Raw genomic sequence first — 104,181 nt, 5'->3', positions numbered from 1 at the left:
TACCACTCCGATAGTCAGTGGCTGGATCCGTACGCGAGCGACGTCGGCGAACGCGGGCAGCGATTCAACTTCTGCTCTCGTATCAGCTGCGTGACCCCAGAGGGACCCTGCTGCCGAGCAATTCCAACGCGTTCTCGCGCATCACCTTCCGAGTGTCCTCGTGGGAGAACTCGGGGAACTGCGGGATATCGGCCGTGAACGTCGTGGGGTCGGCAAGCCCCTCGCCGTGTGGCCAGTCCGAGCCGAACAGCACCCGTTCCACGCCGATGGTTTCGGCGAGCAGCTTGACGTCGTCCTCGTAGTACGGCGCGATCCACACGTTGTTCTTCAGCTGCTCCACCGGATCCTCCTTGAAATGGTAGGGCGCGGTGTTGGCAGCCTTTTTCAAGCGCTTGATCAACCGGTAGACGAAGTACGAGCCGTTCTCGATGCTGGCCACCTTGAACACTGCTCAACCGCCTTCGGCCATCCGGCTACACACGCCTCGGCGCCGGAATCCGGGGCGCAGGCGAGATCCTCACAACCCGGGCAGGCACGCAGAACCGGCTGTTGCTCCTACTGTCCGATGGGCTGCCCTTCGAAGAAGGCTACGAAGGCCGCTACGCCGAGGCCGACACCCGTAAGGCACTCGAGGAACTCCGCGGCGACGGCGTCGGGTGCCTGTGCCTGTCACTCGGCGCCGACACCGACACCGACGTCCTCGCGCGGGTTTTCGGCTCCGCCGGCTACGCCACCGCGACGACCCTCGCCGAACTGAGCCCACGCATGGACGAGCTGTTCCTGTCGAGCTTGCGCGAATTCAGCGCGCCGAAGTCGACCGGCAGGTGACGCGGGAACCATGAGAACCATCTACCGATCTCGGAAAAATGGGCTTCCGCGATGGACCGAACGTCGTGGCGTCGTAGCGGTTGTTCAGGCCTGCGGCGCGGGGTTGATCGTGTCGCCGTCCCAGCTCAGATCCGAATCCTCGGTGATCTCGAAGGCCTCGAAACAACCGTCGGCCACCACCGCCTCGATCAGGGCCCGTGAGCCGGCGACGATTGTGGAGTCGATGTCGATCTCGCTGGCTACGACCCAGGCGTGGTCGGCGGGCCAGAGCAGCTGGGGCGTCACTCCGGGGAAGTCGGGTGTCCATCCCAGGCCGGCCGCGTACACCCAACCGGGATCGGCGAGTTCGGAGAGGCTGGTGTCGAACAGCAGGAAGTCGCGGCCCGGCCACCGCAGGAACGGCCCGGCCTCGACCGCCTGACCGACCTGCGGCGCGACCGAGGCGGTCAGCTCGGCTTCGATTCGAGCTCGCTCGCGCTCGAGGTTGCGCGGATCGCCGTCGGTGGACATCAACAACACCGCACCCGAGGATGTATTCAGCTCGCCGAAGCCATTCCACACACCAGCCGTCACCTCGTCCGGCGTTTCGGTCGCCACGCGAAGGTGGGCAGTGAGCGCGGCCAGTAGCTTCGGGTCGAACCACCCCACGGCGGTCTGGCCGACTTCCCAGCCGTCGTCGAACGACATCGCCGCTTCGTCCTCACCGTCGGTGAGGTTGCGCCACTGCACCAGCGGATGCATCACTCGGCCGTTGCGCGCGGCGACCTCGGCCCACGGCCACAACGCCTCCTCCACGACCGCGGGATTGCCCCACTCGTCGGTGCTCGTGACGTCGCGGCGGGTCGCCTCGACCGGATGCAGGATTCGCGCATACGCCTCGAACCCGGTGCCGGCGATGTCGCCGACCCCGTGTTCGCCGACCCGCTCCAGCAACCACTTGCCGCGCTCGACATCCGCCGTGAATTCCACCCGGTCAGCCTAGTGAGCCACAGCTGCCGGAGTCGGCCACGCACCCGTGGGATTACCTCGCCGGCGCGATGTTCTGGTTGAGATGGAACAGGTTGGCCGGGTCGTAGGCCTTCTTGATCGCCGCCAAGCGGTCGTAGTTCGGGCCGTAGTTGGCGCGGATGCGGCCTTGGTCGTCGGAGGCCATGAAGTTGATGTAGCCACCGTCGGCGGTATGCGGTTCGAGCGCGGCGTGGTAGTCGCGCACCCACTTGATATTGGCTTCGTTGTCGGCCGGATCCGGCCACATGCCCGCGATCACCGGCGCGAAGTTCGCGGTTCGGTAGGCGAACGCGGTGTCCTCCGCCGCCACGTCGTGGACGGCGCCGTCGATCGGGTACAGGTGCATGGTGGACTGCATGGCGGGCACCCGTGGACCGAATTCCAGATGCGCGGCGAGGGCGCCGTCGGTGAGCTCGGGTTGGAACGCCGCCTTCCAGTAGTGCTGCAACCCGGCGGGAAGCAGCGCGTCGAACGCGCCGTTGAGGGCCGGGTAGGGCATCCGGCCCACGTGCTCGGCGACCGGTGCCGCGACCGCTCGCAGCTCCGCGAGCAGCGCTTCGCCTGCCTCGTCGCTGCCGTTGAAGCACGACACCACGAGCATGAACGGCTCACCGACCCGGTCTTCGGGGATGAAGGGCAGCGGTGGGGCGATCTGGAACGCGGGGAAGGCGCCCATCGCGCGCGGTGCCGCGGCGATCCAGTCGCGGTAGGTCCGCAGCAGTTCTTCGGCGGCGTCGAGCTCGAAGAACATGGGTCCGCCGTAGATGGTGTCCACCGGGTGCAGGTCGAACTCCATCTCGGTCACCACACCGAAGTTGCCGCCGCCGCCGCGTAGTGCCCAGAACAGGTCGGGGTGCTCGGTCGCGTTCGCGGTGACGAAGGTGCCGTCGGCCAGGACGACGTCGGCGGATCGCAGGTTGTCGATGGAGAGCCCGTAGGCGCGCGCGAGATAGCCGATGCCGCCGCCGAGCGTCAGGCCGGTCACACCGGTGGTCGAGATGATGCCGCCGGTGGTGGCGAGACCGAATGTGTGTGCGGCGTGGTCGAAGTCGCCCCAGGTGCAGCCTGCCTGTACCCGGGCGATCCGCTGCTCGGGGTCGATGCGGATGCCCTTCATCGCGCTGAGGTCCACGACGATGCCGTCGTCGACGGTGCCGAAACCGGGCACGCTGTGGCCGCCTGCGCGGACAGCGAGGTCGAGTCCGCTCTCCCGGGCGGTGTCGACGGTGACGCGCACGTCGGCGACGTCGACCGCGCCGACGATCGCGAGGGGTTTGCGGTCGATCATCCCGTTGTAGACCGAGCGGGCCTGGTCGTAGCCGGGTGACTGCGCGGTGATCACCTCGCCGCGGACCGCTTCGAGCATGGTCAGTGCTGGTGTGCCGTTCATTTCTGCTCCCTGAGGGTCGGGCCGGTGCGGCGGTCAGCCGAACAGGCGCAGGACGTGGTCGTGGAATTGACGCATCTGCGCCACCGGGCCGACTTCGAGGAAGACGGCTCCCCCGGCGGAGGTGGCGGTGTGCCCGGCGGGCCAGTGGTAGACCTCGCCGGCGCCGGCGGTCTCCACCGTGCCGTCGGCGTGTTCGAGCCGTAGCGACCCTTCCAGCACGATTCCCCAGTGCGGGCTGGGGCAGCGGTCGCCGGGCAGGCCTTGCAGGACCGGGCCGAAGTCGGTCTCGGGTGGCACGCTGGCGTACCGGACGGCCATGTCGCCCCACTCGATGTACCGGGTGGTCAACTCGCCTTGGGCGACCTCGATGGGCAGGTCTTCGATCCTCGTCGCCATGGTGTGCTCCTCGGTTGGCGTTATCTGTGACGCTACGGAGAGCCGGTGCCGCGCACCTGACCTGATCTGACCGAATCGGCGTGGTCGCGAGGGGGTCAGATCGGACTATCTCGGTGGTCGTCGAATCCGGCTAAGGTCGAGGGGTGACCGAATCGGCGTCGCCGAGCAGCGGTACGGCCTTTGTCGGTCGCGGCGCGGAAGTCGCGCGGCTCGAGGCCGTGTGGGCGGCGGTCGAGAGTGATCGGCGGCAGGTCGTTGTCGTCGGCGGCGAGCCCGGCATCGGTAAGACCCGGTTGGTGAGCGAGGCGGCCACCGCGTTGCGCGCGCACGGCGCCACGGTGCTGTGGGGCGCGTGCCGCGAAGACCTCGACATCCCGTACCGGCCCTTCGTCGCGATTCTCGAGCAGGCGCTCGAGCAGGCCCCGCCGGAAGCCCTTCGCGCCATCGCGCCGACTGCGGCTGCCCCGCTGCTGCGGCTCACCACGACCGTGTCGCGGTACTGGCCGTCGGCGCAACCGAATCCGGGTGACCGGGACTCGCGACCCGCTCTCTTCGACGCCTTCATGCGGGTATTGCTGGCGGCCGCCGAGCGCTGCCCCCTGGTGATCGTCCTCGAGGATGTGCACTGGGCCTCGGAACCGACGTTGGCGATGCTGTCGCATCTGGTCGAGTCCACGGCCGGTGAGCGGCTACTCGTGCTGGCGACCCTGCGGACCACCGCGCCGGACCGCACGGATGCGGTGAGCTTCGCCCTCGCCGATCTGCATCGTCTCGACGGTGTCGCCCGGATCGACCTCGCCGGGCTGAGCACCGAGGAGGTGGCCGAGTATCTCGTCCGGGCGGCCGGGGTGTCGCGGGGGTCGGCGCGGTCGGCGGCGCCGGTACTGCGTGACCACACCGGCGGAAATCCGTTCTTCCTCCAGGAGTACTGGCACGACCTGGCGACCCGCGGCGGCCTGACCGCGGTGCGGTCCGCTGTCGCCGCACCGCGATCGGTCCAGGACGCGCTGGCCCGCCGGCTGGCGGCCTTCGATGTGGACCACGCGCGGGTGATCGAACTGGCGGCGGCCGCCGGTGATGTCGTCGACCCCGAGATCCTGGCCGATGGACTCGACTCGAACCAGGTCCTCGCGGGGATCGACTTCGGTGTGCGCGCCGGGCTTCTCGTCGCGGGGACCGCGGACGGCGAGTATCGATTCGCGCACGCCCTTGCCCGCCAGGCCGTCCTCGACCGGATGTCGGCGGGCGATCTGGCGGCCGCGCACGCCCGGGTCGCGCTCGCCCTCGAGAAACGGGACCCGACCCGGGTGGCCGCGCTGGCGCATCACTATTTCCGCGCCCGCGCCCTCGGATACGCGGACAAGGCGGTGCACTACCTGGTGCTCGCGGCCCGCCAGGCCGAGCGCGGCATCGCCCACCGCGAGGCGGCGGTGCTGTACGAGCGTGCCGCGCAGGCGCACGCCGCGCGCGGACCGACCCGGGTCGAGCTCCTCTCGGCGGCGGCGCGCTGCCACCTGCACGGTGGCGACTTCCACACCGCCCGCCGGCTCTACGAGGATCTCGCCACGGAGGGCGACCCGCGCGTCCGGCTGTCCGCCGCGATCGGGCACGAGAACGCGTCGTGGCGGCCCTCCGCCAGTGGTCAGCGCTCGCTGGCGCTACTGAGCGAGGCACTGGACGCCGCCGCGCTGGATCCTGATGACCCGCTGTCGGTACGCGCTCACGCGAGTATGGGGCGTGCGGCGTCGTTCACCGGCGATTCCCGGCGGGCTCGCCGGATCGGTGAGGATGCCTTGGCGCGGGCCAGGGCCATCGGCGATCCGGAGCTTCTCGCGCATGCCCTGTGCACGACGCTGTGGCAGGGTCTGCGCCCGGACCTGGCGCCGGAGCTGCTGGCGAGGGCGGTCGAGCTCAACGACATCGGCGCGCGCCTCGGCGACGACGACTACCGGGGTCCGGCCGCCTTCCACCGCGCGGTGTTCGCCTACCTGCTCGGCGACGCGGTGGCATGGAGCAGTGCCCAGCGCGATCTGACCGAGTTGGCGCTGGCACGGGGACAGCCGTTCTTCCGGTATGTCGCCGGATGCTCGCGATGCGCGCACCGGTTCGCGGTCGGCGACTTCGCGGGCACCGAGCGGATCATCGAATGGCTCGACGACCAATTCACCCAGGAGTTCGGCGGCGCCACCGAGGGGTCGTGGGGTGTGCAGCAGTTCATGCTCCGGCGGGTCACCGGCGGCCTGGAGCAGGTTCGTCCCCTCGTCTCCGGACGTGAGAGCTACGACGACCACTGGTTGCCCGGCCTGCTGGCCTTGTACACGGAGCTGGGGATGTGGCAGCCGGCCGCGCGCCTGCTGACCTACCTGTGCGACCGGCTCGACGATCACCGTTTCGGCGCGCAATGGGCGGGGGTGCTGGCGTTCGCCACCGAGGCGGCGGTCGGGCTCGACGACACCGCGGTGGCGGCGATGCTGCGCCCGTTGATGGCCGAGTACGCCGGGGCCAATCTGATGGCCGGTGCGAGCGTGGCGGTGTTCGGCAGCGCGGATCGGTATCTCGCCGAGCTCGATTCGGTGCTCGGCACGGCCAGCGCCGACGCGCATTTCGGGCGCGCGCTGGCGATGGACCGCCGGATGGGCGCGGTGACCCACCAGGCCGAGACATTGGCGGCGTGGTATCGGCACCGGATCCGCCACCCCGACGCCGTGCCCGGGCCCGCGGCCGCCGACCTCGCCACCGAGGCACGCGCGCTGGCACGGCGGATCGGACATCGCCGCATTCTGCGGGACCTGGACGCGGACCCGGCGCCGCGTCGCGAGCACGTGCCCCTGCCGAACGGGCTGACCGACCGCGAGGTGGAGGTGCTGCGCCTGGTGGCCGACGGCCTGTCCAATCGCGAGATCGGCGAGCGCTTGTTCATCAGCGCCAATACCGCCGCCAACCATGTGCGCAGCATCCTGATCAAAACCGCAGCACCCAATCGGACCAGGGCCGCTGTCTTCGCCACCGAGCACGGACTGCTCTAGCCGGTGACCGGCCCGCCCGCTGTCGACAGCGGCGCGAAAGCGCCGTCCGGGGTGAGCGTGCCGGACAGTTCCATGATGGCGTCGGCCGGGATTCCGGCCCGGACCGCGGCGGCACGGATCGCGTCGACGTTATCGGCCTCGTAGAGGCAGAACGTCTTGCGTTTATCCAGCGACAGAAACGACTCGAGCCATCGCACACCGAACTCGTCGTTGATCCGGTTGATCTCCGCGGCGGTGTCCGGGGCCACCTCGAGCTGTTCGGCGAATTGCCGCTCCACCATGAATACCGGCATCGGGTGTACCCCTTGGTTGTGCTCGGACGCGGCCCACACGGTGCACCGGTCCGAACGGCGGTCCCCGGCTTTCACGGTACCCGCTGTTCAACGTCCCGCGAAGCCGGCAGGACCTCGGACTACGCTTGACAGATGACCACTCCGGCGCAGTTGAAAGCCCAGCAAGCTGCGGTGAAGCAGCGCTACCGGGACGATCCGGCCGCCGCGGTCACGGCGCTGCGTGCTGTGGGTTCGTTCGCCGACCCCGGCATCACCTGCACGGTGCGCACGTTCGCGGGTCCGGTGCGCGCCGGCCTGCACCCGGCCACCGGCGGTGACGGTTCGGATGCCTGCTCCGGCGACATGCTGCTCGAGGCGCTCGCCGCCTGCGCCGGGGTGACCTGCCGCAGCGTCGCCACCGCCATGGCGCTGCCGATCACCGGCGCCGAGGTCGAGGCGACCGGATCCTTCGACGCCACCGGCACCCTGGGCATCGACCGGAGCGCCGACGTCGGGGTGTCGACGATAACGGTGACGATCACCGTCACGACCTCCTCCGACGTGGACGCGGCCGCGTTGACCAAGCTCGCCGAGCTCACCGAGCGGTACTGCGTGGTCGGCCGCAGCCTCCTGCACCCGCCGGTGATCCGGGTGGTGCGTGCGGGTGTGGTCGCACCCACGAGCACTACCGCACCCACGGGAACCTGATCCTCGCCCGCCCTGCTCAATATGCCCCGTTGCCGCGGGCGACGACGCTGACGGTCTTCGCGATCAGCAGCAAGTCGAGCACCATCGACCAGTTCTCCAGGTAGGACTGGTCGAGCCGAATGGCGTCCTCCAGGGACAGATCCGAGCGCCCGCTCACCTGCCACAACCCGGTCACGCCCGGCTTGACCAATAGCCGCCTGCGCATCACGCCGTCGTAGCTGTCGACTTCGCGGCGGACCTGCGGCCGCGGACCGACCACGCTCATCTCACCGCGCAGCACATTGAAGAACTGCGGCAGCTCGTCGAGGCTGTACTTGCGGATCACCTTGCCCACCGGGGTGATCCGCGGGTCGTTCTCGAGTTTGAAGAACAGCGGGTTGCCGCCGCTTCCGGCGATGAGGTCGTCGGCCTGCGCGTCGGCGTCGGCGTACATGCTGCGGAACTTGATCATCCGGAAGGGTCGGCCATCGCGCCCGATCCGCTCCGACCGATAGAACACCGGTCCCACGCTGGTCGACTTCACCGCGGCCGCTACCGCGAGGAGTACCGGCGCCAGCGCCAGCACCGCGAACAGCGCGAAGCCGAAGTCGAACAGGCTCTTGCGCACGCACTTGGCGCGGTCGTACTGCGGCCGTTCCACATGCACCATCGGCATGTCGGCGATCAGGCAGTTGGTCAGCCGCGCGCCCGCGACACCCACCAGTCCTGGCGCCACGATCAACTCCACCCCGATCGCGTCGAACTCCCATGCCATCCAGCGGAAGTCGGCGGGGCCGAGTTTGTCGGTGGCGGTCACCGCGACGGCGTCCACCCCGATTCTGCACACCGCGTCGAGCACCGCGGCGTCGTCGCCGACGACGGGAACGAACCGGTCCCCGACCGCGATCCAGGGGTCGGCGATCATCCGGTCGTCGCGGGGAATACACACGCCGACCACCTTGTATCCGGTGGTCAGGTCGCGCCCGAAAGCCTGCACCATTGCTCGTGCGGAATTGCGGCTGCCGACGACCAGCACCGTGGTGCCGTAGCGGTCGCGGGCGCGCTGGGCGCCTATCCAGCCGCGCCACAGCCTGCGCTCCACGACGAGGCCGAGCAGGCCGATGGGCAGCGCGATGGCGAGATAGCCACGCGCGATATCCACCCGCAGGATCAGCGACACGATGGCGATCAGCCCGAACAGCCACACCGTCGACGAGACCAGCCGCCGGTATTCCTCGATGCCACAGCCGATCACCCGCAGCGAATGGCTGAGTGATCCGGCCAGGATGGCTGCCCATGCGATGGCCAGGACGGCGGAGACGAAACTGTAGCCGACCGTGTAGGGAAGTTGGCCGGCCAGCGGCGGATCCACCGGACCGCCGAAACGGATGAACTGCGCGGCGCCCACCGCTGAACACACCACGGCGAGGTCGGCAACCGCCAATCGGCGCGCGTATTCGACCTGCCACCGCTGTCTTTCGGAAGAATTGAGCTGTTGCGAGATCCGCGCGGCACGTATATCTCGCCGTGCACGAATCGTAAGATGCATGGGAAAACACACTTTTCGACAGGAAAATTCAATCCGATCCTCAGTGGTCGAATTTCCCGAAGATTTATAGTAAAAAATACCCTGTGATTGGAACTGCCGATCTGACGCAACCCTGAGTCGGTTCGGCGGTGCCGGGCGACCTTCTTGTCTGCGAAGTATGGCCCATTGCATGGCTACGTAGCAATAACCGGGGCCGAAAAAGACCTTTGGTATGCACTTTCCCCCGGCCATTTCGGTCGCCGGCCTACCTATAGGCAGGCCCAACTGAAGCTTCAATAATTGTGAAATGCCCGTGAATTCATGATCGAAAACATTGTCCCGCTCGTCCGATTTCTCGAATCGAAGATCAACTTCATCGGCGACAGAAAATCCGAGTTCATCGCCGGACAGGTGTTTTTCGATGGAATTTGTTGTAACGTGAGCCGCGTTGCGGACGCGTTCGGAAATATCGACACAAGGTCCGCCGCGGAAGGTTTTGGTGCCCGCATGTTGTGCCGACTGTGTGAATCCGATCGGATGATCAGCATTCTCGATCTCGGTGCGACACCGCCGTGCGAGAGGTTCCTGTCCGGCGCCGAGCTCGATCACCCGGAGATGACCTACCCCCTGCACTTGCGGCTGTGTGCGGAGTGCCTGCTGCTGCAAATCCCTGCGCTCATCACCCCGGAGGAAACCTTCACCGAGTACGCCTACTACGCCTCGTACTCCGACAGCTGGGTGCGCCACGCCAAATCTTTTGTCACGACTGCGATTCCGCGTCTCGGTCTGGACAGCTCCGCGCTGATCGTCGAGGTGGCGAGCAACGACGGCTACTTGCTCCAGCACGCGGTGGCCGCCGGCTACTCGTGTCTCGGCATCGAGCCTGCGGTGAACGTCGGCGCCGCGGCACGTGCGAAGGGCGTGCCGACAGTGACGGCATTCCTGGACGAGGAACTGGCCAGGCAGATCCGCACCGTGTACCGGCCCGCCGATCTGGTGATCGCCAATAACGTCTACGCGCACGTACCCGATCTGCTCGGCTTCAACCGGTCGCTGCGTGCGCTGCTCGATGACCACGGCTGGCTGTCGATCGAGGTGCACCACGCGCTGAATCTGGTACGGCTCGGCCAATTCGACACCATCTATCACGAGCACTTCCAGTACTACACGGTCGCGTCGGCGCAACGCGCGCTCGCGACCGGGGGTCTGACGCTGGTCGACGTGGAGTTCCTCCCGACCCACGGCGGATCGCTACGGCTGTGGGCCCGGCCGGAGGCGGTCGCGACACCGGGCCGGCGCGTGGCCGACGCGCTCCGGGTCGAGTCCGACCTCCATGACGTCGGCGGCTATCTGGAACTGCGAGCGCGCGCCGAAGCCATCCGGCATGGCCTGCTGCGTTTCCTGCTGGACTGCCGGGACAAGGGCAAACGCGTCGTCGGATACGGCGCACCGGGTAAGGGCAACACGTTGCTCAACTACTGCGGCATCCGGACGGATCTGCTCGAGTACACCGTGGACCGCAACCCGTACAAGCAGGGACGCTACACCCCCGGCACGCGGGTTCCTATCCACGATCCCGAGCGGATCGACGCCGACCGGCCCGACGTCGTGCTGGTGCTGCCGTGGAATCTCGAACCCGAGATCACCGCCCAACTCCGCCACATCGCGGACTGGGGTGGCGAGCTGTATTTTCCGCTACCCACCTTGCACCGTGCGGAGTTCTGAGATGAAAGTGGTCCTGTTCTGCGGTGGTTATGGCATGCGTATGCGTAACGGCACCAACGACATCCTGCCCAAGCCGATGCAGTTGGTCGGTCCGCGTCCGCTGATCTGGCATGTCATGCGCTATTACGCCCATTTCGGGCATCACGAGTTCATCCTGTGCCTGGGCTACGGCGCCGCCCACATCAAGAACTTCTTCCTGACCTACCAGGAGTCGGTGTCCAACGATTTCGTGATCCACGGCGGCAAGGTGGAATTGCTGCACTCCGACATCAGCGACTGGACGATCACCTTCGTCGATACCGGCGTCGAATCGGCGATCGGCGAGCGGTTGCGCCGGGTGCGCGAGCACCTCGTGGGTGAGCGGTACTTCCTGGCGAATTACGCAGACGTCCTCACCGACGCGCCGCTGGATGTGATGGTGGAGCGTTTCATCGCTTCCGGCGCGGCGGCCTCGATGATGATCGTGCCGCCGCAGTCGTCCTTCCATTGTGTCGACGTGAATTCTCTCGGTGAGATCAAGAACATCATCCCGGTGTCGCGATTACCGATCTGGGAGAACGGCGGTTATTTCGTGCTGACGCCGGAGATCTTCGAATTGCTGCCGCCCGGCGGTGATTTGGTCGAGGACGCCTGCGGAGCGCTCGCGGCGCAGGGCAGGCTGTTCGGCTATCAGCACGACGGATTCTGGAAACCCGCCGATACGTTCAAAGAACGCGCGGAACTCGATGAATGCTACAGCCGCGGCGAACGGCCGTGGATGGTGTGGGAGAAGGCGATCCGATGATTTCCCTGGCTACCGGGGACGTGCGGGAGATCGCGGTGCTCGGCGCACACTGCGACGATATCGCCATCGGCGCGGGTGGCACACTGCTGTCGCTGGTGAAATCCGCTGCCACCCTCCGGGTCCGGGCACTGGTACTTTCCGGCGGTGGGACACCCCGGGCAGCAGAGGAAGCGGCCGCGCTCGGGGAATTCTGTTCCGGCGCCGAACTCGACCTCGAGGTGCTCGACGTTCCCGACGGGCGCGCGCCTGCGCACTGGGACCGGATCAAACAGCAGCTCGGCCTCTTCCGTCGCCGCGCCGACCCCGACCTGGTCTTCGCGCCACAGCGTCACGATGCGCACCAGGATCACCGGCTGCTCGCCGAACTGGTGCCGACCGAATTCCGCGACCATCTGATCCTCGGCTACGAAATCCTCAAGTGGGAAGCCGACACTCCGCATCCCACGCTGTTCCTTCCGCTCACCGCCGACATCGCCGAGCGGAAGGCGCGGCTGCTGGCCCGGCACTATCCGTCCCAACACCACCACGACTGGTACGACGAACGAGTCTTCCTCGGGCTGAGCACGATCCGCGGTGTGCACTGCCACGCCGAGTACGCCGAGGCATTTGTCGTCGACAAGGCCGTCGTCACCGTCGGAGGTCGATGATCATGCGGGTACTGGTGACCGGTCATCAGGGGTATCTCGGTTCGGTGCTGACACCGATCCTCGGCGCAGCAGGGCATGATGTGACGGGCCTCGACATCGGCTACTACGCCGACTGCGTGCTCGGCGCCGCGCCCGAGGATCCACCGACCCTCACCGTCGACCTCCGCGATGTGACCGCGGCGCAGCTGGCCGGCTTCGAGGCCGTCATCCATCTCGCGGCCTTGTCGAACGACCCACTCGGCGCGCTCGCCCCCGAGATCACCTACGACATCAACCATCGCGCCTCGGTACGACTGGCTCGACTCGCGAAAGCCGCCGGGGTCCGGCGCTTCCTGTACGCCTCGACCTGCTCGGTGTACGGCGCGGCCGGCGATGATCTCGTCGCCGAGAACGCGCCGCTGTGCCCGCTGACGCCGTACGCGGAGAGCAAAGTCCTGGTCGAAGACGAGGTAGCCGCACTCGCCGATTCGGGCTTCTCGCCGGTATTTCTCCGAAATGCCACGGCCTTCGGTTTCTCACCCCGGCTGCGCGCCGACATCGTCCTGAACAATCTGGTGGGCTTCGCGGTGCTCACCGGCACGGTGCGAGTGCTCTCCGACGGCACCCCGTGGCGACCGCTGGTCCACGCCCGTGACATCGCCGCGGCGTTCGCACGCTGCCTGGTGGCTCCCATCGACACCGTGCACTGCCGGGCCTACAACATCGGCACCGAGGACAACAATCTCACCGTCGCCGATATCGCCGACGCCGTCGTCGCGGCGGTTCCCGGCTCGACACTGGTCGTCACCGGCGAGACCGGGCCCGACCCGCGCTCCTACCGTGTCGACTTCACCGCGGCGCGAACGATTCTGGGCTTCCACGCACAATGGAGCGTCGCCGACGGCGCCGCCGAACTGTCCACCGAGTACATCGCGCGCGCGTTGACCGACGCCGACTTCACCGAGAAGTTCACCCGGCTGGCCCGCCTGCGCATGCTCAGAGACACCGGGGTGCTCGATGGCGCACTGCGCCGGATCACCAAGGGTGCCCGAGATGGGTGAGCAGTGCGCGCCAACTGCCCGCCGCCGCGTCGCGGGCCGAGACGATCGTGACCGGTTGCGGCCACTCGATGGCGAGGTCGGGATCGTCGTAGGCGACCGCGAGGTCTTCGGCCGGATCGTGCGGCCGGTCGATGCGGTAGCAGACGTCGGCGGTCTCGGTGAGCGCTTGGAAGCCGTGCAGGAAACCCGGCGGCACGTACAGCTGCCAGAACTCGGTGTCGTCGAGCCGGAAGGCCTGGTGTCGTCCGAAGGTCGGCGACTGCGGCCGGATATCGACGAGTACATCGTGCACCGCGCCGTGCGCGCATCGGACCAGCTTCGCCTCACCGCGGCCGGATCGGCCGTGCAGTCCGCGGATCACACCCCGTACCGACCGGGACTGGGAGTCCTGCACGAACGAGGCCGCGGCGCCCGGCGCGCCGAGGTGCCCATCGAACTGTGCGGCGTCGAAGGTCCGCGTGAACAAGCCCCGCTCGTCGCGATGCGGCTGCGGGACCAGCACCAGAACGTCGGCCAGCTCGGCCTGTTCTATGAGCATCGGGTCATCGTCGCATGAATACCGACACCAGGCGAGCCTGCCGGGGCTGCGGCCGCGGACCGCTCCACCGAGTGCTCGACCTCGGCAGAATGCCCGCAGCCGACGACTTCCCGCTGGTCACCACGCCCGTGGATACCGACGCCGTGTATCCACTGGCAATGGAGCTGTGCGGCCGGTGCGGGCTCGCCCAATTGGCCGAGGACGGCACCACCCCGGCGGAACCGAAGGCGGTGGAATCACTGGCGCTGCGCAAGCAGGCGGCCGACGCCGTCGCCCACGCCGCAGCGGCCGGATGGCTGCGTGGCGGTACCGTCCGCGAGTTCGCCAGCCCGCACGGCGGCAGCTGGCTCCCCCTGATCACCGCGCGGGGGTTCACTCCGGTCGAGGGTGCCGCCGACGTCGTCGTCGACTGCTTCGGGCTCATGCACGAGCCCGACCAGCGCTCGGCGTTCGCGCAGCGGGCCATCGCCACTCGCCCAGGAGGTGTGCTGCTGGTGCAGTTCCATTCGCTGCGCGCCATCGTCGCCGGTGGTCAATGGAATTGCCTACGGCACGGTCATTTCGCCTACTACTCGATGTCGGCGCTGTGGACGCTGCTCTATTCCGCGGGCATGAGCCCGGTGGCGGCCTGGGAGTTCGACCTGTACGGCGGGACGGTACTCGTCGCGGCGGTACACGGGTTCACGCAACCGCAGCAATCCCTGCGCCGCGTCCTGTCGGCCGAGGCGCACACCCTCGGCGCGGTCCGGGTCGCGGACCTGCAAAAGGCGGCAGATCGGCAGGCCAGATCATTGCGTGGGTGGTTGGAGGCCGAATCCGCGGCCGGCAGCACCGTCTGCGCCTATGGGGCCGCCTCGCGCGCGGTCGCGCTGTTCAGCCTGGCGGGCGCACACCGCGGACTCGTGCACGCGGTAGCGGATGCGGCGCCGGCCAAACAGGGCAGGCGGATGCCAGGGACCGCAATACCGATCATCGCTCCGGCCGAACTGGTCGCCATGCGACCCGATCGGGTGCTGCTCACGCTGCCGGACCTGCTGCCCGAGGTCAGCGTGTCCTGTCCAGAACTCGACGGCACGTGGGTCGTCGACGTCGACGAGCCCGGTGCACCGGACACCGAGGCCGAACAGCGACAAGGAGGTGCAGCCGTCTGACCGAGCTCGACGAAGCCGGGCTCGCACCCGGCGCCGTGACCTGAAGAACTCCGGGGGTATCCCGTTCTGCATGCGTGCGATCGCGCGTGCCCGACCAGTTTGGGGATCTGATGAAAGGTACAGCTCAGCGGCCGAAACGCCGCACGCTCCGCACCGGAGTCATCGGTGCACTCACCGTCTGGTTCGCCATCGGCGCAGCCCTCGGACCGGGCTCCGCCGGCGCGATAGAAAGCAGCAATTCCGTTGTCGATCGGCACGGCCGCACGATCGAGGCGGTGTCGGCCGAGACCAACATTCATTTCCTTCCGCCGCTCGACGGAAACCCGTTGACCCGCGAGTGGTTTCACAGCGGCCGGTACTGCTACCGGATCACCGGACCCGATGTGGACGGCTGGGACGGTGGCATCGCCATCGGCTACCAGGTCGGCTACCCGGCCACCCTCACCGGACGGATCAAGTTCAGCTGGTCCACGCCCGGACTCGACGTAGAGGTGTTTCCCGACGTGGCGGTGGGCCTCACCGATGTCATCCCCAAGCTCGGCATGGAGCTCGAGGTCGGCTTCGGCCCCGGAATCCAGGAGGCCGAGCTCGCCAGCGGCTCGATCTCGGGCGCCGGCGGTTGCGTTCAGGTATCGGGGGGCCACGGCAGTGTCACCGGCGTAGTCGGCCCCACCACCATCCGGCCCTATGTCGCGGTCACCGGCCCCAGCGGCGACACCGCGATCGCCTACGGCAGGCTCATCACGAATTGAGCGGCACGCGGCTACGGCAGTTCCGGGCGTCGTCTCGCCATCGACGCCCGGACCCGTACCCGCTCGAAGCCGGCACGCACCAAGCGGGCATCGCCCGCGACGACGTCGGCGCGCGCGACACGGCCAGGGAACTCACCGCGCAGCCGGTGATGAAAGCGCAGCATCTCGGTCAGCTTGCTGACCGTCGAGCTATTGCTGCACAGGTTGAACGAGGAATTGCGCCACGCCGCAACGATATCTGTCATCCCGAAGAAGGCGCCGAACGTGCACACCCTGGCGAAGAGATCGACATCCATCGGGAACACCAGGTCGCCCCGGAATCCGCCGACCCGGTCGAAATGCTCCCGGTAGAACATCGCGGCGGCGGTCGGCCCGAATTCGGCGGGCCCGCGCCGGACGATGGTCCGCATCACCTCCCGCGGTGTCCGCACTCCGTCCAGCCCGGGCAGCCCGAGGCCACTCTCCTGCACGCCGTCCTGCTCGTCGATCACGTCGAACCTGGCCGAACAGATCGCCACCCGCTCGTCGCGCATCACCTCGAGCTGGCACGCGAGCGCGTCGGGGCGCAAGACGTCATCGGCGCAGACGATTTTCACCAGTCGCCCGGTGGTCAACGCGACAGCCCTGTTCCAGTTGTCACCGATCGGCAGTGTCTCGTCGTTGTGGAAGATCCGAATTCGCTTGTCATCGAATGACGCCGCGATGTCTGCGGTGGCATCGGTACTGGCGTTGTCGACAACGATGAGTTCGAAGTCGGCGTCTTGGCTCAGGATCGACCGCATCGTGGTCGCCAAGGTGCGGCCCGCGTTGTAGGAGGGCACGCACACCGACAGCGTGTTCATGGGTTTCCCTGCCGCTGCCACGCCCCGGGTGCGCTCGTGTCCACCAGCTCGAAGACCCGGTCGAGGCCGGCGCGACTCGCCTCGATCTGCTTCGATGCGCTACACCACAACGTCTCCCGCGATCCCACCGCGGTCCGCCACAGGTCATCGATCGCCTCGGTCAGCACCTCGGCGAGCGCCTCGTCGTCGAGGTGCACGATTCTGGTCCCGGCGCCGAACATATCGGCCAGCCCGTAGAACTTGTCGTCGTAATACCGCGATGCGGTGACACAGACCGCGGGAACGCCCTGGGCCAGCGCGAAAACCGCGAGGTGGTACACGCTGGTCACCAGGATGCGGCAGCGCCCGACCTGCCCGGCCACGTCCTGTGCCGATCCCGCGCGTCCGATCGGGCGCCGTACCCGGGCGGCGCCGCGCAGCAGCGGTAGTGTCCACCGTCGATCCTCGTCGTCGTATTCCGAGATGATCAATGGCGTGATGGCCGCGCCGAGATCCGCCGCACGCGCGCGGACGACGGTCCCGAGGATGTCGCGTGACCGGTCGCTGATCTGCATATAGTCCGCCGCACGCAGACACAGTCCGATGTCGGCGCCGAGGTCGTCACGGCGCATCCGATAGCCGAGTTCCACGGCGTCGTCGCCGGTGACCATCACCCGCTCCCGCGCGACACCGAGCTGCCGGAGCAGGTCGGGGCCGCGCCGGCCTTCTCGGAGCGCGATGAAATCCACCTGGGGCAACACCGTCGCGGCACGGTCGAACAGCCGATGATCGCGCAGCGGCCCGAGACCCTGTCCGATCATGGCGGTCGGCACCCCGCGCCGCTGCGCGTATTCCAGCAAGTCGAGGGTCCGATGCGCTTGGTACAGATCGACATCGGTCATATATCCGCCGCCCAAGGCGAGTACGAGCGAGGCGGAATCCGCCGCGACGGGAATGGGTGAGGCCGGCTCGCCCCGTGGCGCTGTCGGCGGAATTTCCTGCTCATCGGCCACGGCGGCGCGCAGCGTGCGCAGGCGGGACTTCGGCGCTTCCGTTGCCGCGCGCCACCGTAGTGCCACGGGCCCGGCGAGGTCGCTGCCCCATCGCCCCGGTAGCCGGCCGCGGCGGCCCCACGGCCGAGCCGCATCGATCGGCTCCGCCGCGGGCATCATGGCGCGCAGGATGGCCGGCTCGCTGGTCAGCATCCCGATACGCGCCTGCGGCCAGTGCTGCCGCAGTCGCTCCACGGTCACCGCCATCATCGCGATGTCGCCGCGGTTGCGCAGCCAGTACTCACCGTTGTCGATCAGCACACGGAGCCGATCGCGGCCCGCAAGGACTTCGGATTTCCGCACGCGCGGCTTCCTTCCGTCAGCACCCCCGACAGTAGATACCGGTAACGGATGGTGACGCTACGCGAATCCAACGGACATATATCGCACGCGATCGCCGACCTGTTACCTCCAGAGAATTATCGCCGATGCGAGTCTCATTTGCGACGAAATTGCTGACGTGATCAGGGAAATGTAGATATGCTCCTCGATACAGGTGTTCGACGTCGCACACCGAAGCAGTACTTGCAAGACCCAGAGGTGACCGTGACGGGCGAGCTCCGGATATATATGACCGGCTCCGAGTGGCTCCCCTCGGCACCCGGCGGATTGAATCGATACTTCACCGAACTGTACTCGGCCCTCACGCGCCGCCCCGGCCTCGACGTGGCGGCAGCCGCGTTCGGCGAACCCCCTATCGGGGCCCGAACCTGGGGCCCTACCGGCGGATCCACCCTGCGCCGCGCACGCATCGCATTTCTGGACCGGGCCGACCTCACCCGCGGTGCGGTACTGGACAGGCATTTCGGACTGTACGGACCCTCACCAGTGGGACGATTCGGACGATCGCCGCTCGTCGTGCATTTCCACGGCCCATGGTCCGCGGAGAGCAGGGCCGCAGGAGAAAACAAGATCACCGCGCACGTGAAATACCTCGTCGAGCGCATTCGCTATGCCGGTGCCGACATATTAGTTGTGCTATCGAATCATTTCCGAGAGATTCTGGTATCCGACTACAAGATTTCAGAGAAACAAATTCATGTTATTTCGCCCGGTGTCGACACGAGCCGTTTTTCCCGGGTCGATTCACGGGCGGAAACCGATCACAGCTCAGCGGAAACTCGCACCGTGCTCTGCGTACGGCGGCTCGAGCGCCGGATGGGCATCGATGTGCTCCTGAGGGCATGGCCGTCGGTGGTCGCGGCGCACCCGGCGGCCCGGCTGGTCATCGTCGGGACCGGGACTGCCGAACGGGAACTTCGCGACCTCGCCGCCGGCTCGGACTCGATCTCCTTCCTGGGCGCGGTTGATGAGGCACGACTGACCCGGCTACATCGCGCGGCCGAACTCGACGTGGTGCCGTCGCGTGCGCTGGAAGGATTCGGCCTCGCCGCATTGGAGTCCCTGGCCGCTGGTTGCCCGCCCATCGTCACCGACTGCGGTGGCCTGCCCGAAACCGTTCGCGCACTCGACGACACGTTGATCGTGCCGGCCGGCGACGCGGACGCGCTCGCCGCCCGCATCGTCTGCGCCCTCGACGGCGCCCGGCCCACGCCGCGACAGTGCAGGGCGCATGCCGAAACATTCACCTGGGACGCGGTCGCGCAGCGGCACGTCGAGCTCTACCGATCCTTGGGGTCCTGATGAAAGCGGTCTTCCTCACCCACACCGCCGCGCCCTCGGGCGCTGAACTCGCCACGCTGCGATTGGTCACCGCGCTGCCCGGCCACCTCGACACCGCCGTGGTGTACACCGCCGACGGACCCATGGTCGCCAAGACCAGGGCTCGCGCCATCGAGACCCACCTCGTCGCCAATGACACCGACAGCGCCACATTGACGATCGCGAACGCCGGCCTGCCGCGCCTGGCCGCTGGTGTCGTGCGGCTGATACGCCTCGGCTGGACGCTGGGCCGCGTGATGCGCGATCTGGAGGCCTCGGTCGTTGTCGCCCAGAGCGCGAAGGCGCTCGTCATCGGAGCCGCAGCGGCAGGGCGGGCGCGCATACCACTGGTCTGGCAGGTGCACGATCGGATCTCGGCCGAATACTTCGGCCGCACATTGGCTCCCGTGATCAGGGTGTTCGGCTGGCTCGTCGCCCGCGGGTACATCGCCAACAGTCGTTCGACTCTCGGGTCGCTGATCACCTGGCGCCGCCCCGCCGTCGTCGCCTATCCAGGCCTCGAGGCGCGCCCGCCCGACCGCCGCGAGGACCAGCGTCCACCCTCGGACACGATCGTCACCGTCGTCGGCAGGCTCGCACCATGGAAGGGGCAGGACCTGTTCCTGCGCGCGCTCGCCGAGGTACGCACCCGTCCGCGGCGGGTATTCCTGGTCGGCGGTGCGCTCTTCGGCGAGGAGGCGTTCCGCGCAGAACTCGAACAGCTCACCACGGAGTACGACCTGCCCGTCACGTTCACCGGTCACGTCGACGATCCCGACTCCTATATGTACCGCTCGGATGTCCTGGTGCACTGCACGTTGCTCGCCGAGCCGTTCGGGCAGGTGGTCGTCGAGGGCATGCGGGCGGGCTGCGCGGTGATCGCCACCCGCCCCGGCGGCCCGACCGAGATCGTGGAGCCGGGGATCGACGGCCTGCTCGTCGACGGCGGCGATCGCGGGCAGCTCACCGAAGCGCTGAACACCCTCATCGAGGATCGCGCCTTGCGCGTGCGGCTCGCCGCCGCCGCCCGCGTGCGGGCGCGCCGGTTCGACGTCGCCGAATCCGCCCGCGTGGTCGCCGATTTCCTCGCGGCCGTGCCCCGGAAGCGACACGGCCGTGCCTGATCCCGCTGTGCACGGCAGCCACACGAAGGATTCGGAGACCGCACTCGCCCCCCGGTCCGTCTCGCACGGACTCGGCGCGATCATGCGCGACATCGGCTACGTCAGCTTCGGCAAGTACGGGCAGTACCTCATCACGCTGCTGACGCTGCCGCTCATCGCGCGGATACTCGGCGCCGACGGCGTCGGACTACTGGCCATCGGGATGTCGTCGTACTTCATCGGCAGCTTGCTGGTCGACCTGGGGATCACCCCCTTCCTCGCGGCCCGTGTGCACGACATCCGGACCACGCGCGCCGATCTGGGCGAACTGCGCGGCGCCTATCTCGCGATCCGCGCGACGACGCTCGCCGCGCTGGCCGCCATGCTCGTAGCGGGCACAGCAGTGCAGGTGCCTGCCCCGGTGCAGATGATCCTGCTCGGCTTGTTCACCGGGGGTTTCTGGTCGATCTCGGAGGACTGGCTGCTGATCGGCCAGGGCAGATTCGGAACATCGACCGTCTACCAGGGCGCGGGCCGCATCGGGTATCTCGTGCTGCTGATCCTGCTGCTCCCCCGTTTCCCCAGTGCGCCGGTGGTATTGCTGTGCATGTTGGTGTCCTCCGTGCTGACGGTCGCGTTGACCTGGTGGGATTCGGTGCGCACCTTCGGAACTCCGCCCCGGCCGCGCAACGTGCGGGCGGTCTTGCGGATCGGCGGCCCGATCCTCACCTCCCGCGCGCTGGTGTCCAGCTACGGGCAGGGGTCGGTGGCGATTTACGCCGCAGTGCTCGACGCGGTCTCGCTCGGCCTGTACTCGGCGGGCGACCGGCTGGTGCGTGCCATCCAATCCCTGCTCGACCCCATCGGTTTCGCGCTACTGCCGAGGATGGCGCGCCGCAGCACCCAGGGCACGTTCTGGCGCAGCTCGGTGCGGTCCTTGCTGGTGTGCGTTTGCGCCGCGGTGCTCGCGGTGGCCGGGGTGTGGCTGCTCGCCCCGCTGCTCATCCATGTGATCTTCGGCGACCAGTTCACCGGTGCTGTCGCGTTGCTGCGGGTCGAAGTCTTCATCCTGCCCGCCACCACGGTGACCTCCTTCGTGACCACCGCGGTGCTCCCGGTGCGCCAGGACACCGCCGGCGTGCTGATCGGGGCGATTGTCGGCACCTGTGTCGCGCTGATCGCGCTGGGCATCGCGCTGCACACCCGCTCGGTGTGGACGCTCGTCTTCGGCAGCCTCGCCGCGGAAGTCGCCGTCGCGCTGTGGTGCCTGGTCCGCATGCGCTGGCTGGTGCTCCGGGATCGCGCTGCCGCGCTTCGCCCGGCACCCGCTGCCGACCTGATCCTGGACGGTGGGTCGCCGTGAGGATCTTGTTCGTCGGCGACGACTGGGTGGGCAGCAATGCCCGCTCGCTCGCCGAGGGGTTCCGGCAAGCCGGCCACGACGTGATCGTGGTCGACAGCACCGCCGTGACGCTGCCCGCTCGGCTGTCGCCGTCCTGGTGGCACGCCAAAGCCCTCCGGCGGCGGTCGCCGCGGCAGGTCGCCGCCGTGCATCGCGAAATCGACAGGATCGCTGTGGATTTCGAGCCGCAGATGCTGTTCGCCTTCAAGGCGGTCCACCTCGATCAGCAGCGACTGCTCGGCACACCAGCGGCCCTGCACGTCCACTACAGCCCCGATGACATCGCCAACCCGGACAACATCACCGCCGAGTACCTCGCCCATGAGCGCTACTGGGATCTGATCGTCACAACCAAGCGCCACAACGTGAGTGAACTCGGCACACGCGGCGCCCGGCAGGTGCGCCTGGTCCGCAGTGCATACGATCCCGCCTGGCACCATCCGTGCGCACTCCGCGGCACCCGTCGATTCCTGGCCGGATTCATCGGCGCCCGCCGCCCGGACCGCAACGATCTGCTGCTGACGCTGGCCCGCGAACACGGCGGCCGGTTCATGCTCCGCGGACCCGACTGGTGGCGGGTGCCCGCGTTACGCAGCACCGGCGCCTGCGTGGCCGGCCCGGCCTACGGTGAAGACTTCTCGCACGCCGTCGCCACGGTGACCGCGAATCTCGTGCTGCTCAATTCCGCCAATCGCGATACCCACACCTGCCGCACCTTCGAGGTACCCGCGGCGGGCGGGTTGTTCGTCGGCGAACGCAGTACCGAGCACGGCGAATTACTCGACGAAGGCACCGAGTGCTTCCTGTTCTCCAGCCGCGTCGAGCTGCGCGACATCCTGGATCGCTGCGCCCGCGAGCCCGACCGTGTCGCGAAGATCGCCGCGGCCGGACATCGCCGCATCGTCGCGGGCCGCCACCGCTATGTCGATCGCGCGAGGGACATCGTCGATGCACTGGGATGAGACCGCGCGACGGCACGAAAGCACACCGAGATGAGCGCAGCGGCAACGGAAGTACTCATCGCCACGGGCGCGCTGGTGGCGATCGTCGTCGCGGCCTGCTATCGGCGCGGAGTCATCCGCATCGTCCTCATCGTCCAGGCCGCGCACTGGGCCCTGTCCTATGTCGCGCGCCCGGCGGTGCTGCTGCTGACCCATCCGCAGCCCCACTTCGGCGACAATATCCCCGATCCGCGGCTGGCCGAATTCGGTTACGACGACGGCATCGCCGCGGTGCTGCGGCATGTCGTGTTCGGCCTGTGCCTCTACGCCGCGCTGGTCGTCTGCTATGCGATCTGGGCGCGCAATCGGCCCGCCGGCAGACCGCCGACGCCGTACTCCACCCGGGATCCCCACCTCGTGCCCACCCTGTGGGCGCTGTATGTGGTCGGCACTGTCGGCCGTCTCGCCGCGGTCGCCACCGGCGGCACCGGACGCGCCGGGGAACTGGAGAGCCCGAATCCGGTCATCAATCTCGTCACCCTGCTGGCCACGCTCGGCGCCGTCGGTCTCATCGTCTTCCTGCGGCCGCGACACAACCGCATCACCATCCTCGTCATCGGTCTGGTGATGCTCGGGGAACTGCTGTGGACAATGCAGGTCCAGTCCAAGACACCGGTCATCGGCGCGGCACTAGCGGTAGCGGTGCGATTCGCGCTGACCGGCTGGACGCGGCGGAAGGTGCTGGCGGTATGCGCACTCTCGGCGCTCGGCCTTGCCGCGTTCGGCAGGCTCCAGGCATTGAAGGCCACCACGTACGCCGCATCCGAGTCTGCCCTGCCCGATTCCGCCTATCCGGGACCGGTGCGTCCGTTCCTGAGCATATTGCGCCGGTTCGATCTCCTCGAGGGCGCCACCGACGCCTACTACGCGGGACCGGGTTCCTGGCTCTCCCTGGACGAGGTGGTCGTGCACATGCTGCACAGCCTGGTGCCCGCCCAGCTGCTCGGCACGGAGAAATATCGCGCGGGTGCGGCGTGGGCCGAGAACGTGCGCGGCTCCTCGGTCGACATGACAACGGTCCAGGTGTCGCTCGCCGAGGGAAATGTCAACGAGGGCTTCGTTCTCGGCGGATACACCGGGGTCGCTATCGCGGTGACATGGACATTCGTGCTCGTGGTGCTGTGGGCGCGGGCGATGTATTCGCGCAGTCTCGTGGCCGTCGTGCTCGCGCTCGCGGTGATCGAGGTTCCGGTCGCCTATGAGCGCGGCATGCTGGGCAGCGTCGAGATGCTCGGCAAGTATCTGCAGGCCGCGGTGCTCGTCGCGCTCATCTACCTGGCGGTCGGGGAATACCGGAGAAGGACCGAAAGCCGGCCGGCACCAACCCGGCCGACCGCTGTAGGAAAAGCGAGGGCACTACGATGAATTTACGAGATTTCTGGCATATCCTGCGGCGGCGGTGGCTGATCGTGCTCGGCGTGACGGCGCTGTGCCTGGCCGCGTCCTTCGCCTACGCGAGATCGCTTCCCGTCACCTACACCGCGTCGAGCAGCGTGTATGTCTCCATGGCCACCGGCACCTCGGTCAACGACTCCTATCAGGGCGGGCTGGCAGCCCAGCAGCGGGTGCGCTCCTATGTCGACCTCGCGACCAGCGTCACTGTTGCCCAGCGAGTGAAAGATCAACTGGGACTGGCGATGTCGGTCGACGAACTGCGTGACAAGATCACGGCCACCGCACCGCCGGCCACCACACTCATCTTCGTCAGCGTCACCGATTCGAGCGCGGAGGGTGCGCGTGTGCTCGCCGACCAGGTGGTGTCCCAGTTCCGCCGTCTCGTCGCCGAATTGGAGTCGATACAGCGCGACGCCGCACCCGCGGCCCGCGCGGAGGTCGTCGACAAGGCGCAACTGCCCTCGGCCCCGTCGGGGCCGCAGCAGACGCGGCTGCTCGGGCTCGGCCTGCTGGCCGGGCTGGTGCTCGGTGGTGCCGCCGCGGTCTTGCGCGACCGGCTCGACCGGCGGCTGCGCAGCTCCGCCGATGTCGAAGCCGTGGTCGCGGTGCCGGTCCTCGGCATCGTCGACGACGGCAGACCGGGTGAAGCCGGGGAGCTGCGGCGGCTGCGGGCCCGCCTCACCAGAGACGACCGCGATCCGGCAGCAATCGTTCTGGCGAGCCTGTCGCCGCGGTCGCGCCCCGAGGTGGCGATCGGGCTGGCGCGCTCGTTCGCCGACGCCGGACACTCGGTGCTGCTGCTGGACGCCGACACCACCGGACGAGGCAGTTCAACGCGGTTGCTCCCGCCGGAAACCCGACGCGGTCTCGCCGAACTGCTGCGCCACCGTGGCCCGCCTGGCGAGGCGATCGTGTCCTGGCCGGACTCCGGCGTCGATCTCCTCCCGCTCGGCGAGGCCGACGCGCGCACCCCGGATCTGCTCGCCTCCGAGCGGTTCACCGAGATCATGGCCAAGCTCGGCGCCGAATTCGATCACATCGTCGTGGACGCTGCCCCGGTGACCGGGGCCGCCGACGCCATCGCGCTCACCCGCCGCGCCGAGGCGGCGGTCGGCGTGATCGAGCTCGGCACCACCACCGCCACGCAGGTGCGCGGTGCGCTGGCCACCCTCGGGGACGGCGGCACAGGTCTCGACGGCGTCGTGGTGTACTCCGCGGCGGCCCGGCGAGCGCCGAGGTTGTGGAAGAGGCGCTCGAATGACCGATAACCCAGCGGTACCACGCCGGCACATGCTCGCGGCGTCGCTCGGCGCGACCGCGGCGGGCGCGCTGGCGTCGTGTGCCGCGCCCTCGGAGCCGGCACCGCGCTCACCTCGGGTCACCGATGCGCCCGCGGCACGCAACGTCCGTGACTTCGGCGCGGTCGGCGACGGGCACGCCGACGACACCGAGGCCCTGGCCAGGGCCGCCGCGCCCGGCGACGGCCCGCTGGTGTTGTATCTGCCCGCCGGGCACTACCTGGTCACATCGTGGCCGGCGCTGCCCGACTACACCGCGGTACTCGGCGATGGTGGCGATGCCACCACCATCGTCTACGAAGGCGACGGCACGCTCATCGCCTTGACCCGGCGACAGCGCGTGCGGTTCGCGCGCATGGGAATCTTCACCAGCGGCCCCCGCTCGACCGCGGTCGCGCTCTCCGAATGCTTCCGATGCTCGTTCGAATCGGTGGTGCTGCGCGGCAACCATCAGAGCGAGAATCATCCGCGTTACGCCGAACAACGCGGAGTCGTCCTGGACCGCAATACCGGCGGCACGACGTTCATCGACTGCGATATCAACAATTTCGGCTACGGCGTGGTCACCTCGTGCATCCAGAACTACGTGACCGCCTCCAAGTTCGCCGACAACCGCATCGGTGTGCTCGGCACCGGCGGCGACCACAATGCCGGATTGTCCTTGACCAATGTCGAATTCGTCGCCGACAAGGACCCGCGAACCACCGATCGGCATGTGGTCGTCGACGGCGCCGCGAACGACTGGTGGTTCACCAATGTCTGGTTCGAAGGTGCCGATACCGCACTGTCGGTCGGCGCGGCCGGACAGGGCGGGCCCGCGCAGTTCGGGATGGTCAACTGCAAGGTCGCCGCGCGCGCGGTCTGCCTCGACCTCGTGTACTGCCGTCAGCCCTACCTGGCCAATGTCGAGTTCGACGCCGACGACGACACACCCCCGGTCGAGCTACGGATCGATGCGGCCGGCTGCCCCGAGGGCACCGCGGTGAACCTCATCTCGGGTACCCGCGAGGACATCGACCCCGCGGTCTTCCCCGTCGGCTGGAACGTGATCGGACGTGGCACGGGCGCGCGGTTCAGCACGACCGTCGTCGCGCAGGGAGGTGAGGGCGATGGTGATCTCTTCCAAGCCAGGAACCCGCAACGGCAGGTGCTCGCGGCGGTGCTGCCCAGCGGTGCGTGGCTCTCGGAGCGGACGGACGGGGGAATCGTGTTGAAAGACGAACAGGGCACCTACTGGCGGCTATCGGTGGGGACCGACGGCGCCGTGACGACCGCATCGCTGGGTACACAGCGACCACGCCGATGAACCGCCGCCTCAGCGATCTGTCCGCTGTCGAGTTGGGCCCGGTGCGACTGTTCGGCGCGACCGTGGTGTTGCGGCCGCCCCGGGTCGGCGATGCGGCCGCGTGGCGCCGGATCCGGCTGCGTGATCGCCTGCTCATCGAGCCGTTCTGGCATACCAGCGAGCTGGACTGGGCAGCGAGGCATTCCGATGTTCAGTGGGCCCGCGAACTCGTCACCGCCCGCGCCGAGGCGTGTACTGGCCGCCGCCTCGCCTGCGTCATCGAGATCAACGGCAGGCTCGCGGGCCAATGCGATCTGGTCTCGGTCGATCGACGCACCGGCAGCGCCGAATTGAGCATCTGGATCGACGCCACCCTGGCCCGGCACGGATTCGGCGGCCTGGCCGCCTCCCTCGTGCTCGACTTCGGTTTCGACCGGATCGGGCTGGAACGCATCGTGGCACCCGTCGCACCACAGAACGTCGCCGCGGTCCGCGGGGCCGCCGATCTCGGATTCTGCCGCGAGGCACGCATGGCGCAGTACTTCGACGCCGGCGGCGCACGGCGTGACCACGAGCTGTGGGCGCTGACCAGAGCCGACATTCCGCGGCAGGGGTTCACCGGGCAGTGGATCCAGCGCGCGCAGGCCCGTCATCCCGCCCGCCGGGTGCGCACCACCGCGGAGCCACCGTCGTATGACGGCCCCGATGCGATCACGGTTGTCGCTGTGTCTGCGCGATACACGCTGGGACGGCTCCGACGACGTTTCCAGGCCGTCCGTAGCCCCGGCGTCGTGTCGCTGGCGGCGGGTCCGGGAGTCGTGGTGCGCAGCCTGCGGTTATCCGACGGCGCGGCCTGGCGGCGGGCCAGGCGAGACGGCCAGGAGCACTCGCCCACTGCCGCCCGGCCCGCATCGACACCCTCCTACGGCCGATGGGCGTACGAGTGGTGGTGTAGCAGAACCGGTTTGCGTACCAGCCATGGACTGGTGTTCGCGATCGTGCACAACGATTCCTATGCGGGCGAGGCCACGCTGTTCGGTCTGGACATGTTCGACCGCAATGCCTGGATCCACCTCTGGATCGATCCGGACGTCGCCGACCGCGAACTGCGGGTCACCGTCACGCGGCGGCTGCTGGAGTACGGGTTCGAGCAGCTCGGACTGTATCGGATCGCCATGGCCGTCGAGGAAGACGACACCGAATCCGCCGTCGCCACTGCCCGGTCCGGATTGGTGAAGGAAGGAACCATGCGCGCCTATGCCGGCCCACGCGGCAGGCGCGCCGATCACGGCCTATGGGCGGTGACCGTCGGACAGGAGGTAGCCGATGCGCGAGTTCACCCGCAGTAACGCCGCACAGGCGCGACTGCACGATCTGGTGCCGGGCGGCGCACACACCTACGCCCGTGGCCCGGACCAGTATCCGGAGAACATGGCGCCGGTCCTGGTGCGCGGCAATGGCTGTCGGGTATGGGACTGCGACGACAACGAATACGTCGAGTACGGAATGGGGCTACGCTCGGTGACCCTCGGGCACGGCTACCGGCCGGTGGTCGAGGCCGTCTGCCGAACCATCGCGCAGGGGGTGAACTTCACCCGGCCCACCGAGCTGGAACTCCTCGCAGCCGAGGACTTCCTGTCTCTGGTGCCCGGCGCGGACATGGTGAAATTCGCCAAGAACGGCTCCGACGCCACCACCGCGGCGGTGCGGTTGGCGCGCGGTGCCACCGGGCGCGAGGTCGTCGCGGTGTGCGATCAGCCCTTCTTCTCGGTCGACGACTGGTTCATCGGCACGACTGCGATGGACCGCGGCGTTCCCGGCGCACGGACCACGGTGCGATTCCGGTACAACGATCTCGGCTCGCTGGCCGAAGTCCTGGCCGGGCAACCGGTCGCATGCGTCGTCATGGAGGCGGCGACGGCGCTCGCCGAACCGGAGCCGGGATATCTGAAGGGTGTTCGCGCCCTGTGTGATCGGTACGACACGTTGCTGGTCCTCGACGAAATGATCACCGGTTTCCGGTGGGCCGCCGGCGGCGCCCAGGAGGTGTACGGTGTGCGCCCCGACCTGTCGTGCTGGGGTAAGGCGATGGGCAATGGGTTTCCGATCGCGGCGCTCGCGGGCAAGCGGGAGTTCATGGAACTCGGCGGGTTGCGCACCGACCGCGACCGGGTGTTCCTGCTGTCCACGACGCACGGTCCCGAATCCGGTTCGCTCGCCGCCTTCCGCGCCGTGGTCCATGCCTACGCCACCGCCGACCCGGTCGGGAGAATGGAGCGGTCCGGCCACCGCCTGGCCGCGGCGGTGAACGCTGTCGCCGCCGATCTCGGAATCGCCGACCATCTCCGGGTTCTCGGCCGGCCGTCGTGCCTGCTCTACCAGACGGCCGATCTGACCGGCGCACCGTCGCAGGCGTTTCGGACGCTGTTCATCCAGGAGTTGCTGCGCCACGGTGTGCTCGGGCAGTCGCTGGTCGTGTCCGCCGCTCACGATGATGCCGCGATCGACGAGACGGTCGAGGCGTGCCTGCATGCGGCGGTGGTGTACCGCAGGGCACTGGAGCAGGGCAGCGTGGCGGGGCTGCTCGAAGGTCGTCCCGTCGCACCCGCCCTGCGAAGCCGCGCGGCACCTCGCCGGGTCGCCCCGTTCACGGATCGGGCGGACACAGCGGCCGGCGTCCCACGCTCTGCCGTCTAGTCCGGGTCCGGCTTCGCCCGCATCCACCCACCAGCTCGGCCCGCACAAGTAGGTGACCAGGATGACCGATCCCCGAATCGCCATCGTGCACGAGCGATTCACCGAGTACGGCGGGTCCGAGGCAGTGGTCGCCGAGTTCATGCAGACGTGGCCGGACGCGCAGGTGTACGCGCCCATCGTCACACCCGATGGTGCCCGGGCCGTATGTCGTGCCGCCCGGGACCACTCGAGCGACGCCGGTGACGGCCACCAGCGAAGTCCCGTCCACGGCAGTTGGCTCGATCGCGTCTACGCCGCGACCGGTGGCCGCACCCACGCGCCGCTGCTCCCGTTCACGCCGCGGGTTCTGCGTACATTGCCGCTACGCAATGGCTACGACGCTGTGCTCGTCAGTCACCATTCCTTCGCCACCCAGGCGGTTTTCGCGACCGACGCCCCGGTGATCGCCTACGTGCACAGCCCGGCCCGCTGGGCGTGGGACCGCGCGTTCCGTGCCCAGGAATCAGGCGGCCGCGCGGGCCAGGTGGCGTTGGCCGCGCTCGGCAGACTGGCCCGGCACGCGGAGACGCGCGCCGCGCCGCGACTGACCCGGGTCATCGCCAATTCACGCGCGGTCGCCGATCGCGTCCGCGACTGGTGGGGCGTACCCGCGACGGTCATCAACCCACCGGTCCGGCTCGACCGCTTCTCCCCCGCCGACGACGTCTCTCGCGAAGACTTCTTCCTCTTCGCAGGCCGATTGGTTCCCTACAAACGCCCCGACCTCGCCGTCCACGCCGCCAAGCACGCCGGCTGCCGGCTCGTCATCCTCGGCGACGGCCGCGCGCGCCGCCACCTCGCGACCCTCGCAGGCGCCGAAACGACCTTCCTCGGCGCCGCACCCGACGACATTCTGCTCGACATGTATCGCCGCTGCCGGGCACTCGTCATGCCGGGAGTCGAAGACTTCGGCATCGTCCCCGTAGAAGCAATGGCATGCGGCACTCCCGTTCTCGCCCTCGGCGCCGGCGGCGCCCTCGATACCGTCGTCGCGGGAATCACCGGTGAACATCTGGATGTCGGCCCGGATACCGCCGTCATCGCCCGGCTCGCGCGGGCCATGCGCGATTTCGACCCGGCACGCTACGACCCGCCGGCGATCAGAGCCCACGCGATGAACTTCTCCCCCGAGATCTTCCGGGCACGGATATCAGCGGCGGTCACCGCCGCGCATGGTCATCTCCCGTAGGCCGCCAGAAAAACCTCCACCGCCCCGTCCACGGTATCCGGGATCTCTGCCGTCGCATCGAGCATCCGGGCGTTCAGCGGGGCGCCGACGACCAGCCAGGTCAGTTGTTCAGCGGCGGCCGCGGGGTCCGGGACTCGCAGCAGGCCGCGGGCCTCGAGGGTCCGGAGTGTGGCGGCGAGGTCGCCGATGTTCCTGATCCAGCTCTTGTGCAGATAGGTGGCCCCGACCTCGGGCAGGCGGGCCGCCTCGGCGGTGACCAGTCGGCGCATCTCCATCACGGGCGCAGCGAGGATGGCGGCCCGCAGGGTCTGCGCCCAGGTCTGCAACCCGTCGCGGACGTCCTCGGCGGCTTCGAGTCTGTCCAGGGCCGGTCGCACGGCGTCGCGGCCGGCGTCGGCCCACTGCTCGACGACGGCGGCGAACAGGCCGGCCTTCGAGGGATGCTCGCGATAGAGCGAGGCTTTGGAAATTCGTGCCCGCGCGGCGATTTCGTCCATCGTCGACGCCGCGAAACCGCGCTCGAGGAACAGCTCGCGAGCGACGGCCAGCAGTTCGGCGCCGGTCTTGCCCGGCGGCCGGCCACGACGCACACCTCCAGAGTTCATGCCGCCCACTTTAGTACTTGACAGTACTTATACGTCGCCCTAAATTGAGTACTAGACCGTACTAAAGGAGCTGGCCATGGTTGTCATAGGTGTCGTCGTCGCGGCCGTCGTCTCGTTCGTCCTCAGTGCGGTGCTGTACGCGGTACCCCCGGTCGCCGTCCAGGTGGCGAAAACGAGTACCCCACGGCCAGGGGTCGGTGTGCCGGTCCAGATGGCGTTCGTGCTGCTGCGCGGTCTCGTTGCGGCCGCCGTGCTGGCAGCGCTTTTGCTCGCCGGTGATCGGCACGGCGTCGCCGCCGGAGCGGCGCTCGGCGCGATCGTTGCGGTACTTCCGGTCACCATCCTCGCAGGCGCCATCGTGCACGAGAACGTCCCGATCCCGACCGCCCTGGTGCATATGACCGACTGGGTGCTCAAGCTGATCGTCAGTGGTGCCGTGCTCGGCCTGTTCCTCTGAACGTGCGCACCCTACGGCCCGGGTAGTCGCACTGTCACCCGGAGTCCGCCGGCGGGACGCGCTGCGAGAGTGAGGATCCCGCCGTGCGCGCGAACGATACTGTCGACGATGGCGAGGCCGAGGCCGACGCCCGCGTGATGGGTGCGGACGCGTTCGGTACCCCGCTGAAACGGCTCGGCCAGGGTCGAAACCACCTGCGGGGTGAGCGTTTCACCCGTGTTCTCCACCGTGAGCACCACACCGCCACCGTGGACTCCGGTCGTGACCCACACCGCGCCGCGCTCGGGCAGGTTGTGGACGATGGCGTTGTGCACGAGGTTGGTCGTCATCTGCTGCAAAAGCGCAGCCGAACCGTGCGTGGGTGCGATCTCGCCGGAGGTCTCGACGACGACGCCGTGGCGCTCCGCCAGCGGGAGCAAGGTTTCCGCGGCTTGTTCGGCGAGCAGGGACAGGTCCACCGGCTCCCGGGTGAACGAACCTCGGTCGGCCCGGCTGAGCACCAGTAGCGCTTCGGTGAGGTCGATGGCCCTGGCGTTGACGGCGTGCAGGCGGTCGACCAGTTCGCCGGTGTCGGTGTCGCGATCGTTGCGGGCGACGTCGAGGAGGGTCTGGGTGATCGCCAGCGGTGTGCGCAACTCGTGGGAGGCGTTCGCCGCGAATCGTTGCTGTTCCCCGACGTGCGCTTCCAGCCGCGCGAGCATGGTGTCGAAGGCGTCGGCGAGTTCGCGGAACTCGTCACTGCGACCCGGAAGCCGGATGCGGTGCGACAGTGAACCATTCGCGGCCAGGCGGGTCGCGGCCGTGATGTGCGTGAGCGGGGCGAGCATGCGGCCGGCGAGCAACCACCCGCCCAGCAGACCGAACACGAGAAGGAAGACGAGCACCAGAGCCATGAATGGTGCGAAGGCCCGCAGCAGCAGCGAACGGTCGATCCAGAAGTTACCGCTGGCGTTGATCCAACCGGCCGGGAGCAGGTACAGGTAGAACACCAGCACGGCCGCCAGCAGCAGCACACCCGCGAGCATGAGGAAGCCCGCGTAGCTGAGGGTGAGCTTGAGGCGAACACTCAGGCCGGGCGGCCTATCCACGCTCCCCTCCCCCGTTGTCCGGTTGGGTGTCGATGCGATACCCGACACCGGCGACGGTCGCGATGATCCACGGCTCGCCGAGACGTTTACGCAACGCCGAGACGGTGATGCGCACGGCGTTGGTGAACGGGTCCGCGTTCTCATCCCAGGCATGTTCCAGCAACTCTTCGGCACTGACCACACCGCCCTCGGCGGCGACGAGGACCTCGAGCACCGCGAACTGCTTGCGAGTCAGCGCGACGTAGCGGCCGTCGCGGTAGACCTCGCGCCGGAACGGATCCACCCGCAGCCCGGCGATCTCCCGCACGGGCGGCCGGCTGTGGGCGCGCCTGCGGTCCAGAGCCCGCAGGCGCAGCACCAGCTCTCGCAGTTCGAACGGCTTGGTGAGGTAGTCGTCGGCGCCGAGGCCGAACCCGCTCGCCTTGTCGTCGAGCCGGTCGGCGGCGGTGAGCATCAGGATCGGCAGGCCGCTGCCGGAGGCGACGATCCGCCGGGCGATCTCGTCGCCGGAGGGCCCGGGGATGTCACGGTCGAGGACGGCGATGTCGTAGGCGTTGACGCTGAGCAACTCGAGCGCCGTCTCACCGTCACCGGCGATATCGGCGGCGATCGCTTCCAGGCGCAGCCCATCGCGGACGGCTTCGGCCAGATACGGTTCGTCCTCGACGATCAGTACACGCATAGACCCTCGATCTTCCCAGGCCGGGCATATCGTCGGCGTATCCGAAATCGCATACGTGCCGACAACACCACGCTGGCTTCACTGAAGACATGAAGCACAGCGAACCAGCACGAACAGCGCCTCACCGTAGCCGATCCGCCATCCTCGCGGCCTGCATCGTCGTCGGCGCGGCGGTTGCCGGCGGCGTCGGCTGCCAGTCACCGGGCACGCTGTCCTCCTCGGTCGCGGGGGCCATCGATTCCGTTCGAGGCGACCACGATGGTCCGCCCGGTGGCGCGGTGTTCGGTGACGGGGTTCCGTCGGTGTCCGACCTCGACCCCGCCTTGCTCGACGCGCTGCGCCGGGCGTCGGCGGATGCGGCGGGCGAGGGCGTCGAGCTGGTCGTCACCAGCGGCCGCCGTTCCCCGGAGTACCAGGATCAGCTGTTGCGTGAGGCGGTCGCGACGTACGGCTCGGAAGCCGAGGCCGCCCGGTGGGTGGCCACTGCGGACACGTCCGCGCATGTGTCCGGTGAGGCGGTCGACATCGGACCCACCGAGGCGGCGGCCTGGTTGTCGGCGCACGGCGCCGGGTACGGGCTGTGCCAGATCTACCGCAACGAACCGTGGCATTTCGAACTCCGTCCCGACGCCATCGGCGACGGCTGCCCGGCCCAGTTCGCCGACCCCACCGAGGACCCGAGGATGCACCGGTGACCAGCACGCGCGAAGCCTCCACCACCGCCGCGCGGACCGCCTGGCATCCGGCAACGCGGATCGCGTTCCGTTTCTGCGTCCTCTACTTCGGCTTGTTCTGCCTGCTCATCCCCTACATCCACTTCGCGCTGCTCGGCGCCTTCGGCCGCTGGGTTCACGGGCATGCCGGGCTGTGGGCCACCTCCCTCACCGACCCCGTGACCGGTTGGGTCGGCACGACCGTGTTCGGGGTCGACGCGCTGCTGCACAAGGACTCCGGAGCCGGCGACCAGACGGCGATGTGGGTGCTGGTGTTCTGCCTGCTGGTCGCCGCGGCGGTCGGCACCGCGGCATGGACGGCCGTCGATCGCCGCGGCTCGCATCCGCGACTCCTGGCGTGGTTCACGCTGTTTCTGCGGCTGTGCCTGGCCGGGCAGATGCTGTCGTTCGGGCTCGCCAAGCTGATCCCCAACCAGATGCCCGGTCCCGGACTCGCGCAACTGTTGCAGCCGTACGGCAGCTTCAGTCCCATGTCGGTGCTGTGGTTACAGGTCGGCAGCTCGCCTGCCTACGAGATGACTTTGGGCGCAGTGGAAGTCGTCGCCGGGCTGCTGCTGTTCCTGCCGAGGACCGCGGTATTGGGCGCGGTGGTGAGCCTGGCGAGCACGGCGCAGATCCTGGTCCTGAATATGACCTTCGATGTGCCGGAGAAGCTGTTGTCGGCGCATCTGCTGATGATGAGCCTGGTCCTGCTCGCACCGTACCTGCGGCGGCTGTTCGACGTGTTCGTGCGGCAACGCGCCTGCGCGCCGTTGACACCGCCCGCGCTGTTCACCGACGCCAGGAGGAATCGCATCGCGACGTGGATTCAGGTGGCTCTCGCCCTCTGGGTCACGGTGAGCGGCGTGCACGACAACTGGCGCGTCTGGCAGGAACAGTACAGTGCCGCGAGTCCGCGATCTCCGCTGTACGGGATATGGGAGGTGCGGGATTTCGGCCTCGACGGTCAGGCCGTGCCGCCGCTGACGACCGACGAGAACCGTTGGCAGCGAGTGGTTTTCGAAGGACCAGAAGAAGCGACCTACCAGCGGATGAACGGTGATCTGGTACCGGCACACGCCCTCTTCCGCACCGACGGCCTCCTGGAACTCACCGTGCTTTCGATGGACGGGCAGGCCGACTACCGCGCACCATTCGCCACTTTGTCAGCCGAACAGCCCGCCCCGGACCGCCTGATCCTGCGCGGCACACTGCACGACCGTCCGGTCGCGATCACCCTCGACCGCGTCGATCCCGCCACCTTCACCCTGCGCAGCCGCGGATTCCACTGGGTACAGGACTACCCGTACCTCCGCTGAAGGGTTTTCGGCGCGAACCGCCATGCCCGCGCCGGCGAAAGGCGGACTCGGGCACGGCGGTTTCCTGGGCTCAACTGCCCGGGAAGCCCGGCGGCAGCGGCTGGAAGGGGGCGTTGAACTTCGGGCCCGGCGAACCGCCCCGCAGCACATGACTGATCCAGGCCGTGGCCGGTGCCCAGCCGACGCCCGCGTTGACGACGTGCTCGGGGATCGGAACCGTGACGAAGCGCAGGTCGGCGCCGCGTTGCCAGAGGCTGTCGACGGTCGGCAGCACGACCGACGGCGGGATCAGCTCATCCCACACTCCGTGCCACCACAGCACCGGGCTGTCGGGGACGTACTTGCCGAGGCTGTTGTCGCGCAGTACCTCGATGATCTCCGGTGAGCCTTCGAGCGATTTACCGGGCTGGTAGTACGCGCTGATGGGGCGGTACATGCCGGTCGGCGCGATCGTCAGCACGCAACGGCTCGCGATGTCGGCGACGATCTGCTGCCCTTCCGGGGTGAGCAATTCCTCGGGGTCGAACACGTCGGGGTATTCGCGCGACAAACTCGCCAGGCCGAGCCACATGGTGAAGTTGCTGATCCCGGTCAGCCCCGGCTGTTCCTGCGTGGCGTACTTCGCCTGCGCGACCAGGTCACCGGGCGTGCCGCCGATGGCGGTGCCGAGCAGCCGCACATCGGGCGCGTAGCTCTGGCGCAGTTCGGCCGCGCGGATGGACCCCGACCCGCCGCCGGAATACCCGTAGAGGGCGATACCGGAATCGGTGAGCCCCAGGGCCGGATCGTTCTTCATCGCACGCAGGCTGTCGAGGACCATCTTGCCCTCGTCGTAGGTGTTGAAGGTGTTGAATTTGCCGTCGAAGTCGGGCACGTTGATCGCGAATCCCTGCGCCAGCCACCCGGCCAGCAGCGTCGACTCCTTCATGGTGCCGGTTTGCAAGGTGTAGGACGGATTGCACGCGGAGTTCGTCGAATCGATCGCCTCCTGAAAGGAGACCACCGGGCGCGGGCTGCCATGCCACGGAATCCCCGGCACGATGACGGTGGTCGCGGTGACGATCGGATTGTCGTGCACATCGCTGGACCGGTACAGCAGTTGCTTGGTGTAGACCGGGAACGGGATTCCCAGCAGTCGCGTCTGCACTTCCCGGCTGCGCACGATCGCACCCGGGGCATACGAGGCCAGGTTCGGCGGATCGTCGTACCACAGATCTTCGGCCGGTGTCGGGATCGGCAGCATGTCATACAGTTGCGGCTCCGACGGCAACCTCGGCAACTGATTCTGCTCGGGCGGGAAGCTCGGCGGGAACGCCGGATCGGCCGCCGCGACGCCACCACCGGCCCATGCGACACACGCCGCCACCGCCACCGACGCCAGCCGTCGTGTTCTCACCTGAGGTCCTCCGAATCGTCGTTGATTCACCCCGGCCGCCGTCAGCGACCGTGACATCGTGCTGGATCAGCAATGATCCAGTGGAATGAGTTCACAGCACGGCGGCGCCGGGCGCCATTGACATGATGCAGAGCGGTGCCCCCGAATTTTGTGCATGTGCACAAGAGCGTCGCGTGAATATCAAGCCCGCCTGTCTACGGGCGAGATCGGCGGCAGGCGGAAGCCGATGCCGGCGCCGGGCCCGGATTCCGCGAAGACGGTGCCGTGGTGGGCGGTGATGATGTCGTCGACGATGGCCAGGCCGAGGCCGGATCCGGGGATGGCCTGGGTGCCCTCGGCGCGGTAGAACCGGTCGAAGATGGCGGTGGTCTCGGACGGGTCGATACCGGGCCCCTGGTCGTGTACCGCGAGTTCGGTGCCGTGAATGCGCACCGCGATCGGCGTGCCGGCCGGACTGAATTTGATCGCATTGCCGATCAGGTTGTCCACGCAGCGGGCCAGTGCCTTGGGGCGCACACATACCGGGGCCGGGTCATCGGCGGTGACGGTGATGGTGCGGCCACCGCGGTGCCGGAATCGTTCGGCGCAGTCCTCGGCCAGTGCCGGTAGGTCGAGCCGCACCGCTTCTTCGGCGGTGTGCTGGTCGGTGGCGAGTTCGACGAGCTCGGCGACCAGGGCATCCAGGGCGACCGACTCTTGGACCAGCGTGTCGAGCACCGTGGCCTCGTCGGCGGGATCGAGCCTGCCCTTGGCCCGCTGGAGCAGTTCGGCGCTGGCACGGATGGAGGTCAACGGTGTCCGCAGCTCATGGCCGGCATCGTGCACCAGCCGCTGCTGCTGCGCACGGGAGCGCCGCAACGCACCGAGCATGGTGTCGAAACTGGCGGTGAGCCTGCCTATTTCGTCGCGGCCGGCCTCCGGCAGTGGCACCGCGAGGTCACCGGAACCGCTGATGTGCTCGGTGGCGGCGAGCAGCCGCCGGACCGGACGCAGGATCCTTCCGATCGCCAGCCAGCTCAGGACGGCCGAGACCGCCACCGCGACCGCCGTGATGAGCACCGTGCGCCAACGGAATTCGTTGTCGACCAGTTCCGGGCCGTCGACACGCTGGCCCACCATGACCGCACCACCACCGGGCCTTGGTTTGGTCAGGATCTCGTACGTGGCGCCGCCGATCTCGGCGTCGTGTGTGGTGGTCCCCGTCGCGGTGCGGGCGACGACGCGATCGGCGTCGGTCACCGGCAGTTCGGGACGACGAGGAACCAGCGCGCTGACGGTGCCGTCGGGAAGCAGCAGCTGTTCGGTCGTGTCCGGCCGTTCCGGCAACCTCGCGGGCAGCACCGCGATCACGGCATCGGCGCGGTCGTTGAGACTGCGATCGAATTGGTCGTCGACCAGCTCGACGACGCCGGGATAGGACAGCATCAGCGTGGCAGCGATTGCGGCGACGACAGCGCCGACGACGAGCACGGTGAGCCGGGTGCGCAGCATCATGCGGGCCGGATCGTGTAGCCGACATTGCGGACGGTCTGGATCAGCCGCGGTTCCCCGCCTTCTTCGGTCTTGCGCCGCAGATAGCCGATGTAGACATCGAGCGAGCGGGAGTCGGTGTCGAAGTCGAAACCCCAGATGTGTTCGTAGATCTGGCCGCGGGTCAGCACGATCGGGGTGTTGCGCATCAGCAGCTCCAGCACGTCGAACTCGGTTCTGGTGAGCTCGATCTCCCGCAGGCCGCGGTAGACCTCGCGGGTCTGCGGGTTCAGGGTCAAGTCGGCGACCGACAGCTCCGTGGTTTCTTCGTCGAACGTGCTGCGCCGGAGCAACGCCCGCAACCTGGCCAGCAGTTCGTCGATCGCGAACGGCTTGGCCAGGTAGTCGTCGGCGCCGGCGTCCAGACCGGCGACCCGGTCTCCGACTTGATGGCGCGCGGTGAGCACCAGGATCGGCAAGCGGTCGCCGCGCCTGCGCAGCATCCGGCACAGCGACAGCCCGTCCAGCTCCGGCATGACGACGTCGACCACGGCCAGATCCGGCCTGCTCCGCTCCAGTAGCTCGAGGGCCTGGCGTCCGTCGGCGGCCAGGTGAACCCGGTAGCCCTCGAACCGCAGCAGCTGGTCCAGAGTGCTGCGCACATGCGGATCGTCTTCGACGACCAGCACCGACGCCATCGAGTTCGTAGTGGTCACGGTGCCATTGTGGCGGGGCAACCACAGGCACCCGACGCGGGCCGAGCGGTTCGTGATCGCCGTTACCCGAGCCGAGATCGACCGCCGAATCGTCCACCCGCCGCCCGCCGGCCCGGCCCGGCACCGCGACGCGATCCGGCACCGGCCCGCGAATTCTTACGTGGTTCTTGCGTGCGGTTTGCACTGCCTTGCCCGGCGCTACGCACGATCGTCGTCGACCTCGCGTTCGGCGCGAAAGTATTCACCAGAACAGGATTTCCCACCATGAAGAAAGCCCCGCGGGCCGCGCTCGTCGCGGCACTTGCCGCGCTGGCCGTCGTACCGCTGATTACCGCATGCGACGCCACACGGGCGGCGCAGTCACCCGATTGGTGCCCCACCGTTCCCGGCCACCAGGTCGAATGCGGCATCGAGCAGCGGCCTCTGGTCGCCGACGACCCACAGCTGGGCTCGGTGGACGTGAGCTACGCGCTGATCCGGCGCAACAACCTCGACGCACCCGCCGTCGGCACAGTCGCGCCCAACCCGGGCGGGCCCGGGGTCCCGCTCATCGCACACGCCGCCCAAGCCACCCAGCTGGCTTCCGCTCTGCTCGACGACCACGATCTGCTGCTGATCGATCCGCGCGGCACCGGCCAGTCCAGCCCGCTCGACTGCGGCGCCGACGAACGAGAATTCGAACTCGGCACCCGCGAACAGCAGAGACAGGTCGTCGCCCGCTGCGGTGAGCGGCTCGGCCCCCGCGCGGCCGGCTACACCTCGGCCGCGACCGCCGACGATATCGACGCGGTGCGCGAACGGCTCGGCATCCCCCGGCTGGTGCTCTACGGCATCTCCTACGGCACCTTCCTGATGCCCGTCTACGCCGAACGCCACCCCGACCACGTCCAATCCATGGTCCTGACCGGCGCATTCCTCCCCGACTTCGACCTGCTGAACCGACCGAACGCCGACGCGGTCTCGCTGGCCCTGCACCGCATCTGCGAACGCAGCGGCGCCTGCGATGGCGCGACCGCGGTCGCCGACCTGCGCACCGTCGCCCGGCGATTGGCCGCCCAGCCGCTCGAGATCGGCGGCGCGAACCCGATGCTGCTCACCGAGGCCAAACTCGCCACCCTCATCTTCGAGGTCGCCACCAGCAACGTCGGCGCCGACCCCAGCGCACCCACCCCGCTCGGCAGCCTGCCCGCGGCGCTGCACGCTGCCGCGGCCGGCGACGACACCGGTCTGCGGCATTTCGCCGAACACGCGGTCGGTGCACCGCCCACCGAGAACATCGACCTCTACATGACCGTCGCCTGCAACGACTACCCCACCGTCTGGTCCCGTGCGGCGACGGTGACCGAGCGAGAGCGGCAGTACCGGCGAGCACTCGACGCCGCCGAACCCTCCGCCAGCGCGTTCAGTCTCGCGGGATTCAACGCCGCGGTGCGCGACGGCGGCGACGCGTGCATCCGGTGGCCCAACATCACTGCGGCGCACCCGGCGCGGCCGAGTGGTGCGCTGCCGAATGTCCCGGTGCTCGTCCTGTCGGGCGACCTCGACGCCATCACCCCGGACGCACACGGCGAGCAGGTCGCGGCCCGGTTCGCCGACGCCACATTCCTCTCCGTGCCGAACACCGGCCACGTCCCCGACCTCGAACCCAGCGGCTGCGTCACCGGGATCGTCGACCGATTCATCCGTACCGGCACCACCGGCCCGACCACCTGCGTCGAATCCATTCCGCCGATCGCCGTGGATCCGGTCATCCGCTGACCCTGCACGTGCCCGGCCCGGACCCCTTGACTCTGTGACCCACCACACGTATTTTCATCTGAAATCATTTCATATGAAATCAATGGTGGTGGTCATGGCCAATGTCGGTCTGCTGTACGTCGGAGCCGTTCTCCTGGTCAACGGGCTCATGCTGCTCGGGGTCGTCCCGCCGCGCTCGGCTGCCCTGCTCAATCTGTTCGTCGGGGCGTTGCAGTGCGTCGTGCCGACGGTCATGCTCGCGCAGTCGGCCGGTGACCCGGCGACGATCCTGGCCGCGTCCGGTGTGTACCTGTTCGGTTTCACCTATCTCTACGTCGGCATCAGCACTCTCGCCGGATGTGAGCCACAGGGAATCGGCTGGTTCTCCGCCTTCGTCGCCGCCGCGGCCCTCGTCTACGCCTGGATCTCCTTCGGGCGGATGGCGGATCCGGTCTTCGGCGTCATCTGGATCGCCTGGGCAGTGCTGTGGGGCTTGTTCTTCCTGGTCCTCGGCCTGGGCATGGATGGACTGACGCGGTTCACCGGCTGGGCCGTCGTACTGCTGAGCCAGCCGACGTGCACCGTTCCCGCACTGCTGGCGCTGACCGGCAACTACCACCCCACGGCCGGCATGGCGGCGGTCTGGGCCGCCGGAGTCGTCGCGGCGCTCGGCGCTTCCTGGTTGCTCGCCGGCCGCTACCGCCTCGCGACCACGAATGTTCCCGCGGCTCCCTGAACCGCACCAACCGCCCGACACGGGTCCGATAAAGGAGAAACCGAATGCGACACGGCGATATTTCATCCAGCCCCGACACCGTCGGGGTGGCGGTGGTCAATTACAAGATGCCGCGACTGCACACCGAAGCCGAGGTCGTCGCCAACGCGCGCAAGATCGCGGAGATGCTGGTCGGGATGAAAACCGGTTTGCCCGGAATGGATCTGGTGATCTTCCCGGAGTACTCGACCCAGGGAATCATGTACGACGAACAGGAGATGTACGCGACCGCCGCGACCGTGCCGGGCGAGGAGACCGAGATCTTCTCGGCCGCATGCCGGCAGGCCGGTGTGTGGGGCGTCTTCTCGATCACCGGCGAGCAGCACGAGGATCACCCGAACAAGCCGCCCTACAACACGCTGGTCCTGATCAACGATCGCGGCGAGATCGTGCAGAAGTATCGAAAGATCCTGCCGTGGTGCCCGATCGAGGGGTGGTATCCGGGCGACACCACCTATGTCACCGAGGGGCCCAAAGGCCTGAAGGTGTCGCTGATCATCTGCGATGACGGCAACTATCCGGAGATCTGGCGCGACTGCGCGATGAAGGGCGCGGAGTTGATCGTGCGCTGCCAGGGCTACATGTATCCGGCCAAAGATCAGCAGGTGCTCATGGCCAAAGCCATGGCCTGGGCCAACAATTGCTATGTCGCCGTGGCGAATGCCGCCGGGTTCGACGGCGTGTACTCCTACTTCGGGCATTCGGCGATCATCGGGTTCGATGGGCGCACCCTCGGCGAAACCGGTGAGGAGGAATACGGAATCCAGTACGCCCAGCTGTCGGTCGCCGCGATTCGCGACGCGCGGGCGAACGACCAATCCCAGAACCACCTGTTCAAACTGTTGCACCGCGGCTACTCCGGTGTGCACGCCGCCGGCGACGGCGATCGCGGGGTCGCCGACTGCCCCTTCGAGTTCTACAAGCTGTGGGTGACCGATGCGGTCAAGGCCCAGCAACAGGTCGAGGAGTTGACCCGCGACACCGTCGGGGTCGCCGAGTGCCGGGTCGGTGCGCTACCCGTCGAGCAGACCACCGAGGCCTAGGAGGCACCATGCCGTTCCTGACCGACATGCTCCAGGACCAGAACCGGGCGCCCGCCGCGCCGGCGCGCCCCGATTCGGCCACCGGATTCGATCGGCAGGCGCTGGCAGCTCGACTCGGCGAATCCGTCCTCGGACAAGCCGACGCCATCGACGCCGTCGTGCGCGCGGTAACCCTCGCGCACGTCGGCGCCACGGACCCGCACGGCCCGTTGGCCAGCGTGCTGCTCGCGGGCCCCACCGGTGTCGGCAAAACCGAACTGGTCCGCCGGCTGGCCGCCGAATTGCGCAGCGGCCCGGACGATTTGTGCCGAGTCGATATGAATGCGTTGGCGCAGGAGCACTACGCCGCGTCGTTCAGCGGCGCACCGCCCGGATATGCCGGCAGCAAGGAGTCGCTGACCCTGTTCGACCGGGACACTGTCGAAGGCACGACCTATCGGCCGGGCATCGTGCTGTTCGATGAGATCGAGAAGGCCGACGTCACCGTGCTGCGGGCGCTGCTGCATGTGCTCGACACCGGGGAGCTGCGCTTGGCGAACGGCAAGGAACGCATCTCCTTTCGCAATTGCTATGTCTTCATGACCTCGAATCTCGGCTCCGCTCAGTGGGTGCACCGGCGGACCCGCCGATGGTGGCCTTCGATGCCGCGTGTGCGCGCCGATAACGGCGCGCGGCAGCGAGAGCTCACACTCGAGGCGGTGCAGCGGTTCCTCGATCCGGAGTTCTTCAACCGGATCGACGAAATCGTCGTGTTGAATCCGATCACCGCCGACACCGCGCGTCGCATCGCGCGGCTGGAAATCGACCGGCTCGCCGCCCGGCTCCGGCGCCGCGGCGTGCATCTCACCTGTGCGGATTCGGTGATCGACATGCTGGCCGTGGAAGGGTTCGATGCCCAGTACGGTGCTCGATCCATGCGGCGGCGGATACGATGCCGGGTCGCTGCCCCGATCGCCGATGCGATCGTGCACCATCGCACGGGCGGCGAACCGCTGAGCTTGTCGGCGGCCGTTCGCGATGGCCGCGTTCTGGTCTATCGCATCGACGAGGTCGACTGAGCCGCGGCGCTACCCACCGTCCGCGGATCGGCGTGCCCTGCTCCGAGTGGTCGAGGCACGCCGATCAGAGGCAGGTCACGATGTCGAAATCGAATCCGTTCGCCACTGCCAGGTGTATGCGCTGACGGGCCTCGTTCCCGAGGAACTCGACCGTCCCCCGCGGACCCTCGTAGGCGATTCCGTGCGGTACGGCCCCCAGGTCGTCGAGCCGTCCCGCCCGCCGGGCCATCGCGGCCAGCAATTGCCCTCCCTCATAACAGGATTCGGCGGCCGCACCGATGGCGGGAGCGACCGGACCGTGCAATCCGGTGTATCCGCGCACCAATTCCATCGCATTGCCGTCGGTCAGTGAACGAAAGTACCCAGAGGCCACCACAAGTCCGCGAGTCGCGTCCGCGCCACTGGCCAGCAGCATGTTCTCGTCCATCAGCGGACTGAACCGCAGAATCGAGTCCTGGAGTCCACGTCGCGCGAACGCTCGATTGAATTGCACAGCGTCCTGACCGACCAGCAGCATGAGCACCGACTCACAGCCCGAACGCGCGACCCGCTCGACCACGGTGCGCATATTGCCGCCGCCGAGCTTCACGAACGCGCCTCCGACGAGATCCAGCCCGAGTTCGCCCGCGAATCGCCGGACCGCACTCAGCGATTGCTTCGGCCACACATAATCGTCGCCGACGACGAACCACTTGCGTGTCCCGGTATTGTCACGCAACCACCGCAGCGCCGGCGCGATCTGCTGACGCGGCGTCTCACCACAGCAGTACACGCCCGGCCGGTTCTCCCCGCCCTCATACAGTGAGCTGTACGCATAGGGAATCCGCCCGGCCAGCACCGGAGCCAGCGCATTGCGCACCGATGAAATGTGCCATCCGCTCACCGCATCGATCTGGCCGGCATCGGCCAGCCGGGCGACCTCCGCCGCGACCCGCGCCGGCGGCGCACCACCGTCGACGATCTCGAGCACCACCTCGCGGCCGAGTACGCCTCCGACCACGTTCAGATCATGGGCGAGCAGTTCGCCGACCGCCTCACAGGAAGCACCGAACAACCCCGCGGGGCCTTGTAAGGGAATCACCAGGGCCAGCCGCCAGACATCGGCGCGGGCACGCCTGAGCACCGGATTGCCGTTCATCGACTACTCCGGCGGGCCGACAGGCGTAAGGTCACGACCGACGCTGATATCATTTCAGGTGAAAGTATTCAGGTCGATCGACCCGCCCGCAACGGTTCGAGAGGATTCGATGGAGCACAACGTCGCAACGTCCGGCAGCGATCGTTCGCTGACCAGGCTGCTCCTCACCACCGCCCGCGAGCTGACCGCCGCCATCGAAGGCCACCTCTCCGACACCGGCCTCGGCATCGATGACTGGCTGGTCATCGCCACATTGGCGACCGCACCCGAACTCACGATGACCGAATTGCGCGCCAGAACCCACATCTCCGCGCCCACGCTTTCGCGCGTCACCGACCGCTTGGTGTCGAGGGCGCTGGTCTTCCGTGAGGTCGACGCGGCCGACCGTCGGCGCGTCCGCCTGCACCTCAGCAAACGCGGGACCGAGCTGTATCGGAAGCTCAATCCCGTGATCCAGGCCGCCGAACAGGACTGGACCATCGAGAACGAAGACAACCTCCTGGTCATCGGCGATGCCGGGCGGAGACAGCGAGCCTAATCCAGGCGCGCGCTCCTCCGCTCGCGGTCCGACAATTTGGCGTCGTGCGCCGCGTCCGACGGAATTGGTCAGGGCAGCACTCCCAGCGCGTTCGCATCGAGCTCCTCGACCACGCGATCATGGGCAGACTGATCATGCCGCCGGTCGGTTGTTGTGCCTCGGCATCGACTCGAGCGTCAATTCGTGGACCGACAACTATTCCAACACCAGCGATTCCGTCCCCGACAACGCCTCACCTGAGGTGTCCTTGAGCGCGACGCCGGAGCGGCCGAGGGCGCGGGCGCCCGCGACCAGGCCCGCGGTGATGGTCGCGGCGCGGCGGTAGCCGAGTCCTTCGGGCGGGTGGATGTTGGAGACGCAGTTGCGGTCGGCGTCGGTGCGGCCGGGCGTGGGCAGGTGGGTGAGGTAGATGCCGAGGCTGTCGGCGACCGAGAGGCCGGGGCGTTCACCGATGAGCATGATCAGGGTGCGCACGCCGAGGGCGGCGCCGATGTGGTCGCCCAGCGCGACGCGGGCCTGCACGGCCAGCACCGGCGGAGCCAGGCTGTAGTGCGGGCGCAGCTGCTCGACCAGCGCTTCCAGCAGGCCTGGGCCGTGTGCGTCGAGGGCGCGCGGGGACAGGCCGTCGGCCAGCACGATGCCGATATCGGCACCGGTGTGCGACAGCGGCGACAGGTCGGCGGGGGTGCGGCCGAGATCGGGGCGGCGCAGGTACTCGCCGCGGTCGCTCGCCTTGCTACGCACGACGGCCGGGGTGCCGAGGCCGAGGCCCGCGATCCGCTCGGCGAATCCGGCGGCGTCGAACGGCAGGTGCACGGCGTCACGGGCGGCGGCGTGCGCGGCACGGAATTCCAGCACCCGCTGGGTCGGCAGCGCGTCGCCGGCGCGGCCGAGCCCGATCCTGGCCTGGGTGGTGCGGCGCAACGGCGCCCACACGTCGTGCGGGGAATCGGCGGCGTTGTCGATGTCCACGAGAGATCCTCCTGGTCAGCGGGCGGTGAGGGCGAGTAGCGGTGACGTGGCCGCGTCCACCGGCAGGATGCGCCCCGATTCGTCGGCCATCCCGAGCCCGCGCAGCCAGGTCTCGAACTCGGGGGCGGCCCGCAGCCCGAGCACCTGACGCACATACAGCGCGTCGTGAAACGACAGGCTCTGGTAGCCGAGCATGACGTCGTCGGCGCCGGGCACCGCGATCACGAACGCCGCCCCCGCCACACCGAGCAGCGTGAGCAAGGTGTCCATATCGTCCTGGTCGGCCTCGGCGTGATTGGTATAGCAGACGTCCACGCCCATCGGCAGCCCGAGCAGTTTGCCGCAGAAGTGATCTTCGAGGCCGGCGCGGATGATCTGCTTGCCGTCGTAGAGGTATTCCGGACCGATGAAACCGACGACGGTGTTCACCAGCAGCGGGTCGAGTACGCGCGCCACCGCGTAGGCGCGCGCCTCCAGGGTCTGCTGATCGACCGGATGGCCGCCGGTGCCCAGATGCGCTCCGGCCGACAGCGCCGATCCCTGCCCGGTTTCCAGGTACATCACGTTGTCGCCGACCGTCCCCCGCCCCAGCGAGCGCGCCGCCTCGTTGGCCTCGGCCAGCATGGGCAGGGTGACGCCGAAGCTCGCGTTGGCGCCCTCGGTGCCCGCGATGGACTGGAACACCAGGTCGACGGGGACGTTCTTGTCGATGAGTTCCATCGTCGTGGTTACGTGGGAGAGCACGCAGGACTGCATCGGGATGTCGAAACGGGTGCGCACGTCATCCAGTAGATGCAGCAGATCCGCTGTGGCCCTGGGTGAATCGGTCGCCGGGTTGATGCCGATGACGGCGTCACCGCAGCCCATCAGCAGCCCGTCGAGGGTGGCGGCGGCGATCCCGCGCGGATCGTCGGTGGGATGATTGGGTTGCAGGCGCGTGGAGATCCGGCCGGGCAGACCGATCGTGGTGCGGAAGGCCGAGGTCACCGTGATCGCCTTGGCGACGGCGATCAGGTCCTGGTTGCGCATGAGCTTCGACACCGCCGCCACCATTTCCGGTGTCAGGCCCGCGGCGATCCCGGACAGGGTCGCCGCGGCGTCCGGCGTGGCCGCGGTGGCCAGCAGCCAGTCGCGAAACCCGCCGACGGTGAGATGCGCGATCGGCGCGAAGGCCGCCCGGTCGTGGCCGTCGACGATCAGCCGGGTCACCTCGTCGGTTTCGTACGGCACCACCTGCTCGTCGAGAAACGTGGTCAGCGGCAGATCGGCCAGCACCCAGCAGGCCGCGGCGCGTTCGGCGTCGGACTCGGCCGCGCAGCCGGCGAGCTGATCACCCGAGCGCAGCGGCGTGGCCTTGGCCAGCACTTCCACCAGCGAACCGAAACTGAAATTCCGGCCGGAAACGCTCTGGTGGTAGGTCATTCGAGTTCCTCCTCCGCGCGGGCCAGCACCGCGAACTCCTCATCGGGCGAGTTCGCGACCAGCCGGTGGCGGCTGTAGAGACCGAAGTAGGCCAGGAACGCGGCGAACACCGCCAGGCAGCACAGCGCGGCCTTGGTGTCCACCAGGAAGGTCGCGACCACCGCGAACGCGGCGACGACCAAGGCGAAGCCGGTGGTGACGATGCCACCGGGCGTGCGGTAGGGCCGCGCCATCCCCGGCTCACGGCGGCGCAGCACGATGTGGCTGGTCATCATCAACACATAGCTGACCGCGGCGCCGAACACGGCCATATTCAGCAGCATGGCGCCCTGGCCGGTGAAGGTGAGCCCGAAGCCGATCACGCCCGGCACGATCAGCGCGAGCACCGGCGCCTTGCGAGAATTGGTGACCGACAACGACTTCGGCAGATAGCCTGCCCGCGAGAGCGCGAACAGCTGGCGGGAGTAGGCGTAGATGATGGAGAAGAAGCTGGCGATCAGTCCGGCCAGGCCGATGTAGTTGACGATCTTGGCCGCCCCGCTGTCACCGAGCGCCTCGACCAGCGGGTTGCCCGAGGACTGCATGGCCTCGGCACCGCCGGCGCCGGTGGTGAGCACCAGCACGAGCGCGCAGGTCACCAGCAGCACACCCATGGCCGCCACGATGCCGCGCGGGACGTTGCGCTCGGGATCCTTCGTCTCCTCCGCCGCCAGCGGCACCCCCTCCACGGCGAGGAAGAACCAGATCGCGAACGGGATCGCCGCCCAGATGCCGATGTAACCGTGGGGTAGCACGCTGGAGGCGCCCGCGGCGTCGCTCACCGGGATGTTCGTCAGGTTGGCCACATCGAAGTGCCCGATCGCGGCGACGACGAACACGACCAAGCCGACCAGTGCGATGGCGGTGATCACGAACATCACCTTCAGCGCCTCACCGACACCGCTGAGGTGGATGCCGATGAATACCGCGTAGACGGCCAGATACACCCACCAGCCGTCCTGGATGCCGAACAATCCGAGCGACTCGACGTAGGCGCCGATGAAGGTGGCGATCGCGGCCGGTGCGATGGCGTATTCGATGAGAATGGCGGTGCCGGTGGCGAATCCGCCCCAGGGGCCGAGCGCGCGCCGGGCGAAGGTATATCCACCGCCCGCGGCGGGCAGCGCCGAACTCATCTCGGCCATTCCGAGCACCATCGCCAGATACATGGCGGCGATGATCACCGCGGCGATGGCCAGGCCGCCGAAACCGCCTTGTTCCAGGCCGAAGTTCCAGCCGGAATAGTCGCCGGAGATCACATAACTCACACCGAGCCCGGCCAGCAGCAGCCAGCCGGCGCTGCCTCGCTTCAGCTGGCGTCTGGCCAGGTAATCGCTGGATTCTGCATGCGATTCACTTCCCTGATTCCGGGATTTGTCGGCGTCGAGAACAGACATCTGCGGCTCCATACGGGCATCGGATATTCGGCGGCGAGCAGCGATCGCGGGCGCAACCGGAAATGCTCACGTCGGCACAACGTACTGAGCGGATATGACGGGCCGCCTACGTTTGTCGAATCTCCTGTGAGAAATCGAGCGCCGGAAATTCCCACCCCGCGTAACACGCCGGAAACATTTACTTCGGCGCGCTTGTGATAATCGTCGATACGGCGCCGGCCGGCGGCGTCGTGCGGACAGGACGGAGCGCGATGCCCGAGGCGCAGGGGCGGCGACTGATCGCCGAGACGTCGCCGGTCGGCGGCCTGGACCGGCGGCGGTTGCCGTTCGCACCCGTGCTGGCCCAGTCGGTGGCAGCGGTGGCGCCCGCCGGAACCGCGGGCGTCACCCCCGCGCTGGTGCTCGCGACGGCCGGCGGCGGCGGCGCGCTGGTAGCCTTCGTGTGCGCGGCGATCCTCACCGTGCTGGTCGCGGCCTGTATCCGGCCGATGGCCCAGCGGATGGCGTCGGTGGGTGGGCTCTACACCTACGTCGCGCGCGGGCTCGGACCGAAGGCCGCGGTGCCGACCGGATGGTCGGCGATCGTCGGCTACGGGGCGGTGTCCATCGCGGGCCTGATCGCCGTTGGCGCCTACCTCGCGCATGTCGCGGCGAGCGTCGGCCTCGCGCGCGGGACACCCGCCGTGGCCGTGGGGGCGGTCGCGGTGGTGGCGGCGCTGGCCGTCGGCGTGATCCTCATCCGCGGCATCCGGATGTCGGCGTGGACCACGCTCGGGGTGGAGTGCGTGTCGATCGTGATCGTCGCGGCGGTACTGTTGGTGCTGATCACGACCCATCACAGCGACGCCCCGGCGAGTTCGGTGTTCACCTTCGACGGTGATCTCCAGCTGCTGGCCGTCGGCGTGGTCGTCGCGGTGAGCGCGTTCGTCGGGTTCGAGAGCTCCACCACGCTCAGCGGCGAAGCGCAGCAACCGTTTCGCTCGATCCCGCGCGCGCTGGCGTGGACGCCCGGACTCTCGGCGGCGATCTATCTCACCGCGGTGCCGATCCTGGCCATCGCGCTGCGGCACGCGCCGGCATCGGACAGCTCCACACCGCTGGTCGAACTGCTCGTCTTCGATGGTTCCCGCACGCTGGCCGCGTTCCTGGATCTCGGCATCGCCGCCTCGTTCTTCGCCTGCACGCTGGCGTCGATGAACGCGCTGGTGCGGGTGCTGTTCTGCATGGGCCGCGAAGGGGTCGCACCGCGCACCTTCGGCCATGTGCATCCCCGTTTCCGCACGCCCTCGCACGCCGCGCTCGCCGCCCTCATGGTGGTGGCGGTGGTGCCGGTGGTGGTGCTGGCGGTGGGGGCGACGCCGGAAGACGGGTTGCGCGCGTTCCTTACCTTGAGCGCCTGCGGGTATCTGGGCAGCTATTTCGCGGTCTGCGTGTCGGCGCCGGTGCTGTTGCGGCGCATCGGGGAGAACAGCGCGCGGGTGTGGGTGCTCGGCGGGCTCACCGCGACGCTGCTGCTGTTCCTCGCCGGCAATGCGGCGATCTCGACGGTGCGCGACGGCAACCGGGTGATCCTGGTGTACGGCCTCATCATGGCGGCCGCGGTGCTCTACACCGGCTATCTGGCCGTCGTCCGGCCCGCGCGGCTCGCGGCGGTCGGCATCTACGACGAGACGCAGCGCTCCGACCTCGCACGGGCGGCCACGTTCCGATGAGCCCGCTGCGCGATCCCTCCCGGCATCACCCGAGCACCGTCTCCAACTCGCTGCGCATCCTCGAAGTCGTCGCCACCCTCGGACTCGGCGTGACCGCGAAAGAGATCGCCGCAGCCCTGCATCTGCCCGCCGCCACCGCCTACCGGCTGCTCAACGCCCTGGTCGCCGAGGAGTACCTGGTGCGCACCTCCGACCTGCGCGGTTTCGGACTCGGTGCGCGGCTGGACGGTCTGATCAGCGCGGCCACTCGGCCGATCGTGCCGTTCGCGGCCCGCGCGGCGATCGAGGAACTGCGCGCGTCCGTGCGATTCGGCGTGCACGTGATGGGATTCCGGGCGAGCACCGTGCACGTCATCGACGCCGATCCCGACCATCCGGTGCGGGCCGAACGCGAACTCGTCCGGTACCCGCACGCCTCGGCAGCCGGCAAACTGTTGCTCGCCCACCACCCCGATGCGCGCGAGGTGCTCCCCTCTCGGCTCCCCCGGCTCACGCCCGCCACCGTCACCCACCACGCCGCCCTCTCGGCCCAGCTCGACGCGGTACGCCGCGACGGCGTCGCCACCCAGGTCGACGAACTGGAGCCCGGCCTGAGCTGCGCCGCGCTGCCGATCACCGACGCGGAGGGACAGGTGCGCGGCGCCCTGTGCCTGGCGGGACCATCCACCCGCGCCGACGCGATCCTGGCGCATGTGGACGCGGCGGGGCGGTGCGCGAAAGCCCTCGGTCCGCTGTTGTACTGACCGACGGCGGCGCCGCGCCAACCTCGGCTGGCAGCGGAAGCCGCGCGGTGAGCGGGGATGGAGCCACTGCCGGCGCACGGTGAGGCGCGTGTAACAGCTCACCTTCTTGACTGTCGATCAAGACAGTTCTACCGTTGCGGCAATATTTTCTTGATTGACGATCAAGATGTGACGATTGCGCGAGAGGGCACGCCATGGGCACAACCGAACAGCTACCCGCCGAGGACACCGCGACGAACAGGCGGGAGGTGCGGTTCCCCTCCGGCGCGCAGGAGTGTGCGGCGTGGCTGTACACCCCCGCGACGCCGGGGCCGCGGCCGATGGTCGTGATGGGGCATGGGCTCGGTGCGGTGCGGCAGCTGCGCCTGGATGCGTTCGCCGAGCGGTTCGCCGCGGCCGGGTGGTCGGTGCTGGTGTTCGACTACCGGTATCTCGGGGCCAGTGGCGGGACGCCGCGCCAGCTGATCGATATCGGCGAGCAGCTCGCCGATTGGCATGCCGCGCTCGCTTTCGCGCGCACGCTACCCGATGTCGACACCGAGCGAATCGCGGTGTGGGGCAGCTCGTTCGGCGGCGGGCATGTGTTGCAGGTGGCCGCTGACGACGGGCGGGTCGCTGCGGTAGTGGCGCAGTGCCCGTTCACCGACGGGCCCGCGTCGTTGCTGGCGCGGCTGCGTGCCGGAGCGCTCAGCGCGCTCGCGCTCACCGCGGCCGGGCTGCTGGATACCGCCGGATCGTGGTTCGGTGCGAAGCCGGTGCTCGCGCCGATGGCCGGCGCGTGGTGGATGCCCGCCTTCCTGGTGTCGCCCGACACCGTCTCCGGCGCCTCGGAGCTCGTTCCCGCGGGCACCCGGCTGTCGGCGAAGGCCAGTGCCGCGCTGCGCCGCCTGCCCAAGGTGCGCGCGCAGCTGTCAACGAATATCGAACTCTCCGACCAGGACACCGCGACCGCGTCGGGCACCGACAGCATATGGGGCATGTTCACCGGCCCCGACGACAGTTTCACCGCCGTGAACGCGCTCGCGGCGCGACTGGTGTTGCGGCTGCCGTTCTATCGGCCGGGCCGGGCGATGGCGCGCATCCAGGCTCCCACCCTGGTGTGCGTGTGCGACCGCGACGCCGTCGCCCCGGCGGCCACGACCATCGCGCACGCCTCCGGACTCCCCCACGTCGATGTGCGGAGCTACCCGTGCGAGCACTTCGACATCTATGTCGGTACCGAGTTCGAACGAGCGATCCGCGACCAGGTTGCCTTCCTGACCGACCAATTCCGTTAGGCCCCAAAGGTTTCGAAGCTCAGTCCGCGGTTCACGAGGCCAGTGCCAGTCCTCGGGCGCCGCGGACGAAGGCCGACAGGACCGCCTGCTTGTCGGCCACCTCCGCCGAATGCATCAGCAGACCCTCGATGACGAATACCCCCATGGTCACCACCGCGTCGAGGTCGTCAGTGGTGAACCCGAGTTCGGCCAGCTCGAGCCGGAACAGCCCCTCGGCCAGCGCATGGAACCGCTCATGCCACTCGCGGACCGGCACCGACTCCTTGGACCGCGCATGAACCGTGGTCACCAGCCGGCTCACCTGCTCGAGTTCGGCGACGACCCACTCCAGCTGATCTGTCAGATCGGTGTGCGCGCGAGCGTTGTATCGCTTCATCGAATCGGCCAGCACCTCGTCCAGCACCGCGATCAGCACCGCATCCTTGTCCTGGAAGTACCAGTACACGGTGTTGGACACCACCCCGGCCTCCTGCGCGATCCGCGCAACCGACACCGCCTCGTACCCCTGCTCGACGAACAGCCGCCGCGCCGCGGCAACGATCTCCCCGCGCTTCTCCTCGCGATCCCGTGGACGTCTGTTACGAGGCATCACCGACTCCGATCGCTCACTGCCCGACCCACCCGATGCTATCTTGACCGTCCGCCAAGACGGCGGGCGACGCAGGTCTTCACCTGATCGTGGCGAGGCCGGCGGTGGCCGAGAACGGGAGTCGGCATGCGCCGGCCACCTGGAGCCTGCGCGATAGCCGGCCCTACTCAGAGGTGACGTATGCGAGTGAGACGACGTCGACTCGCTACATACGCCCGCACCTCGCCCAGATCAGCGATTACGTCTACCGCTTCTACCCCGTCGAACTCGACGCCGAAGCACGCGGTCGTATCCACTCCACCGATGAACAGCTCACCGTCGAAGCGCTCGCCGGTGGGATCCGCTTCTACGAAGCTGTACTGCGCGGAACACACTGACCGGCTGCCTTGCGACCCGCCGCAAGGCGGGTCCGAGACAACCCAGAGCGACCTGGATCCCGGCACTTACGATCTTCTGCATGCGGTTGACCACACTTCCCGCCGACGCGCGGGCCCGACGGAGCGCCGAGATGAAGGAATTTCTCCGGTCCCGGCGAGCCAGGGTGTCTCCGGCTGATGCGGGCATGGCCGTAGGTGATACTCGTGGCCGTCGCACCCCGGGGCTGCGCCGCGAAGAAGTGGCGGTCCTGGCTGGTGTCGGCGTGTCGTGGTACACGTGGCTGGAGCAAGGGCGCGATATCAACGTCTCCGGTGAGGTGCTGGATGCGATCGCCCGGGTGCTGCGTCTGGATGCGGCCGAGCGTGAGCACCTCTACCTGCTGGCCGGGCTGAATCCGCCGCCACCGGCGTCCGCGAGTCGCCCGGTTCCGGAGGAGTTGCGGCGCGTCATCGACTCCTGGCTGCCGCGCCCGGCCTACGTGCTGGATCGGCATTGGAATCTGGCGGCGGTGAACCGGGCGGCCGAGTTGGTGTTCGGATACGGCGAAGAGGACCACAACTGCCTGGTCACCTTCTTCACCAGCAGCCGCTATCGATCGTCGCTGTGCCATTGGCATGATGCCGCTCGGGCCATCGTCGCCCAGTTCCGGGCGGACGCCGCACGCTATCCGGACGATCCGGAGTTCGGCCGGCTCGCCGACGATATGTGTTCGGTGAGCGCCGAATTCGCCGAGATCTGGGCCGAGCACGAGGTGCGCGACACGACGACGGGCACGAAGGTTCTCGACCATCCGGAGGCCGGCGAGCTGGTCTTCGACTACACCACCTTGCTATTGCCCGATCTGCCCGGCCATCGGCTGCTGCTGCACACGCCGTCGGCGGATACTGAAACCGAGCAGCGGCTGACCACCCTGCTCGCAGCGACAGTCGGATAGCCGGTCGCCGGTGCGGCACGTGCGAGCGACGGTGGCACTGGTGCCGCGACGAGTACGAAGGCGTCGTGCACGCGATGTGGCTGAAGGCGGTACCGGCGAGGGTGGTGGTGGCAGACCCAGGTTCGTTGCGCACTGCTCGAATCCCCGTGCCGCCCGCAGGATCGTTCCCATGCAACGATTCACCAACCGCACTGTCCTGATCACCGGCGGCACCTCGGGCATGGGCCTGGCGACGGCCCGTCGTCTGCTCGACGAAGGCGCCTACGTCATCATCACCGGACGCGACGACGCCCGTTTGCAGCGCGCCGCCGCCGAACTCGATGCCGGACCACGGGTGCTCACCGTGCGCGCCGACGTGGCGAACCTCGACGACCTCGATGCGCTGATGCGCGCCATCCAGACCTGGCGCGGCCACCTCGACGCTGTCTTCGCCAATGCCGGCGTCGGCCTTTTCAAACCCAGCACCGAGCTCACCGAGGCCGACGTCGACCAATCCCTCGACGTCAACTTCAAGGGCGTGTTCTTCACCGTGCAGAAGGCCGTGCCGCTGCTGAAGGAGGGTAGCGCGATTGTCCTCAACGCCTCGTGGACGCTGCACCGCGGCCTGCCGGTCGCCTCGATCTACTCCGCGACCAAGGCCGCGGTGCACAACTTGGCGCGCACCCTCGGCTCCGATCTCGCACCCCGAGGAATCCGCGTCAACTCGGTCAGCCCCGGCTACATCGACACCGAGATGTATCGCGACGCGAACAGCGACCCCGACGCCGACGCACACAACGCCGCACAGGTACCGCTGGGCACCATCGGCCACGCCGCGGAAGTCGCCGCCGCCGTGGCCTTCCTCGCCTCCGACGACGCCTCCTACATCACCGGCCAGGACCTCGTCGTCGACGGCGGGCTGGTGGGATCGGTCGCCAATCGATAACCCGGTAAGCATCCGACCCGCCGCAGGTGCAGGCTTCCTACCTGCACCTGCGCAGAATCTCGGCAAATAGCACACCGGCGCGCGATCGGCCCGCGTGACCACGACGGCCGCGCCGCGCCGGGCCGACGTTGTGGTGCGGGGCGGGAGCTTGTACCGCCGGTACCGGCCTGGCTGCTCCGTATGACCACAGCCACCGAACCTCCCACCCGGTCCATCGGGTGAAGGGTTCGGTGGTTTGTTTCGGGAGCGGACAAACCCTCGCCGTCGCGGTCCCGTGCGGGCGGAGCGACGTGGCCGCCCCGAGTTCAGCGGGTCGCGATGATCGCCGAACCGTGGCCGAACAGACCCTGATTCACCGCGATACCCGCGCGGGCATCGTCCACTTGACGCCCGTCGGCCTGGCCACGCAACTGCCAGGTCAGTTCGCAGACCTGGGCGATGGCCTGCGCGGGGATCGCTTCGCCGAAGCAGGCCAGGCCGCCGCTCGGGTTGACGGGGATGCGTCCACCCAATGTGGTTGCGCCGCTGCGTAACAGGGCTTCGGCACCACCCTTCTCGCAGAGGCCGATGTCCTCGTACCAGTCCAGTTCCAGTGCGGTCGACAGGTCGTAGACCTCCGCGAGGGACAGGTCGTCGGGGCCGAGGCCGGCTTCTTCGTAGGCGGCGTGTGCGACCGCGGAGCGGAATTCGCGGGGTGGGGGTTCGACGGCCACGGCGGAGTCCGTCGCGAAATCGGGTAGGTCGAGCACGGTTTTCGGGAAGGTCGGGGTGACCGTCGACAGGGCGCGGATGCGGACGGGGTCGGTGACGCCGTGGCGGCGGGCGTAGTCCATCGACGTCAGTACCAGCGCGGCGCCGCCGTCGCTGGTGGCGCAGATGTCGAGCAGGCGCAATGGGTCGGAGACGATGGCCGAGGCGGCGACCTCCTCGGCCGAGACCTCCTTGCGGTAGCGGGCGTACGGGTTGTTCAGGCCGTGCCGGGCGTTCTTCACCTTGACGGCGGCGAAGTCGTCGAGGGTGGCGCCGTGCAGCGCCATCCGGCGGCGGGCATACAGCGCGAAGTAGATGGGGTTGGTCGCGCCGAGCAGGTGGAACCGCAGCCAGTCGGGGTCGTCGCGGCGTTCACCGCCGACCGGCTGGAAGAAGCCTTTCGGGGCGGCATCCGCGCCGACGACCAGGGCCACGTCGCACAGTCCGGCCAGGATCTGGGCCCGCGCGTTGGCGATGGCCTGAGCGCCGGAGGCGCAGGCGGCATAGCTACTCGAGATCCGCGCACCCGACCAGCCCAGCGCCTGGGCGAAGGTGGCGCCGGCGACGAAACCGGGGTAGCCGTTGCGGATCGTGTCGGCACCGGCGATGTAGCCGACGTCGCGGTGGTCCACCCCGGCGTCTGCGAGCGCGGCACGCGCTGCGACCAGCCCGTATTCGACGAAGTTGCGTCCCCATTTGCCCCACTGGTGCATTCCCGCACCGAGGACGGCGATATCGCGGTCATTCGATTCAGGCATCGACCGGCCTCCACATCCACACCGTGTGCTCGGCTTCCTCGTCCTCGTACAGCACGCCGAGCGTCAGCTCGACGGGCATGCCGACCGCCAGATCGTCGACCGTCAGACCACGCACCACCTGGCCGAGGATCACCATCTGCTCGACGTCGAGTTCCACCGCCGCCACCACATAGGGCTCGAAGGGATCGGGCGAGACGTAGGGCGCCGGCGGTTTGTACCGGGCGTCGGCATACGACCAGATCCGGCCACGGGTGGAGAACAGGTATTCGGTGAGCTCGGAGCCGTCCTTCGGGCCCGGGCACTGCGGATTCCGGCAGGCCAGGGTGTTGCGCGGGAAGTACGGCGTGCCGCAGGTCGTGCAGCGGCTTCCCTTCAGGCGCACCGTGCCGTCATCGGCGGTGAACCAGTCGGCCACGGCGGGGCGTTGTTCTTTCTGCACGAACCCGACGTTATAGGAACACGTTCTATTTTGGGCCGGAATTCCGCTTCCGGAAACCACGGGCGGAGGTACGGTGAGGCCGGATCGGGTAGGCGATCGCCGCCTGGAGTCGACCTGGAGATCACCACGCGATGGGCACCGAACTCATTGACCCGCAGTCGATTCGCAACGTCACGGTCGTCGGCGAACCCGGCGATACGACGCGCGTCGTCCACCGTCTGCACCGCGCCATGGCCAGGACGCAGCCGTTCGCGGGGACGGCCGGCCACACGATCCGGCTCGCCGAACTGTCGAGCCACGCGCCGATCGCGACCCTCGAGCGATCCATCCGCCTGGCCGACGGCGTGCTGGCCGTCATGAACGCCACCACGAGCTGCCCGCGACTCGAGGCGGCGCTGCGCGTCGCCGACGATCACCAAGTCGCGCGGCTGTGCCTGGTGACCGGCCTCGATCGGCCCGGCGCCGATTTCGATCGCTGCGTGCGCACCATCGCGGGCACCCACGGGGCGGTGCCACTGGTGCTGCACATTCCGCACGGACTCGGCGCGCGCTTCGACGGCGTGCTGGACCTGATTCCGATGTGGGCGATCGCGCCGGTGGCCGCCGCGTATTACGGGCGGCAGTGGGAACTCGCCGAGCAGTGGTACCGCCGGTTGCGGGACGCGGTCAGGAATTCCGGTGCCACTTCGGCCGATGCTGGTGTGCCGTCGATGTCACCGGAAATGCTGCATGACCGCGTCCGCCGCCTCACTTATGTCGGCGACGCCGTGCCCGTGCTGTGCGATGCGACGCCGCGCGGCGAGGTCGCGCCCCTGGTGAACGCCATAGTGCGATACCTGCCGTCGCCCCTGGAGGTCTGTCAGCCCGAACATGCCCTCGACTACTGACAGGCGCGGCAGGTGGGGTAGCGTCCGGCGCCGCAATCACACGGCTGATACCGGCCCCGTGGCGAACGATGCGCCGACGGCAGCACGCCGTCGGCGGGACCCTGACTCATCGGCAGTCCGGCGTCCGGGATCGTGACAGTGAGAACTGTTATCGCACAGGGCGATTCGTTCAGCTCAGCGTCTTCAGCGCGGCCGGATCGTACGGCTTCAGCTCATCGAGGCGTCCTTCGAGCACCTTCGACGCCCACTCCGGGTCCTGTAGCAGCGCGCGGCCGACGGCGACGAGGTCGAACTCGTCGCGCTCCATCCGGTCGAGTAGGTTGTCGAGGCTGCCGAGTTCGGCGCCCCGGCCCCGGAACGCGTGCAGGAAATCGCCGTCGAGACCGACCGAGCCGACGGTGATGGCAGGCTTGCCGGTGAGCTTCTTGGTCCAGCCCGCCAGGTTCAGGTCCGAGCCCTCGAACTCCGGCAGCCAGTAGCGGCGGGTGGAGGCGTGGAAGGCGTCCACGCCGGCCGCGACGAGCGGGGCGAGGATCGCCTCGAGCGCCTGCGGGGTCTCGGCCAGCCGCGCGTCGTAGGCCTCCTGCTTCCACTGCGAATAGCGCAGGATCACGGGGAATTCGGGCGAGACGGCCGCGCGCACCGCGGCCACGATCTCGGTCGCGAACTTGGTGCGGGCCACCGCGTCACCGCCGTAGCCGTCGGTGCGGCGGTTGGTGCGCTCCCACAGGAACTGGTCGATGAGATAGCCGTGCGCACCGTGCAATTCGACGCCGTCGAAGCCGATACGCTCGGCAGCCGCGGCCGCGTCGGCGAAGGCTCCGATGACGTCGTCGAGGTCGGCCTGCGTCATGGCCTTGCCCGCGCCCTCGGTGCCGTCGACGCGGATGCCGGACGGGCCGACGGCGGGAGCATCGGGGTAGGGCTGTTCACCCTGGTTGCGGACCATGCCGATGTGCCACAGCTGCGGCACGATGGTGCCGCCCGCCGCGTGCACGTCCTCGGCGACCTTCGCCCACCCGGCCAACTGCTCCTCGCCGTGGAAGCGCGGCACCCGGTCACTGTTGCCTGCCGATGCGTGGCCGACGTACGTCCCTTCGGTGACGATCAGGCCCACGCCTGCGGCGGCGCGGCGGGCGTAATAGGACCGCACATCATCACCGGGAATACCGTCGGGCGAGAACATGCGCGTCATCGGCGCCATCGCGATGCGGTTCGGGACGGTCAGGCCGTTGAGCTGGACGGGCCGTGACAGGACCTCGGCGGTGCGGGAGGCCGCGGACGCGGTGGTGGTCACTGGATACTCCTGGGGTTACTTGACAACATCAATGGTTGAGCACTTCAAGCAATCGCCCACGGTAGAGGTAAGTATTTGAGATAGTCAAGTTTCTGCGGATAGGCTGGTGGCATGACACAAGCGCCCCCGATCGATACGGCCCAGCTCATGGAGCTGCTCTCGGTGTCACTGGGCGTCTACTACGGGGACTTCACGATCGCCGCCGCGAGCGAGAATCTCACCGCCAGCCAGGGCAAGACATTGACGGTGCTGCGCCGGGGACCGGTCGCGATGCGCGCTCTGGCCGACATCCTGGCCTGCGACGCCTCCAACGTGACCGGAATCATCAACCGCCTGGAGAAGCGCGGCCTGGTACGCCGCGAGCCCAGCGCCCTCGACCGACGCGTCACCAACCTCGTCATCACCCCCGAGGGCGAGCGCGTCACCAACGCCATCCGCGCGAAAATGCGCACCACCCAGGAGGGTCTGAACCGGCTCAGCGCCGAGGAACGCGATCAGCTCGGCACCCTACTGGACCGCGTTTTCCGCACCCGGCCGGACTGAGCAGTGGAGGGTGAGAGTATCGGCGACGCAGCGCGCCAGGAACCCCTCGTCGATGGACTCTTCCCCCACCATCAGGCGGAAATACAAGGGCGCGGCAAGCGTTTCGATCACGGCCCGCGGATCCACGTCTTCGGGTAGCTCACCCCGCCCGACCGCTCTCGTGATCACCTCGGCCGTTCGTTCGAACCGGTCGCGCCAGAACCGGCGGCGGGCGGCGTCGACTTCGGGGTCCGACGACAGCGCAATGGCCGTGCCGAGCAATCGCGCGATTCCCGGGCGCGCGATCAGCTCGGAAATCTGCTCGGCCAGCACCAAGAGATCCGTGCGGAGAGCTCCGGTGTCGGGCATCGGGTTATCGGCGGTGGCGAGCTCGGTGACGGCCTCGGCGATCAACGCCGTGCGGGTGCCCCAGCGCCGATAGATCGTCGTCTCGGCGACGCCGGCCCGGGCGGCTACATCGCCGATCGTCAATCCCTCGATGCCGTGCTCGATCACCTGATCCAGAGTCGCGGTGAGCACCGCCGCGCGCACCCGCGCCGAGCGGCCCCCGGTTCGCTTACGCGCCTGGGGCACTTCGGACTGCACATCGTCATCTCGACGCTGATTCATAGTCCTGTTCTACTCGACACTTATGCCGCCGGGCGGTAGTCGGCTGCCGCGTGCGGGTCAGCGCAGATAGGCCGAGATCCAGTTGCCGAATTCGCAGGCGAGATGCCACTGATGTTCGGCGACCGGCATCCGCGGCAGCGTGGCCGGGAAGGCGACAGCGAACCGGCCGCGGAAGCCACCGCCTGGTTCGTCGCGGAACTGGTGGCGCACACCGCCGATGACGACACCGTCGGTCAGGGAGGCGACGCCGGCAACAGTCAGCGGGTAGGCCGGATCGGCGGGCACCATCACCCTCGCCGTGTCGGTGTAGTCGACGAAGAATTGGCTGGCCAGCATCGCGCCGCCGGTCACTTCGACGACCTCCTGGCGACCGTCCGGCAAGGTCGCGATGATGTAGTGATCCGGGCAGGCATCGGTCCACACCGCGCGGTCGTCGTTCACGCGCGCTCGATCGAACCAGTCCAGGAACCCGCCCGCGCTTCCCCGGTCACTCACGATCTCGGCGACCGAGTACTGCCACCGCCCGGCCGAGGCAGCGACTGCGGCCCGGGCGGCCGTGTCGGTGGCCGCGAGTTCGGGGGCGAGCAACTCGCGGAGGCCGTCCTGCCCGATCAGCACGCGCGCTCTGGCCAGCGCCGAACGTGCGGCCTCCAGATCATCGACGGCGATGGCGAAACGCCTGAGGAGCGAGTCGATCTCGCCCGCGAGCACGCCCGCATAATCCCTGCGCAGTCGCGCCGCGGCCACCGAGAGCCGTCTCCGTTCCCATTCGACGACCCTGGCGGGGTCGACCTCCGCTCCATCGAGAAATGTGCGGAGGCCGGCGCGCGGTTCTGTGTGTGCAGGTGATGCGGAGCCGTTCCCGGCGCCGGCATAGGCGGCCGAAGCGAGGGCAGCCGTTGCCCCAGTCGCACCGATGATGAAGTTTCTCCTGTTCAGCATCTGCCATCCCTTTCGCCGCGGACTCGTTCACGACCACCGGGACGCTGGAGCCACTTAACGCTATTTGTTCTTGCGTTAAGACAGCATCATCGGGCCCTGGGGTGAAGTCAACGGGTTTCCAGAAATTAACGACAGAGATTCTTGCGTTAGCGCTGACGATGGATGCGGTGGCACGCGTAGACGCCGGGGGCTACCGTCGGCGGGCACAGCACCGACAGACAGGAGCCCCACGTGACCAAGGTGTTCACCTCACTCGACGATGTTCGTGCCGCGCTGGGCGAGCAGATCGGTCCCAGCGAGCCGCTCGTGGTGGATCAGGCGCGGATCACCGCCTTCGCCGAGGCCACCGGCGACCTGCAATGGATTCATGTCGATCCCGAACGCGCGGCCGCCGGCCCCTACGGCACCACTATCGCTCACGGTTATCTGACCCTGTCATTGCTGCCGGAATTCAGCCGTTCGCTGGTGTCGTTCGCGTTCGGGTCCGCGCGAATCAATTACGGGGTCAACAAGGTTCGGTTCCCCGCGCCGGTGCCGGCGGGCTCGGAACTACGTGCGTCCGTCACCCTCACCGACGTCACCGAATCGCCCGCGGGCGCCCTGGTGAGCACGAAGTACGTGGTGGACGGCGGTGCGAGCAAACCGGCCTGCGTGGCCGAAACACTCGTGCTCATCGTCGACTGATCACGCGACAGCGAAGATCGCGCCGGCACCCACCGCTTCGACCAGGCAGTAGAACCAGATCGGATAGAACGCGGTCGGTGCGTCCAGCAACCGCGATACCGCCCTGCCGACCGCCATACCCGCCAGCGCCATGCCGACGGCCAACGCCGCACCGGAATGCGCGCCGCCCTCCCCCGCAGCCGACCAGCCGAGCACGAGCGCCATCGCGATTCCGAAGCCGCCGTAGACCGCCCGGATCTCGTATCGGCTCTCCGGGGCACTCACCTCCAGGCGGAACGGACGAGCCAGCAGCGCGGGCGCCGCGAACGCGTAAAGCCCCATCCCGCCGAAGAATACGGCGGACAGGACCAGCACGACCGATCTCATCCGAGACCCTCCTTATCCTTCTTCCAGAAGGCGGCCACCGCACCCGCGAGCACGAGCAGTCCGAGCGCGTCCAGCTTCGCCACGCGCAGCAGGGCGGGCCCGACCGGCTGTTCGAACGGAAGCAACGCCACGAAACCCGCCATGCTGACGGCGTTCGCGGTGATGGCGGCGGTCCGCAGCCGCGGGCGGAACACCGCCACCAGCAGGCCCGCACCCAGGATCGCGAACAGCATGCCGCGGTGACGCAGCAGGAGCCGAAGATCGCCGTCGACGGCATCGAGCCCGTAGGCACCGGCGGCACGGTCGACGGATACGACCGCCACGGCCGGAAGCAAGTTCAGGATCGCGGCCGCGGTCAACATGAGCCGGCCGCAGAACTGTCCAGGCATCGTTCTCCTCGGTATCGAAGTCACCACCAAGCCTGACCTGCGCGATCACCGGGCGCTTCCGAAAACCTGCTGTTATCGCGCCTACCGAGCACCGGGGGGCCTCGTCTCCCCGCAAGGATGTGGATCACCGGCAAGGGCCGATGTGGCGGCGGAGCGCGACGGTTCGGCTCGCGCGCGTAGTCCACCCGCTCCAGCTCCCTTCAACAGGTCGCTCGGTGATGAACGGTTCCGGCACCGCGCGCTGCTGCGCCGTGACCATCACGTCATGGCGCTCGATCTCCGGGGGCATGGTCGCTCGAGCGTGCGTCGGCGGGGGCGGTTGCGGTTGTGTCCATGTAGGTCTGGTCGTTCTTGGCGGCGAGCCGCGCGCCGGGAAGGTACTTGACCGCGCGCGGCGCGACCAGCATGCTCGCGCGCACCGCGGTGGCGTACACGCGGAACGCTGCGGTGTCGACCGGGCTGGGATGCACGTCGAACAACTCGGCCGCTCGGTGGTGCAGCAGTGAGCGGACCGCGAAATCCGGCAGTGTCGAGGGAAGCCATGAATCCGGGCGCAGGACTTGCGATTTCAGCAGGTCGGAGTGCACGCTCGGCCGTAGCTGGGTGGCGCACGCCTCGGCGAAGTAGTCGACGAAGGCCGGCCAGCTGTCGGGTTGGGCGCGGGCCGAGATGCCGTAGCGGCGGTACCAGTCGCGGCAGTCGGCATACAGTTCTTCGCGGTCGTCGGACGACAGTGGCCGGATGAAGGTCTCGATCGCGGTGACGAGCGTGTCGACGTAGGTCGCGTGCTGGAAGAACACTTCCGCGTCCCTCCCGATCGACGTTGCGGCACCCGGGTCCGGGCGCCCGAGCCTGCGTGTGTCGTTTCACCGATGCCGCGGACCGGTCATCGTGGTGAGTTCCACCGGCCCCGACCATCCGCAGGGCAGACCGCAGGTGCCGGTGGCGAGTTCGCGCGTCGAACCGTCGCTGTAGGTGACGGTGCGTGCGATGGCGTTCGCCGGATATCCGCACGCCGGGCACTTGCCGAAATAGTCGAGCACTTCGCGCGGCGCGGATATCGCGATCGCGCGCGGCGGAGCGCCCACCGCGGTCGATGTGTGCTGCGTACCCGACGACATGCTCACCCCACTACGTCGGCGGAGCCGGAAGCGGTACTACGATGCCGAACGGCAACGTCATGCTCGGAACCCGGACAGCCGCAGGAGGTCCGGGCGGGGCGGGCTCGGGTTCTTGCACCGGCGGTTCGGCATATTCGCCGGGGACCGTGGGCGCGGGCGGCGCGACGGGTTCGCCGGGAACTTCGGGCGCGAGCGGTGCACCCGGGTCACCGGGGACAGGTGGCGCGGGCACTTCATCAGGTGCACCGGGCAGCGGAGGTGCGGGCGGCGGCGGTTCGGTGTTCGCGGGACCTCCGGCGCAGAGCAGGCCGCAGTCGATCGGCGGTAGGCCGGGAACGGTGAGCAGCGGCGGCGTCGGCCGGTGCGGGACCGAGACCGACGTCATCGGCTCCAGCTCCAGTGGCCGGGGGCCTGCCGCGGCCTGGACCGTCGGCAGTGAGGTGACGGGATCCGGCGACATCGGCAGCGGCAGTACGTAGGTGGGCTGGGCGGGCACACCACCGCTGCGGTAGGCGGCCGACCAGCTCAGCACATCGGCGGCATACGCGCGGGAGTTGTTGTAGCGCAACACCGCACGGGTTTCCTGGACCGGATCCCGCAGGTCGAGTCCGCCCGAGCACAGATAGCGACCGGCGGCCAGGGTGGCGTCGAACATGTTGTGCGGGTCGGCCGCGCCGTCGCCGTTGCCGTCGGCCGCGTACTTGTCCCATGTTCCGGGTAGGAACTGCATCGGCCCGATCGCGCGGACATAGCCGCCGCCCGCGGCGGGGATCACCTCGTTGCCCGGCAGGGAGCCGTCGAGGGCGGGGCCGAAGATCGGCTGCGCTGTCGTCCCGGCGGCATCGACCCGGCCACCGGCGGCGTGGCCCGACTCGATCCGCCCGATCCCGGCCAGCAGATGCCACGTCAGCCCGCACCCCGGAGTGGACGAGGCGAGCGCCAGTTCGGCATTGCGGTAGGCGGCGAGCACCGTCTCCGGGATTCCGAGCGCACCGTCCGAGACCGGCAACGCCACCTCGTAGCGCTGCACCGTGTCCCCGCCGCCGGTGTCCGCGACGGCCGGTGCCACCGATCTGAACATTCTGGGCGGCGGCGCGGAAACCGGCAACAGCCCGACTGTGCGCGCCTGATCGTCGTCGCCCGGGCTCGCCGCCACCGCCTTCGGCGGCTGCGCCACGGGCACGGGCCGTTCACCACCGCCGGCCGAACTCGGCACCGCCGCGACGGCCACCGGAGCAGACATCCGCATACGATCACCCATTCTCGCTCGCCCTGTCGTTACCACCGAGGGACGACAACCACGTTCCCTGTGCCAGAATCATCATTAACATAATCATGGCAATGTGGCTCTTGTCACGGATTTCGACAAAGAATTGCCATTCACTTACGTCGGGTTGTCGGCGCGGATCGATCTCGCCTGCGCACCGGGAGGCCGGGCGAACGGATCAGGCGGGTGCCGTCACGACGTCGGGGTGTCGCCGACGGACCGGTAACGCAGCCCTCGGAGCAGAATCTCCCGGCACTGCACCGCAACCGCCGGACGCAACGCGGGCGCGGTTGTGGTGAGCAGTGCGGCCACCATGGCGATCGCCAGAAACAGCTGCTCGGCCGTGGTGTCGGGATGAATGGTGCCTCGCGTCTCAGGAGTCGCGAGCTTGGCGGCAAGCAAGGCCGAGAGCCGATCACCGATCGCGGAAAGGCCGGGATCGGGATCGGTAGCCGACAGAGTGGGCGCCGGGGTGAGGCTGGAGATCAGGGCAGCGGAGACCGGCAGCTGCGCGATGACCAGGTCCAGGACGTCGTCGAGCGTCGACTCGGAGCGAGCGCCCAGCTCTTCCAATTCGTGGATCTGGTCGGCGAAAACAGCCATCGCGAGGCTTTCCCGGGTCGGGAAGTGGCGATAGAGACTGCCCGATCCCACCTCGGCGGTGCGGGCGATTTTCGCCAGCGAGGCATCGATGCCGTCTTCGGCCAGCACGGTCCGGGCGGCAGCCAGGATCGCCGCACGGTTGCGGGCAGCGGCGGCGGGCCCCCTATTGACACGACGTTGTGATGGCACGCACACTACGGTACCAACCGGAGAGACCTCTCCGGTTGGTGGCTTGCCGCGATGCTGTGGCCCCACGCTCACCGTGCCCCACTGAAGGATTCGACCCCGATGGCCCGTTCCAGCCTCCCCCGCTACTCGTTCGCTCTCGCCGCCTCCGCCTGCCTGGCCGTTCTCACGCCGGTGGTCGCGCACGCGCAGCCGGACGCCGGGGCGAATCCGGTCTATGTCGCACTCGGCGATTCGTTCTCGGCGGGCTTCGCGATCCTGCCCCTATCGCCGGACTCGTCGGGCATCTGCGGTCGCTCGGCGGTCAACTATCCGAGCCTGGTGGCCGAGGCGCTGGACGCCGCCCGGTTCACCGACGTCACCTGCGGTGGCGCCGTCTCCGCCGATCTGGCTGCCGCGCAACCGGATCCGGCCGGCCTCGGGCCTGATCATGCGGCGCAATACGATGCGATCACCCCCGACACCACCCTGGTGACGGTCGGCATCGGCGGCAACGACATCGGCCTGGTGCAACTGGCTGCTTCGTGCATCAACCCGCTACCGCAACCGGCGGGCACCTCCTGCGCCGCCACCAACACCGCGGGCGGGCGGGATCTCATCAGTGAGAACATCGCGGCGTTCGCCCCGACCTACGGCACGGTGATCGAGGAGATCCGCCGCCGCGCGCCGCGAGCTCAGATCGTTCTGGTCGGTTATCCCATCGGCATCCGCCCGGGCGGTTGCCCCGGTGTGCAACCGATCTGGCCGCAGGACGCCACCTACCTCCAGGCGAAACTGGACGAACTCAACGCGGCCATGGCTGACGAAGCCGCCGAACACGACGCCACCTTCGTCAGCCTCGACGCGTCGACCCAGGGCCACGATTCCTGCGCCGGTCCCGAGCAGCGATGGATGGTCGGCGCGATTCCCACCGGCATCGACTCGATCACGCCGCTGCACCCCAGTGCCGCCGGGCATGCCAATACCGCGAGGCAGGTCGTCGCAGCCGTGGCCGGATAAACCCTGATCTGCTGCGTAAATGGTGCGCGCACAAAAGTTGCGCCGATCCTGTTCATGAGTTGTCCAGTGTGTGCCGTGCAGCGCAGCCGCCCGACTCCTCGGGCCTTACGTTCCAGCGACGGAGGCACCGACGCCTCCCGAATTCGGGACAGAAAGGCGCGAGGATGCGAATCATCGGCAACGGCCGGATATGGCAGCGGAGTGCGGCGGTAGTGCTCGCAGCGACCGCGCTCACCGGCACTGCGGTCGGCGGTGGGAGTGCCGCACCGGCCGCGACGTGCTCCGAGGTCCATGTGGTGGCGGCTCGCGGCACCAACGAGCCCGGAGGGGCGTGGAGCAAGTACCACCTGGGCACCGTCGTCGGCAATCCGGTCTACAACGCGATAGACGCCGCGCTCGCCGCGACGACCACCGCGTATCGGGTGAACTATCCCGCGAGCCTGACTCAGCCGATGTCGGTCCAGGCCGGCAACCGCGACCTGGTCGACCACGTGGTCGCTCAGGCGGCGGCATGCCCGGAGCAGAAGTTCGTGCTGGTCGGTTATTCGCAGGGCGCGAACGTCGTCGCCAATTCGATCGGGATCAGCAGCGCGGGCGCGAAGGTCGGCGGCCCGATCGTGGCCACACTTCCCGCGAGTGTGGAGCCGAGGATCGCGGCATTGCTGTTGTTCGGCAACCCGATTCGCGAAATCGGCAAAGCCGTGACCGGCACATACGCCGAGCGCACCTATGACGTGTGCAACGACGACGACCCGGTGTGCGACCCCGGCGGCGGCAACTGGAATGTCCACCTCCACTACACCCGGTTCGCCGGCGAAGCCGCCGATTTCGCCGCCGGGCGACTCTGACCGCTGTCGACCGGCTCCCGAGAACCCCGGGCCGCCACCCGCCCCGCCGACGTAGGATCGCCGTACCTCGAGAGGCTGCGCGCCTGGGCGAGGCGGTGCGTCCGCAGACCCGCACTGCCGGCTGCGGCGCGGGTAGGGAGCGGACGGCGGATGGGGCACAGTGGCGACCACCTCACCGATCTGAGCAGCTACGTCGGCCGCCACGACGAGTCGGCCGCCGTCGCGGAGCTGCTGCGCTCGGCTCGGCTGGTCTCGCTGACGGGTCCGGGCGGTATCGGCAAGACCCGCCTGGCGCGCCGGGTGGCCGGGCAGCACTCCCGCGCTGGAGCCGACGGCATGGTCTTCATCGAACTCGGCGATCTCGGTCCCGGGCATGATCCGGCGGTGGCGATCGCGGACCGGCTGGGTGTGCGGCTGCGTTCCGGCGAATCGGCGACCGATCGGATCCGCGCCCAGCTCGCCCGCCGTCCACCGCTGCTGGTGCTCGACAACTGCGAGCATCTGCTGCTCCCCTGCGCGACGCTGGTCGCCGAGCTGCTGCCCGCGTGTCCGGGCCTGACCGTCCTCACCACCAGCAGGCAACCCCTGGGGGTGCCGGGTGAGCAGGTGTTCCGGGTGCCGCCGCTGTCGATCCCGGCGGCCACCGACCTCGAACCGGCCACGCTGGGCGAGATCGACGCGGTGCGCTTGTTCCTCGACCGGGCCGCCGCCGCACGCGCCGATTTCTCGCTCACCGCCGAGAATGCCGCCGATGTCGCGGGACTGTGCCGGGCCGCCGACGGTGTGCCGCTGGCCATCGAACTCGCCGCGGCACGGGTTCGATCGCTGTCACCTCGCCAGATTCTCGAACGCTGGGCGGGGCAGCTGGCCCTGTCCACGCCCGGCGCCCGCACGGTCCCCGGACGTCAGCGCACCCTCCGCGCCGCCGTCGACTGGAGTTACACACTGTGCACCGAGGCCGAACGTGCCATCTGGCGGCGGCTGTCGATCTTCGCCGGAACCTTCGATCTGGAAGCCGCCGAGTACGTGTGTGCGGATATCGGCGCCGACGCGGTCATCGATGTGGTCGACAGCCTGGTGGACAAATCGCTGCTCGAACGCCACGGTGACACGATCGTCCGGTACCGGATGCTGCGCCCGCTGCGCGAATACGCGGCCGAGCTGCTCGCCGGCGACGACGGCTACGAGTCGGCGGCCCGCCGCCACCGCGACTGGTTCCATCACCTGATCGCCACCGCCGACGACCGCTGGTTCGGGCCGGACCAATCGGCCTGGATCCGGCGGTTACGCGACGATCATGCCGACATCGTCGCCGCCATGGACTGGTCGCTGGATACTCCCGGCGAAGCCGATATCGCCCTCGCGATGGCGTGCCGGCTACCCGAGTACTGGACGTTGCGCGGTGCGAGCAAGCAGGCCCGCACCTGGCTGGATCGTGCGGCAGCGGGTGCCGCGCCCGATCACCCCGATCGCGGCCTCGCCCTCGCGATGTCGGCGCTGCACGCGACCTGGCTGTGCGACCTCGCCGACGCCGACGTCCGGCTCGCCGCAGCGGACGCGGAGGCGGCACGCTCGGCCGACCCGATCGTGGCCGCGCAGGTGATGATGATCCGCGCCCAAGGCTGCAAGATCCGGCTCGACAACGATCGGGCCGCGACCTTGGCCGCGGCGGCGGTCGAGGTCTTCGACGCGCACGGTGACGGCCGGGGTGCGATCGGGGCCCGCAATATTCTCGCGTTGTCGGTGTTCTCGAAGGATGTCGACACCGCGCTCACCGTCATCGGTGACGCGCTCGCCGCGAGCACTGCCGCCGGCGACACCTACTACCGCGACGTCTTGTACTTCAGCCTGGCGTTGATCGAGCTCAGCAGAGGCAGGATCGATGTCGCTCGCACGCTGACGTGCACCGCGCTGGCCTCCACCCGGCGGCGTGACAGTCAGTTCGGCGACGCCTACCACATCGAGGAACTCGCCTGGATCGCCTGCCTGAGCGGGGAGCACATCCGTTCGGCCACGCTGTTCGGGGCGGCGGCCTCGGCGTGGGAGCGGCTCGGCGCGGACCCGGACATCATGTTGCCGGTCCCGCACCGGATGTTCTGGCAGCAGGCGCAGCAGGCGCTCGGGTCCGCCCGGTTCGACACGGCTTACCAGTGCGGCTATGCCATGAGCCCGGACCATGCCCGGCGCTATGCGCTCGACGACGAATCCCCGGCCGTGTCCGCCCGCGAATGCCCGCTCACCCCACGGGAGATGCAGGTCGCCGAGCTGATCGCCCAGGGCGCGACCAACCGCGAGATCGCCGAACGCCTGGTGATCGCGGTGCGCACCGCCGACACTCACGTCCAGCACATCCTCACCAAACTCGAGGTCGCCAATCGGGCGCAGATCGCGGCCTGGTTCACCGCGAACGCCGGATACGTAGCCATGAATGCGTAATTTCGACGATGTCCGGCGGTGCGCTGCCCGGGCACGCTGAACCTTCCACAGCAGTAGGGAGGCGCACGTGCACGAGTCACCATCGGTCGGGCTGCTGCCGCGACCGGCCGAGCAGGCACCCGAGCCGGCCGCGTGGCGGTACGAGCTCCCGGCGATCGCGGCACAGTGCGCACGCATCGCCCGGGCAGATCTCGAAGCCCTGGACCTCGGCGCGGAGCTGAGCTGGGTCGAACATGCGGCGGCGGCCGCGGCCGGTGCGGGCGTTCCGCTCGAGACGGTCTTGCAGACGGTGCACAAAGCGGTCCGCGACGCGCTCGCCACCGCGCACGACGCGCCGCCGCCCGCGCAGCTGCTCGACCGCACCTCGGCCACGGTTCGCGCGCTCGATCTGCTGACGTCCGCGATCTCCGCCGCGTACGTCCATCAGCTGCGCGCGCTCACGCACTCGTCACCGGAGGAAACGCTGGCGTCGGCGCTGCTCGCGGGCACCGCCACCGCCACGCAGGCGCGGCAATGCGGCATCGAACCGGACGGCGAATACGACGTGCTGGCGCTGGCCATTCCACCGCATCCCGATGCGAGGAGGCCGGGCCTGGACAGCCGCACCGTCACGCGCGGCGCACTACGCCGGGTGCGCGCGGAACTGGCCGTCCGGTACGCCGGTCGCGTCCTCGCGGTGCTCTCGGTGGACGGTGGCACCATGCTCGTACCGGCGAGCGCGCTGTCGGCCGATGCGGTGATCGCCGAACTGTCCCGAGCAGCGGGCGTGCCGCTCACCGCCGCGTCCGTCGTCGCCCCGGTGGCCGGGATCCCCGAAGCCGCCGAGCGCGCCCACGGCACCCTCGATGTGGTGCAGCGGCTCGGATTACCCAGTGGCGTGCACCGTTTCACCGACCTCGTACTCGAATACCAGCTCACCCGCCCCGGCCCGGGCCGCGAGCATCTGGGACGACTGCTCGCACCGCTCGATGATCACCCCGAACTCCTCGAGACCCTGCGCTGCCATCTCGCCAACGACATGAGCCGCACCGTGACCGCGCGCCGCCTGCATGTGCACGCCAATACCGTCGACTACCGGCTCAGACGGATCGCCCAGCTCACCGGGCTCGACCTCGGCCGGGCGGACGGATTGTGGTATTTGCGCAGTGCGTTCGTCGCGCACAGTTATGAGAAGGGGTTCGCGGGCGCGGCGTGAGAACGGGCCGCCGCGTCCGCCACAGCGTCGGCCTGGTCAGCTGCCTTGTGCGCCCGCGAGTTCGCGGTCGTGGGCGGCGGGGCGGGCGCTGAACGGGCACTGCCAGTCGGCGGGTTTGGGGCGGCCGGAGTAGCGGCGGGCTTCGGAGAGCTTCTCGTATTCGAGCAGGTTCGGGTTGATGTCGCCCTGCAACGCGATGTCCTGTTTGCGGATCTTCTCCGCCAGGCGGTCCCACATACCCGCGGCCTTGATCCGGCCGAACTGCTCGTGGGAGTTGAACGCCAGCGTCGGGAACGGTGGGCGGCGGCCGTAACGGCGATGGGTTTCGTGCAGGCCGATCACGAAGAACGGGTGGCCGGCGACGCTGTAGCCGAACTCGCCGGACTGCGGGTCCGAGGAGTAACCGGGCGCCCAGGCGTACTTGTCGGCGTCGGCTTCGTGCAGCAGTTGCAGGTGCTGCCACAGCAGCTCTTCGAAACGCAGCTCGTCCACGCCGCGCGGCTGTTCGAACGTGGCGATGAAGCTGGTGAACTTGCGGGCGTTCCAGTCGGCGGCGCCGACGAACTCGGCCAGATCCAGGGCCATCAACCGCGCCGATTCCTCGCCACCCATCACGTCGTAGTGGCGGTGGGTGATGCCACCCTGCCGCCAGGCCGAGCGGCCCGCCAGACAGGCGAACCGGTCTCCGAGCAGAAAAGCCTCCAGCTCAGCCCGCGCGTCCGTCGTCAATCCCGGTGTTCCTTTCCAACCACGTGTCCCTCAGCCGAGGGGGTAGATCATCGTTTCCACGTGGCGAATGCACCCACCTCGACCGCACTGCGCTGCGCATCCTGTCAGGCGAGGGCCCGGGTGCGCGAATCGAGCCGATCGGTGCACGTCAGGGGTTGCCTGCTACGGAGCCGGAAACTCGCACGCGAGGATGGTCGGAATCACACCGCCGGTGTCGCAACCACGGGCGAGGCGGCTTTCCGCTTCCGCCCCGGCGGCGTGCGCGAGCGCGCGGACCGAGGGAACGCGGGCGAGCTGGCGCGTCACGGGCGTGTGCGTCATCGAGCAGGGGGACCGATCACGCGCCGGACGCGGCGATGTTCTGGTCGCCCGCGACGCCGCACGTGATGAACGGCAAGACCTGACGGACCGCGGCGGATAGTTCGGCGCCACCGGCCAGGCGCAGCCGCTGTGTTTCCATGCAGGCCAAGATCATGTCGGCGGTGGCGTCCGGGTCCTGATCGACGCGGAAGACACCGCGGTCCATGCCGCGGGCGAGTATCTCGCGCAGCCGGTCCCGGATCGGGGTGACGTGATCCAGGAGGACGGCGCGGGGCTCGGGCGGCAAGGCCGCCGCCAGGCTCTGCGCGCTCGACGACGACAGGGCGAATTCGGCGAGCACGGTGACGACGAGGATGCGCAGGTGCTCGCGGGGATCGTCGCTGGCCGCCAGTTCGCGGTCGAGGAGCCGCATGTAGTGCTGCACCTGGTGGCGTGACCATGCGAGCAGTAGCGCGGTCTTGTCGCGGTGATAGTTGTAGATCACGGTGCGCGATACCTGGGCGCGTTCGGCCACATCGCGCAAGGTCACCTGCTCGTAGCCGCGTTCGGCGAGCAGCTCACCGAATGCGCCGACCAGGCGCGCCTCGACGTCCGCGCGATGCTCGGCCACCGAGGAGCCGGTGATCTTCGGCAACGCAACCTCCCTCCGTCACGGCCAGCGTATCGGGCCGGATTTTGTGACACCGTGTCGTCATATTATCGTCGGTCGCGAAATCACCCGTGTCGCGCGGGGATCGCGCCGACGAAAGAAGAGCTTGATGACCGTCTCGATGCTGTTCGGACTGCTCGCCGCAGGCCACCTCGCGTTGGCTTGGCTGTGTGTGCGGCGGCTGCGAAGCGACGGCAACGGGCTGCTGATCATCCCGTTGCTGTTGTGCCTGGCGCTGGTCTACGACAACGCGGTCATCGGGGCGGGGCGGGTGATCGGGGCGGGCGAGTTGCTCGAGCTGATGAGTGTGCCGCGGTTCGCGGTCCATGCGGTCCTCGCGCCGCTGCTGATTTCGTGGGCGCGGGCTGCGGCCGAGCGGGCCGGGGTGAGTTGGGCACGGACGCGGCCGGCGATTCTCACGACGTGGGTGCTGACCGGGTGCGCGATCGCCGTCGGCGTAGTCAACGATGTCATCGGGCTGTCGCTGCGGCCCGAATCCTGGGCGGGGACACTGCGATACGCGAACGTCCCCGCACCGGATGCCGAGGCGCTGCCGGTTGTCCTCACCGGACTGTTCGTCCTCGTGGTCGGGATCAGTTTGTGGGTGCGGCGCCGCTACCTGCCGCTGCTCGTTGCCGCCTCGGTGATGACGGTCGCCGCGTCCTCGGGATCGCCGTTTCTGGCCAATCTCGGCGAACTCGTTCTCAGCGCCGGACTCGTGAGCACGGCGCAGTGGTTGCGCCGCACTCCGGAGGCCGCGCCGCTGCCCGGGGCCCGGATCGCCCGGGTAACCAGGACTCTCGGCTGGATCGCGTTCCCCCCGCTGGTCGCGACGACGGTGCTGACGAGCACCCCGGCGTCGGACTACACCATCGTCGCCCTCGCAGAGGCCGGATATCAGATCCTGCTCGTCATCCACGCCCAGCTCGGCATCGCCCTCTACGGCCTGCCACCCAAAGGCAGCCGGTTGCGGCGCTTCCATACAGGTTTCGGCTACGCCAATATCCCGCTGGTGATCGCGAGCCAGCTACTGACGCTGTTCGCGGCCACCACCGCACTCGCCAAACTGCTGTCGGTGATCCTGCTGGTCAGCATCAGCTTCCACGTCGGCATAGGCATCGTATTCGCCCGTCGCCGCCGCCGAACCGCAGCTATCGCCGAGCCGCGATCAGCGGCGGTCGAACTCGCCGTCCGTGGCGCCGGATAGGAATGCGTCCCACTCCGACGGGGTGAACACCAAGGCTGGGCCGCTCGGATTCTTGGAGTCACGGACGCCGACCAAGCCGCCATCGAGATGGGCGATTTCCACGCACGCGTTCGCGTCCGCCGACCGGCTGCTCTTGAACCATCGGGCACCGGAAAGATCAACGCTCACGCCTCGAACTCCTTTGCTATCTCCAGGAACAGCGACCTGGTTGCTACTTCGTCCAACGCTACATGCTTCAGCCTGTCCATGGCTCCCCGATACCGCCGGATTTCAGCCGACTGCTCCAAGTACAGGTGCCCGGCGTGGACTTCCACGTAGACCACCGGCGGCTCAATCATGCGCGAGGATGGCAGCGGCGGGAACTCGAACAGCACGAATGAGCCAACCTGGAGGCCGATGTGGCCATTAGCGCTCAGCGGGATCACACGGATCGAGATGTTCGGTCGGTGTCCGATGTCGGCGAGGTGACGCAGCTGTCGGGCCATGATCATCGGTCCGCCGACCCGGTGGCGCAGTACAGCCTCGGACAGCACCACTTCCATCTCGAAGCCTTCCTCGTCCAGCTTTGCCTGCCGTCGGGTAGCGAGTTCGATCCGACGCTCAACCTCCGCGGTTGGGAGCTGGGGGTAGGCGACCCAGATGATGTCCCTTCGGTATTCGTGCGTCTGCAATAGGCCCGGCAGCAGGGTCGGTTCGTAAGTCGTGAGCCTCACCGCCGCGTCCTCCAGTGCGAGGTAATGATCGAACTTCGGCTCAACCGGATAACTCCTCCACCAACCATTCCCAGCCTTCTTCGCCTCCTCGACTTCCGCCGCCAACGTCAGCAGCCGCTCACGCTCCGCTGCACTCGCCTCGTACTCATCGCACAGCGCGTTGACGTACACCCGCGACAGCTTCGTCGGTAGCCCGTCCTCCATCCTCCCGATGGTCTGCGGCGAGACCTCGATGACCTTGCCCGCCGCTGTCTGGCTCTTACCCGCTCGCATTCGCAACCTGCGCAGTTCCCGCCCGGCCGCCCGTTGTGGGAGTGTCGACCCCGCTGCCATCTCGTTAGCCTCGCTATCGGATTGTTCGAATTATGGAACGCCTCGCCATGGAGCACGTGGTTGTGATCGGCCCACCGCAGAAATTGGTTGTCTCGGCGCAAAAAACCCGACGATGGACATTCCAAAGCTGTGGCGCGGCGTGTCTACTGAGCTCAGCTCCTGAGCGCCGGGCAGGGTCCGCCCCAATCGGACTTCGGCTCTCGGAGCACACCAACCGTTGACGAGACCGGAGGTGCCCCCGATTATGAACGCCCTTCCCCCTTTTCGCCACAATGCGGTCCTCACCATGAGCGTCGAACTCGCACACCGGGTGATGCAGGAGCACATCGACTGCCCCATCACCGTGTGCGCCATCAAAGCGCAAGCGAAAACCCTACTTGTGCAACACAATCGCATGTCGCCGTCGAATCGTATGAAGTTCGGGTACTAGCTGTGGACCGATTGCGCGAGATCGAAATCGACGTCCTTCGCGAGGTGATCGAAGCCGTCGACGCCCGCCTCGACACCATGACCGACCTCGCGGTCCCCCGCGCGAAGGTGTACGCCTCGGTCATCTACGCCGTGATATCCAGCGCCAGAAGCACCGGCCACTACGGCGCGGGCATGCTGGCCAACGCGCCGCTGCTCGATTCGATCCTGTCGGGTGCGGAGGGCACCGAACACGGTGCCACCATCTTCGCCACGCTGGTGGATCTGAATGCATTGAATTAGCGCTGGCAGCACTGCCGGACGGTCCTCGGTCCGGCAGTCGACGCCGATCGGCAGCTAGCGAATCGGGGTACCGCCCGCGCGAGAATCCGCACGGCGGCCTTTCAGCAACCCGCGGCATTGCCTACTCCCCCGGTATACGGTGTGATCGTTTCACGGATCGCATAGCGGAGGGAACCAGCGGTGGGGGCATTGGAGCCGGGGTCGGTGTTCGCCGGATACACGATCGAACGCCTGCTCGGGGTGGGCGGCATGGGCGAGGTGTATGTCGCCCGGCATCCGCGGTTGCCGCGTTCGGATGCGATCAAGGTGCTCGGCGCGCAGTTCACCCGGGACGAGTCGTATCGGCGCCGGTTCGAGCGCGAGGCCGATCTCGCGGCCTCGCTGTCGCATCCGGGGATCGTGAGCGTGCACGACCGTGGTGAATTCGACGGGCGGTTGTGGATCTCGTTGGCGCTGATCGACGGCGTGGATGTGTCGGCGCTGCTGGCCTCCTCGCCGGGAGGATTGCCGAACAGCGAGGTGGCGCGGGCGATCACGGAGGTGGCCGACGCGCTCGACTACGCGGGTGCGCGCGGGCTGGTGCATCGGGATGTGAAACCGGCGAACATCCTGCTCGCGCGGACCGGGCATTTCCTGCTCACCGATTTCGGGATCGCCCGCATGGGGCCGGAGAGCTCCGATCTGACCGGCACCGGGATGACCATCGGCACCATCGCCTACGCCTCGCCCGAACAGATGCAGGGCCTGCCGGTGGAACCGCGCTCGGACCAGTACGCGCTGGCCGCGACCGCCTTCCACCTGCTCACCGGCGCGCAGCCGTTCACCGGTACCAGTCCGGTCGCGGTCATCATGGCGCACGCCCAGCAGCCGGTGCCGACTGTGCGCGAACGGCGGCCCGATCTCGCGCCGCAGGTGGATGCGGTGTTCGCGCGGGCCATGGCGAAGAGCCCGCAGGAGCGGTTCGCGACGAGCAAAGAGTTCGCCGCAGCGCTCGGGCACGCGCTGTCGTTGGCGGCGCCGCACGTGCCGGTCTCGCCGGCCGATCGCCTCGCGCCCACGGTTGTCAATCCGGGCGCCGGCCCCTCGGGTTCGGCCGGGCATCCCGGTTCGTCGGGGCATCCCAGTTCGCCGACCCCTCTGGATTCGGCCGGGCATCCGGGTTCGCCGGGACATTCCAGTCCGCCCGCGCATCACAGTTCGCCCGCCCATCCGGGGCGCCCAGTCCATCCCGCGCCGATCGGCGCGAGCCCGCGCCGCACCCGGGTACCGCTGGTGTTCGGCGGTGTCCTTCTCGCGATCATCGTGGCGATCGGCGCGGCGCTGGGTATTCAGGCCTATCAACGCAGCACTGCCGGCGCCGAGGAAGCCGCGCGGCTGCCACGCCGTCCCGTGACGCCGGTTCTGCCCGCGCTCGACACGCGGCCGGACCAACCGGTGTGGGCGTTGCCGGAGGTCACCGGTCCGCCAGGCGCGCGAACACTGGACGTGCAGGCGCTCGGCGGGGATTCCGATATCGTCCTGTTCGCCCGCACGGTCCGGGTGGGCAGTGCGGACCGGACCGAGTACCTCGAGATCGTGGACGCGAACACCGGACAGCTCGTCGACGGCACCGCACCCATTCCGGTCGACACCGGCGATCGAAGCCTGCGCACCTGCGTGGTGAGCACCGATCATTCGGCGGTGGCCTGCGAACTATCCGGCAGGACCGGCGCCGTCATGGTGGCCGATGTCGCGACGAGCACCATCGTCACGATGCTGCCCGCGCGCGGCGATGTGCTCGGCCTGACCGCCGCCGGTGACCGATTCGTCTTCCTCGACGGGCCCGATCGACCCCGCTCCCCGCAGCTGCGTGTGCTGGGCCGGGACGGGCGCGAACTCGCCCCGCTCAGCGGGACCGATATCGACGCGACCACACCGTCGGGCGATGCCCGGCACGGGATCGAACTCTTCGGCCTGGTCGGTCTCGCCTTCATCACGTCGGGTCCCGACGCGTCGAACCCGTTGTCGAAGTGGGAGTTTCGCGTGGTCCGGCTCGAGGACGGCGCCGAGATCCTGCGGCGCGAGACCGTCGAACCGTTGGATCGCGACACCTGGAACGTCTTCATCGACGGCTTCGTTCTCGACGACGGCGAAACTCGCGGGATCTACGACCGCAACGGCACCAAGACCGCCGACCTGCCGTCGGGATGGCGGCCGAGCGAACGCCCGTACCCCACCGAGGGCGGTACGGCGGAGACCTCCGTGCCGATCGTGATCAAAACCGACGGCAACAAAACGACCTACGCCGGTGTGAGCCCGCGCAATGGGATCGTGCTGTGGGAGCAGCAGTCCTACAGCGCCGACGACAAGCAGCCCGAACGCCTGCTGTTCCGCGGCGTCGGCACCCTGATCACTACCTACGAGATGAGCCGGATAGTGGACGCGTACTCCGGTGAATACGCGATCAGCGCCGCCTCGCCCGACGACTGCACCATTCTCGGCACCGACGGCACCCGCATCGCCATCGCCCGCGACTACGGCTCCTCGGGCAACCGGCTCGAGGTGTGGGACAGCGAGGGGCAGGTCTGGGAAATCACCAGTGAGCACATGGCTGTCGCGGTCGGCGGCAAAATCTATCTGGGAAATCTGCGGTTGTTCTGAGCAGCGGTGCTGTTCAGGAACGCCCCTGCGCCGCATCACGTTCGGCGATGCGAGCCCACACCGCCGGATCGGTGCGCGGCCCACCCGGCGTGTTCGCCCCGTACCGCTCGATCTCGGCTTCGATGTCGAGCGGCCCGGTCAACGCGGCACCGGGACGCAAAGCCTCCTCGACCCGCGCATCGGGCACCAACCAGCACACCTCGAACTCGATGCCGTCCGGGTCGCGGCCGTAGAGCGCCTTGGTCGAACCGTGATCACCGGAGCCGGTGAGCGCCGACGCCCGCGCCAACGTGGACCGCATGGCGGCGAGCTCGGCCAAGGTGTCGACCTCCCACGCCACGTGATACAGCCCGACCGACCCGGGCGGCGGCGCCGCCGGGCTCCGAGCCTGGAACAAGCCCAGGTCGTGATCGTTGGCGGACCCCGCATGCCGCAGGAACGCGCCACCGGGAAACCCCATCGGCAGCCGCTGGAAGCCGAGAACGTCCTCGTAGAAAGCGAGACTGCGTTCCAGGTCCGACACGTACAGCACGACGTGGTTGATGCCCCGCATGCCCCTACTCCTCACCTCGCCACCTCCGCCACGCCGGTGACGCGCGGAATCATCTCCTTCCATACTCCCCCGGTCACGCGCACCGCTGTCCTTCGCGTCCCGGAGATCGGGACCCAACTCCGTTATCGCTGCGGCTTCGTAGACCAGCTGATTCCGCGGCTGTACCCCCATGCTCTCGGACAGGGCGAACAATCCCCGGCGAATCCGAGCGCGCGACCGCGTAGCACCATTCGATGCGTTCCCGCCGCGGGTTTCGCTCGGGCCCCGGCCGTCGGCCCCACGTTTTGTCCGGACCCGGGCGTGTCGGCCGCGGTCCGCCTAGCCTGTTCGCTGTCGGGTTCGATCCCCTATCGGGTGGGAGATGCGTGTGGTCACGATTATCGGCGGCGGGATTGCGGGAGCTGCGCTCGGTGGGGCGCTCGCCCGCGCGAATATGCCGGTGACGGTGTTCGAGCAGCAGCGTGGCAACGGCTCCGGTGGCGCGTTTCTGTTCATCGACGAACGCGGGCATTCGGCGATGCGGGAACTCGGAGTCGATGACGCGGCCGTCGATGCGGCCTCCATTCCGGTCGATGCGCTCGAATACGTCGACAGTGCGGGGCGGCAGTCGAGAATGATTCGCGGGCACCGGTTTTGGCTGCGGTCATCACTGATGGACGTGCTCGCGGACTTCCTCGGTAGTTCGAGCGCGGACGTGCGTTACGAAAGCAGGGTCACCGGGGTCGCCGTCGACGCCGGGAGTTGCCGGATCCAGCACAGCGACGGATCGGCGAGCACGATCGACGATGTGGTCATCGGCGCCGACGGCATCGACTCGGTAGTGCGGGCCGGCCTGGAACCCGCGCGCGCGGCGGTCTACGCCGGCGACGTCGTGCTGTACGGCATGACCACCGGCCCCGCCGGAGCGCCTAGCGACCCGCAGATCCTGCACTTCTTCGCCGAACTCGATGCGGCGGGCGCGGCCGCGAGCACCTTCGGCCACATCTGGCGGCCCGGACAGCCCGCGCACTGGTTCATCCGGATCGCCCGCGAACCGTTGGACGGGCCCGACGACCTCGGGTTGCGGCCGATGGACGAATGGTCCGCCACGGTCCTGGCCGCGACGCCGTCGATCACCGAACTGGTGCGGCCGTTGCTCGAACGCACCGAGGCGGTGCACGTGAGCAATGCCCGCAACGTCCCCCTCGACGACGCCGCCGAGCCCGGCCTGCCGGTTGTGCTCATCGGCGACGCCGACCACGCCATCACCCCAGCCGCCGGTGTGGGCGCCCGCGACGCGCTCGAAGACGCGCACGCCGTCTACCGCGCACTCACCACCGGCGCCTCCCCTGCCGAGGCAATGGCCTTGCGCCGCAAAACAATCATCGAAGACCGCCGGCTGGCGATGCGCCGCCGCGCAAGTGTGTCGCGCTAGGTTGGCCCACTGTGTCCCCCAACGGTCACTACGCTGGCCCGTGACCTGCGAAAGGAGCCGTATGAGCACCGCCACCGCCGACCGGCTGGCCGAGATCGCATTTCCTCTGACACCGTGCCCGGACTTGAACCGGGCGTTCCATGAGCATTGGCCGGTGCGCCTCGGCGACACCGACGGGCAGGAGCGGCTACGCCTCGACGCCGTCGCGCGCTATCTGCAGGACATCGGCTACGACCATCTCCAGGTGGTGGAGGACGGCGATCTGCATCCGGGCTGGATCGTGCGGCGCACCGTCATCGACGTGCTGGAACCCATCGAATTCGGCGACCGGGTGCATCTGCGGCGCTGGCCCTCGGCGCTGTCGAACCGGTGGTGCAATATGCGCATCCAGGTCCGCAGCGAGCACGGCGGCCTGATCGAGACCGAGATGTTTCTCATCCACGTCGATATCGAGGCCGGGCGCCCGGCCCGGATGACCGACCGCTTCATGGCGCCGATGCTCGCCGCCACTGATCAGCACCGGCTGCGCTGGCGTCCCGCGCTCGAGGAATCCACCGGCGTCGACCCGGACCTGCGGCCGTTCCCGCTGCGGGTGACCGACGTGGACCGCTACGGCCACGTCAACAATGCGGTGCATTGGGAAGCGGTCGAAGAGGCCCTCGCCCGCTTCCCCGACGCCCCCGCCCCGCCGTACCGGGTGATCCTCGAACACGCCGGTCCTGTCATGGCCGGCGACGAGGTGCTCATCCGCTCGTGGCAGAGCGCCGACGGGCTGCATGTGCAGCTCGAAGTCGACGGCAGCGCACGGACTCTGGCGCGCGTCGAGCGCGTTCCGCCGGCGTCCCCGGCGCGGTAACGCCGAGAGAGGTCGGAGCGGGCAGGCGCCCCCTCCGACCTGCTCGCGTTCAGCTGGTCTGGATCTCGCTGCGGTCCCCGCTCCACAGCGTGTGGAACTTGCCTTCGGCGTCGATGCGCTCGTAGGTGTGCGCGCCGAAGAAGTCACGCTGGCCCTGGGTGAGGGCGGCGGGCAGGCGTTCGGCGCGCAGCGCGTCGTAGTAGGACAGCGAGGAGGCGAAGGCGGGGACGGGGATGCCGAGCAGGGTCGCGGTGGACACCACCCGACGCCAGCTGTCGATGGCGGTTTCGATGGCCTCGCGGAAGTACGGCGCCAGAATCAGGCTCGGCAGCTCCGGGTTCTCGTCGTAGGCCTCCTTGATGCGGTTCAAGAAGCGGGCGCGAATGATGCAGCCGCCGCGCCAGATGGTGGCCAGATCACCCGGCTTCAGGCCCCAGCCGTATTCGGCGCTGCCCGCGGCGATCTGATCGAAACCCTGCGCGTAGGCGACGACCTTGGAGGCGTAGAGCGCGCGGCGGATGTCCTCGGTGAAGGTCTCCACATCGGTGGGCTTATCGGCCAGCGTCCCCGAGGCCAGGCCCGTGGCGGCGGCGCGCTGGGCGCGCGAACCGGACAGCGCGCGAGCGAAGACGGCCTCGGCGATACCGGTGACGGGAATGCCGAGATCGAGGGCGGACTTCACCGTCCACCGGCCGGTGCCCTTCTGCTCGGCGGCGTCCACGATGACGTCGACCAGCGCCTTACCGGTCTTGACGTCCACCTGGTTGAGCACCTCGGCGGTGATCTCCACCAGGTAGCTCTCCAGATCACCGGAGTTCCACTGGGTGAACACATCGGCGATCTGCTTGGCGTCGAAGCCGAGGGCGTCGCGGAACAGGTGGTAGGCCTCGCCGATGAGCTGCATATCGGCGTATTCGATGCCGTTGTGCACCATCTTCACGAAATGCCCTGAACCGTCGGGGCCAATGTGGGTGCAGCACGGGGTGCCGTCGACCTTCGCGGCCACCGACTCCAGCAGCGGGCCGAGCGATTCGTAGGACTCGGCGGGCCCGCCCGGCATGATCGACGGACCGTTGAGCGCGCCTTCCTCACCGCCGGAGATGCCCGCGCCGACGAAGTTGAGCCCGCGCTCACGCAGCGACGCCTCACGCCGGATGGTGTCGGTGTAGAGGGCGTTGCCGCCGTCGATGATGATGTCGCCGGGCTCCATGGCCGCGGCCAGCTCCTCGATGACGGCGTCGGTGGCCTCGCCGGCCTTGACCATGATCAGCACCCGGCGCGGCTTCTCCAACACCGCGATCAACTCCTCGATCGACTCCGTGCGCACGAAATCACCGTCGCCGCCGTGCTCGGCGAGCAGGGCGTCGACCTTGGCGATGCTGCGGTTGTGCAGGGCGACGGTGTAGCCGTGCCGCGCGAAGTTGCGGGCGATATTGCTGCCCATGACCGCGAGGCCGGTGACCCCGATCTGTGCGCGCGCGGTGGGAGATGTCATCGGCGGGTTCTCCTTGTCGGTCGAGCTCTATGTGAACCCCCGCAGTCTAGGCAGCGCGCCGACAGCGCCCCGGCCCGCGCCGCGCTACCCGCCGAGCGCACCCGCCTTCGCGGCGATCTCGCGCTGCGCGGAGATCGAGGCGCCCATCCAGCGCCGCAGGTAGGCGCGCAATTCGTCCTCGCTGCGCGGGGGATTGCCCGGGGATACCAGGAACGAGTGCATCGTGCGCAGCACGAATTCGACCAGCTCTTCGAGTGCGGGTTCGTCGTAGCCGTGGCGTGCCCAGTCGACGTCGAAGCGGTGGATCATCGTCATACCGAACGACTTGGCCTGCACCGAGGTCATGCTGTCGGGGTCGATGGTCGAGTACGAGCTGGTCAGCACGATGGCCAGGTGCGGGGTGCGGCGCACGTCGGAGAGGGTGAACAGCGCGGCTTCGGTCATCGCCTCGGCCGGATCGTCCAGGCCCGCGACGTGCGCGGCGAGGCGGTCGAGGAATTTGTCGACGGAGGCTATGGCGGCGGCCGTCAGCAGCGATTCGGCGCTGGGGAAATAGCGGTAGACGGTTTGACGGATGACCCCGAGGGCGTCGGCGACGTCGGCGATGCTGACCGCCGCGCCGGTGCGGCCGATCAACTCCACGGCGGTGGCGACGATGCGCCGGTGCGCTTCCTCGTCGTCTTTCGGCGGACTCCCGCCCCATCCGCGTCTGCGCGCCACCGGGCGGACATTACCACCGCCGTGTCCGGGGTCGGCGATCTTCATAAAGCAATCATACAAACAGGTGCTTGGTTGTATGGTTACATGAAGAGCGCTGCCGCACGCAGCGACCGACCCATCCCCGACGCGAGGTACTCCCTGTGACGAATGTGCAGCCCCGAAAGATGGATTTCGGATTCGAGGACGCGGATGTCCCGTTCCTGTGGAACCCGCAGAACCCGGCCTGGTCGAGCATGTCGAACGCGGTCTCGTTCCTGGCCGTCGGCTTCGAGAAGATGATCGTGAAGCTGATCATGCAGCTCAAGCCGGTGTTCACCGACCCGGAGGTCGCCGCCGAAGCCACCGCCTTCATGCGCCAGGAAGGCCATCACTCCACCGCGCACCGTCAGCACGTCAAGGCGCTGATCAAGAAATATCCCGGGCTCCAGAACACCCTGGACGCGGTGATCGGCGAGTTCGATCTGCTCACCGAGGCCACCTCGCACAACTACCGGCTCGCCTACACCGCCGACCTCGAGGCGACCTTCACGCCGGTGTTCAAGCTGATGCTCGACAACGAAGACACCCTGTTCCGCCCCGGTGACGACCGGGTCGCCTCGCTGTTCATCTGGCATTTCGTCGAGGAGGTCGAGCACCGCAGCTCGGCGCTGATCCTGTTCAATGCCGTTGTCGGCGACGAGCTCTACCGCATGCGGATGGCGCCGTCGATCTTCGCGCACGTGATGAAGGTGATCCGCATCGCCTGCATGGGCTTCAACCAGCATGTCCCGCTCGCCGACCGTCAGGTCGACGCGATGGCGATGTTCGCCCGCCACCGCGCCAAGCAGAAGGTGCTGACGTTCTTCGCGCCGTACCTGACCAAGGGCCCGATGCCGCGCGCGTTCGACGGGCTCCCGCGCAAGGAACAGCTCACCGCCCTGGCCGGGGTGTTCCGCAGCCAGATGCCCAAGCACGACCCGACCCACGAGAACCTGCCCGAGCTGGCCGATCGGTGGTTCGAGCGCTATGACGCCGGCTACGATTGCACCCGCTGGTACACCGCGGAGCAGAACAGCTCGGTCGCGTCGGCGGTGAACTCATGAGTGATCTGTGTACCCCGACCTTCGCCGATCTCGCCGAGCGCATGGGCTTTTCGTGCGCCGAGACCGGCGGGCTGGTCGAGTTCCGCAATCCGGCCGGGCTGGAGAACTGGACGCTGCTCGCGCTCGAGGTCACCATCGTGCTCGGCTCGGTCCTGGCACTGATCTACGCGATCGTGCGGATGCGCAGGCACGGTGACCCGACGAATCTGGTGCTCTGGTTCGGCGCTACCGCCTACCTGTTCGTGATCGAGCCGCCGCTATATTTCCCGGGCGCGTTCGGCATCGACGAGCACGTGGACACGATGTTCGCGCACAACCTGTTCACGGTGGAATTCCTGTGGGGCAGGCTGCCGCTCTACATCATCGCGATCTATCCGTTCATGGCAACGGTGGCCTTCGAAATCGTGCGCATACTCGGCATTTTCCGCCGCCACGGCGTGCTGCTCGGCGCGGCCTGTGTCGGTTTCGTGCATCACGCCTTCTACGAGATCTTCGACCACATCGGCCCGCAGCTGCGCTGGTGGGAGTGGTCGCTGGACAATCCGATCAACCAGCCGTTCTTCGATGCGGTGCCGCTGCCGAGCGTGGTGGTGTTCGCGGCGCTGTGGCCGATGTCGCTGGCATTGTGCGTGCAGTATTTCGTGGGCCGCCACGTCGACGCGGGCACGACGTTCACCGGACCGCAACTGGTCTGGCGCACCGTGGTGATCGGGCTGCTGGCCTCGGTCGGCACGTTCGTGCTGCCGTTGCCCGCCACGATTATCGGGATCGGTAGCGACTCCGTGCGCGGATTCGTCTATGCCGCAGAGCTTGTCGTGCTCTCGGCGGTGGCTGCGGTGCTGATGTACCGGCAGTGGGCGGCGTTGCGGGCGGGATCCACGCCGGCGTACGGGTACCGCAATCGGTTCGTGCAGGTCTATGCCCTGGTGTATCTGGCGGTGATGGCGTTGCTGTGGGCGTCGGCGCTCCCGGACTATTTCGGGGCCGTGGATGGGGTGACCGGCAACGGCGACCCGATCGGCAATCTCTGGTACACGATCGGCTGCTTCGTGATCGCCTTCGCGGTCGTCGCGGCCACCTTCACGGTGCCGCAGAACGCAAGCGGGGGAACGAGTACCGACAAGGAGGAGGTCACGCCGCCCGAGGCGAAGACCACTGCGGCCGAGCCTGCCTAGGTCACAACACATTTCGCACGCGCCGCCGCCCACCGCGACTCGTCGTCAGGCCTCATGACCTGGCGTCAGATCGGCCACTGCCCGAAGATGCAGGGCCGAACCGGTCGCGGTGGGCGGCGGCGCTGTCGCGGTCAGCGGTTCGAGCAGATGACCCACGTGATCGCCCAGGTCGCTGCGGGCGATGACCCGTCCGGCGAACCAGCCGGCGGCGCCGTCGAGGATCGGCAAGCCGTGCGGGCCGCTGGACCAGGCGCACCGCGCGAACTTGTCGGTGGACTCGCCGGTCGTCGTCCCGAACAGGCGTGCCAAGTCGAAGTGCTCGCCGGTCAGCAGATGCACCGCGAGATATTCCGCGCGGCGGGCGATCCGGTAGGTGTGATTGTTCTTCGACACCGCCACCAGGAACCGGCGTGGAGTGATACTCACCTGGCCGGCGAATCCGACCAGGCATCCGGCCTTGCGGCCGTCGGCGACCGTGGTGACCACCCATATGGGACCGTCCGCCGCGGCGATGAGCGCGTCGAACGCCTCGCCGACCTCGTCCTGCGACATCACGCCTCCTGTCCGCCACCGGCGTCCTCGGCCCCGGCCTCAGCCCCGGCGCAACGATAACGCCCGTGCCGCAGCGCATGTCGGATGCCGCGGGCGCCACACCGACTTGAAACTACGCTTACCCGAGTGCTATAAGAAATCTATGTCAGATGGCATAGGTTATCTGACAGCAGGACCTCATTGATCGGAGCTCGCGGGCCGGCACGGGCCCGTCACCGCCTGCGTACAGGAGTTCGCGATGACCTCGACCTTCAGCAGCGATGCAGACCTCGTCGTCCCCCATTCCGACCACACCGCGCCCGCCGACAGCGGCACCGACGAATGGCGGCACGGCACCGTGGCCTGGTTCAACGCGGAGAAGGGATTCGGGTTCCTCTCCCCCGATGACGGCACCGAGGCGGTCTTCGTCGACTTCTCCGCGATCGAGACCACCGGCTACAAGACCCTGTCCGCCGGACAACCGGTCGTTTTCACCACCACGCACACCCGCAGCGGTCCCGAAGCCGTGAAGGTTCGCCCGTACACGCGGTCACCGCACCGTCCGCACCGATCCCGGCCGAAAGGAATCCGATGGCACCACAGCACGCGCACCAGTACATCCTCGCCTTCCTCGCCTGCCTCGCCGTCCTCGCTGCCGTCGGTACCGCACCGGTGATCCTGATCGGGCTCAGCCTGCTGGCCGCCACGGCGATGCTGGTCGCGCTGGTCGTCGACACCGGGGCGCGCACCGGGCATTAGCGCTGCGGCGAACCGGCCGACACCGAATCATCGGGTGCCGCGATGACGCGGACGGTCGTCGCGCGTGGAGTCGCGGCCCTCGGCATCACGGCCGGAGAACTCGCGGCCCTCGGAGGACGCGGACCCGTCCGCTTCGACCTGCCGTGTGGTGAGCAGTGCTGCCGGCGGCATGTATTCGTCGATCAGCTCGCGCGACCACCAGGCCCCGGTGCGGCGTCGCTCCTCGCGAGAAGTGAACCGGTAGACGTACAGCAGCGCGCGCACGTACTTCGGCGGTCGCTGCGGGAACGGATTCGTGCCGAGTAGCCGCAGTGTCGCCGGATCGCCTTGCAGCAGTTTGACCATCAGGCTCAGGAACCAGGTTTCGGCGTAGCGGCTCGACATGGCCGCGAACCACATCATCCAGTCCAGCCGCAGGTGATAGGGCGCCACCTGACGCGGCCGCCGGGTGGGTGTGCCCGGCTTGCCTTTGAACTCGTACGGCTTCCAGGTGGGGTCGGCGTCGGGGTCGTCGTCGGTGCCCTCGATGACGATCTCGAACCGGGTGCGGGTGATATGGCCGAACAGGCCGTAGGTGTTGCCGAGATAGAAGCGGTTGAACGCGGCGTTCATCACCTGGTTGCGCGAAGCCATATTGCGCACCGGCGCCCAGCTCAGCGCCACCATCATCACGGCGACGACCGTGACGAGGACGGTGAACCAGACCGGCCCGTCCGGCGCGGCAGTCGGTTCGATGGGCAGGATCGCGTTCAGCAAGCGGCCGTCGAGGGCGAGCGTGGCCAGGGTGATGGTAAGCAGGTTCAGCCAGGCGAAATTCCCGCTGACCATCAACCACAGCTGCGTGACGATGATGATCACCGCCGACACCGACGCGATCGGCTGCGGGCACAGCAGCCCGAACGGCACGATCAGTTGCGCCACATGGTTGCCGAGCACCTCCAAGCGGTGGATCGGTTTGGGCAGATGGTGGAAATACCAGCTGAACCGATTCGGCAGCGGCTGGGTCTCGTGGTGGTAGTAGAGGGCGGTGAGGTCACGCCAGGCCGGATCGTTTCGGATCTTGATCAAGCCGGCGCCGACCTCGAGCCGCAGCAACACCCAGCGCAGCAGGAACACCATCAGGATCGGTGGCGCGGTGTCGGAGTTGCCGAGGAAGATCGCCAGGAACCCGACTTCCAGCAGCAGCATCTCCCAGACGAAGCCGTAGAAGGCCCGCCCGGCGTGCACGAACGACAGATACAGCACCCACAGCGTCGCCCAGAGCGCCATGGCCACGGCCAACGGCACCACATCGAGAACTCCGACCACGACGGATGCCGACAGCACGACGCCGAGCCCAGCCAGCACCATCGCCATCCGATCGGAGTAGTGCAACTGGAACAGGCTGGGCGCGCGCCGGAACCCCGCCGCCCGCAGGTACCGGCGCGCGGGCAGCAATCCGTGGTCGCCGCACAGTGCCCGGAACTGGGCCAGCGTCGATACGAAGGCAACCAGGTACACCAGCCCGAGCAGTCGCTCGAAGATCAGCCGGGCCAGCACGTAACCGGAGTCGTAGAACCCGAACATCGCGCCGATCGCCTACGTTCGACATCACCGTCTGTGAAGGAAAACACCTGATCGGGCGGTGTTCTTCCGGCACGGCTCAGGTGATGCCGGTGACCTCCTGCGCGATCGCGGCCAGCCGGGTCTGCGCTGCCGAGACCACACCCTGGCGGTTCTTGTTCGCCTCCTCGTAGGCGATGATCGCGCGTACGTCGGCCGGGTCGGTCAGCTCCTTGATCTCGGCCACCGCCTCCCCGACGTTGAGCTCGTCGTAGTCGGCGATCGGCAACTCCTCGGGCTCGAGGATTCCGGTGACGGAACGCAGCGAGTGCACGGCATCGGCAGCCGAGCCGGCGCCTTCCCGCCGGACCACACGCTCGGCGGTCTCGAGCGCCGCATCGCGAGACGCTGTGAGGGTCTTGACCGCGACATCGCCGGCGTGCGCGCCCTGAGCGAGCAGATCGCCGAGCGCGGGCGGGGTTGCGCGGACGGTGTCCACCACCCGGTCCAGGCTGCGGGCCGACCAGGTGACCGGCAGATTCACCAGCTTCACCGCGGTGCCCGCGACCGCCTGGAATGGGGTCCGGCGCAGTGCGGCGGGGCCGCCGAGGGCGTCTTCGGCCAGCACGGTGGTGATCCAGTCGACGGTCGCCGAATGCGCGGTGATCAGCTGGTCGGCCAGGGACACGATGTCGGCCTGTTTGTCGGCGGTGGCGAGCGCCTTGATGTAGCGGGCCCGATCGAGCAGCTGGTGTTCGAGGGCCAGATCACCCAGCAGGGCTTCGTCGAACGGCTGAGCCTGCTCGGCCATCGCCTTGATCGCGGCGGCGGCGCGGCCGAGGAACGGGCCGATCAGCGGTGGTACGCCGCCGAGTTCGCGCACGGCGGCCTCGATGGCCTCGGCGCGGGCGCGGGCATTGTCGGCGTTCTCGGACAGTTCCCGGCGCACCGCCTCGGTGCGGGCCTGGCCGAGCCGGGTTTCGGCGATCTGGATTTCGGTGTTGGTGAGGTCGAGGACAGCGCGTAACTGCGCCAGAAGCGTCGTGGTGTTGCTCATGCGGGTCTCGTCCCTTCGGAATATCCGGTATGGGTCGGCGCAACGCTGCACCGTTACCGTGACTACCCCGGACCGGCGAGCAGTAACAGGCTCTCCCGCAGCAACTCCGTCAGCGGGATCAGCAGATGAGGTTCACGGCGGCGTCGGGCGCGAAGGACACGTGCACGTGGTCGTAGTGGTTGGCGGTGGCGCTGCCGCGGTCTTCCATGAACGACCAGCCGCTGCCGTCGTTGTAGCGCTGCTGCCAGATCACGTAGGTCACGCCGAATCGCTGCTTGTTCGCCAGCACGAAATTCGCGATGGCATCACCCTGCGCGGGGTCGGAGGTCATGAAGTCGAGGGCAAGGCCCGCGCCGTGATCGTCGTTGCCGCGGCCGATGGCGCCACCGATATCGGCGACGGCGAAGGTCTTACCGATCAGATGGCCCACTTGCGCCACATGCGGAAGTGCGCCGGCGAGCACCGATGAGCACGGTGAATGCTGGATCGCCGCCTTCGCCATCAGGGCCGGATCGGCGGCGGCCACCTGCTGTACCGGAGCCGGGGCAGGTGGAGTGGGCGCGGCCGCCGGGGCCTGGTCTCTGGCGGGCTCGGGCCGGGACTCGGCTACCGGCGCAGGCTGCGCAGCCTGCGTCGATCCCATCTCCACCGACACGATGCCGATGACGGTCGCCGCGACGCCGCAGACGGCCAGTGGCGCGAGTTTTCGGGTTGCCGCCGGTTTGCGATGTTGACCGGGCATGAAACTCGACCACCGCCTTTCTCGGGAACAGATCACGGCTAGATTACGAAACCATCGCGGAAAGGTCACGTCGGGATCGCGGGGTGCGTCGCGGGTGTCGCCTCGGCCCGTTTCGGGCGGGTCGCGGCGCGCCCGGGAGTACGCTCACACCCGTCGGCGTGGCGGTGACCCTCGGAGGTCGGCTATGGACGTGATGCTCGGAATCGGAACGCGCAAGGGCCTGTTCCTGGCGCGCAGTATTGACGGCCGGTCGAGCTGGGAGGTCAGCACTCCACAGTTCCCGGTCGCCGATGTGAAGGCCCTGGCCATCGACACCCGCGGGCCGCGGCCACGTCTGCTCACCGGCGTGCTCAACAGCCATTTCGGTCCGACGATGGTCTCCAGCGACGATCTCGGCGAGACCTGGACCGAGCCCGACGACGCACCGCTGGCGTTTCCGGAGGACACCGGAGCCGCGTTGGAAGGGGTCTGGCAGATCGCGCCGGCCACCGCGAACGAACCGGACGTGGTGTACGCGGGCGTCGAACCGGCGGCCCTGTTCCGATCCACCGACGGCGGGCGGACATTCGAGCTGGTCCGCGGGTTGTGGGAGCATCCGCATCGTCCGCAGTGGCAGCCCGGCGGCGGCGGACTGGCGCTGCACACGATCCTCACGCATCCGTCCGACACCCGGCGGCTTGCGGTCGCCATTTCCACCGGCGGGGTCTATCAGAGCGCGGACGGCGGCGCGTCGTGGACGCCGACGAACAAGGGCGTGACCGCCGACTTCATGCCCGACGAGGTGCCCGAATGGGGCCAATGCGTGCACAAGGTGGCCCGCGACGCGCAGACCCCGAGCACGCTGTACCTGCAAAATCACGGCGGCGTATTCCGCAGTGTCGATGACGGTCTGAGCTGGCAGCGGATCGATGGTGGGCTGCCGCCCTCCAACTTCGGGTTCCCGATCGTCGCGCATCCGCGCCGGCCCGGCGTGATCTACACCTTCCCGCTCGACGCGGAGATGGAGCGGTTCCGTTTCCCGCCGGACGCCCGCTTCGCGGTCTACCGCAGCGAGGACGGCGGCGACACCTGGTCGGCGCAGACCGATGGTCTGCCCCAGGTGCCGTTCTGGGCGGCGGTCATGCGCGATGCCATGTGCGCCGACGACGCCGACCCCGCGGGCATCTATGTCGGCACTCGCAACGGCGAGGTCTATTGCAGCCCCGACGAAGGCGACCACTGGCAGCTCGTGGCCGACAAGCTCCCGGACGTGCTGTGCGTGCGCGCCGCGGTGATCGGATAGCTGTCGTGGCTACCGTCCGGCTGCCGTCAGTGCTGCGTCCCTACGTGGGCGGTGAGCGGGAACTCGACATCGACGCGGCGTCGCTGCGCACCCTGCTCGATGAATTGCGTGCGCAGTTCCCCGCGTTGGAGCGCCGGCTGCGCGATGAGACCGGGCGGTTGCGCCGGTACGTGAACTTCTATGTCGACGGCGATGAATGCCGGACGCTCGCGGGGATCGACACTCCGTTGAAATCCGGCAGCGAGGTGATGATCATTCCCGCGGTCGCCGGCGGATAGCGGCAATCGCGAACCGCGTCAGCTGGACCGCCGCGTCGGTGAGCCCCTTCCGCCTGTGCGGGCCGCGCCGAGCCGGAACCACATCGACCGGCGACCGCATCGATAGCGAGGGCCGCGCCGATCACCGGCCGGGTCGAGCCGCAGCACTCACCGCTACGTGCCCGCGGTCGTGCGCAGGCATCGGCCCAGCGTCACACCAGTCGAGCGGCCAGACGTTTCGCGTTCATGTAGGCGATGGCCTCGATCGTCACCATCGGGTTCACACCCGAGGAGGTAGGAAAGCAGGATGCGTCGGCGACGACGATATTCGGCACCTCCCAAGTGGCGCCGTCCGGATCGGTCGCCGAGTTCTCCCGCGATCCGCCCATCCGTGCCGAGCCCATGATGTGCAGTGCCGCCATCGCGCACTGGCCGGGGCCGTAGCCCGCGGCGTCACCGGCGGCGACGAATTCGGCGTGCGAACCGCGGACGCCGGGCTCGTAGGAGACACCGGCTTGATGCCCGGAGAAGATGCGGCGCGCACCTGCTGCTTCGAGAATCCTTGCCGCACCGCCGATTCCGGTCCGCAGATGTGCCCGATCGTAATCGGACAACCGGTACGACACCTTCGCCTCACCGCTGCGGTCGATGGTGACGCGGCCGTGGTCGCGGTCGCGGGTGATGACGCCGACGACGCCGGTGTGGGCGAGCTCGAGCATCCGCGCCCGGTGTGCCGCGGCGCCGCGCCAGTTCATGAAGCCGACCGCCAGACCTGGCTGCACCGGCCCGGTTTCGTAGATGACGCCGTAGCCGCGTCCATCCAGATTCTGGTCATGGCGGCAGATCCGCGCCTGCAACCCGCCCTCCCAGGGCCGGATCTCCTCATCGAAGACCCCGTACACGGCGGCCGCCGGATGCAGGCGCAGGTAGCGGCCGATGCTGTCGTCGTGCAGACCGGAACGCCGCAACAGGGCGGGGGTCTGGATCGCGCCGGCGGCCACCACGACCGCGCGGGCGCGCACGTCGATGCGGATACCGCTGCCCGTTTCGGCCGTAACTCCTTCGGCGCGCCCGTTTTTCACCTCGATGGTGCGCACGTTCGCGTCGACGACCAGGCGGGCGCCACAGGCCGCGGCGTCTTGGAGCCAGGTCTTGGTGACCGATTGCTTGGCGCCGAGGCGGCAACCGTAGCCGCAGCTGCCGCAGTCGACACCGGCGTCGCAGGCGTCGGAGACATTGCGCGGCAGGGTGTCCACATCCCAGCCCAGCGCCGTGGCGCCGCGTTCGAGGACGGCATCGCGCGCCGACAGCGGTGAATGGTCGCGATTCACCCCGAGCCGGCGCTGCACGGCGGCCAGTGCGTCATCGAATTCCGTTGCGGTGAACTGCGGTACGCCCAGTTCCGCCCATTCCGCGCGCACATCGTCAGGGGTGGGCAGTGAGGTACTCCAGTTGACGACGGTGCCGCCGCCGAGGCAGCTGCCCGCGGCGAGGGTGAGCTGGCCCTCGGTGGTGGATTGCGGGCCGGGGGCGTAGAGCCGCAGCAGCCCGTCCCGCTCGCCGGTCCCGAAGTCGCGGTCGTCGTAGTACTCGCCGCGTTCGAGCACCACGACATCCAGGCCCGCCTCGGCCAGTACCGCGGCCGCCGTGCCGCCACCCGCGCCGGAGCCGACGATGACCACATCGCAGGTGAGGGTCATCGGCTCGGTCGGCCGCAGCGGTGCGAGCGCCGGGTCCGCGGCAGCCGCCGGGGACCCGGCGGATCCGGGTAGCCCATCTGCTTCCACAGCGGATTCGCCCCGGTGGGGCCTGGGGTCACGTTGTAGGCGAGCAGGGCCGCCGATTTGAGGGCGTGGAACAGGGTGCGCTTGACCGCGAACCGGGAATCGCCGAGCCGCAGCAGTGCCTGCTCGCGCTGCTGCTGCGACAGTGATGAGAAACGTCGCGGGCCGCTGCCGGTGAGCAGTCCGAACGCCCGCGAGTCCCACAGGTTCAGCAGCGTCATCAGTTGCTTGGTTTCCGCGTCGCGCGGATTGCGTTCGAGCATTCGCAGGACCGTGTCGACCGCGCCCAGCTCGCTCGCCGACGGCAGCTCCCGCCCGTCGCCCGGGGCGAACGTATCGCAGATCAGGTCCAGCGCCGCGCGCTGCCGTGCTGTCGGCTCCATGCACACCCCTTCGTACTGGTCGATGTGTTCTATCACGGCGGGAGGGATGTTGTTAACTTAACGATGATTCTGCATTACGACCAGGCCGTGAAACGCGCGCCGACAGTGCTTCCGCACCCGGAGTGCGCGGGGCCGGATCGCGCAACAGTCGCTGTGGATCGCCTAGATTCTCGCGCCGGTCAGCAACCGCTGCATCGCGACTAGGCGCAGGCCGGGCGCATATCCCAAGAACCGCCACCAGCCCCGGCTAACACACGATAAGTTAATTACTATTCTGCACTTGCGGCACCCCTCAGCACCCGATGCCGACCGAACGCACACGACTGGAGACTGCCGATGGCATTTCGATCCACCGCCCCCGCGGCACTGCGCCCTGTCACCGATGCGGCCGCCGCGCTCGCCGTCCTCACCAGGCGCGGCATGATCGACCCGCGCCGCCCGGCCGATATGGTCCGAACCCTGCGCGACGCGGCGGTGTTCGGCCCATTCGTCACCGTGCTCCGCCACGGCCTGCGCCGCGATCCCGCGCGCATCGCCATCATCGACGAGCGCGGCCCGCTCACCTTCGACGAGCTCGACCGGCAGTCGAACGCGCTGACCCACGCGCTCGCCGCCGAGGGGCTGGCGCCCGGCCAGGTGATCGGCGCCCTGTGCCGCGACCACCGCGGCATGGTGCTGACCCTACTCACCGCGGGCAAACTCGGCGCCCGCATCGTGCTGCTGAACACCGGGTTCGCCGCACCGCAGCTGGCCGAAGTGGCCCGGCGCGAACACATCCGCGCGATCGTGCACGACGAGGAATTCGAGGGTGTACTCGCACAGGTCGACCCCGAGGTCCCGCGGTATCTGTCCTGGATCGACCCGGCTGCCGTTCCCGGCGCGGCGCGCACACTCGACGCCCTCATCGCCACCGCCGCCACCACACCGCCGCCGAAACCGCAACGACCGGGCGGCATGGTCATCCTCACCAGCGGAACCACCGGCACACCGAAAGGCGCGCCCCGCGACAAGGTTCCGCCGCTGCAATCGGCGCAATTCCTGGACCGGGTGCCGCTGCCGCGCGACAACACGATGGTGATGGCCGCGCCGATCTTCCACGGCACCGGCCTGTCGCAGTTCACGCTGGGCTGGGCGCTGGGCAATACGGTCGTCTTCCAGCAGCGCAAGTTCGACGCCGAACGCACGCTGGCGGCCGTCGCCACCCACCGCGCCGCGACGCTCGTGGTCGTGCCGACCATGTTGCAACGGATCCTCGACCTCGGCCCCGACGTGCTCGCCCGCTATGACACGTCCTCGCTGCGGGTGATCTTCGCGGCCGGATCCGCGGTATCGCCGGACCTGAGCCGGCGCACGGCCGAAGCCTTCGGGGATGTGCTGTACAACCTGTACGCCTCCACCGAGGTCGCCGTTGCCGCGGTCGCGACGCCGCAGGATATGCGGGAGGCGCCGGGGACGGTCGGGCGTCCGCCGGTGGGCTGCCGGGTCGCCATCTACGACGAGAACCGCAACCGGGTGACCGAGCCCTACGAGGTCGGGACCATCTTCGTCTCGAGCGGGCTGAGCTTCAGCGGCTACACCGACGGCCGCAACAAGGAGATCGTCGACGGTTTGCTGTCCTCCGGCGATGTCGGGCATTTCGACGCCGAGGGCAGGCTGTTCATCGACGGACGCGACGACGAGATGATCATCTCCGGCGGGGAGAACGTCTACCCGTCCGAAGTGGAGAACCTGCTCACCGAACGGGCCGACATCCTGGAGGCCGCGGTCATCGGCGTCGCCGACCGTGATTTCGGGCAGCGGCTGCACGCCTACGTCGTGCCCGCCAGTGGAGCCACGATCGAGCCGCAGGAGATCCGGGAGTACATCAAGGCCCACCTGGCCCGGCACAAGGTACCGCGCGAGGTCAGCGTCATCGACGAACTGCCGCGCAACGCGACCGGAAAATTGTTGCGCCGCCAGTTGATCGCGCGGTCCTCCGAGAGCTGAGCGCTTCCCGCTCCCGAGCTACCAGGGGCATCGGGAGCAGGAGTCACGCTGTCACCGGGCCGTCCGTCAGCGCACGAACGACGACGGCCGATCCGGGTCGGTGCCGACTAGACCGGACGGTACCGACTAGACGGGCCGGTGCCGCATGTGCGGTTTACGCCATCCCCTGCGGGTTTCGGTGCCGGTCGCGTCGGCGGGTACCACGGGCTCATCGACCCGCGCGGCCGTCGTCGCCGCCACCTCGCGCCGGGCGAAGGCGATATCGCGTGCGCTGCGCACCGACAGCCGTCCCAGTGAGGTCGCGGCGAAGAACAGGATGAGCGCGCCGAGTCCGTAGAAGAAGGTCAGTTGCAGCAGGGCGCGCTTCAGGTCGGAGGTCGCGACCGGCTCGCCGATATCGCCGAGCCTGAGCAGGTCGGCCAGCACCGGCCCGATCACGAACCACACCCCCGCCGCCACCGACAGCCAACCACCGAAACTGGCGACCACCCGGTTTCTGCTCATCAGCATGAGCAGACCGCCGACAATCGCCGCCACACCGGGCAGCACCTGCAACCAGCCGCGCGCCGCCGTCCACACCCACGGATCGTCGGGTGTGTAGGTGAAGTCGAAGTACGGGCCGACGAAGGGGATCAGCGCGCCCCAGATACCCAGCAGGAGCACCACCAGTCCACCCACGGCTCCGCGGCTGCGCGGAATCCGCAACCGGCTGCCCTGTCCGGTCGAAACAGTGCCGTCGACGTCGGTCATGACGCCTCCAATCATCGATAGCTGATGTGGGTATCGCATACCCCGTTCGGCGCGGGATACGCACCGCGAACGGCACTGATCGCGGTGGCGATGCCTCCGGCGACAACCCCGGCCGGGCGCGGCTGGGAGCGGTCACAACATCTGTCCTCGGCCCTGCGATCGGCCGAACCGCCGTCCTACAGTGAGCGCAGACCCGCGACGACCGGGGTCGGCCTCGAACTTCACGGCCCGTCCGAGACACCTGGCTCGCCGGGTCCGAGGCCATCGAAGGTGGTGAACCGACCATGACAGCGCTGTCTCCCCTGGCGTACGGATATCTGCGCGACGAACTCCTCGTCGGCGTCGAACTCCCCCGCTGCGATCAACGGTTGATCGCCATCGCCCGGCGAATGGGCTTCGATATGGCGGCCATCTTCCACGAACGGACCGATTTCTCCTCGATCGTGCCCGGCGCGTTCCTGGATCTGGTGCAGGAATGCCGGCGCGCCCGCGCCCGCGTGGTCTTCACCCTGCCCGGGCATATCGCGGGCCTGACCGTGCCCGCCGCCTCACTGCTGAACGTCCTGGCCGATCGTGGGGAGGCCGCGGTATTCGAAGTGCCGGAATCCGCCTGGCGCGATCCCTGGGGCCCGGCCTGGCTGTGAGGTGCCATCCACGGGTTCGGGGGCGCGATGAGCGCGGCTCTGGCCCGAACTGATGTCGTTGCGCATCGAGCACGACACGTGATGGGAGTCGGTGCTCCCGCGCGGGCTGCGGATTCCGCGCGGGAGCCCGCCGTGGCCGGTCGACGGTTCCATCGCAGGGGGTCCGGCAAGCAAGTGGTCGCGAATGGGCTTGCCGTTCACATCGTTTCCGACCAGGGCAGTTCCCACGGTACGCACGGAAACGACGCGCGCCCATGCCTTCTGGCTACGTCAGGGCAAATCACTGTGCGGCGGGCCGGCGGTTGGTCGCGGGCACAAGCTCATGTCGCGTGCGGTCCCGAATCCGTCGCCTGCAACCCTCGCGTTCGCAGGCTTGTGCGCATACCGTTCGCAGCGGTGCCCGCCGAGCGCGGCAGGCCGACAACCGGAAGGACCACGCATGGACAATGCGCTCTACGACTACAGCCCGATCGTCGACCGCGAACCCATCCAGTGGCCGGGTGGGGCCCGCGTCGCGTTCTACGTCGGCCTCAACATCGAGCACTTCCCGGTCGACGCGCCCGCCACCAGCCTCAACGAGGCCACTGCCGGGCTGGTGCCGGACCCGCTGAACTACGGATGGCGCGATTACGGCCCGCGAGTGGGGATCTGGCGGATCGCCGAGATCCTCGACCGGCACGGCATCCGCGCCAGCGCGCTGGTCAATTCGGCGGTGTGCGAGAAGTATCCGCAGATCATCGCGGCCGGCCAGCAGCGGGACTGGGCGTGGCTGGCGCACGGGCGCGACAATGCCACGGTGCAGTCGGCCGTCGAAGACGAACGCGCCTACCTGACCGACGTGATCACCACCATCGAGAAGGCGACCGGGCAGCGCCCGCGCGGCTGGCTCGGCCCCGCCCTCAGCGAAACCTTCGACACCCCCGAGATCCTCGCCGAACTCGGCCTCACCTACCTGCTCGACTGGACAGCCGACGACCAACCGTTCCGGCTGAACGTGCCCGGTCTGCTGAGCGTCCCCTACTCGGTGGAACTCAACGACCTCGGCTTGTTCACGATGAAGAGCTTCACCGGCCCGGACTTCGTGCAGATCGTCACCGACCAGTTCGATCAGCTCTACGCCGACTCCGCCCGCAGCGGCCGCGTCATGGCCCTGGCACTGCACCCGTTCGTCACCGGCCAGCCCTACCGTGCGAAATACCTCGACCAGGCGCTGGAATACATCGCAAGCCACCACGGCGTCTGGCTCACCACCAGCGACGAGATCGCCGAACACTACGCGGCCACGACGCAGGGCTGAGCCCAGCTGGTTGCGACTTGCTACCCCCCAGACCGCCGGGGCGATTACTGTGGCGGCGTGGGGTTTACCGATTACGCGCCAGGTGATGTCGTCGTGTTCCCGGAAGGGCCGTTCAGCGGGGTCTGCGGGGTGGTGTGGGAAGTGGATGCGCGGCGTGGGCGGATGCGGATCGGGTTCAGTGAGGGAGTCGCGCACCGCGAAGGGGGCGTGCTGCGGGAACGGCGGCATCGGATGACGGTGGAGTTCGACGAGGTCGAGTTGGTGTAGATCGTTCGGGACTGGTCAGCAGCGGTCGCCGGCGGGGTTGTCGGAGAGGCGGAACTCGAAGCGCACCGCGCCGGGCGAGGACGCCGGCAAGACGATGGCGGCGCCGCGGTGAGTGGGCCAGTTGCGTGGGAGCAGGACGTATTGGTCGCCGATGTGGGTGAGCATGACCAGGCCGTCGTAGCGGAATCGGTAGCCGGAATTCTCGGCGGGGTCGCAGGCGACCTTGCGCACGTCGGCGCTGGACAGGTGCAGGTCCTTTTCGCTGTAGACGACAACGCCTGGGCTGTAGGGGATTTCGGCGGTCGACAGCTGTGCTCGGGAGCTGCCGACGGCCGCGGAATAGTCGGTGGCGATCCAGAACAGGCTGATGCCGACGACGACGAACAGGATCGTCCACTCGATGACCGCGGCCGCTTCCGAGCGCGGCGGCGCGTCGGGGTCGCGGTCGCGCAGCTGCTGCCTGCGTTGCAGGACGACATACCAGAGCAGCCCGACGCCCGTGATGACCGATAGCGGCGCCGCGCCGAGCATATTGTTCAGCGGGAAGACGAAGAACAACCGGCTCAACCCGAAAATCAGCAGCACCACCGCGATTCCCGTCACGACCCGCAGCTGCCACCGGCTGCGCCGGGCACCGCGCACCGATTCCGGCAGTGCCAGATACCCCCAGGTCAACGCCATACCGATCACCCCGCCCACGATCAGCGGGACGAACAGGGCGTCCACGCTGCGCATCAGGTAGTCGGTGATGCTCGGATGCAGGCTGGCCGATTCGACGCCGAAATGGCGGAAGAACCAGTAGACGTGATTCCAGCCGAAATAGAACAGCAGCGCGGTGAGCAGCGTCGTCGGCGCGACGAACTGGCCGAAAGTCGCTGCCACCCTGCCGAATCCGTCGAAGGGCGACGATGACGGGGTGTCGCTATCCGGCTCCGTGTTGCCGGGCGCTGGTTCAGGGGGCTGCTGCGCCATCACCGGACTCAGGGGTCTCGGTCACACCCGCACCAGAGCCGCCGGTTCCACCCGCACCGGAACCACCCGACTCGCCCTCACCGGCACCGCCGGCTCCGCCTTCACCGGAACCGCCGGACTCGCCCCCGCCGGAACCGCCGGACTCGCCCCCGCCGGAACCGCCCTCACCGGAGCCACCGGACTCGCCCCCGCCGGAACCGCCTTCCCCAGAACCGCCGGTTCCACCTTCACCGGAACCACCGGACCCGCCCTCACCGCCACCGCCTGTTCCGCCGCCGGTTTCCTCGGTCTTGCAGGGGTTCGGCCCGGTCCGCAACACCAGTGGTTCATCGGGGGTGATCAGCAGCCATCCCCCATCCGGATCGTTTTCATCAACCGGCGGTTGGTGTTCCGCACCGATGTACCCGTCGTATTCGCACTGCGTGAGTTCAGAATCGGGATTGATGCCCTTCGTCACCACACATCCGCCGCACACGCTTGCGACCGCGGCGCTCACCTCCGCGAAGAGTGGGTCGATGGCGGTCCCCTGCCGTTCCACCGGGTTCGCGATCCGGATCGGCGCAACAGGTCCACCGCTACCGCCACCGCCACCGCCACCGCCACCGCCACGATTAGGCTGCCCCGGAACAGGCGGGGGCCCACCGGTTTCCGGCCCACGGTGGGGCGCTTCACCACCGGGCGGATTCGGCGCACCATTCGGCGTCGTCGCTATCGCCGGGTTGTTCGGCGTCGTCGCGTGCGGCGACGTCGCGCCCGATGACGTCCCGCCCACCGAATCCGGTGGGGTGCGGGTCGTCGGCGGCGTCGTGCCGCATCCGGCGCAGATCAACACCGTCGCAGCGGCAACCGCGAACATCGGCGCGATCCGGAGCCAGGGTTTCCCCTGATCGCCCCCTGCCGCGCCGCCATCACAGAGAGCCGAAGAATTCGCCTGCGGAGCCATCGCCCACCCTCCACTCCCGGCAATCGCCCTCGCCGGATAGCTAATTGAAGCAGGACAGGGCGGCCGTCGCGGGAAATTCCGCCATGGGATCGGAGAACTGTTTCCCGGTGCGGTATTCGAGTCCGCGCGGACTCGCCGACTCGACCCGTGGAACGTGCCGAGTCGGTGGGCACCGCGCGCGTCCGCAGACCCGCCGGCCTCGGCGCGCTGCCACCGGGCCGATCGGGCGCATGCGACTGAACCTCGCGGTCGCGGTCGCCGCCGCACTGGCCGCGACAGGCGCCGTGCGCACCGTCGCCCTGCTGCGCACCAGTCCCGCACCGGCAAACCGCGGAGTTCGGGTCGGCAGGTCGAACGGTTGCCCACCACCGCAGACCATGGTTGCGCGGATCTGCCCGCCCCGCCCGATGCGATCCGCTCTCGGCGCTACCCGACCTGGGCGCCCCCCTGATCAACAGCGCACCCGGTTCGACCACCTGTTGCTGACCGTGCACCGGCGACGATCCGGTAATGGCGCGACTGCGCCCGGGAGCGCGACCACCCACCGCAACGACGCCGCAACGCCTTAGGCCCAATCCGAATTCGGTAGCGTAGCCAGGCCGAACGCGAGGAGGTCAACGGTCGCGACGGGTTCACGGCGGTAGGTGGCGGCAGCGGCCATCCGGAGTAGCGTGGCATCGAGGCGACGATGGGAGCGATGGTGGACGACGCGTCCCGAGCTCATCCCGGGGAATCGAGCGGGATCAGCCGCGACGAGGCCGCCGGTGCCGGCGGTTCGCTGTTCGGTGGGATCAGCGCGGTCTGCTCGGCGGCGGTGCGGTTGACCGGGGTCGACGGAGCGGCCGTCGCGCTGCTGGGTGGTTCCTCCTCCCAGGCGCGTGAACTCGTGTACGCCACCGACGCGACCGCCCAGCAGGTCGACGAACTCCAATTCGTGGTGGGCGAGGGACCCTGCGTCGAGGCCTACCACACCGGGCACCGCCAGATCTGGCCCGACCTGTCCAGCCCGGAAGCGGTGAATCGCTGGCCGGCCTTCACCGGTGAGGTGCTGGTGCTCGGCGTGCGCGCGGTGTTCACCTTCCCCGTTCCCGGTGTGCGCCGCGCGGTCGGCGTGCTCGAGTTGTATCGCGGGCTGCCGGGCGAACTGGCGCCCGTCGAGCAGGAATCCGGCGATGCCTGCGCGATCGCGGTCGGGCAGGTGTTGCGCGCGGACATCGATCGTCGCGTCGCGGACGCGGGTGGCGTCGAGGATACGGTCGACAGCGCGGCCACGCAGGGTGTGCTCGACGGTGTCGACGACGGATTCTCCCGGGCAGTGGTGTACAACGCCGCCGGCATGGTCGCGGTCCAGTTGGCCGTGCCGGTCGACGAGGCGCTGGCCCGGCTGCGCGCGTACTGCTACGCCGAGGGCAGGCCGATCGGTGAGGTGGCCGCCGACATCGTGGCCCGCAGGCTTTCCTTGCGCGATCAGCGTGACAGCGGCGAAGGGCAGCGACGATGAATACCGCACAGACCCGTTTGGCGGTCGCGGAATTGACCGCGACATTGACCACCGATTTCGATGTGCCGACCTTGCTGCACGCGGTGGCTCAGCACGCCAGGACATGCTTCGACGCGGTGTCGGCGGTGGTGATCCTGCTCGATGGCCGCCGGTCCGAGGAGCCGGGGCTGCATATCGTGGCCGAGGCGATGCGCGACGACATCATCGCCGACCCGCGTCTGCATATCACCGGCCCCGGTCTGTCGAGCGCCCGTGACGGCGCGGTGGCGATGATCGACGATCTCGCCGAGGAGGACGGCGAGGACCCGCGCTGGGAGTCCTACCGGAAATGGGCTCGTGCCGCGGGTGTGCGCTCGGTGCGCGCGTTCCCGGTGACGGCGCTGGCGGTGCCGTTGGGCTCGGTCGTGGTGCACGCCGACGAGCCGTGGGGCACCGAGCGCCCCAACGATTTCGGACAGGTGCTGGCCGATCTCATCGCGATCGCCTTGTCGATCGGCACGCTGGACGGCCGGGTCGCCGCCACCGAGGAAACCGTGCGAGCGGTCCTGCGGGGAACGTCGGTGGTCTCGACCGCTGTCGGCATCCTCGCCGAGTACTTCGACCTGGACATCGAGGCCGCGCGGGCCCGGCGGCTGCATCTGGCTCGCGCCCACCAGACGACGCCGACCGCACATGCCGCCGCCATCTGCGCAGCGCACAACAGCTCACCCGACGATCCCGGCCGGTCT

Annotated in this window: 101 protein-coding genes and 3 pseudogenes (1 of these 104 only partly in view); 57 read left to right on the top strand and 47 right to left on the bottom strand. The window is 68.5% G+C overall.

Going from position 1 to position 104,181, the window contains the following annotated elements; translation table 11 throughout:
* Positions 1–82: 82 nt before the first annotated feature.
* A pseudogene (locus FEK34_RS18330) lies at positions 83–442 on the bottom strand (amidohydrolase family protein); the annotation flags it as partial.
* Between the two features lie 8 nt (positions 443–450).
* Between FEK34_RS18330 and FEK34_RS30050 the strand changes: the two are divergent.
* Positions 451–828: pseudogene (locus FEK34_RS30050) on the top strand (VWA domain-containing protein); the annotation flags it as partial.
* An 84-nt stretch (positions 829–912) separates the two neighbouring features.
* Here the strand turns inward: FEK34_RS30050 and FEK34_RS18325 are convergent.
* From FEK34_RS18325 to FEK34_RS18315, 3 genes are read right to left on the bottom strand one after another with little or no spacing between them, the layout of a single operon-like run.
* On the bottom strand, positions 913–1,797 hold the full coding sequence (locus tag FEK34_RS18325) for a hypothetical protein (RefSeq protein ID WP_138449059.1): 885 nt from the start codon (positions 1,795–1,797) through the stop codon (positions 913–915).
* Between the two features lie 52 nt (positions 1,798–1,849).
* Positions 1,850–3,226, bottom strand: coding sequence for an FAD-binding oxidoreductase (locus tag FEK34_RS18320; RefSeq protein ID WP_138449057.1), 1,377 nt, complete (start codon positions 3,224–3,226; stop codon positions 1,850–1,852).
* Positions 3,227–3,259: 33 nt separating this feature from the next.
* Positions 3,260–3,622: a cupin domain-containing protein gene (locus tag FEK34_RS18315; RefSeq protein WP_138449055.1), complete on the bottom strand. Its 363-nt coding sequence runs from the start codon at positions 3,620–3,622 to the stop codon at positions 3,260–3,262.
* A 143-nt stretch (positions 3,623–3,765) separates the two neighbouring features.
* Between FEK34_RS18315 and FEK34_RS31185 the strand changes: the two genes are divergently transcribed.
* The gene (locus FEK34_RS31185) at positions 3,766–6,648 is read left to right on the top strand and encodes an ATP-binding protein (RefSeq protein ID WP_138449053.1); all 2,883 of its coding nucleotides are present in this window, start codon (positions 3,766–3,768) and stop codon (positions 6,646–6,648) included.
* Here FEK34_RS31185 and FEK34_RS18305 read toward each other — a convergent pair.
* Positions 6,645–6,941 (bottom strand): DUF4242 domain-containing protein, encoded by a 297-nt coding sequence (locus FEK34_RS18305; RefSeq protein WP_138449051.1) that lies wholly within the window; start codon positions 6,939–6,941, stop codon positions 6,645–6,647. The two genes, FEK34_RS31185 and FEK34_RS18305, sit on opposite strands and share 4 nt — an antisense overlap.
* Positions 6,942–7,073: 132 nt before the next feature.
* Here FEK34_RS18305 and FEK34_RS18300 point away from each other — a divergent pair, with 132 nt between their 5' ends.
* Complete coding sequence (locus FEK34_RS18300; RefSeq protein ID WP_138449049.1) at positions 7,074–7,628, top strand: OsmC family protein; 555 nt, start codon at positions 7,074–7,076, stop codon at positions 7,626–7,628.
* A 16-nt stretch (positions 7,629–7,644) separates the two neighbouring features.
* Here FEK34_RS18300 and FEK34_RS18295 read toward each other — a convergent pair whose 3' ends face one another.
* Entirely contained in the window at positions 7,645–9,744 is a 2,100-nt protein-coding gene (locus FEK34_RS18295; protein WP_249359351.1) for a sugar transferase, read from the bottom strand.
* Between FEK34_RS18295 and FEK34_RS18290 the strand changes: the two genes are divergently transcribed.
* From FEK34_RS18290 to FEK34_RS18275, 4 genes are read left to right on the top strand one after another with little or no spacing between them, the layout of a single operon-like run.
* Entirely contained in the window at positions 9,643–10,860 is a 1,218-nt protein-coding gene (locus tag FEK34_RS18290; protein ID WP_138449047.1) for a class I SAM-dependent methyltransferase, read from the top strand. The genes FEK34_RS18295 and FEK34_RS18290 overlap by 102 nt on opposite strands.
* 1 nt (position 10,861) lies before the next feature.
* Complete coding sequence (locus tag FEK34_RS18285; protein ID WP_138449044.1) at positions 10,862–11,644, top strand: glucose-1-phosphate cytidylyltransferase; 783 nt, start codon at positions 10,862–10,864, stop codon at positions 11,642–11,644.
* Positions 11,641–12,291, top strand: a complete 651-nt coding sequence (locus FEK34_RS18280) for a PIG-L deacetylase family protein (RefSeq protein ID WP_138449042.1) — start codon at positions 11,641–11,643, stop codon at positions 12,289–12,291. The genes FEK34_RS18285 and FEK34_RS18280 overlap by 4 nt, the downstream gene beginning before the upstream one ends.
* Positions 12,292–12,293: 2 nt before the next feature.
* Positions 12,294–13,331, top strand: coding sequence for an NAD-dependent epimerase/dehydratase family protein (locus tag FEK34_RS18275; RefSeq protein ID WP_138449177.1), 1,038 nt, complete (start codon positions 12,294–12,296; stop codon positions 13,329–13,331).
* On the opposite strand, the gene rfbC is transcribed toward FEK34_RS18275, so the two are convergent.
* Positions 13,306–13,869: a dTDP-4-dehydrorhamnose 3,5-epimerase gene (gene rfbC, locus FEK34_RS18270; RefSeq protein WP_138449040.1), complete on the bottom strand. Its 564-nt coding sequence runs from the start codon at positions 13,867–13,869 to the stop codon at positions 13,306–13,308. The two genes, FEK34_RS18275 and rfbC, sit on opposite strands and share 26 nt — an antisense overlap.
* 14 nt (positions 13,870–13,883) lie before the next feature.
* On the opposite strand from rfbC, the gene FEK34_RS18265 reads away from it, so the two are divergent.
* Both FEK34_RS18265 and FEK34_RS18260 read left to right on the top strand, forming a co-directional pair.
* A complete protein-coding gene (locus FEK34_RS18265; protein WP_138449038.1) occupies positions 13,884–15,020 on the top strand; it encodes a class I SAM-dependent methyltransferase in 1,137 nt (378 codons plus the stop codon).
* A 110-nt stretch (positions 15,021–15,130) separates the two neighbouring features.
* On the top strand, positions 15,131–15,772 hold the full coding sequence (locus FEK34_RS18260; protein WP_138449037.1) for an MspA family porin: 642 nt from the start codon (positions 15,131–15,133) through the stop codon (positions 15,770–15,772).
* 11 nt (positions 15,773–15,783) lie between these two features.
* Here the strand turns inward: FEK34_RS18260 and FEK34_RS18255 are convergent, their stop codons facing one another.
* Entirely contained in the window at positions 15,784–16,614 is an 831-nt protein-coding gene (locus FEK34_RS18255) for a glycosyltransferase family 2 protein (RefSeq protein ID WP_138449035.1), read from the bottom strand.
* The gene (locus tag FEK34_RS18250; RefSeq protein WP_249359345.1) at positions 16,611–17,948 is read right to left on the bottom strand and encodes a polysaccharide pyruvyl transferase family protein; all 1,338 of its coding nucleotides are present in this window, start codon (positions 17,946–17,948) and stop codon (positions 16,611–16,613) included. The genes FEK34_RS18255 and FEK34_RS18250 overlap by 4 nt, the downstream gene beginning before the upstream one ends.
* Before the next feature lie 261 nt (positions 17,949–18,209).
* Here FEK34_RS18250 and FEK34_RS18245 point away from each other — a divergent pair, with 261 nt between their 5' ends.
* The 10 genes from FEK34_RS18245 to FEK34_RS18200 all read left to right on the top strand — a co-directional run bounded on the left by FEK34_RS18245 (position 18,210) and on the right by FEK34_RS18200 (position 30,716).
* Positions 18,210–19,289 carry a glycosyltransferase family 4 protein gene (locus FEK34_RS18245; protein WP_249359367.1) on the top strand — a complete coding sequence of 360 codons (1,080 nt, stop codon included), beginning with the start codon at positions 18,210–18,212 and terminating at the stop codon, positions 19,287–19,289.
* A complete protein-coding gene (locus FEK34_RS18240; protein WP_138449173.1) occupies positions 19,286–20,431 on the top strand; it encodes a glycosyltransferase family 4 protein in 1,146 nt (381 codons plus the stop codon). The genes FEK34_RS18245 and FEK34_RS18240 overlap by 4 nt, the downstream gene beginning before the upstream one ends.
* A gap of 82 nt (positions 20,432–20,513) precedes the next feature.
* Complete coding sequence (locus tag FEK34_RS18235) at positions 20,514–21,773, top strand: lipopolysaccharide biosynthesis protein (RefSeq protein ID WP_138449171.1); 1,260 nt, start codon at positions 20,514–20,516, stop codon at positions 21,771–21,773.
* Positions 21,770–22,774, top strand: a complete 1,005-nt coding sequence (locus tag FEK34_RS18230; RefSeq protein WP_138449031.1) for a CgeB family protein — start codon at positions 21,770–21,772, stop codon at positions 22,772–22,774. Before FEK34_RS18235 ends, FEK34_RS18230 begins: the two co-directional genes overlap by 4 nt.
* A gap of 30 nt (positions 22,775–22,804) precedes the next feature.
* Positions 22,805–24,178 carry a hypothetical protein gene (locus tag FEK34_RS18225; protein ID WP_138449029.1) on the top strand — a complete coding sequence of 458 codons (1,374 nt, stop codon included), beginning with the start codon at positions 22,805–22,807 and terminating at the stop codon, positions 24,176–24,178.
* Entirely contained in the window at positions 24,175–25,476 is a 1,302-nt protein-coding gene (locus FEK34_RS18220; protein WP_138449027.1) for a polysaccharide biosynthesis tyrosine autokinase, read from the top strand. Before FEK34_RS18225 ends, FEK34_RS18220 begins: the two co-directional genes overlap by 4 nt.
* Positions 25,466–26,812, top strand: a complete 1,347-nt coding sequence (locus FEK34_RS18215) for a glycosyl hydrolase family 28-related protein (RefSeq protein ID WP_138449025.1) — start codon at positions 25,466–25,468, stop codon at positions 26,810–26,812. Before FEK34_RS18220 ends, FEK34_RS18215 begins: the two co-directional genes overlap by 11 nt.
* The gene (locus FEK34_RS18210; protein ID WP_138449023.1) at positions 26,809–28,140 is read left to right on the top strand and encodes a GNAT family N-acetyltransferase; all 1,332 of its coding nucleotides are present in this window, start codon (positions 26,809–26,811) and stop codon (positions 28,138–28,140) included. The genes FEK34_RS18215 and FEK34_RS18210 overlap by 4 nt, the downstream gene beginning before the upstream one ends.
* Positions 28,118–29,488 (top strand): glutamate-1-semialdehyde 2,1-aminomutase, encoded by a 1,371-nt coding sequence (locus FEK34_RS18205; RefSeq protein ID WP_138449021.1) that lies wholly within the window; start codon positions 28,118–28,120, stop codon positions 29,486–29,488. The genes FEK34_RS18210 and FEK34_RS18205 overlap by 23 nt, the downstream gene beginning before the upstream one ends.
* Before the next feature lie 61 nt (positions 29,489–29,549).
* Positions 29,550–30,716, top strand: coding sequence for a glycosyltransferase (locus FEK34_RS18200; RefSeq protein ID WP_138449019.1), 1,167 nt, complete (start codon positions 29,550–29,552; stop codon positions 30,714–30,716).
* On the opposite strand, the gene FEK34_RS18195 is transcribed toward FEK34_RS18200, so the two are convergent.
* Positions 30,704–31,321, bottom strand: a complete 618-nt coding sequence (locus tag FEK34_RS18195; protein ID WP_138449018.1) for a TetR/AcrR family transcriptional regulator — start codon at positions 31,319–31,321, stop codon at positions 30,704–30,706. The genes FEK34_RS18200 and FEK34_RS18195 overlap by 13 nt on opposite strands.
* A gap of 76 nt (positions 31,322–31,397) precedes the next feature.
* Between FEK34_RS18195 and FEK34_RS18190 the strand changes: the two genes are divergently transcribed.
* Entirely contained in the window at positions 31,398–31,778 is a 381-nt protein-coding gene (locus FEK34_RS18190; protein WP_138449016.1) for a DUF1761 family protein, read from the top strand.
* 11 nt (positions 31,779–31,789) lie between these two features.
* On the opposite strand, the gene FEK34_RS18185 is transcribed toward FEK34_RS18190, so the two are convergent.
* Positions 31,790–32,866: a sensor histidine kinase gene (locus tag FEK34_RS18185; protein ID WP_212748778.1), complete on the bottom strand. Its 1,077-nt coding sequence runs from the start codon at positions 32,864–32,866 to the stop codon at positions 31,790–31,792.
* Positions 32,859–33,548, bottom strand: coding sequence for a response regulator transcription factor (locus tag FEK34_RS18180; protein WP_138449014.1), 690 nt, complete (start codon positions 33,546–33,548; stop codon positions 32,859–32,861). The genes FEK34_RS18185 and FEK34_RS18180 overlap by 8 nt, the downstream gene beginning before the upstream one ends.
* Positions 33,549–33,637: 89 nt before the next feature.
* On the opposite strand from FEK34_RS18180, the gene FEK34_RS18175 reads away from it, so the two are divergent.
* Complete coding sequence (locus FEK34_RS18175) at positions 33,638–34,243, top strand: M15 family metallopeptidase (protein WP_138449012.1); 606 nt, start codon at positions 33,638–33,640, stop codon at positions 34,241–34,243.
* Positions 34,240–35,580 (top strand): DoxX family protein, encoded by a 1,341-nt coding sequence (locus tag FEK34_RS18170; protein WP_138449010.1) that lies wholly within the window; start codon positions 34,240–34,242, stop codon positions 35,578–35,580. The genes FEK34_RS18175 and FEK34_RS18170 overlap by 4 nt, the downstream gene beginning before the upstream one ends.
* A 70-nt stretch (positions 35,581–35,650) precedes the next feature.
* On the opposite strand, the gene FEK34_RS18165 is transcribed toward FEK34_RS18170, so the two are convergent.
* From FEK34_RS18165 to FEK34_RS18155, 3 genes are all read right to left on the bottom strand, one after another.
* Entirely contained in the window at positions 35,651–36,976 is a 1,326-nt protein-coding gene (locus FEK34_RS18165; protein WP_432760961.1) for a lipase family protein, read from the bottom strand.
* A 180-nt stretch (positions 36,977–37,156) separates the two neighbouring features.
* The gene (locus tag FEK34_RS18160; RefSeq protein ID WP_138449007.1) at positions 37,157–38,470 is read right to left on the bottom strand and encodes a HAMP domain-containing sensor histidine kinase; all 1,314 of its coding nucleotides are present in this window, start codon (positions 38,468–38,470) and stop codon (positions 37,157–37,159) included.
* Positions 38,467–39,144 (bottom strand): response regulator transcription factor, encoded by a 678-nt coding sequence (locus FEK34_RS18155; RefSeq protein ID WP_138449167.1) that lies wholly within the window; start codon positions 39,142–39,144, stop codon positions 38,467–38,469. The genes FEK34_RS18160 and FEK34_RS18155 overlap by 4 nt, the downstream gene beginning before the upstream one ends.
* Before the next feature lie 282 nt (positions 39,145–39,426).
* Between FEK34_RS18155 and FEK34_RS18150 the strand changes: the two genes are divergently transcribed.
* The 4 genes from FEK34_RS18150 to FEK34_RS18135 all read left to right on the top strand — a co-directional run bounded on the left by FEK34_RS18150 (position 39,427) and on the right by FEK34_RS18135 (position 43,775).
* Positions 39,427–40,920 carry an alpha/beta fold hydrolase gene (locus tag FEK34_RS18150; protein WP_138449005.1) on the top strand — a complete coding sequence of 498 codons (1,494 nt, stop codon included), beginning with the start codon at positions 39,427–39,429 and terminating at the stop codon, positions 40,918–40,920.
* A gap of 94 nt (positions 40,921–41,014) precedes the next feature.
* Positions 41,015–41,635: an AmiS/UreI family transporter gene (locus FEK34_RS18145; protein ID WP_138449003.1), complete on the top strand. Its 621-nt coding sequence runs from the start codon at positions 41,015–41,017 to the stop codon at positions 41,633–41,635.
* Positions 41,636–41,679: 44 nt separating this feature from the next.
* Positions 41,680–42,717 (top strand): aliphatic amidase, encoded by a 1,038-nt coding sequence (locus FEK34_RS18140; protein WP_138449001.1) that lies wholly within the window; start codon positions 41,680–41,682, stop codon positions 42,715–42,717.
* 8 nt (positions 42,718–42,725) lie between these two features.
* Positions 42,726–43,775 (top strand): AAA family ATPase, encoded by a 1,050-nt coding sequence (locus tag FEK34_RS18135; RefSeq protein WP_138448999.1) that lies wholly within the window; start codon positions 42,726–42,728, stop codon positions 43,773–43,775.
* Positions 43,776–43,839: 64 nt separating this feature from the next.
* Here the strand turns inward: FEK34_RS18135 and FEK34_RS18130 are convergent, their stop codons facing one another.
* Entirely contained in the window at positions 43,840–44,913 is a 1,074-nt protein-coding gene (locus FEK34_RS18130) for a substrate-binding domain-containing protein (RefSeq protein WP_138448997.1), read from the bottom strand.
* Between the two features lie 109 nt (positions 44,914–45,022).
* Between FEK34_RS18130 and FEK34_RS18125 the strand changes: the two genes are divergently transcribed.
* Positions 45,023–45,451: a MarR family winged helix-turn-helix transcriptional regulator gene (locus tag FEK34_RS18125; protein WP_138448995.1), complete on the top strand. Its 429-nt coding sequence runs from the start codon at positions 45,023–45,025 to the stop codon at positions 45,449–45,451.
* 195 nt (positions 45,452–45,646) lie between these two features.
* On the opposite strand, the gene eutC is transcribed toward FEK34_RS18125, so the two are convergent.
* The 3 genes from eutC to eat are packed head-to-tail and all read right to left on the bottom strand — an operon-like array spanning position 45,647 to position 49,281.
* On the bottom strand, positions 45,647–46,423 hold the full coding sequence (eutC, locus tag FEK34_RS18120; RefSeq protein ID WP_138448993.1) for an ethanolamine ammonia-lyase subunit EutC: 777 nt from the start codon (positions 46,421–46,423) through the stop codon (positions 45,647–45,649).
* A gap of 15 nt (positions 46,424–46,438) precedes the next feature.
* A complete protein-coding gene (locus FEK34_RS18115; RefSeq protein ID WP_138448991.1) occupies positions 46,439–47,845 on the bottom strand; it encodes an ethanolamine ammonia-lyase subunit EutB in 1,407 nt (468 codons plus the stop codon).
* A complete protein-coding gene (gene eat, locus FEK34_RS18110; protein ID WP_138448989.1) occupies positions 47,842–49,281 on the bottom strand; it encodes an ethanolamine permease in 1,440 nt (479 codons plus the stop codon). The genes FEK34_RS18115 and eat overlap by 4 nt, the downstream gene beginning before the upstream one ends.
* A 251-nt stretch (positions 49,282–49,532) precedes the next feature.
* On the opposite strand from eat, the gene FEK34_RS18105 reads away from it, so the two are divergent.
* The 3 genes from FEK34_RS18105 (at position 49,533) to FEK34_RS18095 (ending at position 53,013) form a co-directional block, all read left to right on the top strand.
* A complete protein-coding gene (locus tag FEK34_RS18105; protein WP_138448987.1) occupies positions 49,533–50,993 on the top strand; it encodes an APC family permease in 1,461 nt (486 codons plus the stop codon).
* On the top strand, positions 50,990–51,736 hold the full coding sequence (locus FEK34_RS18100) for an IclR family transcriptional regulator (protein ID WP_138448985.1): 747 nt from the start codon (positions 50,990–50,992) through the stop codon (positions 51,734–51,736). The genes FEK34_RS18105 and FEK34_RS18100 overlap by 4 nt, the downstream gene beginning before the upstream one ends.
* Positions 51,737–51,930: 194 nt before the next feature.
* Positions 51,931–53,013 (top strand): alpha/beta hydrolase, encoded by a 1,083-nt coding sequence (locus FEK34_RS18095; RefSeq protein ID WP_138448983.1) that lies wholly within the window; start codon positions 51,931–51,933, stop codon positions 53,011–53,013.
* A gap of 31 nt (positions 53,014–53,044) precedes the next feature.
* Here the strand turns inward: FEK34_RS18095 and FEK34_RS18090 are convergent, their stop codons facing one another.
* Positions 53,045–53,602, bottom strand: a complete 558-nt coding sequence (locus FEK34_RS18090) for a TetR/AcrR family transcriptional regulator (protein WP_138448980.1) — start codon at positions 53,600–53,602, stop codon at positions 53,045–53,047.
* Between the two features lie 173 nt (positions 53,603–53,775).
* Between FEK34_RS18090 and FEK34_RS18085 the strand changes: the two genes are divergently transcribed.
* The 3 genes from FEK34_RS18085 to FEK34_RS18075 all read left to right on the top strand — a co-directional run bounded on the left by FEK34_RS18085 (position 53,776) and on the right by FEK34_RS18075 (position 55,839).
* Complete coding sequence (locus FEK34_RS18085) at positions 53,776–53,979, top strand: hypothetical protein (protein WP_138448978.1); 204 nt, start codon at positions 53,776–53,778, stop codon at positions 53,977–53,979.
* An 80-nt stretch (positions 53,980–54,059) separates the two neighbouring features.
* Positions 54,060–54,914 carry a helix-turn-helix transcriptional regulator gene (locus tag FEK34_RS18080; RefSeq protein ID WP_138448976.1) on the top strand — a complete coding sequence of 285 codons (855 nt, stop codon included), beginning with the start codon at positions 54,060–54,062 and terminating at the stop codon, positions 54,912–54,914.
* A 169-nt stretch (positions 54,915–55,083) separates the two neighbouring features.
* Positions 55,084–55,839, top strand: coding sequence for an SDR family NAD(P)-dependent oxidoreductase (locus tag FEK34_RS18075; RefSeq protein WP_138448974.1), 756 nt, complete (start codon positions 55,084–55,086; stop codon positions 55,837–55,839).
* Positions 55,840–56,144: 305 nt separating this feature from the next.
* Here FEK34_RS18075 and FEK34_RS18070 read toward each other — a convergent pair whose 3' ends face one another.
* On the bottom strand, positions 56,145–57,347 hold the full coding sequence (locus FEK34_RS18070; protein WP_138448973.1) for a lipid-transfer protein: 1,203 nt from the start codon (positions 57,345–57,347) through the stop codon (positions 56,145–56,147).
* Complete coding sequence (locus FEK34_RS18065; RefSeq protein WP_138448971.1) at positions 57,340–57,786, bottom strand: Zn-ribbon domain-containing OB-fold protein; 447 nt, start codon at positions 57,784–57,786, stop codon at positions 57,340–57,342. Before FEK34_RS18065 ends, FEK34_RS18070 begins: the two co-directional genes overlap by 8 nt.
* A gap of 131 nt (positions 57,787–57,917) precedes the next feature.
* Between FEK34_RS18065 and FEK34_RS18060 the strand changes: the two genes are divergently transcribed.
* Positions 57,918–58,673, top strand: coding sequence for a hypothetical protein (locus FEK34_RS18060; protein ID WP_138448969.1), 756 nt, complete (start codon positions 57,918–57,920; stop codon positions 58,671–58,673).
* Positions 58,674–58,842: 169 nt separating this feature from the next.
* Here FEK34_RS18060 and FEK34_RS18055 read toward each other — a convergent pair whose 3' ends face one another.
* Positions 58,843–59,970 carry an NADH:flavin oxidoreductase gene (locus FEK34_RS18055; protein WP_138448966.1) on the bottom strand — a complete coding sequence of 376 codons (1,128 nt, stop codon included), beginning with the start codon at positions 59,968–59,970 and terminating at the stop codon, positions 58,843–58,845.
* 111 nt (positions 59,971–60,081) lie between these two features.
* On the opposite strand from FEK34_RS18055, the gene FEK34_RS18050 reads away from it, so the two are divergent.
* The gene (locus FEK34_RS18050; RefSeq protein ID WP_249359341.1) at positions 60,082–60,513 is read left to right on the top strand and encodes a MarR family winged helix-turn-helix transcriptional regulator; all 432 of its coding nucleotides are present in this window, start codon (positions 60,082–60,084) and stop codon (positions 60,511–60,513) included.
* Here the strand turns inward: FEK34_RS18050 and FEK34_RS18045 are convergent.
* Entirely contained in the window at positions 60,478–61,122 is a 645-nt protein-coding gene (locus FEK34_RS18045) for a TetR/AcrR family transcriptional regulator (RefSeq protein WP_138448965.1), read from the bottom strand. The two genes, FEK34_RS18050 and FEK34_RS18045, sit on opposite strands and share 36 nt — an antisense overlap.
* 57 nt (positions 61,123–61,179) lie before the next feature.
* Positions 61,180–61,869 carry a hypothetical protein gene (locus FEK34_RS18040; RefSeq protein ID WP_212748776.1) on the bottom strand — a complete coding sequence of 230 codons (690 nt, stop codon included), beginning with the start codon at positions 61,867–61,869 and terminating at the stop codon, positions 61,180–61,182.
* 426 nt (positions 61,870–62,295) lie between these two features.
* Here FEK34_RS18040 and FEK34_RS18035 point away from each other — a divergent pair, with 426 nt between their 5' ends.
* Positions 62,296–62,748, top strand: a complete 453-nt coding sequence (locus FEK34_RS18035) for a MaoC family dehydratase (RefSeq protein ID WP_138448963.1) — start codon at positions 62,296–62,298, stop codon at positions 62,746–62,748.
* Here the strand turns inward: FEK34_RS18035 and FEK34_RS18030 are convergent, their stop codons facing one another.
* From FEK34_RS18030 to FEK34_RS18005, 6 genes are all read right to left on the bottom strand, one after another.
* Entirely contained in the window at positions 62,749–63,114 is a 366-nt protein-coding gene (locus tag FEK34_RS18030) for a DUF4345 family protein (protein ID WP_138448961.1), read from the bottom strand.
* Complete coding sequence (locus FEK34_RS18025; protein WP_138448959.1) at positions 63,111–63,503, bottom strand: phosphopantetheine adenylyltransferase; 393 nt, start codon at positions 63,501–63,503, stop codon at positions 63,111–63,113. Before FEK34_RS18025 ends, FEK34_RS18030 begins: the two co-directional genes overlap by 4 nt.
* Positions 63,504–63,766: 263 nt before the next feature.
* A complete protein-coding gene (locus FEK34_RS18020) occupies positions 63,767–64,303 on the bottom strand; it encodes an oxygenase MpaB family protein (RefSeq protein WP_171048270.1) in 537 nt (178 codons plus the stop codon).
* Positions 64,304–64,369: 66 nt separating this feature from the next.
* Positions 64,370–64,624, bottom strand: coding sequence for a hypothetical protein (locus tag FEK34_RS18015; protein WP_138448955.1), 255 nt, complete (start codon positions 64,622–64,624; stop codon positions 64,370–64,372).
* A 10-nt stretch (positions 64,625–64,634) separates the two neighbouring features.
* Positions 64,635–65,867, bottom strand: coding sequence for a lytic transglycosylase domain-containing protein (locus FEK34_RS18010; RefSeq protein ID WP_432760960.1), 1,233 nt, complete (start codon positions 65,865–65,867; stop codon positions 64,635–64,637).
* Positions 65,868–66,083: 216 nt separating this feature from the next.
* On the bottom strand, positions 66,084–66,683 hold the full coding sequence (locus tag FEK34_RS18005; RefSeq protein WP_138448952.1) for a TetR/AcrR family transcriptional regulator: 600 nt from the start codon (positions 66,681–66,683) through the stop codon (positions 66,084–66,086).
* 99 nt (positions 66,684–66,782) lie between these two features.
* Here FEK34_RS18005 and FEK34_RS18000 point away from each other — a divergent pair, with 99 nt between their 5' ends.
* The 4 genes from FEK34_RS18000 (at position 66,783) to FEK34_RS17985 (ending at position 72,158) form a co-directional block, all read left to right on the top strand.
* Positions 66,783–67,679 (top strand): SGNH/GDSL hydrolase family protein, encoded by an 897-nt coding sequence (locus FEK34_RS18000; RefSeq protein ID WP_138448950.1) that lies wholly within the window; start codon positions 66,783–66,785, stop codon positions 67,677–67,679.
* 164 nt (positions 67,680–67,843) lie between these two features.
* Positions 67,844–68,527 carry a cutinase family protein gene (locus FEK34_RS17995; RefSeq protein ID WP_138448949.1) on the top strand — a complete coding sequence of 228 codons (684 nt, stop codon included), beginning with the start codon at positions 67,844–67,846 and terminating at the stop codon, positions 68,525–68,527.
* Positions 68,528–68,677: 150 nt separating this feature from the next.
* Entirely contained in the window at positions 68,678–70,963 is a 2,286-nt protein-coding gene (locus tag FEK34_RS17990; RefSeq protein WP_138448947.1) for an ATP-binding protein, read from the top strand.
* Between the two features lie 67 nt (positions 70,964–71,030).
* The gene (locus FEK34_RS17985; RefSeq protein ID WP_138448945.1) at positions 71,031–72,158 is read left to right on the top strand and encodes a PucR family transcriptional regulator; all 1,128 of its coding nucleotides are present in this window, start codon (positions 71,031–71,033) and stop codon (positions 72,156–72,158) included.
* 36 nt (positions 72,159–72,194) lie between these two features.
* Here FEK34_RS17985 and gntA read toward each other — a convergent pair whose 3' ends face one another.
* Complete coding sequence (gntA, locus tag FEK34_RS17980; RefSeq protein WP_138448943.1) at positions 72,195–72,887, bottom strand: guanitoxin biosynthesis heme-dependent pre-guanitoxin N-hydroxylase GntA; 693 nt, start codon at positions 72,885–72,887, stop codon at positions 72,195–72,197.
* 337 nt (positions 72,888–73,224) lie between these two features.
* Complete coding sequence (locus tag FEK34_RS17975; RefSeq protein WP_138448941.1) at positions 73,225–73,842, bottom strand: TetR/AcrR family transcriptional regulator; 618 nt, start codon at positions 73,840–73,842, stop codon at positions 73,225–73,227.
* 124 nt (positions 73,843–73,966) lie between these two features.
* Between FEK34_RS17975 and FEK34_RS17970 the strand changes: the two genes are divergently transcribed.
* Positions 73,967–75,064, top strand: coding sequence for a hypothetical protein (locus FEK34_RS17970; RefSeq protein ID WP_138448939.1), 1,098 nt, complete (start codon positions 73,967–73,969; stop codon positions 75,062–75,064).
* Here the strand turns inward: FEK34_RS17970 and FEK34_RS17965 are convergent.
* Positions 75,026–75,232: a DUF397 domain-containing protein gene (locus tag FEK34_RS17965; RefSeq protein ID WP_138448937.1), complete on the bottom strand. Its 207-nt coding sequence runs from the start codon at positions 75,230–75,232 to the stop codon at positions 75,026–75,028. The genes FEK34_RS17970 and FEK34_RS17965 overlap by 39 nt on opposite strands.
* The gene (locus FEK34_RS17960) at positions 75,229–76,110 is read right to left on the bottom strand and encodes a helix-turn-helix domain-containing protein (RefSeq protein ID WP_138448935.1); all 882 of its coding nucleotides are present in this window, start codon (positions 76,108–76,110) and stop codon (positions 75,229–75,231) included. Before FEK34_RS17960 ends, FEK34_RS17965 begins: the two co-directional genes overlap by 4 nt.
* 432 nt (positions 76,111–76,542) lie before the next feature.
* Between FEK34_RS17960 and FEK34_RS17950 the strand changes: the two genes are divergently transcribed.
* Together FEK34_RS17950 and FEK34_RS17945 are read left to right on the top strand one after the other, a co-directional pair.
* Complete coding sequence (locus FEK34_RS17950; protein WP_138448933.1) at positions 76,543–76,821, top strand: hypothetical protein; 279 nt, start codon at positions 76,543–76,545, stop codon at positions 76,819–76,821.
* A gap of 180 nt (positions 76,822–77,001) precedes the next feature.
* A complete protein-coding gene (locus FEK34_RS17945; RefSeq protein WP_138448932.1) occupies positions 77,002–79,461 on the top strand; it encodes a serine/threonine-protein kinase in 2,460 nt (819 codons plus the stop codon).
* A 13-nt stretch (positions 79,462–79,474) separates the two neighbouring features.
* Here FEK34_RS17945 and FEK34_RS17940 read toward each other — a convergent pair whose 3' ends face one another.
* Entirely contained in the window at positions 79,475–80,014 is a 540-nt protein-coding gene (locus FEK34_RS17940; protein ID WP_138448931.1) for a VOC family protein, read from the bottom strand.
* Between the two features lie 367 nt (positions 80,015–80,381).
* On the opposite strand from FEK34_RS17940, the gene FEK34_RS17935 reads away from it, so the two are divergent.
* Both FEK34_RS17935 and FEK34_RS17930 read left to right on the top strand, forming a co-directional pair.
* A complete protein-coding gene (locus FEK34_RS17935; protein ID WP_171048269.1) occupies positions 80,382–81,428 on the top strand; it encodes an FAD-dependent oxidoreductase in 1,047 nt (348 codons plus the stop codon).
* 61 nt (positions 81,429–81,489) lie between these two features.
* Positions 81,490–82,284 carry an acyl-[acyl-carrier-protein] thioesterase gene (locus tag FEK34_RS17930; protein ID WP_138448929.1) on the top strand — a complete coding sequence of 265 codons (795 nt, stop codon included), beginning with the start codon at positions 81,490–81,492 and terminating at the stop codon, positions 82,282–82,284.
* A gap of 49 nt (positions 82,285–82,333) precedes the next feature.
* Here FEK34_RS17930 and gndA read toward each other — a convergent pair whose 3' ends face one another.
* Together gndA and FEK34_RS17920 are read right to left on the bottom strand one after the other, a co-directional pair.
* The gene (gndA, locus tag FEK34_RS17925; protein ID WP_138448928.1) at positions 82,334–83,779 is read right to left on the bottom strand and encodes an NADP-dependent phosphogluconate dehydrogenase; all 1,446 of its coding nucleotides are present in this window, start codon (positions 83,777–83,779) and stop codon (positions 82,334–82,336) included.
* An 84-nt stretch (positions 83,780–83,863) separates the two neighbouring features.
* Positions 83,864–84,499: a TetR/AcrR family transcriptional regulator gene (locus FEK34_RS17920; RefSeq protein WP_138449163.1), complete on the bottom strand. Its 636-nt coding sequence runs from the start codon at positions 84,497–84,499 to the stop codon at positions 83,864–83,866.
* 140 nt (positions 84,500–84,639) lie between these two features.
* On the opposite strand from FEK34_RS17920, the gene FEK34_RS17915 reads away from it, so the two are divergent.
* Positions 84,640–85,581, top strand: coding sequence for a metal-dependent hydrolase (locus FEK34_RS17915; RefSeq protein ID WP_138448927.1), 942 nt, complete (start codon positions 84,640–84,642; stop codon positions 85,579–85,581).
* Positions 85,578–86,756, top strand: coding sequence for a hypothetical protein (locus tag FEK34_RS17910; protein ID WP_138448926.1), 1,179 nt, complete (start codon positions 85,578–85,580; stop codon positions 86,754–86,756). The genes FEK34_RS17915 and FEK34_RS17910 overlap by 4 nt, the downstream gene beginning before the upstream one ends.
* 45 nt (positions 86,757–86,801) lie before the next feature.
* Here the strand turns inward: FEK34_RS17910 and FEK34_RS17905 are convergent, their stop codons facing one another.
* Complete coding sequence (locus FEK34_RS17905; protein ID WP_138448925.1) at positions 86,802–87,308, bottom strand: flavin reductase family protein; 507 nt, start codon at positions 87,306–87,308, stop codon at positions 86,802–86,804.
* 238 nt (positions 87,309–87,546) lie between these two features.
* Between FEK34_RS17905 and FEK34_RS31385 the strand changes: the two are divergent.
* Positions 87,547–87,813: pseudogene (locus FEK34_RS31385) on the top strand (cold-shock protein); the annotation flags it as partial.
* A gap of 65 nt (positions 87,814–87,878) precedes the next feature.
* Positions 87,879–88,046, top strand: coding sequence for a hypothetical protein (locus FEK34_RS31285; protein WP_249358187.1), 168 nt, complete (start codon positions 87,879–87,881; stop codon positions 88,044–88,046).
* Positions 88,047–88,073: 27 nt separating this feature from the next.
* Here the strand turns inward: FEK34_RS31285 and FEK34_RS17895 are convergent, their stop codons facing one another.
* From FEK34_RS17895 to FEK34_RS17885, 3 genes are all read right to left on the bottom strand, one after another.
* Entirely contained in the window at positions 88,074–89,612 is a 1,539-nt protein-coding gene (locus FEK34_RS17895; RefSeq protein ID WP_249359336.1) for a lipase maturation factor family protein, read from the bottom strand.
* Between the two features lie 76 nt (positions 89,613–89,688).
* Positions 89,689–90,645, bottom strand: a complete 957-nt coding sequence (locus FEK34_RS17890) for a ferritin-like domain-containing protein (protein WP_138448923.1) — start codon at positions 90,643–90,645, stop codon at positions 89,689–89,691.
* 118 nt (positions 90,646–90,763) lie between these two features.
* Positions 90,764–91,387, bottom strand: coding sequence for a hypothetical protein (locus FEK34_RS17885; protein ID WP_138448922.1), 624 nt, complete (start codon positions 91,385–91,387; stop codon positions 90,764–90,766).
* Between the two features lie 184 nt (positions 91,388–91,571).
* Between FEK34_RS17885 and FEK34_RS17880 the strand changes: the two genes are divergently transcribed.
* Together FEK34_RS17880 and FEK34_RS17875 are read left to right on the top strand one after the other, a co-directional pair.
* Entirely contained in the window at positions 91,572–92,669 is a 1,098-nt protein-coding gene (locus FEK34_RS17880; protein WP_138448921.1) for a WD40/YVTN/BNR-like repeat-containing protein, read from the top strand.
* 5 nt (positions 92,670–92,674) lie between these two features.
* A complete protein-coding gene (locus FEK34_RS17875; protein ID WP_138448920.1) occupies positions 92,675–92,947 on the top strand; it encodes a MoaD/ThiS family protein in 273 nt (90 codons plus the stop codon).
* A 191-nt stretch (positions 92,948–93,138) separates the two neighbouring features.
* Here FEK34_RS17875 and FEK34_RS17870 read toward each other — a convergent pair whose 3' ends face one another.
* Entirely contained in the window at positions 93,139–94,626 is a 1,488-nt protein-coding gene (locus FEK34_RS17870) for a GMC family oxidoreductase N-terminal domain-containing protein (RefSeq protein WP_349292440.1), read from the bottom strand.
* The gene (locus FEK34_RS31280; protein WP_349292439.1) at positions 94,623–95,093 is read right to left on the bottom strand and encodes a gluconate 2-dehydrogenase subunit 3 family protein; all 471 of its coding nucleotides are present in this window, start codon (positions 95,091–95,093) and stop codon (positions 94,623–94,625) included. Before FEK34_RS31280 ends, FEK34_RS17870 begins: the two co-directional genes overlap by 4 nt.
* Positions 95,094–95,429: 336 nt before the next feature.
* On the opposite strand from FEK34_RS31280, the gene FEK34_RS17865 reads away from it, so the two are divergent.
* A complete protein-coding gene (locus FEK34_RS17865; protein ID WP_138448919.1) occupies positions 95,430–97,079 on the top strand; it encodes an acyl-CoA synthetase in 1,650 nt (549 codons plus the stop codon).
* Between the two features lie 126 nt (positions 97,080–97,205).
* Here the strand turns inward: FEK34_RS17865 and FEK34_RS17860 are convergent, their stop codons facing one another.
* Complete coding sequence (locus FEK34_RS17860) at positions 97,206–97,829, bottom strand: hypothetical protein (protein ID WP_138448918.1); 624 nt, start codon at positions 97,827–97,829, stop codon at positions 97,206–97,208.
* A 284-nt stretch (positions 97,830–98,113) separates the two neighbouring features.
* Here FEK34_RS17860 and FEK34_RS17855 point away from each other — a divergent pair, with 284 nt between their 5' ends.
* The 3 genes from FEK34_RS17855 (at position 98,114) to FEK34_RS17845 (ending at position 100,037) form a co-directional block, all read left to right on the top strand.
* On the top strand, positions 98,114–98,473 hold the full coding sequence (locus FEK34_RS17855) for a hypothetical protein (RefSeq protein ID WP_138448917.1): 360 nt from the start codon (positions 98,114–98,116) through the stop codon (positions 98,471–98,473).
* Between the two features lie 439 nt (positions 98,474–98,912).
* Entirely contained in the window at positions 98,913–99,770 is an 858-nt protein-coding gene (locus FEK34_RS17850; RefSeq protein WP_138448916.1) for a polysaccharide deacetylase family protein, read from the top strand.
* Positions 99,771–99,827: 57 nt separating this feature from the next.
* A complete protein-coding gene (locus tag FEK34_RS17845) occupies positions 99,828–100,037 on the top strand; it encodes a hypothetical protein (protein WP_138448915.1) in 210 nt (69 codons plus the stop codon).
* A 15-nt stretch (positions 100,038–100,052) separates the two neighbouring features.
* Here the strand turns inward: FEK34_RS17845 and FEK34_RS17840 are convergent, their stop codons facing one another.
* Positions 100,053–100,919, bottom strand: a complete 867-nt coding sequence (locus FEK34_RS17840) for a hypothetical protein (RefSeq protein ID WP_138448914.1) — start codon at positions 100,917–100,919, stop codon at positions 100,053–100,055.
* Between the two features lie 758 nt (positions 100,920–101,677).
* A complete protein-coding gene (locus tag FEK34_RS30045) occupies positions 101,678–101,824 on the bottom strand; it encodes a hypothetical protein (RefSeq protein ID WP_171048268.1) in 147 nt (48 codons plus the stop codon).
* 825 nt (positions 101,825–102,649) lie between these two features.
* Here FEK34_RS30045 and FEK34_RS17835 point away from each other — a divergent pair.
* Together FEK34_RS17835 and FEK34_RS17830 are read left to right on the top strand one after the other, a co-directional pair.
* Positions 102,650–103,453, top strand: a complete 804-nt coding sequence (locus tag FEK34_RS17835; protein WP_138448913.1) for a GAF and ANTAR domain-containing protein — start codon at positions 102,650–102,652, stop codon at positions 103,451–103,453.
* On the top strand, positions 103,450–104,181 hold the 5' portion of the coding sequence (locus tag FEK34_RS17830; protein WP_138448912.1) for a GAF domain-containing protein. The gene runs 51 nt beyond the window's last position; 732 of the gene's 783 nt are visible here — the first part of the coding sequence; its start codon is at positions 103,450–103,452; its stop codon lies off the right edge, out of view. The genes FEK34_RS17835 and FEK34_RS17830 overlap by 4 nt, the downstream gene beginning before the upstream one ends.

Source organism: Nocardia cyriacigeorgica (assembly GCF_005863245.1).
GTDB classification, from domain to species: domain Bacteria; phylum Actinomycetota; class Actinomycetes; order Mycobacteriales; family Mycobacteriaceae; genus Nocardia; species Nocardia cyriacigeorgica_C.
This window is presented reverse-complemented; position numbering and strand designations above follow the sequence as displayed.

Coding starts and splice junctions, on each gene's coding strand:
- FEK34_RS18320 (WP_138449057.1), bottom strand. CDS start 3,226: ATGAACGGCACACCAGCACTGACCATGCTCGAAGCGGTCCGCGGCGAG.
- FEK34_RS18315 (WP_138449055.1), bottom strand. CDS start 3,622: ATGGCGACGAGGATCGAAGACCTGCCCATCGAGGTCGCCCAAGGCGAG.
- FEK34_RS18305 (WP_138449051.1), bottom strand. CDS start 6,941: ATGCCGGTATTCATGGTGGAGCGGCAATTCGCCGAACAGCTCGAGGTG.
- FEK34_RS18300 (WP_138449049.1), top strand. CDS start 7,074: ATGACCACTCCGGCGCAGTTGAAAGCCCAGCAAGCTGCGGTGAAGCAG.
- FEK34_RS18290 (WP_138449047.1), top strand. CDS start 9,643: ATGTTGTGCCGACTGTGTGAATCCGATCGGATGATCAGCATTCTCGAT.
- FEK34_RS18285 (WP_138449044.1), top strand. CDS start 10,862: ATGAAAGTGGTCCTGTTCTGCGGTGGTTATGGCATGCGTATGCGTAAC.
- FEK34_RS18280 (WP_138449042.1), top strand. CDS start 11,641: ATGATTTCCCTGGCTACCGGGGACGTGCGGGAGATCGCGGTGCTCGGC.
- FEK34_RS18275 (WP_138449177.1), top strand. CDS start 12,294: ATGCGGGTACTGGTGACCGGTCATCAGGGGTATCTCGGTTCGGTGCTG.
- rfbC (WP_138449040.1), bottom strand. CDS start 13,869: ATGCTCATAGAACAGGCCGAGCTGGCCGACGTTCTGGTGCTGGTCCCG.
- FEK34_RS18265 (WP_138449038.1), top strand. CDS start 13,884: ATGAATACCGACACCAGGCGAGCCTGCCGGGGCTGCGGCCGCGGACCG.
- FEK34_RS18260 (WP_138449037.1), top strand. CDS start 15,131: ATGAAAGGTACAGCTCAGCGGCCGAAACGCCGCACGCTCCGCACCGGA.
- FEK34_RS18255 (WP_138449035.1), bottom strand. CDS start 16,614: ATGAACACGCTGTCGGTGTGCGTGCCCTCCTACAACGCGGGCCGCACC.
- FEK34_RS18235 (WP_138449171.1), top strand. CDS start 20,514: ATGCGCGACATCGGCTACGTCAGCTTCGGCAAGTACGGGCAGTACCTC.
- FEK34_RS18225 (WP_138449029.1), top strand. CDS start 22,805: ATGAGCGCAGCGGCAACGGAAGTACTCATCGCCACGGGCGCGCTGGTG.
- FEK34_RS18220 (WP_138449027.1), top strand. CDS start 24,175: ATGAATTTACGAGATTTCTGGCATATCCTGCGGCGGCGGTGGCTGATC.
- FEK34_RS18215 (WP_138449025.1), top strand. CDS start 25,466: ATGACCGATAACCCAGCGGTACCACGCCGGCACATGCTCGCGGCGTCG.
- FEK34_RS18210 (WP_138449023.1), top strand. CDS start 26,809: ATGAACCGCCGCCTCAGCGATCTGTCCGCTGTCGAGTTGGGCCCGGTG.
- FEK34_RS18205 (WP_138449021.1), top strand. CDS start 28,118: ATGCGCGAGTTCACCCGCAGTAACGCCGCACAGGCGCGACTGCACGAT.
- FEK34_RS18200 (WP_138449019.1), top strand. CDS start 29,550: ATGACCGATCCCCGAATCGCCATCGTGCACGAGCGATTCACCGAGTAC.
- FEK34_RS18195 (WP_138449018.1), bottom strand. CDS start 31,321: ATGAACTCTGGAGGTGTGCGTCGTGGCCGGCCGCCGGGCAAGACCGGC.
- FEK34_RS18190 (WP_138449016.1), top strand. CDS start 31,398: ATGGTTGTCATAGGTGTCGTCGTCGCGGCCGTCGTCTCGTTCGTCCTC.
- FEK34_RS18180 (WP_138449014.1), bottom strand. CDS start 33,548: ATGCGTGTACTGATCGTCGAGGACGAACCGTATCTGGCCGAAGCCGTC.
- FEK34_RS18175 (WP_138449012.1), top strand. CDS start 33,638: ATGAAGCACAGCGAACCAGCACGAACAGCGCCTCACCGTAGCCGATCC.
- FEK34_RS18160 (WP_138449007.1), bottom strand. CDS start 38,470: ATGATGCTGCGCACCCGGCTCACCGTGCTCGTCGTCGGCGCTGTCGTC.
- FEK34_RS18155 (WP_138449167.1), bottom strand. CDS start 39,144: ATGGCGTCGGTGCTGGTCGTCGAAGACGATCCGCATGTGCGCAGCACT.
- FEK34_RS18150 (WP_138449005.1), top strand. CDS start 39,427: ATGAAGAAAGCCCCGCGGGCCGCGCTCGTCGCGGCACTTGCCGCGCTG.
- FEK34_RS18145 (WP_138449003.1), top strand. CDS start 41,015: ATGGCCAATGTCGGTCTGCTGTACGTCGGAGCCGTTCTCCTGGTCAAC.
- FEK34_RS18140 (WP_138449001.1), top strand. CDS start 41,680: ATGCGACACGGCGATATTTCATCCAGCCCCGACACCGTCGGGGTGGCG.
- FEK34_RS18135 (WP_138448999.1), top strand. CDS start 42,726: ATGCCGTTCCTGACCGACATGCTCCAGGACCAGAACCGGGCGCCCGCC.
- FEK34_RS18130 (WP_138448997.1), bottom strand. CDS start 44,913: ATGAACGGCAATCCGGTGCTCAGGCGTGCCCGCGCCGATGTCTGGCGG.
- FEK34_RS18125 (WP_138448995.1), top strand. CDS start 45,023: ATGGAGCACAACGTCGCAACGTCCGGCAGCGATCGTTCGCTGACCAGG.
- FEK34_RS18115 (WP_138448991.1), bottom strand. CDS start 47,845: ATGACCTACCACCAGAGCGTTTCCGGCCGGAATTTCAGTTTCGGTTCG.
- eat (WP_138448989.1), bottom strand. CDS start 49,281: ATGTCTGTTCTCGACGCCGACAAATCCCGGAATCAGGGAAGTGAATCG.
- FEK34_RS18105 (WP_138448987.1), top strand. CDS start 49,533: ATGCCCGAGGCGCAGGGGCGGCGACTGATCGCCGAGACGTCGCCGGTC.
- FEK34_RS18100 (WP_138448985.1), top strand. CDS start 50,990: ATGAGCCCGCTGCGCGATCCCTCCCGGCATCACCCGAGCACCGTCTCC.
- FEK34_RS18095 (WP_138448983.1), top strand. CDS start 51,931: ATGGGCACAACCGAACAGCTACCCGCCGAGGACACCGCGACGAACAGG.
- FEK34_RS18090 (WP_138448980.1), bottom strand. CDS start 53,602: ATGCCTCGTAACAGACGTCCACGGGATCGCGAGGAGAAGCGCGGGGAG.
- FEK34_RS18080 (WP_138448976.1), top strand. CDS start 54,060: ATGCGGTTGACCACACTTCCCGCCGACGCGCGGGCCCGACGGAGCGCC.
- FEK34_RS18075 (WP_138448974.1), top strand. CDS start 55,084: ATGCAACGATTCACCAACCGCACTGTCCTGATCACCGGCGGCACCTCG.
- FEK34_RS18070 (WP_138448973.1), bottom strand. CDS start 57,347: ATGCCTGAATCGAATGACCGCGATATCGCCGTCCTCGGTGCGGGAATG.
- FEK34_RS18060 (WP_138448969.1), top strand. CDS start 57,918: ATGGGCACCGAACTCATTGACCCGCAGTCGATTCGCAACGTCACGGTC.
- FEK34_RS18050 (WP_249359341.1), top strand. CDS start 60,082: ATGACACAAGCGCCCCCGATCGATACGGCCCAGCTCATGGAGCTGCTC.
- FEK34_RS18045 (WP_138448965.1), bottom strand. CDS start 61,122: ATGAATCAGCGTCGAGATGACGATGTGCAGTCCGAAGTGCCCCAGGCG.
- FEK34_RS18030 (WP_138448961.1), bottom strand. CDS start 63,114: ATGAGATCGGTCGTGCTGGTCCTGTCCGCCGTATTCTTCGGCGGGATG.
- FEK34_RS18025 (WP_138448959.1), bottom strand. CDS start 63,503: ATGCCTGGACAGTTCTGCGGCCGGCTCATGTTGACCGCGGCCGCGATC.
- FEK34_RS18015 (WP_138448955.1), bottom strand. CDS start 64,624: ATGTCGTCGGGTACGCAGCACACATCGACCGCGGTGGGCGCTCCGCCG.
- FEK34_RS18010 (WP_432760960.1), bottom strand. CDS start 65,867: ATGTCTGCTCCGGTGGCCGTCGCGGCGGTGCCGAGTTCGGCCGGCGGT.
- FEK34_RS18000 (WP_138448950.1), top strand. CDS start 66,783: ATGGCCCGTTCCAGCCTCCCCCGCTACTCGTTCGCTCTCGCCGCCTCC.
- FEK34_RS17995 (WP_138448949.1), top strand. CDS start 67,844: ATGCGAATCATCGGCAACGGCCGGATATGGCAGCGGAGTGCGGCGGTA.
- FEK34_RS17990 (WP_138448947.1), top strand. CDS start 68,678: ATGGGGCACAGTGGCGACCACCTCACCGATCTGAGCAGCTACGTCGGC.
- FEK34_RS17970 (WP_138448939.1), top strand. CDS start 73,967: ATGACCGTCTCGATGCTGTTCGGACTGCTCGCCGCAGGCCACCTCGCG.
- FEK34_RS17960 (WP_138448935.1), bottom strand. CDS start 76,110: ATGGCAGCGGGGTCGACACTCCCACAACGGGCGGCCGGGCGGGAACTG.
- FEK34_RS17940 (WP_138448931.1), bottom strand. CDS start 80,014: ATGCGGGGCATCAACCACGTCGTGCTGTACGTGTCGGACCTGGAACGC.
- FEK34_RS17930 (WP_138448929.1), top strand. CDS start 81,490: ATGAGCACCGCCACCGCCGACCGGCTGGCCGAGATCGCATTTCCTCTG.
- gndA (WP_138448928.1), bottom strand. CDS start 83,779: ATGACATCTCCCACCGCGCGCGCACAGATCGGGGTCACCGGCCTCGCG.
- FEK34_RS17910 (WP_138448926.1), top strand. CDS start 85,578: ATGAGTGATCTGTGTACCCCGACCTTCGCCGATCTCGCCGAGCGCATG.
- FEK34_RS17905 (WP_138448925.1), bottom strand. CDS start 87,308: ATGTCGCAGGACGAGGTCGGCGAGGCGTTCGACGCGCTCATCGCCGCG.
- FEK34_RS31285 (WP_249358187.1), top strand. CDS start 87,879: ATGGCACCACAGCACGCGCACCAGTACATCCTCGCCTTCCTCGCCTGC.
- FEK34_RS17895 (WP_249359336.1), bottom strand. CDS start 89,612: ATGTTCGGGTTCTACGACTCCGGTTACGTGCTGGCCCGGCTGATCTTC.
- FEK34_RS17890 (WP_138448923.1), bottom strand. CDS start 90,645: ATGAGCAACACCACGACGCTTCTGGCGCAGTTACGCGCTGTCCTCGAC.
- FEK34_RS17885 (WP_138448922.1), bottom strand. CDS start 91,387: ATGCCCGGTCAACATCGCAAACCGGCGGCAACCCGAAAACTCGCGCCA.
- FEK34_RS17880 (WP_138448921.1), top strand. CDS start 91,572: ATGGACGTGATGCTCGGAATCGGAACGCGCAAGGGCCTGTTCCTGGCG.
- FEK34_RS17870 (WP_349292440.1), bottom strand. CDS start 94,626: ATGACCCTCACCTGCGATGTGGTCATCGTCGGCTCCGGCGCGGGTGGC.
- FEK34_RS31280 (WP_349292439.1), bottom strand. CDS start 95,093: ATGGAGCCGACAGCACGGCAGCGCGCGGCGCTGGACCTGATCTGCGAT.
- FEK34_RS17865 (WP_138448919.1), top strand. CDS start 95,430: ATGGCATTTCGATCCACCGCCCCCGCGGCACTGCGCCCTGTCACCGAT.
- FEK34_RS17860 (WP_138448918.1), bottom strand. CDS start 97,829: ATGACCGACGTCGACGGCACTGTTTCGACCGGACAGGGCAGCCGGTTG.
- FEK34_RS17855 (WP_138448917.1), top strand. CDS start 98,114: ATGACAGCGCTGTCTCCCCTGGCGTACGGATATCTGCGCGACGAACTC.
- FEK34_RS17850 (WP_138448916.1), top strand. CDS start 98,913: ATGGACAATGCGCTCTACGACTACAGCCCGATCGTCGACCGCGAACCC.
- FEK34_RS30045 (WP_171048268.1), bottom strand. CDS start 101,824: ATGCGGCACGACGCCGCCGACGACCCGCACCCCACCGGATTCGGTGGG.
- FEK34_RS17835 (WP_138448913.1), top strand. CDS start 102,650: ATGGTGGACGACGCGTCCCGAGCTCATCCCGGGGAATCGAGCGGGATC.